General features: G+C 59.1%; 105 protein-coding genes and 2 tRNA genes (2 of these 107 cut by a window edge). 72 read left to right on the top strand and 35 right to left on the bottom strand.

All coding sequences use genetic code 11. The annotated features are described in order from the left end of the window. The 9 genes from C4S63_RS01875 to C4S63_RS01835 form a co-directional block, all read left to right on the top strand. Positions 1-354 carry the 3' portion of a hypothetical protein gene (locus C4S63_RS01875; protein WP_103916524.1) on the top strand. 399 nt of this gene lie to the left of the window's left edge, so only the last 354 of its 753 coding nucleotides appear in the window; the start codon falls outside the window, past its left edge; its stop codon occupies positions 352-354. 67 nt (positions 355-421) lie between these two features. Beyond that, a complete protein-coding gene (locus C4S63_RS01870) occupies positions 422-3,442 on the top strand; it encodes a tape measure protein (RefSeq protein WP_103916523.1) in 3,021 nt (1,006 codons plus the stop codon). Then, complete coding sequence (locus C4S63_RS01865; RefSeq protein WP_103916522.1) at positions 3,439-3,822, top strand: hypothetical protein; 384 nt, start codon at positions 3,439-3,441, stop codon at positions 3,820-3,822. Before C4S63_RS01870 ends, C4S63_RS01865 begins: the two co-directional genes overlap by 4 nt. 12 nt (positions 3,823-3,834) lie before the next feature. Then, the gene (locus tag C4S63_RS01860; protein WP_103916521.1) at positions 3,835-5,787 is read left to right on the top strand and encodes a hypothetical protein; all 1,953 of its coding nucleotides are present in this window, start codon (positions 3,835-3,837) and stop codon (positions 5,785-5,787) included. A 10-nt stretch (positions 5,788-5,797) separates the two neighbouring features. Then, positions 5,798-7,339 carry a hypothetical protein gene (locus C4S63_RS01855; RefSeq protein ID WP_146063341.1) on the top strand — a complete coding sequence of 514 codons (1,542 nt, stop codon included), beginning with the start codon at positions 5,798-5,800 and terminating at the stop codon, positions 7,337-7,339. After that, entirely contained in the window at positions 7,339-8,421 is a 1,083-nt protein-coding gene (locus tag C4S63_RS01850) for a hypothetical protein (protein ID WP_103916519.1), read from the top strand. The genes C4S63_RS01855 and C4S63_RS01850 overlap by 1 nt, the downstream gene beginning before the upstream one ends. A 2-nt stretch (positions 8,422-8,423) precedes the next feature. Then, positions 8,424-9,173 carry a hypothetical protein gene (locus C4S63_RS01845; RefSeq protein WP_103916518.1) on the top strand — a complete coding sequence of 250 codons (750 nt, stop codon included), beginning with the start codon at positions 8,424-8,426 and terminating at the stop codon, positions 9,171-9,173. A gap of 2 nt (positions 9,174-9,175) precedes the next feature. After that, entirely contained in the window at positions 9,176-11,068 is a 1,893-nt protein-coding gene (locus C4S63_RS01840) for a hypothetical protein (protein ID WP_103916517.1), read from the top strand. Continuing rightward, positions 11,065-11,298 (top strand): hypothetical protein, encoded by a 234-nt coding sequence (locus tag C4S63_RS01835; protein ID WP_103916516.1) that lies wholly within the window; start codon positions 11,065-11,067, stop codon positions 11,296-11,298. Before C4S63_RS01840 ends, C4S63_RS01835 begins: the two co-directional genes overlap by 4 nt. A 37-nt stretch (positions 11,299-11,335) precedes the next feature. Here the strand turns inward: C4S63_RS01835 and C4S63_RS01830 are convergent, their stop codons facing one another. From C4S63_RS01830 to umuD, 3 genes are all read right to left on the bottom strand, one after another. Continuing rightward, positions 11,336-11,584 (bottom strand): hypothetical protein, encoded by a 249-nt coding sequence (locus C4S63_RS01830; RefSeq protein ID WP_103916722.1) that lies wholly within the window; start codon positions 11,582-11,584, stop codon positions 11,336-11,338. Between the two features lie 622 nt (positions 11,585-12,206). Next, the gene (locus C4S63_RS01825) at positions 12,207-12,758 is read right to left on the bottom strand and encodes an SOS response-associated peptidase (protein WP_160052667.1); all 552 of its coding nucleotides are present in this window, start codon (positions 12,756-12,758) and stop codon (positions 12,207-12,209) included. Next, positions 12,703-13,206, bottom strand: coding sequence for a translesion error-prone DNA polymerase V autoproteolytic subunit (umuD, locus tag C4S63_RS01820; RefSeq protein ID WP_103916514.1), 504 nt, complete (start codon positions 13,204-13,206; stop codon positions 12,703-12,705). Before umuD ends, C4S63_RS01825 begins: the two co-directional genes overlap by 56 nt. A 151-nt stretch (positions 13,207-13,357) precedes the next feature. Here umuD and C4S63_RS17340 point away from each other — a divergent pair. Beyond that, positions 13,358-13,463: transfer RNA gene (locus tag C4S63_RS17340), tRNA-Lys, on the top strand. 217 nt (positions 13,464-13,680) lie between these two features. On the opposite strand, the gene C4S63_RS01815 is transcribed toward C4S63_RS17340, so the two are convergent. Next, positions 13,681-14,073, bottom strand: a complete 393-nt coding sequence (locus C4S63_RS01815) for a DUF2493 domain-containing protein (protein ID WP_062817028.1) — start codon at positions 14,071-14,073, stop codon at positions 13,681-13,683. A 171-nt stretch (positions 14,074-14,244) separates the two neighbouring features. On the opposite strand from C4S63_RS01815, the gene C4S63_RS01810 reads away from it, so the two are divergent. The 7 genes from C4S63_RS01810 to nadA all read left to right on the top strand — a co-directional run bounded on the left by C4S63_RS01810 (position 14,245) and on the right by nadA (position 22,018). Beyond that, positions 14,245-15,198: a DUF523 and DUF1722 domain-containing protein gene (locus C4S63_RS01810; RefSeq protein WP_062816937.1), complete on the top strand. Its 954-nt coding sequence runs from the start codon at positions 14,245-14,247 to the stop codon at positions 15,196-15,198. After that, on the top strand, positions 15,195-16,076 hold the full coding sequence (locus C4S63_RS01805; protein WP_103916513.1) for a MerR family transcriptional regulator: 882 nt from the start codon (positions 15,195-15,197) through the stop codon (positions 16,074-16,076). Before C4S63_RS01810 ends, C4S63_RS01805 begins: the two co-directional genes overlap by 4 nt. Continuing rightward, positions 16,073-17,539 (top strand): deoxyribodipyrimidine photo-lyase, encoded by a 1,467-nt coding sequence (locus tag C4S63_RS01800; protein ID WP_103916512.1) that lies wholly within the window; start codon positions 16,073-16,075, stop codon positions 17,537-17,539. The genes C4S63_RS01805 and C4S63_RS01800 overlap by 4 nt, the downstream gene beginning before the upstream one ends. Beyond that, complete coding sequence (locus C4S63_RS01795) at positions 17,536-18,789, top strand: NAD(P)/FAD-dependent oxidoreductase (protein WP_103916511.1); 1,254 nt, start codon at positions 17,536-17,538, stop codon at positions 18,787-18,789. Before C4S63_RS01800 ends, C4S63_RS01795 begins: the two co-directional genes overlap by 4 nt. Next, on the top strand, positions 18,786-19,553 hold the full coding sequence (locus C4S63_RS01790; protein WP_062816941.1) for a DUF1365 domain-containing protein: 768 nt from the start codon (positions 18,786-18,788) through the stop codon (positions 19,551-19,553). The genes C4S63_RS01795 and C4S63_RS01790 overlap by 4 nt, the downstream gene beginning before the upstream one ends. A gap of 4 nt (positions 19,554-19,557) precedes the next feature. Beyond that, positions 19,558-20,820, top strand: coding sequence for a cyclopropane-fatty-acyl-phospholipid synthase family protein (locus tag C4S63_RS01785; RefSeq protein WP_103916510.1), 1,263 nt, complete (start codon positions 19,558-19,560; stop codon positions 20,818-20,820). 148 nt (positions 20,821-20,968) lie between these two features. Next, entirely contained in the window at positions 20,969-22,018 is a 1,050-nt protein-coding gene (gene nadA, locus C4S63_RS01780; protein ID WP_062816943.1) for a quinolinate synthase NadA, read from the top strand. 171 nt (positions 22,019-22,189) lie between these two features. Here nadA and C4S63_RS01775 read toward each other — a convergent pair whose 3' ends face one another. Next, positions 22,190-23,620, bottom strand: a complete 1,431-nt coding sequence (locus C4S63_RS01775) for a M48 family metalloprotease (protein ID WP_063525859.1) — start codon at positions 23,618-23,620, stop codon at positions 22,190-22,192. Positions 23,621-23,727: 107 nt separating this feature from the next. Between C4S63_RS01775 and C4S63_RS01770 the strand changes: the two genes are divergently transcribed. Beyond that, positions 23,728-23,976 carry a sulfurtransferase TusA family protein gene (locus C4S63_RS01770; RefSeq protein ID WP_062816945.1) on the top strand — a complete coding sequence of 83 codons (249 nt, stop codon included), beginning with the start codon at positions 23,728-23,730 and terminating at the stop codon, positions 23,974-23,976. Further along, complete coding sequence (locus C4S63_RS01765) at positions 23,976-25,067, top strand: AI-2E family transporter (RefSeq protein ID WP_062816946.1); 1,092 nt, start codon at positions 23,976-23,978, stop codon at positions 25,065-25,067. Before C4S63_RS01770 ends, C4S63_RS01765 begins: the two co-directional genes overlap by 1 nt. Before the next feature lie 45 nt (positions 25,068-25,112). Here the strand turns inward: C4S63_RS01765 and bcp are convergent, their stop codons facing one another. Together bcp and C4S63_RS01755 are read right to left on the bottom strand one after the other, a co-directional pair. After that, positions 25,113-25,589: a thioredoxin-dependent thiol peroxidase gene (gene bcp, locus C4S63_RS01760; protein WP_062816947.1), complete on the bottom strand. Its 477-nt coding sequence runs from the start codon at positions 25,587-25,589 to the stop codon at positions 25,113-25,115. 54 nt (positions 25,590-25,643) lie between these two features. Continuing rightward, positions 25,644-26,171: a glycine cleavage system protein R gene (locus C4S63_RS01755; RefSeq protein WP_103916509.1), complete on the bottom strand. Its 528-nt coding sequence runs from the start codon at positions 26,169-26,171 to the stop codon at positions 25,644-25,646. A 387-nt stretch (positions 26,172-26,558) separates the two neighbouring features. Here C4S63_RS01755 and dapA point away from each other — a divergent pair, with 387 nt between their 5' ends. The 6 genes from dapA (at position 26,559) to C4S63_RS01725 (ending at position 30,518) form a co-directional block, all read left to right on the top strand. Then, complete coding sequence (dapA, locus tag C4S63_RS01750) at positions 26,559-27,443, top strand: 4-hydroxy-tetrahydrodipicolinate synthase (protein ID WP_062816949.1); 885 nt, start codon at positions 26,559-26,561, stop codon at positions 27,441-27,443. Continuing rightward, complete coding sequence (bamC, locus tag C4S63_RS01745) at positions 27,440-28,054, top strand: outer membrane protein assembly factor BamC (protein ID WP_062816950.1); 615 nt, start codon at positions 27,440-27,442, stop codon at positions 28,052-28,054. The genes dapA and bamC overlap by 4 nt, the downstream gene beginning before the upstream one ends. A 5-nt stretch (positions 28,055-28,059) precedes the next feature. Next, positions 28,060-28,833 (top strand): MBL fold metallo-hydrolase, encoded by a 774-nt coding sequence (locus C4S63_RS01740; RefSeq protein ID WP_062816951.1) that lies wholly within the window; start codon positions 28,060-28,062, stop codon positions 28,831-28,833. Between the two features lie 25 nt (positions 28,834-28,858). After that, on the top strand, positions 28,859-29,575 hold the full coding sequence (gene purC / locus C4S63_RS01735) for a phosphoribosylaminoimidazolesuccinocarboxamide synthase (protein ID WP_063509243.1): 717 nt from the start codon (positions 28,859-28,861) through the stop codon (positions 29,573-29,575). A 50-nt stretch (positions 29,576-29,625) separates the two neighbouring features. Next, complete coding sequence (locus tag C4S63_RS01730; protein ID WP_062816953.1) at positions 29,626-29,859, top strand: DUF6726 family protein; 234 nt, start codon at positions 29,626-29,628, stop codon at positions 29,857-29,859. Positions 29,860-30,011: 152 nt separating this feature from the next. Further along, positions 30,012-30,518 carry a hypothetical protein gene (locus C4S63_RS01725; protein WP_062816954.1) on the top strand — a complete coding sequence of 169 codons (507 nt, stop codon included), beginning with the start codon at positions 30,012-30,014 and terminating at the stop codon, positions 30,516-30,518. A 403-nt stretch (positions 30,519-30,921) separates the two neighbouring features. On the opposite strand, the gene C4S63_RS01720 is transcribed toward C4S63_RS01725, so the two are convergent. Further along, entirely contained in the window at positions 30,922-31,467 is a 546-nt protein-coding gene (locus tag C4S63_RS01720) for a hypothetical protein (protein WP_103916508.1), read from the bottom strand. A gap of 359 nt (positions 31,468-31,826) precedes the next feature. Between C4S63_RS01720 and C4S63_RS01715 the strand changes: the two genes are divergently transcribed. From C4S63_RS01715 to C4S63_RS01700, 4 genes are all read left to right on the top strand, one after another. Continuing rightward, positions 31,827-32,522 (top strand): GntR family transcriptional regulator, encoded by a 696-nt coding sequence (locus C4S63_RS01715; RefSeq protein ID WP_062816956.1) that lies wholly within the window; start codon positions 31,827-31,829, stop codon positions 32,520-32,522. 96 nt (positions 32,523-32,618) lie between these two features. Next, a tRNA-Val gene (locus C4S63_RS01710) sits at positions 32,619-32,695 on the top strand. 114 nt (positions 32,696-32,809) lie between these two features. Then, the gene (locus tag C4S63_RS01705; protein ID WP_062816957.1) at positions 32,810-33,289 is read left to right on the top strand and encodes a hypothetical protein; all 480 of its coding nucleotides are present in this window, start codon (positions 32,810-32,812) and stop codon (positions 33,287-33,289) included. Next, a complete protein-coding gene (locus C4S63_RS01700; RefSeq protein WP_103916507.1) occupies positions 33,286-34,131 on the top strand; it encodes a DUF72 domain-containing protein in 846 nt (281 codons plus the stop codon). Before C4S63_RS01705 ends, C4S63_RS01700 begins: the two co-directional genes overlap by 4 nt. Positions 34,132-34,214: 83 nt before the next feature. Here the strand turns inward: C4S63_RS01700 and mltF are convergent, their stop codons facing one another. Continuing rightward, a complete protein-coding gene (gene mltF, locus C4S63_RS01695) occupies positions 34,215-35,618 on the bottom strand; it encodes a membrane-bound lytic murein transglycosylase MltF (protein ID WP_103916506.1) in 1,404 nt (467 codons plus the stop codon). A 364-nt stretch (positions 35,619-35,982) separates the two neighbouring features. Here mltF and purL point away from each other — a divergent pair, with 364 nt between their 5' ends. The 4 genes from purL to C4S63_RS01675 all read left to right on the top strand — a co-directional run bounded on the left by purL (position 35,983) and on the right by C4S63_RS01675 (position 41,987). After that, positions 35,983-39,858: a phosphoribosylformylglycinamidine synthase gene (purL, locus tag C4S63_RS01690; protein WP_103916505.1), complete on the top strand. Its 3,876-nt coding sequence runs from the start codon at positions 35,983-35,985 to the stop codon at positions 39,856-39,858. A 203-nt stretch (positions 39,859-40,061) separates the two neighbouring features. Further along, the gene (locus tag C4S63_RS01685; RefSeq protein ID WP_062816960.1) at positions 40,062-40,727 is read left to right on the top strand and encodes a PaaI family thioesterase; all 666 of its coding nucleotides are present in this window, start codon (positions 40,062-40,064) and stop codon (positions 40,725-40,727) included. A gap of 2 nt (positions 40,728-40,729) precedes the next feature. After that, entirely contained in the window at positions 40,730-41,428 is a 699-nt protein-coding gene (locus C4S63_RS01680; protein ID WP_103916504.1) for a PaaI family thioesterase, read from the top strand. 226 nt (positions 41,429-41,654) lie between these two features. After that, positions 41,655-41,987 (top strand): NGG1p interacting factor NIF3, encoded by a 333-nt coding sequence (locus C4S63_RS01675; RefSeq protein WP_103916503.1) that lies wholly within the window; start codon positions 41,655-41,657, stop codon positions 41,985-41,987. Positions 41,988-42,128: 141 nt separating this feature from the next. On the opposite strand, the gene C4S63_RS01670 is transcribed toward C4S63_RS01675, so the two are convergent. Further along, on the bottom strand, positions 42,129-42,692 hold the full coding sequence (locus C4S63_RS01670) for an NUDIX hydrolase (RefSeq protein ID WP_062816963.1): 564 nt from the start codon (positions 42,690-42,692) through the stop codon (positions 42,129-42,131). A 171-nt stretch (positions 42,693-42,863) separates the two neighbouring features. On the opposite strand from C4S63_RS01670, the gene C4S63_RS01665 reads away from it, so the two are divergent. Genes C4S63_RS01665 through rssA form a run of 4 tightly spaced genes read left to right on the top strand, consistent with a single transcriptional unit; the run spans position 42,864 to position 45,120 of the window. After that, entirely contained in the window at positions 42,864-43,439 is a 576-nt protein-coding gene (locus C4S63_RS01665; protein ID WP_063509903.1) for a CoA pyrophosphatase, read from the top strand. 18 nt (positions 43,440-43,457) lie between these two features. After that, complete coding sequence (locus C4S63_RS01660; protein WP_063509901.1) at positions 43,458-43,994, top strand: gamma carbonic anhydrase family protein; 537 nt, start codon at positions 43,458-43,460, stop codon at positions 43,992-43,994. Beyond that, positions 43,991-44,197, top strand: a complete 207-nt coding sequence (locus tag C4S63_RS01655; RefSeq protein ID WP_062816965.1) for a DUF1289 domain-containing protein — start codon at positions 43,991-43,993, stop codon at positions 44,195-44,197. Before C4S63_RS01660 ends, C4S63_RS01655 begins: the two co-directional genes overlap by 4 nt. Beyond that, positions 44,194-45,120, top strand: coding sequence for a patatin-like phospholipase RssA (gene rssA / locus C4S63_RS01650; RefSeq protein ID WP_103916501.1), 927 nt, complete (start codon positions 44,194-44,196; stop codon positions 45,118-45,120). The genes C4S63_RS01655 and rssA overlap by 4 nt, the downstream gene beginning before the upstream one ends. Before the next feature lie 166 nt (positions 45,121-45,286). Here rssA and C4S63_RS01645 read toward each other — a convergent pair whose 3' ends face one another. Both C4S63_RS01645 and C4S63_RS01640 read right to left on the bottom strand, forming a co-directional pair. After that, complete coding sequence (locus C4S63_RS01645; protein ID WP_103916500.1) at positions 45,287-46,543, bottom strand: HlyC/CorC family transporter; 1,257 nt, start codon at positions 46,541-46,543, stop codon at positions 45,287-45,289. 406 nt (positions 46,544-46,949) lie between these two features. Further along, positions 46,950-47,750: an inner membrane protein YpjD gene (locus tag C4S63_RS01640; protein WP_062816968.1), complete on the bottom strand. Its 801-nt coding sequence runs from the start codon at positions 47,748-47,750 to the stop codon at positions 46,950-46,952. 206 nt (positions 47,751-47,956) lie between these two features. On the opposite strand from C4S63_RS01640, the gene ffh reads away from it, so the two are divergent. The 5 genes from ffh to rplS all read left to right on the top strand — a co-directional run bounded on the left by ffh (position 47,957) and on the right by rplS (position 51,715). Next, positions 47,957-49,372: a signal recognition particle protein gene (gene ffh, locus C4S63_RS01635; RefSeq protein WP_062816969.1), complete on the top strand. Its 1,416-nt coding sequence runs from the start codon at positions 47,957-47,959 to the stop codon at positions 49,370-49,372. A gap of 405 nt (positions 49,373-49,777) precedes the next feature. Further along, entirely contained in the window at positions 49,778-50,026 is a 249-nt protein-coding gene (rpsP, locus tag C4S63_RS01630) for a 30S ribosomal protein S16 (RefSeq protein ID WP_062816970.1), read from the top strand. Further along, positions 50,026-50,565, top strand: a complete 540-nt coding sequence (gene rimM, locus C4S63_RS01625; protein ID WP_062816971.1) for a ribosome maturation factor RimM — start codon at positions 50,026-50,028, stop codon at positions 50,563-50,565. Before rpsP ends, rimM begins: the two co-directional genes overlap by 1 nt. Further along, positions 50,566-51,348: a tRNA (guanosine(37)-N1)-methyltransferase TrmD gene (trmD, locus tag C4S63_RS01620; protein WP_062816972.1), complete on the top strand. Its 783-nt coding sequence runs from the start codon at positions 50,566-50,568 to the stop codon at positions 51,346-51,348. A gap of 10 nt (positions 51,349-51,358) precedes the next feature. Beyond that, complete coding sequence (rplS, locus tag C4S63_RS01615) at positions 51,359-51,715, top strand: 50S ribosomal protein L19 (RefSeq protein ID WP_062816973.1); 357 nt, start codon at positions 51,359-51,361, stop codon at positions 51,713-51,715. Positions 51,716-51,884: 169 nt separating this feature from the next. On the opposite strand, the gene C4S63_RS01610 is transcribed toward rplS, so the two are convergent. Together C4S63_RS01610 and C4S63_RS01605 are read right to left on the bottom strand one after the other, a co-directional pair. After that, positions 51,885-53,042 (bottom strand): diguanylate cyclase, encoded by a 1,158-nt coding sequence (locus C4S63_RS01610; protein ID WP_103916499.1) that lies wholly within the window; start codon positions 53,040-53,042, stop codon positions 51,885-51,887. A gap of 54 nt (positions 53,043-53,096) precedes the next feature. Beyond that, positions 53,097-53,351, bottom strand: a complete 255-nt coding sequence (locus tag C4S63_RS01605; protein WP_062816975.1) for a GlsB/YeaQ/YmgE family stress response membrane protein — start codon at positions 53,349-53,351, stop codon at positions 53,097-53,099. A 184-nt stretch (positions 53,352-53,535) separates the two neighbouring features. On the opposite strand from C4S63_RS01605, the gene xerD reads away from it, so the two are divergent. From xerD to C4S63_RS01565, 8 genes are all read left to right on the top strand, one after another. After that, a complete protein-coding gene (gene xerD / locus C4S63_RS01600; RefSeq protein WP_062816976.1) occupies positions 53,536-54,444 on the top strand; it encodes a site-specific tyrosine recombinase XerD in 909 nt (302 codons plus the stop codon). Between the two features lie 46 nt (positions 54,445-54,490). Beyond that, complete coding sequence (locus tag C4S63_RS01595) at positions 54,491-55,237, top strand: DsbC family protein (protein ID WP_062816977.1); 747 nt, start codon at positions 54,491-54,493, stop codon at positions 55,235-55,237. A gap of 121 nt (positions 55,238-55,358) precedes the next feature. Then, positions 55,359-56,549 carry an alanine transaminase gene (alaC, locus tag C4S63_RS01590; RefSeq protein ID WP_062816978.1) on the top strand — a complete coding sequence of 397 codons (1,191 nt, stop codon included), beginning with the start codon at positions 55,359-55,361 and terminating at the stop codon, positions 56,547-56,549. A gap of 88 nt (positions 56,550-56,637) precedes the next feature. Beyond that, on the top strand, positions 56,638-57,939 hold the full coding sequence (locus C4S63_RS01585) for a homoserine dehydrogenase (protein WP_062816979.1): 1,302 nt from the start codon (positions 56,638-56,640) through the stop codon (positions 57,937-57,939). A 58-nt stretch (positions 57,940-57,997) separates the two neighbouring features. Further along, on the top strand, positions 57,998-59,080 hold the full coding sequence (gene thrC, locus C4S63_RS01580) for a threonine synthase (protein ID WP_062816980.1): 1,083 nt from the start codon (positions 57,998-58,000) through the stop codon (positions 59,078-59,080). 449 nt (positions 59,081-59,529) lie between these two features. Then, positions 59,530-60,666 carry a hypothetical protein gene (locus C4S63_RS01575; RefSeq protein ID WP_103916498.1) on the top strand — a complete coding sequence of 379 codons (1,137 nt, stop codon included), beginning with the start codon at positions 59,530-59,532 and terminating at the stop codon, positions 60,664-60,666. A gap of 165 nt (positions 60,667-60,831) precedes the next feature. Continuing rightward, on the top strand, positions 60,832-62,409 hold the full coding sequence (locus tag C4S63_RS01570; protein WP_062816982.1) for a BCCT family transporter: 1,578 nt from the start codon (positions 60,832-60,834) through the stop codon (positions 62,407-62,409). A 44-nt stretch (positions 62,410-62,453) separates the two neighbouring features. Continuing rightward, complete coding sequence (locus C4S63_RS01565; RefSeq protein ID WP_369826405.1) at positions 62,454-62,687, top strand: DUF3565 domain-containing protein; 234 nt, start codon at positions 62,454-62,456, stop codon at positions 62,685-62,687. Here the strand turns inward: C4S63_RS01565 and C4S63_RS01560 are convergent. Then, positions 62,670-63,920: a serine hydrolase gene (locus tag C4S63_RS01560; RefSeq protein WP_103916497.1), complete on the bottom strand. Its 1,251-nt coding sequence runs from the start codon at positions 63,918-63,920 to the stop codon at positions 62,670-62,672. The genes C4S63_RS01565 and C4S63_RS01560 overlap by 18 nt on opposite strands. A 291-nt stretch (positions 63,921-64,211) precedes the next feature. Here C4S63_RS01560 and C4S63_RS01555 point away from each other — a divergent pair, with 291 nt between their 5' ends. Then, the gene (locus C4S63_RS01555) at positions 64,212-64,532 is read left to right on the top strand and encodes a DUF962 domain-containing protein (RefSeq protein WP_062816984.1); all 321 of its coding nucleotides are present in this window, start codon (positions 64,212-64,214) and stop codon (positions 64,530-64,532) included. A 74-nt stretch (positions 64,533-64,606) separates the two neighbouring features. Further along, positions 64,607-65,047, top strand: a complete 441-nt coding sequence (locus C4S63_RS01550) for a group III truncated hemoglobin (protein ID WP_103916496.1) — start codon at positions 64,607-64,609, stop codon at positions 65,045-65,047. Positions 65,048-65,307: 260 nt separating this feature from the next. On the opposite strand, the gene C4S63_RS01545 is transcribed toward C4S63_RS01550, so the two are convergent. Further along, the gene (locus C4S63_RS01545; protein ID WP_103916495.1) at positions 65,308-66,516 is read right to left on the bottom strand and encodes a CaiB/BaiF CoA-transferase family protein; all 1,209 of its coding nucleotides are present in this window, start codon (positions 66,514-66,516) and stop codon (positions 65,308-65,310) included. A 192-nt stretch (positions 66,517-66,708) separates the two neighbouring features. On the opposite strand from C4S63_RS01545, the gene trmH reads away from it, so the two are divergent. After that, positions 66,709-67,404 carry a tRNA (guanosine(18)-2'-O)-methyltransferase TrmH gene (gene trmH, locus C4S63_RS01540; RefSeq protein WP_103916494.1) on the top strand — a complete coding sequence of 232 codons (696 nt, stop codon included), beginning with the start codon at positions 66,709-66,711 and terminating at the stop codon, positions 67,402-67,404. Between the two features lie 139 nt (positions 67,405-67,543). Here trmH and C4S63_RS01535 read toward each other — a convergent pair whose 3' ends face one another. Beyond that, entirely contained in the window at positions 67,544-69,451 is a 1,908-nt protein-coding gene (locus C4S63_RS01535) for a hypothetical protein (protein ID WP_063510057.1), read from the bottom strand. Between the two features lie 49 nt (positions 69,452-69,500). Between C4S63_RS01535 and C4S63_RS01530 the strand changes: the two genes are divergently transcribed. Both C4S63_RS01530 and C4S63_RS01525 read left to right on the top strand, forming a co-directional pair. Continuing rightward, positions 69,501-70,178: a 50S ribosomal protein L11 methyltransferase gene (locus C4S63_RS01530; protein WP_063510058.1), complete on the top strand. Its 678-nt coding sequence runs from the start codon at positions 69,501-69,503 to the stop codon at positions 70,176-70,178. 170 nt (positions 70,179-70,348) lie between these two features. After that, entirely contained in the window at positions 70,349-71,695 is a 1,347-nt protein-coding gene (locus C4S63_RS01525) for a DegQ family serine endoprotease (protein ID WP_063525646.1), read from the top strand. A 201-nt stretch (positions 71,696-71,896) separates the two neighbouring features. Here C4S63_RS01525 and C4S63_RS01520 read toward each other — a convergent pair whose 3' ends face one another. Together C4S63_RS01520 and C4S63_RS01515 are read right to left on the bottom strand one after the other, a co-directional pair. Continuing rightward, entirely contained in the window at positions 71,897-72,679 is a 783-nt protein-coding gene (locus tag C4S63_RS01520) for a crotonase/enoyl-CoA hydratase family protein (protein WP_234999907.1), read from the bottom strand. 91 nt (positions 72,680-72,770) lie between these two features. After that, positions 72,771-73,412 carry an NAD(P)-dependent oxidoreductase gene (locus C4S63_RS01515; protein ID WP_103916492.1) on the bottom strand — a complete coding sequence of 214 codons (642 nt, stop codon included), beginning with the start codon at positions 73,410-73,412 and terminating at the stop codon, positions 72,771-72,773. A gap of 110 nt (positions 73,413-73,522) precedes the next feature. Between C4S63_RS01515 and C4S63_RS01510 the strand changes: the two genes are divergently transcribed. Both C4S63_RS01510 and C4S63_RS01505 read left to right on the top strand, forming a co-directional pair. Continuing rightward, positions 73,523-74,410 (top strand): LysR family transcriptional regulator, encoded by an 888-nt coding sequence (locus tag C4S63_RS01510; protein WP_103916491.1) that lies wholly within the window; start codon positions 73,523-73,525, stop codon positions 74,408-74,410. A gap of 1 nt (position 74,411) precedes the next feature. Beyond that, positions 74,412-74,726, top strand: a complete 315-nt coding sequence (locus C4S63_RS01505; protein WP_062816994.1) for a thioredoxin family protein — start codon at positions 74,412-74,414, stop codon at positions 74,724-74,726. A gap of 74 nt (positions 74,727-74,800) precedes the next feature. On the opposite strand, the gene C4S63_RS01500 is transcribed toward C4S63_RS01505, so the two are convergent. Further along, complete coding sequence (locus C4S63_RS01500) at positions 74,801-75,820, bottom strand: zinc-binding dehydrogenase (RefSeq protein WP_062816995.1); 1,020 nt, start codon at positions 75,818-75,820, stop codon at positions 74,801-74,803. A gap of 152 nt (positions 75,821-75,972) precedes the next feature. Between C4S63_RS01500 and C4S63_RS01495 the strand changes: the two genes are divergently transcribed. Further along, the gene (locus tag C4S63_RS01495; RefSeq protein ID WP_062816996.1) at positions 75,973-76,359 is read left to right on the top strand and encodes a DoxX family protein; all 387 of its coding nucleotides are present in this window, start codon (positions 75,973-75,975) and stop codon (positions 76,357-76,359) included. 82 nt (positions 76,360-76,441) lie between these two features. On the opposite strand, the gene C4S63_RS01490 is transcribed toward C4S63_RS01495, so the two are convergent. From C4S63_RS01490 to C4S63_RS01465, 6 genes are all read right to left on the bottom strand, one after another. Continuing rightward, entirely contained in the window at positions 76,442-76,774 is a 333-nt protein-coding gene (locus C4S63_RS01490; protein WP_062816997.1) for a hypothetical protein, read from the bottom strand. A gap of 349 nt (positions 76,775-77,123) precedes the next feature. Continuing rightward, a complete protein-coding gene (locus tag C4S63_RS01485; RefSeq protein WP_062816998.1) occupies positions 77,124-78,329 on the bottom strand; it encodes an acyl-CoA dehydrogenase family protein in 1,206 nt (401 codons plus the stop codon). A gap of 14 nt (positions 78,330-78,343) precedes the next feature. Continuing rightward, complete coding sequence (locus C4S63_RS01480) at positions 78,344-79,651, bottom strand: acyl-CoA dehydrogenase family protein (protein ID WP_062816999.1); 1,308 nt, start codon at positions 79,649-79,651, stop codon at positions 78,344-78,346. A 544-nt stretch (positions 79,652-80,195) separates the two neighbouring features. Then, entirely contained in the window at positions 80,196-82,523 is a 2,328-nt protein-coding gene (locus C4S63_RS01475) for a fatty acid cis/trans isomerase (RefSeq protein WP_103916490.1), read from the bottom strand. 113 nt (positions 82,524-82,636) lie between these two features. Next, a complete protein-coding gene (locus C4S63_RS01470; protein WP_231874221.1) occupies positions 82,637-83,089 on the bottom strand; it encodes a DUF3429 domain-containing protein in 453 nt (150 codons plus the stop codon). 89 nt (positions 83,090-83,178) lie between these two features. Continuing rightward, on the bottom strand, positions 83,179-83,697 hold the full coding sequence (locus C4S63_RS01465) for a DUF1643 domain-containing protein (RefSeq protein WP_062817002.1): 519 nt from the start codon (positions 83,695-83,697) through the stop codon (positions 83,179-83,181). Between the two features lie 52 nt (positions 83,698-83,749). Here C4S63_RS01465 and C4S63_RS01460 point away from each other — a divergent pair, with 52 nt between their 5' ends. Further along, positions 83,750-84,466 carry a nitroreductase gene (locus C4S63_RS01460; RefSeq protein WP_103916489.1) on the top strand — a complete coding sequence of 239 codons (717 nt, stop codon included), beginning with the start codon at positions 83,750-83,752 and terminating at the stop codon, positions 84,464-84,466. A gap of 3 nt (positions 84,467-84,469) precedes the next feature. On the opposite strand, the gene C4S63_RS01455 is transcribed toward C4S63_RS01460, so the two are convergent. The 3 genes from C4S63_RS01455 to C4S63_RS01445 form a co-directional block, all read right to left on the bottom strand. Continuing rightward, positions 84,470-84,850 (bottom strand): hypothetical protein, encoded by a 381-nt coding sequence (locus C4S63_RS01455; protein WP_062817004.1) that lies wholly within the window; start codon positions 84,848-84,850, stop codon positions 84,470-84,472. Positions 84,851-84,866: 16 nt separating this feature from the next. Continuing rightward, positions 84,867-85,619 (bottom strand): subclass B1 metallo-beta-lactamase, encoded by a 753-nt coding sequence (bla, locus tag C4S63_RS01450; RefSeq protein ID WP_063508212.1) that lies wholly within the window; start codon positions 85,617-85,619, stop codon positions 84,867-84,869. 191 nt (positions 85,620-85,810) lie between these two features. Further along, positions 85,811-86,326 carry an Hsp20/alpha crystallin family protein gene (locus tag C4S63_RS01445; RefSeq protein ID WP_062817006.1) on the bottom strand — a complete coding sequence of 172 codons (516 nt, stop codon included), beginning with the start codon at positions 86,324-86,326 and terminating at the stop codon, positions 85,811-85,813. A gap of 174 nt (positions 86,327-86,500) precedes the next feature. Here C4S63_RS01445 and C4S63_RS01440 point away from each other — a divergent pair, with 174 nt between their 5' ends. Further along, complete coding sequence (locus C4S63_RS01440) at positions 86,501-86,716, top strand: dodecin (RefSeq protein WP_062817007.1); 216 nt, start codon at positions 86,501-86,503, stop codon at positions 86,714-86,716. A 93-nt stretch (positions 86,717-86,809) separates the two neighbouring features. Here C4S63_RS01440 and C4S63_RS01435 read toward each other — a convergent pair whose 3' ends face one another. From C4S63_RS01435 to C4S63_RS01425, 3 genes are all read right to left on the bottom strand, one after another. Beyond that, complete coding sequence (locus C4S63_RS01435) at positions 86,810-88,465, bottom strand: DEAD/DEAH box helicase (protein ID WP_103916487.1); 1,656 nt, start codon at positions 88,463-88,465, stop codon at positions 86,810-86,812. Positions 88,466-88,686: 221 nt separating this feature from the next. Beyond that, positions 88,687-90,345, bottom strand: coding sequence for a hypothetical protein (locus C4S63_RS01430; protein ID WP_103916486.1), 1,659 nt, complete (start codon positions 90,343-90,345; stop codon positions 88,687-88,689). Positions 90,346-90,743: 398 nt separating this feature from the next. Continuing rightward, positions 90,744-92,339 (bottom strand): GMC family oxidoreductase, encoded by a 1,596-nt coding sequence (locus tag C4S63_RS01425; RefSeq protein WP_062817010.1) that lies wholly within the window; start codon positions 92,337-92,339, stop codon positions 90,744-90,746. Between the two features lie 164 nt (positions 92,340-92,503). On the opposite strand from C4S63_RS01425, the gene C4S63_RS01420 reads away from it, so the two are divergent. The 10 genes from C4S63_RS01420 to pelG all read left to right on the top strand — a co-directional run bounded on the left by C4S63_RS01420 (position 92,504) and on the right by pelG (position 106,176). Further along, positions 92,504-93,082 carry a DUF3047 domain-containing protein gene (locus tag C4S63_RS01420; RefSeq protein WP_234999906.1) on the top strand — a complete coding sequence of 193 codons (579 nt, stop codon included), beginning with the start codon at positions 92,504-92,506 and terminating at the stop codon, positions 93,080-93,082. Between the two features lie 311 nt (positions 93,083-93,393). Continuing rightward, complete coding sequence (locus C4S63_RS01415) at positions 93,394-93,954, top strand: HNH endonuclease (RefSeq protein WP_062817011.1); 561 nt, start codon at positions 93,394-93,396, stop codon at positions 93,952-93,954. A gap of 237 nt (positions 93,955-94,191) precedes the next feature. Next, positions 94,192-96,846 (top strand): bifunctional glycoside hydrolase 114/ polysaccharide deacetylase family protein, encoded by a 2,655-nt coding sequence (locus C4S63_RS01410; RefSeq protein ID WP_103916720.1) that lies wholly within the window; start codon positions 94,192-94,194, stop codon positions 96,844-96,846. Continuing rightward, complete coding sequence (locus C4S63_RS01405) at positions 96,809-97,681, top strand: hypothetical protein (protein WP_062817012.1); 873 nt, start codon at positions 96,809-96,811, stop codon at positions 97,679-97,681. The genes C4S63_RS01410 and C4S63_RS01405 overlap by 38 nt, the downstream gene beginning before the upstream one ends. After that, positions 97,681-100,449: a tetratricopeptide repeat protein gene (locus C4S63_RS01400; protein ID WP_103916485.1), complete on the top strand. Its 2,769-nt coding sequence runs from the start codon at positions 97,681-97,683 to the stop codon at positions 100,447-100,449. The genes C4S63_RS01405 and C4S63_RS01400 overlap by 1 nt, the downstream gene beginning before the upstream one ends. Positions 100,450-100,458: 9 nt before the next feature. Then, on the top strand, positions 100,459-100,971 hold the full coding sequence (locus C4S63_RS01395; RefSeq protein ID WP_062817014.1) for a hypothetical protein: 513 nt from the start codon (positions 100,459-100,461) through the stop codon (positions 100,969-100,971). Next, positions 100,971-102,305 carry a PelD GGDEF domain-containing protein gene (locus C4S63_RS01390; protein WP_103916484.1) on the top strand — a complete coding sequence of 445 codons (1,335 nt, stop codon included), beginning with the start codon at positions 100,971-100,973 and terminating at the stop codon, positions 102,303-102,305. Before C4S63_RS01395 ends, C4S63_RS01390 begins: the two co-directional genes overlap by 1 nt. Further along, positions 102,298-103,308, top strand: coding sequence for a hypothetical protein (locus C4S63_RS01385; RefSeq protein ID WP_103916483.1), 1,011 nt, complete (start codon positions 102,298-102,300; stop codon positions 103,306-103,308). The genes C4S63_RS01390 and C4S63_RS01385 overlap by 8 nt, the downstream gene beginning before the upstream one ends. Next, the gene (gene pelF, locus C4S63_RS01380) at positions 103,286-104,806 is read left to right on the top strand and encodes a GT4 family glycosyltransferase PelF (protein ID WP_103916482.1); all 1,521 of its coding nucleotides are present in this window, start codon (positions 103,286-103,288) and stop codon (positions 104,804-104,806) included. The genes C4S63_RS01385 and pelF overlap by 23 nt, the downstream gene beginning before the upstream one ends. Continuing rightward, on the top strand, positions 104,806-106,176 hold the full coding sequence (gene pelG, locus C4S63_RS01375) for an exopolysaccharide Pel transporter PelG (RefSeq protein WP_103916481.1): 1,371 nt from the start codon (positions 104,806-104,808) through the stop codon (positions 106,174-106,176). Before pelF ends, pelG begins: the two co-directional genes overlap by 1 nt. A 481-nt stretch (positions 106,177-106,657) precedes the next feature. Here the strand turns inward: pelG and C4S63_RS01370 are convergent, their stop codons facing one another. After that, positions 106,658-107,695, bottom strand: a complete 1,038-nt coding sequence (locus tag C4S63_RS01370) for a DUF3080 family protein (protein WP_160052664.1) — start codon at positions 107,693-107,695, stop codon at positions 106,658-106,660. A gap of 131 nt (positions 107,696-107,826) precedes the next feature. On the opposite strand from C4S63_RS01370, the gene C4S63_RS01365 reads away from it, so the two are divergent. Beyond that, positions 107,827-113,418, top strand: a complete 5,592-nt coding sequence (locus tag C4S63_RS01365; protein WP_234999905.1) for an alpha-2-macroglobulin — start codon at positions 107,827-107,829, stop codon at positions 113,416-113,418. Positions 113,419-113,490: 72 nt separating this feature from the next. Here C4S63_RS01365 and C4S63_RS01360 read toward each other — a convergent pair whose 3' ends face one another. After that, positions 113,491-114,339, bottom strand: coding sequence for a metal-dependent hydrolase (locus C4S63_RS01360; RefSeq protein ID WP_103916478.1), 849 nt, complete (start codon positions 114,337-114,339; stop codon positions 113,491-113,493). Between the two features lie 130 nt (positions 114,340-114,469). Between C4S63_RS01360 and C4S63_RS01355 the strand changes: the two genes are divergently transcribed. Then, positions 114,470-114,871 carry a hypothetical protein gene (locus C4S63_RS01355; RefSeq protein ID WP_146063340.1) on the top strand — a complete coding sequence of 134 codons (402 nt, stop codon included), beginning with the start codon at positions 114,470-114,472 and terminating at the stop codon, positions 114,869-114,871. Here the strand turns inward: C4S63_RS01355 and C4S63_RS01350 are convergent. Further along, positions 114,849-115,343, bottom strand: the 3' portion of a protein-coding gene (locus C4S63_RS01350; RefSeq protein WP_103916476.1) for an MFS transporter. It continues 1,050 nt past the right edge of the window; only the last 495 of its 1,545 coding nucleotides appear in the window; its start codon lies off the right edge, out of view; its stop codon occupies positions 114,849-114,851. The two genes, C4S63_RS01355 and C4S63_RS01350, sit on opposite strands and share 23 nt — an antisense overlap.

Below are 115,343 nucleotides of genomic sequence, written 5' to 3'. Positions count from 1 at the left end.
GGGCCCACCGACCTGGTTGAAGGCGATGATTACGAAGTCGATGCTGACGCCGGCATGATCAAAGCCTTGGATGCGGCTGCCGCCATCGCGGTAGAAGTAGATTATGACTACAACGCCGAATCCGGCACCAAGGTGCTGGGCGCCACGGAAATCCAGAAGCCGCGGCACATCATCCTGGAAGGCAAGAACCTGGCGACCGGCAAGAAAGCTCGGGTGATCGTGCATGAAGCGATCCTGAATGCCAGTGAAGCCATGGACCTGATGAGCGATGAGTTCGTGAATGGTCAGCTGAGTGGCAACCTGCGCACCCCGGCCGGCAAAGCCAGCCCCTTTGAAGTGATCATGCCTGACTGAGCTCAGCAGTAACCCTTCCCTCTGACGCCCCGCATCCTCCGGGGCTTTTTGTTTCTGGAGACCTCCCGTGGCGCTGAAAGATGCCGTAATCAGCTTGGTACTGCGCGCAAAGAACGCGATCAGCAAAGACGCCGATCCGGCGGCTGATTCGCTACGTGAGGTAACCGAGAGGGCGGAGGAGCTTGAAAAAGAGCTGCAGGATCTGGGTAAGCAGCAGGACGCTGTGCGGGGGCTGAAAGCCTCTGAGGAGGCTGCTGAAGCGGCCACCAAGGAACTGGAAAAGCACGTTACTGCTTATGAGCGCCTGCGCAAGGAAGGGCGGAAGGCAGGCCAGACCCAAGCGGAGTATGCACTTGAGGTAAGGCAGGCGCGTACAGCGCAGAGCATTGCCACCACGGAATATAACCGCAGCCAGCGGGAGCTGGCCAAGTACACCCGCACCCTGGACAAAGCCGGCATTGATACCAATGAGCTGGGCCAGGCGGAAGACCGGATCCAGAAAGAGCTGAAACAAACTCAGCAGGAACTGAGCCAAGCCACGGAAGAAGCCAAGCAGCATGCTGCGGCGCTGGACCGTGCGAGCGGGGAAGGTAACCGCTTTGGCTCAGCCATGAGCGGACTGAAGGGCAAGTTGCTGGGCCTGGTGGCTGGGGTAGGTGTATTCCAGACCTTGCGAGCGGGCCTCACAAAGCTGATCACTGCTGGCAGTGATCTGGAGGAATTGGAGCGTCAGTTCGGTGCGCTTTATGGTTCCGTGGAACAGGGGCGTGAAGTCCTTGCGGAAGTGGACCGCATTGCGGAGCGAAATAGCCAGAGCCTGGGTGCTACTGCAGAGGCTGCGAGGCGCTTAAAGGTTGCTGGCATTGATCCGTTGAATGGATCACTGCAAAGCCTGATCGATGCCAATGCCAAATACGGCAGCGGTGCTCAGACACTGGACACGGTGATTACCCAGCTTGGCCAGGCATGGCAGAGCGGGCGGCTTCAGCTGGAAGAGCTGAACAGCATTACCGACTCAGGCATCCCGATCATGGAGGCCCTGGGCAACATCACTGGCCGGGCTGGCGGTGAAATTCGCCAGATGGCTAGTGATGGCGAGCTGGGTACCGAAGTGCTTACCCAGTTGATCGATGAACTGGGTCGGATGTCAGAAGGGGCTGGCGCTGATCGTATCAGCGGGTTTGCCGGCCTGATGACCTCGTTGCGGAAGGAGCTCACTGACTTCTTCGCCCTGGCCGCTAAATCAGGGGCCTTGGATTCCCTGAAAACACGCATGAAAGATCTGCTGACTACCCTGCGGGAGGCAGCTGCTGACGGGTCTATCAATACCTTTGCCAAGAATGTCTCTACCGCTCTGGAATCGGTAATCACGGTAACTGAGAAGGTGGTAGCGGTTACCCGTATCGGGGTGAACATCGTTACCGGTTTGTGGCAGGTGGCGGCCACATCTATCACCCATTCCGCCGCCGCGGTTGCGGGCGGGCTATCCACCTTGCTGGGTGCGTTAGGCAGTGATGAGCTGGCTGCGGACCTGCGGGCCTTTGCTGACAAGGCACAGCGCACAGGCCAGGACTTCGCCGACGGGGTAAAGAAGGACCTACAGGACATAAAGAATGCCGGGTCTGACCTGTTCGGTGGGCTCGCTGACGAGGCCGAAAAATCAGCAGATGCGCAAAAGTCAGCAAGCAAAGGTACTGCAGAAGCTGCTGAAAAGGATTACGACGCGATTGTGGCGGCAGCGGTTAAGGCCTCTGACAAGCAAGTCTCGGCGTCTGATCGTGCGGCGCGAGCAGCGCGCAGTAAGCTGGGTGAGGCCCTGAAAGAACTCGACCTCGACCTGGGCAAGATCACCGGCGGCATCACCGAACTGGAAAAGGAGGCCATAACCAAGTTCCAGTCCATCAATAAGCAGATTGCAAAAGCTGGGCTGGAAAGTGAGCAGTCTGCCAAGGTAATGATGGAGGCCTTTCGGGCAGCTCTGTCATCGATTGATTCAGAAGCCGGTGGTGCTGCGCTGATCAGGGAACTGGATCAGGCCATGCAAGACAACATTCTGACTCAGGGTGAATACGCAAAAGCTATGCGCGAAGTGGCGGCTGCTACTAATGAAACCCTGAAGCGCACCCAGGCCGCGATCGATGCGCACCAAAAAACCACAGAGTCCGCCACCCGAGGCGAGCAGCAGAAGGCTAAAGCGGCTAAGAACACCAGTCAGGCATATCAACAGCAAGGCCAGGCCGCGCAGCAGGCGGGAGAAAAGGCCCAACAGGGAGCCGATAAAGCTGGCAGTGCCGGGGCCGCTTTGCTGCGGATGTTCTATGGCATTCGAGATACGTTTTACCAGACCGGTGAAGGTGCCGGGCAGCTTTTTGATCGCCTTTATAAAGAGCAAACCCAGTTTGCTGTGCTGAGTATTGGTTCCTGGCTGAAGGCTGTTTACCAGGCTAAGGCAGCGGTACAGGAGCAGGTGACAGCAGCGCAGGAAAATTACGACCGGGCCATGGCTGCGCAAAGCGGCAACCTGAACAGCTTCCTCAATGCGGCTAGCCGAGCCAAGCAGGGCGCCAAACTGTTGGGCGAGGAGAAGCTCGAAACCCTCAAAAGTGCCATCGCCAGTGCCAAGCAGCAATTGGATGGCCTGGCTGACAGCGCGGAGAGCACCACGGAAAGCCTGCGCACGGAACTTATTCAGATGACCGGCACCGCTCAGGATATTGAGCGTCGTAAGTTTGAGGAGCGGCAAAAGCAGCTTCAGCGGCAAATGGAAGCGGCGCAGGAACAGGGCGCCAGCCGGGCGGCACGGGAATATGCCGAGGCGATGCAGATCAATGAGCAGATCTACCAGCAGAGAATGCAGGAACTACGGCAGGAAGAAAGCCAGCAGCGAGCGGCGGCCCGGCAAGAGCGCTTCCAGAATGCGCAACAACAAGCTGGAAACCCATCCTCTGGCGCTCCGTCTGGCGGGCCAACCCAAAAAGTGGAATTCACACTACCCAACGGCAGCAACGCCAACCTTAGCGGGGACCCTGAAGACGTGAATAAGCTGCTGGATTTTCTGAATGAAACCGGCATGAGGGCAACGCAGTGACGCTGGATGAAATCGACCTGACCGACAACCTGCTCTGGGATGATGAGTTCAGTTTCAACCAGATGGCCGAGGAAAAAGAGCGCGGGCTTACGGGCGGGCTGATCATTCAGTCTGGTGTGAAGCTTTATGGCCGCCCGGTGACCCTGAGTGGCTGGCTGCCCAGGGGCACTCTGGATGCATTGATAACTAAGGAAGGGGCCGGTAACGCGGCAATGGCGCTCACCCTTGACGATGGTCGGGAGTTTTACGTGGCATTCGACCGTACGCGGGGAGTCGCTGTTGATGCTACCCCAATTAAAGGGAGCACCCATATCAGTCTTGAGCCTGGCGCCTGGTATGTCGCCACGTTGAGATTACACACCGTTGAGCCCCCGCAATAAAGGAGCGAATTCGTGCCGATTACCAGTGATGATATCAAGCTGATGCAGCCAGAGCGGCTGAGCGACAACGAGGACGGTGGCGGGCAGATGACCGGCCTTGAGGTGATCGACGGCGATATCAACAACCTGTTTGAGGATATCTCCCGTGTTAACCGCACTTACGGCAATGTGAGCCTGAGAAAGGCATTTCTCAAGGTGGATACTGCCACGGCGGATTTGTACCTGGATGCACATTCAATCCTGAGCGCGCAGCCCCTGGATCCGAACGTCTCGGGGCTGCTTTTCACGACCCAAGACTTTTACGATGAGCGAGGGCAGGCTCGGCAGCGTATTGAGTCGTTCGTTATTCCTGGGCCTGTTACCGCTCTTGCACTCCGTGGCACCCAGCTCCAAGGGCAGCGCACGATCATCTGCTATGCCCCGAGTGTGAACAACGTGACTGCCCCAGAGATCGGAGAGACATTGTTGCTTCAGGAAGGGCAGGATCTTGCTTCCCAGCAGTTCATCAAAATTCTCAACGTGGAGCGTACCGAAGAGACGTTCACCTACCAGGTGAGCAGCGGTGATATTCGGACTTTCAAGGCCGACCAGTACATTCTGGAGCTTTCTGCGGAGCTGAAGCGAGACTTCCCTGCGGGAGACCCGAATCCGAAACCTGCTGGCCCTTCACTTATTTACAGTACGCAACCTGCCACTTCTGCAAAGTATTTTGGTTCGACTAACCTTGCTGAGCCTGCTGCAGGCGGGGCGTCATCCATCGTGGTATCTGAGACTTTCGCACCGATCATTCCAACGGCTAGCAATGAGACGCCATTTATTGATCAGCGGCCCGGCGGTTTTGTCAGTCAGGTTGTCCCTTCTGGGCCTGGCAATATCTCAATGCAGGTAACTGTGGAGGGTGGGACCAGTTCCACCATGCCCACGGCGATGGTGCCTGGTTCGCTTAATATCACAGTAAGTGGAGAGACTTATACCGATAAAGGTGGTGTCTTCCTCAATAGCGGCGGGATTCAAGGTGCGCTAGAAGGAACTCAGATTGACTACCGGACGGGCCTGATTAACTGGTTGTTTAGCTCTTCCTCTTCAGTGGTGAACCTGACCTACCGGCCCGGTACTTTGCGTCAACAAATCCCCAATACCGGGCGAATTGATATCGAGGAATCAAACCGCAACTTCAATTATGTGTTGAGCCTGGATCCGCCGCCGGCGCCCATGTCGTTCAACCTGAGCTATCAGTACCTGGGTAAGTGGTATGAACTGCAGGATGATGGCACTGGCAACCTGCGCGGGGATGGGTCGGGCCAAGTGAACTATGACACCGGCAGTATCGTGGCCACTCTTCAGGCGCAACCCGACGCTGGTTCTGTCATTTTTTACCGTTGGACTGAAAGCAGCCTGTATGTGCATGATCCTGAAGCTTACGACGGAGTCACTCCGTTGGTGATGCAGCTGGCCAATGGGCAGGTAGTGCCCGGGTCAGTCACTCTTTCTTGGGATGTAGGTGGCACTCCCATGACGGCCACCGATGTGGCGGGTGATGGCACTATCACGGGCGATGCTACCGGGCGTATTAACTACTGGATCGGGCAAATAGAGATAACCACTGAGGTTGTCCCGGATGATCTGGTGACGGCGGATTACACGCATATCAGCGATCAATCTCTCACTGCTACCACAACGGTTCCGGATAACAACAACAAGGCCGATATCGTCATGCAAACAGAGTCCGATATTGAACCGGGGTCGGTGGACTTTACGATCATTAAATCGGTGAAGCGGACTGTGAAAGATGGGGCCGGCCAGACCCTGAGCTCTAATTTCGTGGATCAGTCCCACTGGATCACAGACAACGGTAATGGCTCATTGGTGAGCCGCCGCGATTTAGTGTTCGTTGGCACTGTGAATTATTCCACCGGTGAAATTGTGATTGCCGGTAACACTTTCCTCAGACAGGTAAACGCATAAGGGGCGGAGCATGGCAACTGTTCGGATGGTGACTGGGGCGTCGTTAGGTAATACCTCGTCTTCCTATAACACCACGGTGGAGACTGAGGTAATTCGCAGCCATGATGTTGATGTCAACTATCAGCTGGCCTCTGGTGCCCAGCAGGTCAGCCAGGACCAGTTTACGGGTGAGGAAAACGATTGGCGGTTCTACCTCTCTGAGAGCTCGCCGATTGTGCCGGGTAGTGTGGTGCTCGATATCGGTGGTGAGCTTTGGTTTGATGATGCCGAGGGGAGGCTGTTGCGCAACTTCAACACGACTACCGGAACTGGTATCGCTCTTGGCACGATCAATTACACGACCTCGCTGTGTGTCATCACCACTTACGATGGTCGACCGCCAAACGCCACAGTAACGCCGATCAGCATCCTTATCGGTGATGACTGGAGTGTCTTCAAGGGGTCTACCTTCCGGACCATAGCGTCACCGCTTCGCCCCAATGGCTTTACCGTGCGGGCCGATGACTTCGAGACCGGAGAGCAATATAACGGCGAAGCTGATAACCAGGGTGTGATTACTGGCGATGGCATCACTGGTGAGGTCACCCTGCAGGACGGTATTGCTGAAATTACTTTCCCAGAGCCGGTGACCGCCGAGAGCCTGTTCTATAACGCGATCAGTTTTAAGCAAATCCCCCTCGATCCTGAAATTCTGGGACTTGACCCAGTGCGGCTGCCGGCGGACGGGCGTGTCCCAATCATGCGCGATGCCGATATTCTGGTCCTGACACACACCCAGGCGGATCTGATTGACTCGCCGGCGGCTGACCTGGTCGTCAATGCTGGCCGTGACAAGCTACACGACGCCTGGATTGAGGACGACGAGGGGGTTCGCCTGGATCCGGCCATGTATGCGCTGGATAAGGATGCGGGCACTGTGACTCTGGCCAACCCATTCACCGCTCAGGATGGTGAAAGCAACCCGCTGACGGGTGACCTGCACTTTGTCCACCGAATCGACGACATGGCTCTGTGCACTGAGGCGCGCATCGACGGCACCCTGCAGCTTGCCCAGCCGCTGTATCACGACTTCCCAGCCAGTGACACCTGGGTCGCCTCTGCTGTGTACCTGGGCGACCTTCAGGCTCGCGTGCGCGGCTGGGCCAGCTACACCGTCGACCCGGGCGATTACGATGGAGAAGGGCAGGAAACGACCGCGCAGTACAACCTGATCGCCTACCCGGTAGCGATCGACAACCGGGGCAGCGTCCCGGAGCGCTGGAAGATCAAGTTCACCAGCACGACAGCTTTTGAGCTGTACGGCGAGCAGCGCGGCCTGGTGGCCACTGGATCCACGGCTGCCGACTTCTCGCCCACAAACCCCCAGACCGGGACGCCTTACTTCACGATCCTAGCAGACGGCTGGGGTTCCGGCTGGTCCGTGGGTAATACCGTGCGTTTCGACACTGACGCCGCTGCCGCGCCGCTCTGGATGATCCGGACCGTACTCCCGGGTCAGGCCACCGTCGACGACGACCAGCTCAAAATCGAATTGCGAGGGGATCACAACTGATGGCTACTGTTTACCGCAGCACCGATGCAGGGGCGCCCTCCTACCCGGCGTCGTCCACGAATGGCGCGGCGGCAAGCGCTTTTATGGATATCCTCAAGGCCTGCCTTGTCGACGGTTATGGTAGTAAGCCGGCGGCAGGCTGGTCTGTGGACTACGAGGACACGACAGTCCAGAAGCGCCGGATCGGGCTATCTAATGGCAACGGCGTATTTGAGGTTGTGACATGGGCATCTGTAAGCGTCGGTCTGTTTATTTGGGACTCGATCACAACGCCCGGTGTGGGCTCCATTTATGACGACAGTTGGCCCGGCGTCGTCAGTGAGGGCGTCAATGGCTGGCAGCACGAGCGGATTCCGGCGCCAGGCAATAGCTCTGATGCTGTTGCGTGTCTATATGTGAACACCTTTCAATCCAGCCAGGCATCAAACATTGCTTGGACCGTTGTGGCTGACGATAAGGCGTTCTGGTTCTTGTCCCATTATCCTGAGGGCCACTCAAGCGTTGATGCTAGTGATAGCCTTAACAATGCGAAAGGCAGTTACTACCCGCAGCTTTTTGTAGGGGCCGTAAAAAGTCCAGACCTGTTGCGCGATGATCCTGGAAACTTCTTTCTTGGATTCGGGGGGGGGAGTGTGCCCACCGCTGTAAACGCTACCGGCGGATCTCAGCAGTCGCTTTCTAATTTCTGGGGGCTGAGAACACCTATGGGTACCTTGCCTTCTGCCGCTAACAATTCCGATTTTGAACCCTACGGTCTAGATTTTGATCGTTACAAGCGAAATCCGCTGAGTTCCGTTCGCGCCTTGCTGCCTGCCTTATGCTCCTACAAGGGCTCTGATGTGCCTAAACCATCGAGTCTCAGCTCGCTGTATGCCGATTATCATTTTTGTTCCTTGCCTGGGATTTGCCAGCTAGGGGAGTCTGGTTCGCAAGGTTACTTCTGGATCAACTATAACGAATGGAGGGGCGCAAGCTGGAGTTTGGAGCCGGCAACAATCGGTGGCTATACATGGATTCCCTGGAGCTTTAGCCAGAATGATCTTTATGAATGCGGTGTCACAGATCACCCGGATTGGTGGTGACAATGGCCATTGAAAACCCTTTTTTTGTCGTCGCATACGAATCTTCACTCGGCTGGGTGGATCTGGATCTCAATATCAATGACACAGATCCTGATCCCGTTCTTGCTATGCAGCCCGTGGCCGAAGGGCAGCCGATTGCGGGCGTCAGGATATTTAGATCCGCCCAGGAGACTTTGCGCCTACCGCGTGAGATTCTTGGCAGCATTGTTTCGCTGGTCGGCACCAAGACTGATCAAAGCAAAGCTTATATTGCTCTCGCCATTGATCTAAACAATGACGTAGAGATCACGATCACAGCTGTCGACGAGACCGGTGGGGATGGTGGTGGTGGCGAAGGTCAGGCACATATCGCGGGCACCGTCCAGATCGATGGCACTCCGGTGGCCCGTGACGTCGTCGTTATTAAAGATGACCCGTCCGACCGCAAGGTAGTCGCGGTCGGGCAAAGCGCCGCCAATGGCGCGTTTGATATCACCTACACCGGATGGGACGGCCCGGTAATCGCGCTGGCGCTCGATCACTACGGCAATGACTTTCAGGCAAGCACTGCCCTGAATGCCGGCGCGATCGTTCACCCGTCAATCCCTAACGGTTACGTCTACGAGGTGACCGTTGCCGGCACGACTGGTGCCGAGGAACCTGCGTGGAGCACTGGCACCAGCGTGCAGAGCGGCGGCGTAACGTTCAGTCCTCGCCCCTACTACCGGCCGGTGGCCAGTGGTCCCCTGCAGGGTGAAGAAGTGGAGCCGTAACGGTGCCTTATGTCGTCGAGCAGTGGGACAGCGTCGATCTAAACCTTGATACCGCGCCCTACGCGATCCCTTATGATCCGCTAGCCTTGGTGCTGGATTTGGCCGACGACACGGTCCCGGCGTTTCCCTGGGAGAGGCCATCTCTCACGGTGGAATACTGCGCACCCCTGCAGCGCGCCGGATCCTTGGCCCTGTTGTGCAACCTGACGATCACGCCTGCAACGGCTGCAGACGATAGGCGGGGCCTGGGCTGGATTCGGGCGATCCAGAAGGATCTGCAGGTCGGCGGGCGGTTCCAGTCCAGTGAGCACCAGGACAGCGTCCACGTCAGCACCTGGGCGACTGGAGTCTGCAATCAGGCCGAGCGTGTGGCCCGGTGGGCACAGACAGTGCCGCGCGATCGCAATCACGCGGTCAGCTGGGGTCGGGCCTTCGCCATCGACCGCCCCGGTTATATCAGCTCCTGGATCATGAAGACGCCGGCGCGCGATGCTACCAAGGGTATGCCCTGGTACTCGGTGAACCTGACCGGAACGGTATATGACGACTCGGCCGCGATCGCGGCCCTGCGACAGACTGACACGGCAACGACGGTCACCCTGGCCACTCATTCCGGCCCGATCGACGTACTGGATCCGCTCGCGCTCGAGTTCCGGTTCGGTTTCGTGGCGGCGGCGCGCCCGATCGTGCCGCACGACGTCAGCAAGCGGATCACCGCCCGCCAGGCATCCGAGCGCGACAGCCGGCACCGGTTCCCTTGGGGCGCCGGCCAAAGCATCTGGCACGACTACAACCTCCCCTACCCGGTGGAGCCGAATCCGGTGGATCCGCCGCCTGATCCGGCTGATCCCCCGGAAATCAAAACGGTTTATCTGATTATGAATACGCTGCAGATCACTGATGTGGCCACTGGCACCCCTTTGCAGGTGCAGGGAGTATCAGTCGGCCTGGATATTGATTCCCTGAGCTGGAAGTTCTCCGGCACTTTGTATGGCCAGGGGTCACTGGCGTTGGTGGCGCCGGGGGCCGGCGGCATGAAAGACATCAGCGTGACAATCAATGGCCATGCCTGGGTGTTCTCTATCGAGCGCTACACCAGCGATGAGAAATTCCCGACTGAGAAGTTCACGATTTCCGGTGTGAGCCGGACCCAGTACATGGCAGCACCCTTTGCGCCTACCCGTAGTTACAGCAACTCGATTGCAACCACGGCCGCACAGGCTGCCAATGCTGAGCTCGATAACACCGGCTTCACTCTGACCTGGCCCACTGGGGGCAATCTGGATCTGCCAGACTGGCCAATTCCTGCTGGGGCGCTCAGTTACCGGGACAAGAGCCCGGCTCAGGTGATTGCTCAGATCGTGACGGCCGCAGGCGGGATTATGGTGCCAGGGATGGCTGCGGACTCGTGGACGATCCAGCCGCGCTACAAAGTGCTGCCCTGGGATTGGGGCACGGCCACGCCTGATGCGGCGATCTATATCGGCATGGTGCGCAGCCGGTCTGCCCAGTATGAGCCGGCGCCGGCGTTCAATGCCTGCTATGTGAGTGGCATCAGCCAGGGCGAAGCCGTCGATGTGCAGCGCGATGGTAGCGGGGGCACCGACCCCATGCCGGATATTTACGACGATCTGATCACTGATTCGCAGTCTGCCATCAGCCGCGGTAAAGCTGAGCTGGCTGGGTCGGGCAACAAGGTGGTGGAAACCCTGAGCGTCATCATCCCTGAAAACGGTGCCGCACCTGGCATTCTGGTGCCAGGCATGTTGGTGAAGGTTATCCATGATGACAGCCAGCTGGATTATATGGGGTTGGTTCTGGCCAACCAGATTTCAGCCCAGCGGGCCGGTGGAGCGGCTGTCTATCAATCAGTGACACTGGAGCGAAATGCATGAGTACACGCAATCCATGGCTGAAATTCCGGCGGTTGCTGCAGGGTGAGGGCCGCTACGTGGTGACTGTGCAGAGCAACAATGGGGACGGTACCAGCACCGTGCAAACCCGGGATGGCACCAATATCACGGTAAAGGGGGAGGGCGTGGCGGCTACCAAGAAAGCGATGATTGAGGATGGGCGGCTTTCTTATGAAGTGCCTGCGCTGACAACGTCGGTGGTTGAGGTGTAGATAGAGCCGGTGCGGCTCTATCTAACTGCCTGGGTATTTACTTTTTGGGTTTGGGCTTATCTAGGGTTCTGAGTTTTATTAGAGGTATCGAGAGTTTAAGTTTTTCCTTAATCAGCCGGTATACCTCCAAGTGGGTAGAGTTCTTTATCTCCCCTGCCAGGCATAATTTTTGTAGAAGCTCACGCACTTCTTCTTCGTGGCCTGGGTAGAGGCCGGCAACGTAGTCTGCCTCATGAGGTTCGCTGCAATTGAATAATCTGTCGTCCTTTGCTTTGTCACGTCCCATGTGGACCTCTTGTGCTATTAATTGAATAGAGAAGGTAGGGGCGGCCTCGTTCAATTTCAAGGCCGCCCGCTGTATTCCATAGAAAAGGCCGGCATTGCTGCCGGCCTGTAGCTACTTCCTGCGGGTCATGCGCAACAGCACGAGCAATAGCTCAAGCGATCGCACCACGATCCACCAGAAAGGTTCTGGGGGATGTACAAGCATCTCTCAGCCCTCTTTGTTGGCTGCAGGATGGCGAGCGAAAGGGCCTGATGTTGTTGACGCATTATTGCGCAATAGTGCAACATCAAATAGTAACCTTACTAAGCCCTTAGTTTGATCGCCAAGCTACAGCTGGTTTAGTTACAAACGGGCTGGCGCTGCAACGCTGGCCCGTTTCCCTTCCAGGGGCATGCCTGCCCCCTTCTGTAAATAAGCATGTAGTCAAACGTTCGATGAAGTCAAAGCGGAGGGGTGTTTTTTTTTGTGCTGTACCTATAGGTACGTACCGGTAGGAAAAACCCGCCGCTGGATCGCTGACACAATAGTCGCTGGCCCAAAAAATGGAGAGAACAGTGGCCGGCGGCGGGCAGGGTCAGATTCTCAGATTTCAGGTTGGGCGGCTGTAAGCTATTGCTGAATATCATGCCCGCTGAATCTGAACGCTGCCGTCAGGCAGCGGCGTCACCAGCTGCAAGGCTTCTTCCACGGATCCGGTAAGCCATTGCTCCAGGTGCTGGTGCGGCACGAACTGGGGCATGCGGTGGTGGTATTCGGCGCATTCCTTGTTGGGGTCGATCGTCAGCGTGATCAGCTTCGGGCCTTCTTCTCCGGGAAACAGAATCCCACCCATCAGCAGCGGATTCCCGTCAGCTGCTGCGAAGTGATACTTCTGCTTTCTGGGCCCGCCTTCATCACGCCATTCGTACCAGCCAGAGCAGGGCACCATGCAGCGTGATTCGGCAAAGGCGTTCCGGAAAGTCTTCTTCTCAGCGACAGTTTCACTCTGGGCGTTGATCAGTAGTTTCTTTGCCCAGGCGGGCTGGATACCCCAAGTGGGATTGACCTGCTGCCGGTCGTTCCCGATGGTGGCCACGGTCTGGGTCGGCCGTAAATCGTGATTGGTGTGCAGGTCCAGCTCAATATTGAGGGTATCCCGCACAAATTCCTTTATCGGCGCCTCGTCGATGTCCATCCTCCCGCACATCGCGTTTGCCTCCCCGGTGGTTCCTGACGGTCCATGTCACCACACCATAGACGTGTGCCGGCACTTCGTCATCCAGCCAGATCGGTTGGTATTCCTCATTCTCAGGTAGCAGCCCTTGGCGCGGTTTCAGCTGAAGCCGGCGAACAATGTGCTCACCTGCCAGCTCCGCAATCACCAGGCTCCCGTGGCGGGCCTTCAAGCTTCTGTCCACCACCAGCACATCCCCATCAAATATCCCGGCCCCTGTCATGGCGTTGCCGGTGGCCTGCATCAGAAAGGTGGCCGCTGGGCGGCGAACGCACAGGTCGTTCAGGTCCAGCGGGTCTTCCATGTACCCCCTGGCAGGGGAGGGGAAACCGGCGGATACGCGTTCTGTGAAGCAGGGCAGCAAGGTGGTTCTGGTGGGCCGGAAAGGGCCGATAAGGAGGGTGGTCATGATGCACCTTTATACTGTATGGATGGACAGTATAAGGCGGAGATGCTTGCCCCTGGAACAGGTTGAAATTTTTTCCCCAATAAAGCGGTTTCGAGTTAAATAAACTCAAGGGAAACAGTTACTTAAAAAACCGACTGCATCGCGCAAAGTGGGGAAATTTTATAGGGGCAAATCCATAAAATACAAAAGGTTGCATCGCTTTAACTGCTTGGCTTTTAACCAATTGGTCGCTGGTTCGAATCCAGCACGACCCACCATATTTAAAGGGCTCGCCTACGGCGGGCCCTTTTTCGTTTCTGCAGTCACAGACAGTCTGCGCCCCAGCTTTCGCTCATCCCCTTGAAACTGCGGTCCCCGGCTGCTGTTTCTCTCCAACCCGCTCTCCAACCTGCTTTGCCCAGTGGCCTCCACCGGGAACACCGGGACCGGCGTTGTCACGGCGTCCTGTGTGCTGAAAGACAAGAGCGGGGGCTGTCAGCGGGCGACCAGGCCCTGGGCCGTGGGCAGGCCATCTTCGCCATCCAGCGCCGGTTGCCAGACTGGCAAGCCCGCATCCTCGGCCAGCTGAATCATGTTGGCGGTGCCTCGTCCGCCGGGAAAGGCCACCACGGCCTGGGGCCGTCCGTGATGGAGCATGCGCCGGTTACGCATGGGGCCCGCCGCCCGGCCGTGGGCCACCCAGTTGGCCGGGTAACTGACCTGGTCCACACCGCTGTCATGGGCCCACTGGCTGGCCAGCCGGTCTGCGCCACTGGCATTGCCGTGAATCAGCAGACTGAAGGTGTTGTCACGCAGCAGCCGTGCCAGGCTGCGGGTGAGTAATGCCTGGTCGGAAAAATCCCGACCGCCACACACAAGGATACGCATGATACTGTCCATTTGGTCAGTTTTTCGGGCAGTATAGATAGCCTGGCCCGTGATTGCACCCACCGGTTGTGATGCCGCGAGGCAGGATCATCACAGGCTTCACGGCGTGTTGACTGTACTCCGGCCTAAACTTGTACAAATATGATTCTTTGTACAGGTATGAGGTGGCACATGATCCGCTCTGCAAAAATCCCGGTTGGTATCAGCGCCTGTTTGCTGGGTCTGGAAGTGCGCCACGACAAGGGGCACAAACATTCCCGCTACTGCACCGGCGTTTTGTCCCGTTATTTCGAGTTTCGTTCCCTCTGCCCGGAAATGGGGTCAGGGCTCAGCGCGCCTCGCAAGGCCATGCACCTCACCGAGCAAGACGGGATGCTGCGGTTAATCACGACCGACGGCCTGCGTGACCATACCGAGCTGATGCAGGATTTCATCGACCGGGCCATGCCCTCTCTGGCACCGCTGCGGGGCTATATCCTGATGGCCAAATCCCCCAGTTGCGGTATGGAGCGTATCCGCGTCTATAACGATGACGGCCATGTCCAGCACCGTGAGGCCAGCGGACTGTTTGCTGCGGCCCTGCAACGCCACTATCCCCTCATGCCCCTGGAAGAAGAGGGCAGACTCAATGACGACACCCTGCGGGAAAACTTCATCGAACGGGTGTTTCTCTACGATGACTGGTGCCAACTGCGTGAACAGGGGCTGACAGCCCAGCGGCTGATTGATTTCCACAGCCGACATAAATTCCAGTTGCTGGCGCACTGCCAGAAAACCTATCGCCAGCTGGGTCCGTTGCTCAGTGACCTGAAAGCTCGGCCACTGGAAGAGATTGCTGAGGAATATATCCACGGCCTGATGGCGGCCATGAAAAAGCGGGTATCCCGGGGGGCTCACGTGAATACGCTGCAGCACCTGGCAGGGTTCCTGCGCGAGGGGCTCAGTGACACCGACCGCGCCCTGATCAATGAACAGATCGAGGCCTATCTGCGCGAGGAAGTGCCTTTGATCGTGCCCATGACCCTGCTGCGTGGCGGCATGCGCAAGGTGCCGCAACCCTATCTGGAAAAGCAGGGCTACCTGTCTCCCTACCCGGATGACCTGGGACTGAGGAACCGGGTATGAGCGATGTGCTGACCATTCAGCAAGCCAGTGAACAATGCGGCGTGAACCCGGTCACCCTGCGTGCCTGGGAACGTCGCTATGGGTTGTTGAAACCGGAACGCACCGCCAAAGGGCATCGCCGTTACCGGAGCGCTGAGGTGGAGCAGATCCGGCGCATTGTGCACTGGGTGGAAAAGGGGGTGCCCATCAGCCAGGTGGCCTCCCTGCTGTCGGGGGAGCAGGAGCCGCAACAGGCCGTGGACAATGGTCAGCCCTGGGCGCAGGCCCGACAGGATGCCCTGCAGGCCCTGGAAACCATGAACGTGCGCCGACTCGAGCAACTGATCAACCGTTTGCTGGCGGACTACAGCCTCGGCCAGGTCATCCGTGAGCTCACCGACCCCTTGCGCGAGCAACTGACGGGCAGTGCCTCCCTCTCTGCCCACCTGGCGCTGCTGGACGCGGTGCTGACGCAGAAATGGGCTGCCCGCGCACTGTCTCTGTCCCCCAGACGCCGGGAGTTCGGCTGGCTGCTGATGCCAGTGGGCGATGTCTTGCCGGCCCTGGAGCTGGCCATGGTGCTACAACGGCCCCTCTGGTGCCTGCAGCGGGACGTGGAGATGGATGCCCTGGCCGCGTTGCTGGCTGACCGGCAGCCCTGCGGGGTGCTCTGGGTGATGGATCACTGGCCCAGCGCCAGTCAGCGCCAGCGTCTCTGGTCTCAGCCGTCATTGCCCTGGCCTGCCGCCTGTTGGGGCAGAGTGGTGGAGGCGCCGCCGGCAGCGGTTACCCGACTGACCGGGGACCGTCAGGCGGTGGCGGAGCAATTGCTGGCCCTGGAGACGATGAATCCCGAGGCCAGTATGGCAACGGTAGACGATAACGGGGGCAACCCATGAATCTGGTTTGGTATCGCAACGACCTGCGTGTTCATGCCCACCGCGCCTTGCAGCAGGCGCTGTCGCAGGGTGGGCCGGTAATAGCGGTGTATTGTCTGTGCGAGCAACAGTGGGATGCCCACGAGGTGGCGCCATTGCGGCGCTGGTATGTGCTGCAGAGTTTGTTGGAGTTGGGCGATGCTCTGGCGGCGCGGGGGGTGGATCTGCATGTGCTGGATGCCGGTGACTTCGCTGCCGTGCCAGCAATGCTGGCGGATTTTGCCAGCGAGAATGACGTCGAGCACATTTTCTGTAGCCGCGAGTATCCGCTGAACGAATTGAACCGCGACCGGGCCGTGGCCCGGGCGCTGGAGCCGCAGGGTGTGGGTATCACCGGCTATGACGACAGTGTGCTGGTGCCTCCGCGCACTCTGAATACCGGCAAGGGAACGCCGTATACGGTGTTCAGTGCCTACAAGAAACGCTGGGATGTGTGGCTCGACAGCCACTTCCAGCCGGTGCCGCCGTTGCCGGAGAAGAGCCACGGCAAGGGGCATTTTGTCGGCAGGACCACAGTGGACGCTGCCCTGAAGACCCTGACGGTGGCCGACTCCCTGACCCGTCATTGGCAGCCGGGTGAGTCGGCGGCGCTGAAACAACTGGACCACTTTGTTGAGCACCATCTGGCGGGTTACCGAAAACTCCGGGATTTCCCCGCCGAACCTGCCACCAGTGGTTTGTCCGCGGCCCTCTCTGCCGGCACCTTGTCTCCGGCCAGCTGTTACCGGGCGGCGACCCGGGCCATGGCCGATGCGGGTGCCCGGGATGGCGCCGCCTGCTGGATTGGCGAGCTGGCCTGGCGGGATTTCTATCGCCAGATCATGGCCCGTTTCCCCCGGGTCAGCCGTGGTGGCGCGTTTCGGCCGGAAACCGAGCTGCTCCAGTGGTCCCGGGATCGAGAGCGGTTTCAGGCCTGGTGTGAAGGCCGCACCGGTTACCCGCTGGTGGATGCGGCCATGCGCCAACTGGTGGCCACTGGCTGGATGCATAACCGTCTGCGCATGGTCACGGCCATGTTTCTCAGCAAGCACCTGTGGCTGGATTGGCGGTGGGGGGAGAGTTTCTTTATGCAGCACCTGATCGACGGCGATTTTGCCGCCAACAATGGTGGCTGGCAGTGGAGTGCTTCCTCCGGTACCGATGCGGTGCCGTACTTTCGGGTGTTCAATCCGGTCCGCCAGAGTCAGCGTTTCGATGCCCAGGGTCAGTTTATTGCCCACTGGGTGCCCGCATTGCGCGAACTGGACAACAAGACCGTCCAAGAACCCTGGAAACAGCCATTGCTGGCACCGGATTACCCCCCGCCGGTGGTGCCCCATGCCGGGGTGCGCGAGCGGGTCACCGAGGCCTTCAAGGCCGCCAAGGCCCAGTACGATAACGATCACAGTCATCACAGCCCCGTCAGCAAAAAGGAACAGGCATGAGTCAGCGTATTGCCATTGTCGGCGCAGGTATCAGTGGCCTGACCGCCGCCTGGTATCTCTCCCGGCATCACCAGGTGGACGTCTTTGAGGCCAACGACTATCTCGGTGGCCACACCTGCACCGTACCGGTACGTCGTGATCACGGCGATTACGCCATTGATGTGGGCTTTATCGTTTTCAACGACCGCACCTACCCCAATTATCTGCGCTTGCTGGACGAGTTGGGTCTGCAGGGGCAGCCTACCGCCATGGGCTTTGCCGTGAGCGACCAGCGCAACGGCCTGGAATATTGTGGAGATGGGCTGGGCGGCATCTTTGCCCAAAAGCGCAATCTGCTGAGTCCGTCACATTGGCGTTTTATCGGTGACATCCTGCGTTTCAATCGCAATGCGCCCGGCTTGCTGAACACTGAGGCGGGGGAAATGCCCCTGGGAGAGTACCTGCGCCGGCACGGTTACGGGGAGCGTTTCTGCCGGGATTATATCCTCGCCATGGGAGGTGCCATCTGGTCCTGCTCTCTGGAGCAGATGGAAGTGTTCCCGGCCAAGTTTTTCATCCGCTTTTTCCAGAATCATGGTCTGCTGTCACTGACCAACCGGCCCCAGTGGTATGTGGTGCCCGGAGGCTCAAACCAGTATGTGGCTCCCCTGGTGGCCAAGTGTTCAGCCCGTTTTCATACCCGCGCCGCGGTCAGTGAAGTGCGCCGCCACGACCAGGGTGTCACTCTCACGGTGAACGGCGAACAGCAGACCTTCGATCAGGTCATTCTCGCCTGCCACAGCGATCAGTCCCTGGCCCTGCTGGCCGACCCGGACAGCCGCGAGAAGGATTGTCTGTCACGGCTTGGCTACCAGGATAACGAGGTGGTGCTGCACACGGACATCCGTTTGCTGCCACGGCGGCAGCGGGTCTGGTCGAGCTGGAATGCCCTGTTGTTCGATAATGACCAGGATCGCGTCCAGGTGACCTATGACATGAACATTCTGCAGGGCATCCAGGCGCCGGAAACCTTTTGCGTGACCCTTAACGCCACGGACAGGATTGACCCGGACAAGATCATCGCTCGCTATCACTTTGCCCATCCTCTCTTTACGCCGGAAACGATGGCGGCCAGAGAGACGCTGTTGGCCGGCAATGGTGAAAGGCGCACCTGGTTTGCCGGTGCCTGGTGCCGCAATGGCTTTCATGAAGACGGCGTGGTGTCGGCCCTGGATGTGGTACGGGCGCTGTCCCCGGAGTCAGTGCCGTGATCAGTCAGGCGGTGGCAAGGGGCAAGGTGTGGCATCAGCGCCTGGTGCCGTTCCGTCACGGTTTCCATTACCCGCTATGGCTGGTCTGGTGTGACCTGGCGGAAGTGGACGCCATGCTGGCGAGGCATCCCGGCTGGGGGCGTCGTTGGCGCCCGGTAGTGTTCCGGGACAGTGATTTTGTGGACTCCCGCCCGGATAACCTGGAAAACAAGGTCCGTGAAAAGGCGGCCGCGCTGGGCCTGCAATGGACCGGGGGCAGGGTGGTGATGCTGGGCCAGTGGCGCACCCTGGGGACATTGTTCAATCCGCTGGTGCTGTACCTGCATTTTGCTGAAGGCAGCGATCAGCCGGACAGCATGCTGGCAGAAGTCCAGAACACCCCCTGGCGTGAGCGTCATTTTTACCCGCTGGAGCTGCAAAAAAACGCTCAAGGAAGCTGGCAGGTCAGCCACCCCAAGGCGTTCCATGTATCGCCTTTTCTGCCCATGGCACTGGACTATCATTGGGATCTTCACGTGGCTTTACCCGGCCTGCGCCTAGTCTTGGAAGATAGAAAGGATGACCAGATCGTTTTCGTGGCAGGGTTGCAGCTGAATTTGCAGGAAGCCAATCGTCGCACCATGACAACGGTGGTTTTCCGTTTTGGCGCTCAGGGGTTAGCCACGTTGCGTGCCATTTACTGGCAGGCATTCCGGCTATGGCGCAAAGGGGCGAGATTTCATTCTCACCCCGGCAAAAACAGTAACAATCGGTACGGAGATTGACCGCATGCTGTCTGGCGAAAAAGCCACAACCAATCGACTCGAGCACAGTGTGACTATTCGCTGGCCGCAAACTGTGGCCCGCAAGCTGGTGCTGGCGCGTCTCAATGCGTTGCCCCACGGCGCTCTTCGTATCCATGAGCCTGACGGTAATCAGGTGGTCCTTGGTGACAACGCCCGCCACGCTGATGCCGCGATAATTCGCCTGCATGATTGGCGAACCTACTCCATGATGATGAGCGGCGGCGCGCTGGGGGCGGCGGAAGCTTACCTGGAAAAAGGCTGGGGCAGTCCGGATCTGGTGGCCGTGATTCGCTACTTCGCCGCCAACGTGGATGCCATGAAAGCGCTGGAAGGCGGCATGGCGTTGCTGTCCAAGCCCGCCCTGAAAATGTTGCACCGCTACAACCGTAATTCCCTGCAGGGATCCCGGCGCAATATTTCTGCCCACTACGATTTGGGTAATGACTTTTTCAGCCTGTTCCTGGATCGCAGCATGATGTATTCCAGTGCAGTGTTTCCTCATCCGGACGCCACCCTGGAAGAGGCCTCCGAGCACAAGCTGGAAAAAATCTGTCAGTACCTGTCACTGTCTCCGGGCATGACCCTGCTGGAAATCGGCACCGGCTGGGGTGGCCTTGCCATTCATGCGGCCAAGCATCACGGCGTGCAGGTCACCACCACGACGATTTCCCGGGAGCAGGCACGCCATGCCCGTGAATGCGTGGAGGCCGAAGGCCTGCAAGACAGGGTGACGGTGCTGGAAGAAGATTACCGGGAGCTCACCGGTCACTATGATCGGGTGGTCTCCGTGGAAATGATTGAAGCGGTGGGCGCGGAATTCCTGCCGGGGTATTTCCGGGTGCTGGGTGAGCGGTTGAAGCCGGATGGCAAGATGGTATTGCAGGCGATCACCGTTCCGGACCAACGCTATGAGCATGCCCTGAAGCAGGTGGATTTCATCAAACGCTATATTTTCCCCGGCGGCTTTCTGCCCAGTGTTTCGGTGATGTGCCAGCACCTGGCCGAGCATACCCGCATGGTTGCCACGGAACTCCATGACATCGGCCACGATTATGCCCTGACGTTGCACCATTGGCGCGAACGGTTTCAGGCATCCCTGCCCAAAGTTCGAGAGCTGGGCTTCGACGAGCGGTTTATTCGCATGTGGGATTACTACCTGTGCTACTGCGAGGGCGCTTTCCTGGAGCGAGCCATCAGCACCGTGCACCTGGTGGCAGCCGGCCCCGACTATCGCCCGGCATCTTGAAAAGCCGCCCGTCCGGGCGCATTTTATTGGTTAAGGGCATTAACGCGGCACCTCCCCGGGAGCCGCGTTGTGGTATTATGCCCGCCCTGATTTCCTGGTTGTTAGCTAAGTTATTGATATCAGGGGGAAACCCCGGGCGGTGAAGCCAATGACAGCAGAGGCACAAGCACTGGTACAGGCCCACCTGGCCAAGGTGGAGCACGAAGACTCGCTCAACGAGGAGCAGCGTGCATCCTATCGTCAGCGCATTAAGGAATTGTTACGCCAGCGCGACGCGGTACTGGTGGCTCACTATTACACCGATCCTGAAATTCAGTCCCTGGCGGAAGAGACCGGCGGCTGCGTGTCCGATTCCCTGGAAATGGCGCGCTTCGGCAAGGAACACCCGGCCTCTACCCTGATTGTGGCCGGGGTCAAGTTCATGGGCGAGACCGCCAAGATCCTCAGCCCGGAAAAACGGGTTTTCATGCCCACCCTGGAGGCAACCTGCTCCCTGGATATCGGTTGCCCGGAGGACGAATTTGCCGCTTTCTGCGACCAGCATCCGGATCGCACCGTGGTGGTCTATGCCAACACCTCGGCGGCAGTGAAAGCCCGCGCCGATTGGGTGGTCACGTCCTCCATTGCGGTGGAGCTGATCGAACACCTGGATCGCAACGGCGAAAAAATTCTCTGGGCCCCGGACAAGCACCTGGGCAGCTATGTGCGGGACAAGGCTGGTGCGGATGTGCTGTGTTGGGACGGTGCCTGCATTGTCCACGAGGAATTCAAGGCCAAGGGGCTCCAGGACCTCAAGGCGGCCTACCCGGACGCGGCCATTCTGGTTCACCCTGAATCCCCGGCCCCGGTGGTGGAGATGGCGGATGTGGTGGGCTCGACCTCGCAGCTGATCAAGGCGGCCTGCGAGATGGATAACGATACCTTCATCGTTGCCACCGACAAGGGCATCTTCTACAAGATGCAGCAGCTGGCACCGGGGAAAACCTTCCTGGAAGCGCCGACGGCAGGCTCCGGCGCCACCTGCCGCAGCTGTGCCCATTGCCCGTGGATGGCCATGAATGGCCTGCAGAACATGCTGGCGGTGCTGGAAGACGATAATGGCATGGGCCAGGAAATTTTCGTTGATCCGGCGCTGGCGGAAAAAGCCATGGTGCCGCTCAATCGCATGCTGGACTTTGGCAAGTCCTTGAAAGGGTAGAACGCAGAAGCCTGACGAGAAGATTGTCAGTCACGAGAAGCGAGTTGCGAGGAACGAAAGGCAAAACCGGTGTCGCCTTTCGCAACTCGTACCTCGCCACTCGCTAACGTTCCACCGAAGCCGCCACCCCGTGACCTGCCTCGCCACTTTTCAGACACGTTGCCAGTCCTTCTAGAATTTCTCTTCCGATAACGCCTTCATGGTTTGCAGCCGGCCATTGAGTTTGCTGTATAGAGCAAAATCATTTTCGGCATCACGCAGGGCATATTCCATCTGCTGCATGGCCTGCTGGTCCCTGCCACGCAGAAACTGGCTCTCCGCCCGGGCATGCAGGGCACGAACCTTGTCGCCGCTGTTCCCATAGGCGTCGGCGGCCAGCTCCCAGAGATAGGGGTTGTTGGGACGCTCGCTGAGCAAGGGTTTGAGGACCGGCAAGGCCCGGGCGGGTTGTTCGCTTCTCAATAGTGCCTTGCTCATCAGGATGGACGCGGGGTAATTGTCCGGTGCCAGATCCAGAACGCGTTCGGCCTGGTTGATGGCGCGCGTGTAATCCCCTTCGTCCAAGGCTACCTCCACCAATCCCAGCCGGAACCACAGCTGGTCCGGATGTTCCTCGGCCAGTGATTGCATGATGGTTCTGGCCTGCTCATAGCGGTCGGCGCGCAGATAACTCAGGGCCAGTCCGTAGCGGGCGGCCTGCAAGCCCAGCGCATTGCGTTCGTTGCTGTATCGCAGAAAGTGGTCGATGGCGTGGTTGTCGCTCTGGATAAACGCGGCCTGGAGCCGGGCCTGCACCAGCAGAAAGTGCAGGGACGTATTCATGCGCGGTGTAGGCAGGGAGCGCGCCCGGGCGCGGCTATCCGCAATGCGGCTCTCGGTAACCGGGTGAGTGAGCAGAAACTCCGGGGGATCACCGGCAAAGCGCTGATTGTTGTGCATGCGCTCGAAGAACCTGGGCATGGCATTGGGATCCATCCCGGCGGCGGCCAGGGTCTGCATACCTACCCGGTCTGCTTCGCGCTCGTTCTGCCGGGAATAAGCCAGCTGTGCCTGGATGGCACCGGCCTGGGTGGCAGCAATACCGGCCATGCCGGCTTCGCCATCGCCGGCGATGGCCACTGCCAGGCTGGCCAGCATGGCGGCAAGCACAGCGGTGTTCATTTTCCGGGAATCCAGGTAGCGGCGGGCAAAATGCCGCTGGCTGACGTGGGCGATTTCGTGCGCGACCACGCCACCCACTTCGTCCTCGTCACGGGCGTTGAGGAACAGCCCGGCGTTCAGGCCGATCACCCCACCGGGCACCGCAAAGGCATTAATCTGGCGGCTGTTGATAACCACGATGTCCAGGTTGGGCTCTTTCAGGTCGCTGTAGGAGGCGAGCCGGTAGACCAGGCTTTCCACATACTCCTGTACCAGTGGGTCGGACATGATGGAAGTCTGGCCGCGCAGGCTGCGTAGCCAGCCCCGGCCCAACCGGTATTCCTGGTCGGCAGACATCAGTGCGGCGGTAGGATCACCGAGCACCGGCAAGTCGTCATTGGCACTGATGGCTGCCGGGATGCAACAACTCCATAATAAAAGAGTGCGTAGCAAAAACTTCAAGTCGGGACTCCCGTGATTATTTGTGCCGACCGACACAGATCGACCCTTATTCCATAGCCGGGTTGTGACTATAATGCCGGTAGACCAGAGACGAATGAAGCGCCTGTATGAGCGACCAGCCAATCGATCTGCAGATTGATGCCTCCAGCCTGCAATGCCCCATGCCGTTGCTGAAGACCCGGCAGGCATTGCGACATCTCAAGCCGGGTCAGTTGCTTGAGGTCATTGCCACCGACGTCGCTTCTGCCGATGACATTCCTGCTTATCTGAGACAATCCTGCCACGAGCTGGTTCGCATGGGCGAAAATAAAGGCCACTATGCCTTTGTCATTCGCCGCGGCGAACAGGAGAGCTGATGTTACGTATTCTCAAGAACTGGTCCGAAAGATACTTCTCCGACGAGGAGGCAGTGTATCTGCTGGTGGTGCTGCTCGCCGCCGGGCTGGTGATTCTTTTTTTCGGCGGCATGCTGGCACCGGTGCTGGCAGCGATCGTGATTGCCTACCTGATGCAGGGGCTGGTGGCCGGGCTGGAGCGCCGGGGCATGCGGCGTCTGCTGGCGGTAAACCTGGTGTTCACCCTGTTCCTCGGTTTGTTGGTTGTCACCCTGGTGGTGTTGCTGCCCATGGTCTGGCGCCAGACCTTGCTGTTGGTACAGGATCAGTTGCCCCATCTGCTCAAGAATGGGGAAACCTGGCTGCGACAGTTGCCGGAGCATTATCCGGAAGTGATTTCCATGGAACAGGTCAATTCCATTGTGGCTGTAATACAGCGGCAGGTGGCGGAAGCCGGGCAGGGGGTGCTGACGCTGTCGCTGTCGTCGATTCCCAATCTGGTGGAGATCATGGTTTTCCTGGTACTGCTGCCACTGCTGGTATTTTTCTTCCTCAAGGACAGGGAAGCCATTATTGCCTGGATGATGCGCTTTTTACCCCGTCGCCGACGGATTCTCGATCACGTCTGGCATGAGATGGATGACCAGATCGCCAATTACGTGCGTGGCAAGGCCATCGAGATCCTCCTGGTCGGCAGCGTCACCTTCATCGCGTTCCTGTTGCTGGGCATGCATTACACCGTGCTGCTGGCGGTGCTGGTGGGGCTGTCGGTGGTGGTGCCCTATATCGGTGCCACCGTGGTGACACTGCCCGTGGCGGCGGCGGCCTATGTGCAGTTTGGCTGGAGCGGAGATTTTGCTCTGGTGATGGTGATTTACGGTGTGATCCAGTTTGTGGATGGCAATATTCTGGTGCCGTTGCTGTTTTCGGAAGCGGTGAATCTGCACCCGGTAGCGATTATTACCGCGATCCTGCTGTTCGGGGGCATGTGGGGATTATGGGGGGTATTCTTCGCTATTCCCCTGGCCACCTTGATCAAGGCGGTGATCAATGCCTGGCCCAGCCAGGGGGACTACCCGGACTCTGGGCCGACGGTGCAGGCCGATACATAGCGGCGTTACGCGAGGGGCGCGGCGGCGCCCCTTGCCGTGAAGCGGCTAGATTCCCAGTGCGTCCAGTTCTGCCAGCAGATCCTCGTGGTGGCTCTTGGTTTTGAACTTGTCCATCACTTTCACCAGCTTGCCGTCCTTGCCGACAATAAAGGTGGTGCGGATCAGCCCCATGAATTCCTTGCCCATGAATTTTTTCATGCCCCAGCAACCGTACTTCTCGGCAACGGCATGATCTTCGTCGGAGAGCAGGGGGAAGTTCAGATCATGTTTGTCGATGAACTTGGGCAGCCGTGCCACCGGATCCGGACTGATGCCAAACACCACCACGCCACGTTTTTCCAGCTCGGCTTTGGTGTCGCGGATACCGCAGGCCTGGGTGGTGCAGCCCGGGGTGAGTGCCTTGGGGTAAAAGAAAATGACCACCGGGTTCTTGCCTTTGAAGGATTTCAACTCAACCGGGTTGCCGTCCTGATCGGGCAGTTTGAAGTTGGGTGCCAGATTACCAATCTTGGGATGTGCCATATCGGGTCCGTTTCTCTTTCTGAGGTTGATGGTATAGCCGTCTGAGCGAGCCGTTCAGCGTTTCGGCGTCATGGTGGCGTCCAGGTTGCGCGCCTCACAGAAGTCCAGGAAGGCGTCGCGCAATTCGGCCACCGATTGTTCCGCGTTCATGCTCAGCACCAGGTGAAGGCTGAACATGCGGGTGCCGGTGTGAGGCGCCGCGTAGGTGCCGGTATGCAGATCATCGATATTGATGCTGCGGCGGGAAAAGAAATTGGCAATTTCGTGGACGATGCCCGGGTTATCCATGGCGACCACCTCTACCTCGTAGGGCAGGGCGCGGGCCTGCAGGTCGCGGGGGCGGGTACGCTTGAGGGTGAGCAGCAGGTCCAGTTCGCCAGCCAGCTTGTCCCGGTCTGTTTCCAGCTGGTCCAGGGTCGCGTCGCTGCCGGACACCAGCATCAGCACGGCAAACTCACCGCCCAGCACCGTCATGCGAGAGTCGAGGATATTGCCGTTGTGCTCCAGCACCGCCCGGGACAGCGACTCCACAATACCCGGGCGGTCTGAACCCAGGGCCGAGATAACGATGAGTTGTTCCATGATGCGCTCCGCAGGCATTGTCTTGTTGGTATTTTGAGAGTGATGTGGTGAGAGTTTAGAGGTTTTCTGCGGGGTGTGCAGGGGGCTGAAGGCTTATCCTAGGCGCTGGGGCCCCGAAGCAAAACCATGGCGGGGAGTGAGTGACGAGGTTCGGAAGGCAACACCGGGTTTGTCTTTTCGAAACTTGCACCGCTTGACTCGCTTCGGCCTGTTTGCGGTGGAGCGACCGTTTGATCTCGCTGGCTCGGTTTCGACAAAGGGCTTGCCGGGCGTCAGGCATCTGGCGTCCGGCGTTTTCGAGGTTTACCATAGCGCCCTTCGACGACAGGGTCCGGTGCACCGGAATAATCGCGATTGCGCCCGATTGGCGCAAAACAGGAGACAGGCATGATCCGTGGCAGCATTGTAGCGCTGGTAACCCCCATGCGCGCAGACGGAGCAGTGGACTGGGAGCGCTTGCGCGCCCTGGTGGACTGGCATGTGGAGCAGGGCACCCACGCCATCGTGGCGGTGGGCACCACGGGCGAATCCGCCACTCTGGGCTTTGAAGAGCACGATAGTGTGATCCGTGAAGTGGTGGCCGTGGCCAAGGGCCGCATACCGGTGATTGCCGGTACCGGCGCCAACAACACCGACGAAGCCATCCGCCTGACCCGTGATGCCAAGCGCGACGGTGCCGATGCCTGTCTGCTGGTGACCCCGTATTACAACAAGCCGCCCCAGGAAGGCCTCTACCAGCATTATCTGGCGGTAGCCCGGGCGGTGGATATCCCGCAGATTCTCTACAATGTGCCTGGCCGGACCGCCTGTGATCTGTTGCCGGAAACCGTTGAGCGACTCAGCAAGGTGCCCAATATCATCGGCATCAAGGAAGCCACGGGGAACCTGGAGCGCGCCCGGGAAATCCGCGAGCGCTGCGGCGATGATTTCATGCTCTATTCCGGGGACGATGCAACGGCCATGGATTTCATCCTGGCCGGCGGGCACGGTGACATCTCGGTAACCGCCAACGTGGCGCCGGCCAAGATGGCTGCCATGTGCGAAGCGGCCCTGGCTGGCGATGCGGATCAGGCCCGGGCACTGAATGCGGAACTTGAACCCCTGCACCGTGATCTGTTTATTGAAGCCAATCCGATTCCGGTGAAATGGGCACTGTATGAAATGGGCCTGATTGACCTTGGTATCCGCTTGCCGTTGGTACCGCTGTCAGAAGCGGCCCAGCCGCGATTGCGCGAGACCATGCGTCAATGCGGCCTGCTGGAGGTTAAATGAAGAAAGCGGCGTTAACGCTCGCACTGTTGGTATCCGCCACATCCGGTTGTAGCTGGTTGCCGGATAGCAGCCTGAATTATCGTGATGCGCAGGTGCTGGAGCCCATGGAGGTTCCGGAAGATGGCGTATTCATCGGCGAGCAACCGCTTTATTCGGTGCCACGCCAGGAAGAACGACTGGTGGGCCGTGGTGAGGACGAGAAACGCTTTGCGGTTCCCAGACCGCCCCAGCTGGTGGTGCTGGGAAGCGCCGATGACGACGAGGCACAGCAGCCGGCGCCCAAGGATGCCTCATCCAAGGCGATTCTGGCCCGTGACGGGAACGGTTACCCGATCATCATGATGTCCACCCGCTTTGCCTGGGCCTGGGAATATGTGGGCGAGGCCCTGGGCAAGACGGACCTGAAGATCAGCGACCGGGATCGTGAAGTGGGCATTTATTATCTGAGAGTGCCCGAGCGCTACACCCTGGGAGCCAAGAGTGCCCAGCTGAAGCTGAGCCACACCACCAATGGCATCCAGGTGGCAGTGTTGAATGAGGAGGGGACTGCGCTGGTGGAAAAGACGCCCGGCCAGGCCATTCTCGAACGCATTTTTGACGAACTGAATTAAGCATCATGAAGTTGGCATCCCTGGGCAGTGGCAGCAAGGGCAACGCCACCCTGGTGGAAGCAGACGACACCCTGGTGTTGATCGACTGCGGGTTTACCGTCAAGGAAACCGAGCAGCGACTGGCCCGGCTGGGTCTGGCCGCAGATCAGCTCAGCGCGATTCTGGTAACCCACGAGCACGGTGATCATATTCGCAGTGCCGGGGCGCTGGCCCGCAAGACCGGTTGCCCGGTCTACAGCTCCTTCGGTACCGCCAGTGCGGTACAGGGCAAGCGCACCAGTCTGAGCGGCGCCAACTGGCAGGAAGTGCGACCGGGGCGCCCCTTTACCATTGGCGCCATGCAGGTTCTGCCGGTATTGGTACCCCATGATGCGCGTGAACCTTGCCAGTACCGCTTTAGCTGGCAGGGCCGAACGTTGGGTGTGCTCACGGATCTGGGGGCAATCACTCCCCATGTGGTGGAGGCCTACCAGGATTGCGATGCGCTGGTACTGGAATGCAACCATGATGCGCAGATGCTGGTTAACGGCCCTTATCCGCCGTCGTTGAAACGTCGTGTGGGTGGTATGTTGGGGCATCTGAGCAATGATCAGGCGGCGGCCTTGCTCCGTCAGGCCAATGTGGATCGCCTGCAGCATCTGGTGCTGTCGCATCTGAGCGAGCAGAACAACACGTCCCGGCATGCATTGGATGCCATTGAACAAGTGGTAACCCAGGGACGCGAACGAATTGGCGTTGCCAGCCAGACGGAAGGGTTTGGCTGGCTGCAAGTACATTAATACTGACCCGAATAAAGGCCTTTCCATGGAAAAACGCGACGAGTTGTATGCCGGCAAAGCCAAGTCTGTATACACCACCGATGACGCGGACAAACTGATCATGCTGTTCCGCGACGATACCTCGGCCTTTGACGGCAAGAAGAAAGAGGCACTGGCGCGTAAGGGAGCGGTGAACAACCAGTTCAATGCCGCCATCATGGAAAAGCTCAAGGCGGCCGGGATTCCCTGTCATTTCGAGAAGATGCTGTCACCGGTGGAGTCACTGGTGAAGAAGCTGGACATGATTCCGGTGGAATGCGTGGTGCGCAATATTGCCGCTGGCTCTATCTGCCGTCGTCTGGGGGTGGAAGAAGGCCTGGAACTGAATCCGCCCACCTTCGAATTCTTTCTCAAGAACGATGACCTGGGCGACCCCATGGTCAACGATTACCACATCCGCAGCTTTGGCTGGGCCACCGACGAGCAGGTGGCGCAAATGAAGACTCTCACCTTCCAGGTCAACGAAGTACTGAAGCAGCTGTTTCTGGATGGCGGCATGCTGTTGGTGGATTACAAACTGGAATTTGGCGTGTTTAATGGTGAGGTGCTGCTGGGCGATGAGTTCAGCCCGGACGGCTGCCGCTTGTGGGACAAGGACAGCCGGGAAAAGCTGGATAAAGACCGTTTCCGCCAGGGCCTGGGTGGCGTGGTGGAAGCCTATGAAGAAGTGGGACGCCGATTGGGGATGCAGTTTCAGTACTGATTCACGGCGTGCCGGTACAACTACACACTGAAGAATAATAAGGAGCAACTATGAAATCCGTAATGCGTCTGGCGGTGGTGGGCCTGCTGGCTGCCACTCTCAGTGGCTGTTTCCTGACCAAACTGGCCACCACTCCCATGCGACTGGTCGGCGCCGCCGGCTCTGTGGTGGGTGCGGTGCTGTCCATTATTCCGGTGGCCGGGAATGCCGCTGATGAAGCCCTGGAAAAGGTGGATGGCGCCATCGATACCACGGCGGACAATATCGACAAGATTCCTCTGTAACAGGCGTCCTTTGGCCCTGCGGAGGCGGGGCCAGGGATTTCCGGGCTTGTAATCCCCGGGGCGGTTGTGAAAAATACAGACTCCCCGGCCCGCTTGCGGCCTGACCAGGCGTGAAAGCCCTGGCGACATAACAACAATAACCGGAGTTCGCCATGCACCGCTGGCTACTTTCCTTCCTTATGCTTATGCCTTTGCCGGCTGTGGCAGATGATCTGCTGATAGGCCTGGGTTACCTGAATGGTCTCGCCGGGGTGAACCTGGAGTGGGCCACCGAGCACAACAGCTTCTACGCCATGCCTGCCATGTATCTGGACTCCGGTGGCTTCGACACCGATGAGCCTCGCTGGGTGGCTGGCTGGCGCCGTAAAATGGAGCGGGGCCTGATGTCCGAGAGTGGCTTCTTCACCGGCCTGATGGCAGGGGACCTGGGCGGTGAGCGTCATTATGAACGCCTGGGTGTTGGTGTGGAGCTGGGCCATCAATGGGTGAAGCCCTATTCCCGCTGGACCGTGAGTGCCGGGGTGGGCGCTATCGAAGCCCTGGACTGCGACGAATACAAAGCGGCGATTCGTTGTGATACGCAAGAAGAGCGCGACAATAACGACCTGGATGTAGAGCCGGTGGTCGTGCTCGGTATCAGCTTCAGTTTGCGCCGCTGATTCCCCAATCCTTCCGTGTTCCTGCGCAAGTGTCTGTGGCGGTTGAAGAAAGCGCCACGGGCACTTGCTTTCTTGTGTTTGCCCTGATCTGAAGCAAAAGTTTTGCACAGCGTTTAACCGTTTTTCACACCTTGTGTGAATGTTCTTGGCTAACTCGTTGATTTGCAGTGGATGATTGTTAAGTTGCTGTTTTTAAAGGTTTTAATAAAACGGCCATTTTTTCATCATTCTGGGGGGAGGGCAGGCAACATGGGTGCTGGCGGCAGTTCCTGACAGTCTATGCACAAAGTTATCCACAGATGTTGTGAGTAACTTTTCAGGGCCGATGTTGGGCAACGGAAGGCCGCGAGACAGTGTACACACCGCCGCCTTGCTGATGGAGGCGGCAAGCCGGTCGTCGCGCTCAGCGCTTCAGCATCGGCAGGGGCCGCCAGGGTTGGCTCAGGAGTTGCTGGCCGCTGAGTTTGAGCAGCAGACGATGGAAGCCGGCGTTGGGGAAAGCGTGTTTGATGAGCCGGACCCGGGCCATGGGGACGCCGAAACGCATGACGCCCAGACTCACATCGATCCAGTCTGCGCGACGGAACACTTCGACCAGGTTATTGCGGTCCTTGTCGTAGCGGCTGATCTTGTGGTGATTGAGGATCATGGCCCGGACCTGGGTACGGCAATGGCCCAGCTGGTGTTCCTCCAGGTAGTGTTCTGCCAGGCGAGCAGAGGGCTGCAGGTAATCGAAGGTGCCGGCCAGCCAGATACCGGCATCATGAAAAAAAGCGGCAATTTCCAGGGCTTCCCATTCCTGCGGGTCCAGTGTTTTTTGCGCCGCCACAAGATTGATCAAACGGTAAACGTGGTTCCGATAGGGGGTCTGTTGCTTGCCAAAGCGTTCCGAGTATTGATCGAACAGTGCATCTAGGCGCGGCAATTGCGTAATCAGGTCTTGGGGCATCCTGTCTACCTGGTGGTCTTCAAGGGGCGCATCTTAACGTCACGATAAGACACCATGTCACTTCATACTGGCCAGTTGTGTGAATGAAATCCAGTGGGCACGGGTAAAAACTGGGACCCCGGACACACCTTCAGGGCATCGTGATATTGGCTTTACGGTGTAGACAGTGCCGGTGGTGAGCAAAATTGTAAGCAATCGATTTCCGGTGCTTGGTACTCAGTCTTCCTTGTACTATAGTCGGACAAGAATTTTGGGATTGTTCAACAAGCCTGGGGCCGCAGTACCACTGTCTGATCCCGCCGTCGGCAGGCTTCAATACGGCTGCCTGCGGGCTGAGACAATCCCCACAAGGAGTGCCCGTGAGCTTCAAAGCCAAAGAAAGCCTCTCTGAGCAGATAGCCCAGCATCTTGCCAAGCAGATTATTCATGGTGACATGCTGGCTGGCGATCGTATCCAGGAGCTGCGTGTCGCCGGTGAGCTGGATGTGAGTCGCGGTTCTGTCCGCGAGGCGCTGCTGATCCTGCAGCGCCGCCAGCTGATCGATATCCTGCCGCGCCGGGGCGCCGTAGTGAAGGAGATGTCTGAAGCCCATGTGCGCAGCCTCTACGAGGTGATGCAGGTATTGCTGGGGTTGGTGATTCGCAAGGCCATCAAGGTGGTACGCGAAGAAGACCTGGATGCGTTTATTGAGCTGGTTCACGGTTTGCAGGTGGCCGCGGAGGATCGGGATCTGGATGCGTTCTTTGTGCTCAGTTTCCAGTTTCTCGAGCATGCCTACCCGTTCGCCCGCAATGTGTTTGTGGAAGACATCCTGATCAATATGCAGCCGGCCATGCAGCGGGCCTATTTCATGGCCTTGCATCTGGAGGCCGATGAAGTGAAGGAATGCCTGTCGTTCTTCAAGGCCCTGGTGGAAACCATCTTCCGCCGTGATGTACGCTCGGCCCTGGAAATCATTCGGGAGTTTGCCGAGCACCAGTCTGAACTGGTGGAGGAATCCATTACCCGGGCCCGCCAGATCGAAACCGCCTGGGGCTCGCGCCGGCGTAAATAAATTCCCCCTTGCCCTGTGCCGCCAAGCTGCATAGAATTGCCACCCTCTTCAGGGAGCTGGCCGGGTCAGTGACCCCATCAACCTGAAGATCGCCATAGAACCGTAGCTCAGTTGGTTAGAGCGCCGCCTTGACATGGCGGAGGTCGGCGGTTCGAATCCGCCCGGTTCTACCAAGATTCAGAAAAAGGGTTTGTCGCAGTGATGCGGCAAACCCTTTTTTCGTTTGGCCCCTTTTTCGCGCTGCCCTGTAGAATACCTGACACTCTGGAGCCGACGAGAAAGTTGGGATGCCTGACATTGATTATCTCGGGGCTGCCCGCCCGGCACTGATTCTTTACCTGCCGCATCGGCCGAACGGTCTTGCCCGGTTGCAGCAACACCCTGACGCTACTGAACTGGTGGCGGCCAATTCCAACCACTGGCGCAAGATCGTGAACCTGCTCGCCAAGTTGGCCAGCCCGGTGGCGGAGGACTGGCGGCATTTTCGGGATGAATGTCTGTTCCAGAACTCCGCACTTTGTTTTGTGCCGACAATGTCCGACAAGGAATGCTGGCACTGGATTGGAGGCAGGGACAATCTACAGCGTTTTGCCGGCTTGCAGCACAATGCCCGTCCGCTGGCCGGTGCTCCCGGGGTTTCCGTGGACACGGAGCGCCGCTTGCTACTAACCCCTTACCCGGACTATCGCCAGCTCAGCAACGCGTTGCTGGAAAAGGTGCGTCTTTGTCTTGAGGAGCAGGGCTTCTATGGCGGGGTTTGCCCATGACGCTGCCGTATTTTCTTGGCTGCCCGCAGTGGCAGCACCCCGGCTGGAATGGTCATCTGCCTGCCGGCGAGAGTCCTCTGGAACGCTATAGTCGGGTCTTCAATAGTGTCGAGGGCAATACCTCCTTCTACGCCACCCCGTCACGCAAGCAATGTGAACAATGGCGGGCCCAGGTGCCGGAGGATTTCCGGTTCCTGTTCAAGTTTCCCCGGCAGATCACTCATGACCGTCTGCTAAAGGGGGTTGATGGGCCGGCGCGGGCATTTCTGGATGTGCTGGCTCCGCTGGCGGATGTGCTCGGGCCGTTCTTGCTACAGCTTCCCGCAGCTTTCGGGCCGGAGCGATTGGAGGATTTGTGGCGCTTTGTGGAGGCGCTGCCGGCACCGTTCGCTTGCACGGTAGAAGTGCGTCACCGGGATTTCTTCGCCAAGGGCGAGGCGGAGAGGGCGCTCAATCGCGGCCTGCGCGAGCGCAATCTGGCCCGGGTCTGTTTTGATAGCCGGGCGTTGTTTGCCGCCAGCGCGGAGGATGCTGCCACACGAGAGGCTCAGCGCAAGAAGCCCCGCCTGCCAGTGCATGTGCTGCCCGGTGACGCGTCGCCGGTGATTCGTTACGTCGGGCATCCGGAGCTGCAGGCCAACCGGGCGTTTCTTGCGCCCTGGGTGGAACGGGTAGCGAACTGGATAGCGGCGGGGGAGGGCCCTTACGTTTTCATACACATGCCGGACAACGGAGATGCGCTGGCTCTGGCGGCATTGTGGCACGGCATGCTGATGGAACGTTTGCCGGGGCTGGCACCGTTGGCGTTGGGGAGGCAGGTGAAGCAGCCAGGATTGTTCTGAGACGACGTTGCGAGTTGCGAGAAACGAGTTTCGAACAGCAAAACCGTGACAGGGTTTCGTTACTCGTTACTCGTCACTGTCTCTTAATTCAGCGCGATCAGCGTGTCGTCACGACGGCGGCTGTTTTCCGCCCACACCAGCAAATCATAGTAGCGGCGGATGTGGCGGACATAGATCACTGCCTGGCCACCGCGGGCATTGCCGTAGCGCAGCTGGTCGGCGTAGGCCGGGTTGGCCAGCATGGGGAGGCGTTGCTTCACATCCTGCCAGTTGTCCGGGTTGCCGCCTTGTTTTTCCGTCAGCACGCGCGCGTCTTCCAGGTGACCGAAGCCCACGTTGTAAGCGGCCAGGGCCATCCAGGTGCGGCTCGGTTCCGGGATGCGCGCAGGGATGCGTTCGTGGGTGTGACGCAGGTAGTCGGCGCCGGCCAGAATGCTCTGGGCCGGGTCGGTACGATCACTGATACCCATCTGGCGCGCGGTGTCGTTGGTCAACATCATCAGACCCTTCACCCCGGTGGGGGAGATGGCACCGGGATCCCACAGGGATTCCTGGTAGGCCAGGGCCGCCAGCAGGCGCCAGTCGAAACCGCTGTTGTCTTCCGCCTGACGGAACAGTTCCTCGTAGCGGGGCAGACGGTCTTCCAGATGGCGCATGAAGCTGCGGGCTGCATACAGGTTGAACTGTTCCACATGGCCGTAGAAACGGTCTTCCAGCTTGGCGGTGGTGCCGTTGGCCTTGGCCTGGGTCAGGTAGCGCTGGGCGGCCAGATACAGGCTCTGGTCATCCTTGGGGCTGAAAGCCCAGGCCAGTGGCATATCAGTGGCGGCGGTATAGTCGGCAATCAGCTCCGGCCACAGGGCGCGCTGCAGGGAGTAGCTGTTGGAGTGAATCAGGGTGTAATCCACCTGACCGTCCTCCACCAGGGCCATCAGTTGTTCCGGGTTGGCGTCTTCCACTTCCTGGAATGCCAGGCCCGGATTTTCCAGCTGCGCCTTGACCAGCAGCTCTGCGTGGCTGGAGCCGGCAGCGACGGCCACACGTTTACCGGCCAGGTCTTCCAGATCCCGGATGCGCGGAGTGTCCAGACGGCGCACCACCAGAGCGTCCACTTTCTGGTAATCCGTGGTGAAGCGCAGGCTTTCGCTGCGTTCTGCGGTGGCTACCAGGCCGGCCGCTGCCATGTCAGCAGTGCCTTTGCGAATGGCATAACGAATATAGGAAGGGTCGTCGGATTCCAGCATCCGCAGCTCCACCCCCAGGCTGTCAGCAAAGCCTTTGGCCAGCTCGTATTCCATGCCGGTATAGCCGTGCTGGTCCTGATAGTAGGTGGTGTTGGACGAACGGGTCATCACCACCAGCTCACCGCGGGTCATGACCCGTTCCATGGCGGTAGGGGTGGGACGCATGGCCAGCATCATGCCGATAATGCCGAACAGGGCCAGCGAAGCCAGGAGATGCTTAGTATGTCGAAAGAAAACCGTCATCCTTGGTGTACCTCTGTCAGGTTGTCCAGACAGGTCGATACTGCTTACCGCCGACCGGTTGGGGATTGTTTGATCCCCTGCCTGTGATCTATATCACGTCAAAGTGGCGCAACTCTATCAGTGGCAAATGGCTGTTATGTAACGCTTTGTCGAACAATTGAGCGTTTTATGCACAAATGCGACAAGTCCGGAAGAGAGCATTAAATTGCGTATAAGGCAGGTGTCGTAGGCGATTTTTCCTCGCGGTAAGACAAGGCTGCACTGGATGGAAATTGGCGGTGTGCGGAGGCTGCGAGCGGCGGTCAAATCCCGTATCATTGCGGCCCTACTCTCCACCCCCACTGGTAATCATATAAGGCGCACTATGCTGATCCTCTCCGGAAGCCCGGCCCTGTCCGCATTTCGTAAGGAAAAACTGCTGGAGTCCCTGACGGGCATTTCTGCGATCTCTGCCCGTTACGTGCATTTCGTGGCGCTCAAGTCGCCCCTCAGTAATGAGCAGCAACAGGTGCTGGAAGGGCTGTTGCAGTACGGCCCCAGCCTGGAAGAGGATGATGTGGAGGGGCAGCGTTTTGTAGTGGTGCCGCGCCCGGGCACCATTTCGCCCTGGTCATCCAAGGCCACGGATATCTGTCACAACGCCGGCCTGACTCAGGTAGAGCGGGTGGAGCGGGGCATCGAATACCGGCTGGCTGGCGAGGGTGACCGGTCTGTCCTGGCGCCGGCCCTGCATGACCGCATGGTGGAAGTGGTGCTGGCGGAACTGGAAGACGCTGAAGCCCTGTTCTCCCATCACACCCCCCGCGAACTGACCACGGTGGATGTGATCGGCGGCGGGCGCGACGCCCTGGAAACCGCCAACCGCGAGCTGGGCCTGGCGCTGGCCGAGGATGAAATCGACTACCTGGTGGAGCGTTTCACGGCGCTGGGCCGTAATCCCTCCGATGCAGAACTGATGATGTTCGCCCAGGCCAACTCCGAGCATTGCCGCCACAAGATTTTCAATGCGGACTGGACCATCGATGGTGAGGAACAGGATCTGAGCCTGTTCGGCATGATCCGCAATACCTACAACCATGCCCCGGAAGGGGTGCTGAGTGCCTACAAGGACAATGCCTCGGTGGTTGCCGGTCCGGTGGCCGATCGCTTCTTCCCGGCACCGGGCAGTGCCGAGTACCAGTTCGTCAACGAGCCGGTACACCTGCTGATGAAGGTGGAAACCCACAACCATCCCACCGCCATTGCGCCCCATCCGGGCGCGGCCACCGGCTCCGGCGGTGAGATCCGTGATGAGGGTGCCACCGGCCGTGGCTCCAAACCCAAGGCGGGCCTGAACGGTTTCTCCGTTTCCAACCTGAATATTCCCGGTTTCGAGCAGCCCTGGGAAACGCCTTATGGCAAGCCCGGCCGTATTGCCTCGGCACTGGACATCATGATTGAAGGCCCCATCGGTGCGGCGGCCTTCAACAACGAATTCGGTCGCCCCAACCTGTGTGGCTACTTCCGCACCCTGGAAATCCAGGCCCCGGGCGTGAACGGTGATGAAGTGCGCGGCTACCACAAGCCGATCATGATCGCCGGTGGCCTGGGCAACATCCGCGACGGCCATGTGGAAAAGAACCCGATTCCCGCCGGCGCCAAGATCATCGTGCTGGGAGGCCCGGCTATGCTGATCGGCCTGGGTGGTGGTGCGGCCAGTTCCATGGCTTCTGGTGAGTCCGACGAAACCCTGGATTTTGCTTCCGTGCAGCGGGACAACCCGGAAATCGAGCGTCGGGTACAGGAAGTGATCGACCGCTGCTGGGCAGAGGGCGATAACAATCCCATCGTCTCCATCCACGATGTGGGCGCTGGCGGTCTGTCCAACGCCCTGCCGGAGCTGGTCCACGACCACGATATGGGCGCCAGACTGGAGCTGCGTGAAATCCCCAGCTCTGAGCCCGGCATGAGCCCGGTGGAGATCTGGTGTAACGAAGCCCAGGAGCGCTATGTGCTGGCAGTAATGCCGGAGGACATCGAGCGTTTTGATGCTATCTGCCAGCGCGAGCGCACCCCTTACGCAGTCCTCGGTGAAGCCACCAGCGAAGAGCATCTGACGGTCAGTGATGAACACTTCGGCAAGGCGCCGGTGGATCTGCCCATGGACCTGCTGTTCGGCAAGCCGCCGAAAATGCAGCGTAGCTTTGACCGGGAAGACTTCCTGCGCCAGACCTTCACCACCAAGGGCATCGATCTGAAAGAGGCCAGCGAGCGCGTGCTGCGCCTGCCCACGGTGGCGTCGAAAAGTTTCCTGATTACCATCGGTGATCGCTCCATCACCGGTCTGGTCCATCGTGATCAGATGGTGGGCCCCTGGCAGGTGCCGGTGGCCGATTGCGCGGTGACCGCCACGGGTTTCAATCAACGCACCGGTGAAGCCATGGCCATGGGCGAGCGAACCCCGGTGGCCCTGGTGGACGCAGCGGCCTCCGGTCGCATGGCCGTGGCGGAATCCATCACCAACATCGCCAGCGCCCATATCGGTGATCTGGGCCAGATTCGCCTGTCAGCCAACTGGATGGCCGCTGCCGGTCACCCGGGCGAGGACCAGGCCTTGTTCGATACCGTGAAAACCGTGGGCATGGAATTGTGTCCGCAGCTGGGTATTGCCATTCCGGTAGGCAAGGACTCCCTGTCCATGCGCACCGTGTGGAACGACAAGGGTATCGACAAGAGTGTCACCGCGCCGCTTTCCTTGGTGATCTCCGCGTTTTCCGGGGTTACCGACATTGATCTGACCGTGACCCCGGAACTGAAAACCGGTGTGGACAGCGAACTGCTGCTGGTGGACCTGGGCCGCGGCCAGAACCGCCTGGCAGGCTCCGCCCTGGCTCAGGTATTCGGCAAGGTGGGCGATGTGCCGCCGGACCTGGACGATGCCAAGGATCTGATCGCCTTCTTCGAGGTGACCCAGCAACTGCTGGCCGAGCGCAAGCTGCTGGCCTATCACGACCGTTCCGACGGCGGTCTGTTTACCACCCTGGTGGAAATGGCCTTTGCCGGTCGCACCGGCCTGGATATCAGTCTGGATCATATTGCCGGTGATAACCCGGAAGCGGTGGCCGCCTTGTTTGCCGAGGAGCTGGGTGCGGTACTGCAGATCAGCCCGGCCCATCGTCAGGAAATCCTGGCACGCTATGCAGAAGCCGGCCTGAGCCAGTGTGTGCATGTACTGGGTCATCCTGACGGTGATGATGTGATTCGCCTGCGTCTGGGCGGCGGTATCCTGCTGGAAACCCCGCGCCGGGAGCTGCATCGCACCTGGGCGGAAACCAGCTACCAGATCCAGTCCCTGCGCGATAACCCGGATTGCGCCCGTCAGGAATTCGAGGCCATCCCGGACAACAACAATCCGGGCCTGAATGTACGCCTGACCTTTGACATGACCGAGAACCCGGCGGCGCCTTTCATCAACACTGGCGCAAAACCGAAGATGGCGATCCTGCGCGAGCAGGGCGTCAACGGTCAGACCGAAATGGCGGCCGCTTTCGACCGGGTCGGCTTCTCTGCCATCGACGTGCACATGAGCGACCTGCTGGCAGGGCGAGTGCAGCTGGATGACTTCAAGGGACTGGTGGCCTGTGGCGGTTTCTCCTACGGGGATGTGCTGGGTGCTGGCGGTGGCTGGGCCAAGACCGTGCTCTATAACCCGGAGCTGCGCGAAGCCTTCAATCGGTTCTTCTTCCGCGAAGACACCTTTGCGCTGGGTGTGTGTAACGGCTGTCAGATGCTGTCCCACCTGAAGGACCTGATTCCCGGTGCCGAACACTGGCCGCGCTTTGTGCGCAACCTGTCCGAGCAGTTCGAGGCACGGACTTCCCTGGTGGAAATCCAGGATTCCCCGTCCATCCTGCTCAAGGACATGGCCGGTACCCGTATCCCCATTGCCGTGGCCCATGGCGAAGGCCGGGTGGAGTTGGGTGATGATGCGCTCAATCGCAATATCGAGCAGCGTCTGGTGGCCCTGCGTTATGTGAATGGTCAGGGCAACCCGGCGGAACAGTACCCGGCAAACCCCAACGGCTCACCCCAGGGCGTTACCGGTTTCACCACCAGCGACGGCCGCGTCACCATCATGATGCCGCACCCGGAGCGGGTGTTCCGTGTCCTGCAGAACAGCTGGATCCCGGACGACTGGCGGGGTCACGAGAACGGCCCCTGGCTGCGGATGTTTGCCAATGCGCGGAAGTGGGTCGGTTAAAAGGCAGTGAACAGTTAATAGTGAACAGTTAACAGCTGGGATCTAAAGCTGAAGAGAAAGGCGGGAATGGCTTGGCTGTTTCCGCCTTTTTTATGTCCTTTTATGAGCTTGAGATGAAGAGTTGCTACCCTCAGAATCAAACGCTTGTTTTGATTTCGCTTTTAACTGTTCACTGTTAACTATTCACTACTCTCAGGTGTCCTGTGTCTGAAAAAACCTTCGGGCCTTTCGAATTGCAAAAGGCCTACAACAACGAGCCTGTGCCGGCGGATTTTATTGAGCGCCGGCGTATCAGTGCGGCCATGCAGACCCTGGCGGAGCGGCTGATCCGGGCGGAGGGGGATATCGACACGCTCAGTGGCTGGGCGGATCAGCTGGAAGCGCTGGTGGCAACAGTGGGGGAACCGGCGCGACGCGACACCCGGGCCGCCAACCGCAAGCTGTTCACCGGCTCGGCCACCACCGAGGATATCTTCCACATGATGGATTACGATCCGGTGGGTGGGCCTTCCAACCCCATTGCCCCACAGGTGGAATGGTTGCAGGAAGACCAGAACGGTATCGAAGGCGCCCTGCGCCTGGGCCTGCAATACCAGGGTCCGCCGGGGCGGGTGCATGGTGGTGTGATTGCCTGGCTGCTGGACGCGGCCCTGTCCCGCGCCTTGCATGCGGCCTTCCGGTTGGGCGTCACCGGTACCCTGAATATTCGTTATCTGGCAGCCACTCCCATCGAAGACAGCATCCATTGCCGGGCCCGGATCACTGGCCAGGAAGGGCGAAAGATCTTTGTGGAAGGGGGCATCTGGCACGGTGACACCCAGACGGTCAGCGCGGAAGGCATCTGGCTCACACCGAAGAGTCTGGGGTGACCATGAGCCAGCAACGCTATCACTTCCGCGACATTCTCGTGGCGGAAACCCCGGCGCCTTCGACTCGGGCTCTACTACACCGGGAGCTGGGCCAGGAGCTGGTCGGGCTGACCGAGCAGGTGCTGCGCCTGGATGCCCCGGACGACAAGCTGCACGAGTACATCGAACACATCCGTCAGCTGCGTACGGACCTGGCCCAGTATGGCCAGCGGGACTATAACGGCATTCTCCAGCGGCTGTTGGCGGGAGAAGGCTCCGCGGATGATGTGACCGATCTGGTGGATTTCGAGATCCTCACCGGCAAGGCCTCCCCCATGTCACCACCGCTGGAGTTGTGGCTGGACGGGGACCGGGTCCGGGGCCGGGCCACGTTCGGGCTGGCTTTCCAGGGCCCACCGGGGCGGGTACACGGTGGTGTCCTGTCCCTGGCGCTGGATATGCTGATGGCGAAAAGCCAGGATTTCGTGAAACAGATCGGTATGACCGGTACGCTCAATATTCGTTATCTTGCCGGCACCCCCATCAATACGCCGGTGGACTTCGAGGCCAGGCTGGTCACCCTGGAACGGCGCAAGCTACGCTGTGAAGGCAGTGTCTGGGTCAATGGCCAGCAGACCGTCGCCGCCGAAGGCATCTGGATTTCTGCCCACGGCGATTACGCTCTCAAGCCGGAGTTTGCCGAGTTACACGGTGAAAGTTAAAAGTTGAAAGTTACCAAGCGCGGGCGAGGCCGCTGGCAATAAGCACATCCCTTACCCGGGATTCTGGCTCAACCCGGGCAACGCGGAGAAAGTCGCTTTCCGTTTGGCTTGCCTCTGGTCGCGCGTTGCAACTTTTAACTTTCACCCTGCAACTGAACCCTGTGCCCTCTGTGGCAACAATCCGTTTTTCCGAGCTGCGAGCGACAATGACAAGGAGGCCAGCCCCATGGACGAGCTGTATTACAAACTGTGCTTTTACGTGCCCACCAGTCATGTGGAGCAGGTGAAGAACGCCATTTTCGAAGCCGGCGCCGGGCACATGGGCGATTATGATGCCTGCTGCTTCCAGACCCTGGGGCAGGGCCAGTTCCGCCCCCTGGAAGGCAGCAATCCCTATATCGGTGAGACCGGGGGCGACGTGGAAGTGGTGGAAGAGTACCGGGTGGAGACAAGCTGCCCGGCGTCGCGGGTGCAAACCGTAATCAGCGCCCTGCGCCTGGCCCACCCCTACGAAGAGCCCGCCATTGACCTGTGGCGGCTGGAGCCGTTACCCGGTTGACCTGGCGAGGGAGCCTCGAAGGTACCCGTAGGAGCTATGCTTGCATGGCGAACCGAGCGTAGCGAGGAAACCGCCCCGTGGGTGATCAGGAATGTTCAGACACGACATTCAGCCTTGTTTCTCGCGGCTCCTACAGAAGCATTATGCATCTTTAGTCAGGTGTTTCTTGCCGATGGGCGGCACTTCCTGAATGCGTACCGGGTACTCGTCACGCTTGAGATCATCGATATAGAACTTGAGGGTGCGTCCCACCACCGGGAAGGCCAGCTCACCCCAGGGAATGTCATCCAGGGCGAACAGACCGGCATCGCTGCTTTCCTCGCCCACGTCGTACTTGCCGTCCTCCAGTTTGCCCAGGAAGAACACATAGACCTGGTTGATATGGGGCAGGTTGAAGACGGTATACAAATCGCCGATGGCCACCGTGGCGCAGGCTTCCTCCCAGGTTTCCCGGGCGGCGCCTTCCTGCAAGGTTTCCCCGTTTTCCATATAGCCGGCGGGCAGGGTCCAGTAGCCCTTGCGCGGTTCGATGGAGCGCTTGCAGAGCAGCACCTTGCCGTCCCAGATAGGCACTGCGCCGACCACGATCTTGGGGTTCTGGTAATGGATGGTCTGGCAATCGGGGCACCAGTAACGGGGCCGGTTGTCCCCCTCCGGAATGCTGAAACCGATCTGGTCGCTACCGCAGTGACTGCAGAATTTCATGAAACCTCTCGCTCCGGACGCGGCAAAAACCTGATGATACAGGAGAATCTCCGGCGGCCCCATCGGCACGGTGACGATGTTACTGTGATCGCGGACTTGCCGCCGGCGGCCCGCCTGTTCAAACTACCGTTTGAATTGGATGCACCGTTGCATGCATTACAGGAGAAGGTTGTGCTCGATCAGCTCAGGCAGCGATTGCCGGACTACAAACGCACGGAGCTGCCGCTGGCACTGCCGGAGGCAGCGGTGCTGATGCCGCTGATTGATGACCCGGAACCGCGCCTGATCCTGACCGTGCGTTCCAGTACCATGCCAACCCATGCCGGCGAGGTGGCGTTTCCGGGGGGCAAGCGGGACCCGGGTGACAAGAGCCTGCTGATGACCGCCCTGCGGGAAAGTCAGGAAGAAGTGGGTCTGGACCCTGGCTATGTGGAGGTGCTGGCGCAGCTGTCACCGCTGGCGTCCCGCTATGGGATGAAGGTCACGCCCTTTGTGGGTATCGTCCGGCCGGAGGCACCGCTGGTGGCGGAGCCCGGTGAAATCGAGACCATCTTTCAGGTGCCGCTGCGGTTCTTTCTGGATGAAGTGCCGGAGCTGTCCAGCCCCATCGATTTTTTTGGCCGTCGTTTCCGCATTCCCAGTTATTACTACGAAGACAAGCGCATCTGGGGGCTCACCGCCTTCATGATTCTGGACCTGATCAACCACGTTTATGATGCGAACATTGCGTTTGAAGTGACGGACTGACAACGAAGGAAAGCACTGATGATTTATAAAATTGGCAGCCGGCAACTGGAACAACGGGGCGCCGGCCACTGGATCGCGGACAACGCTACCGTAATCGGTTCGGTAATCATGGAAGCCAACACCAGCATCTGGTTCAACGCGGTATTGCGCGCTGATAATGATGTGATCGAGATTGGCGAAAACACCAATATCCAGGACGGTGCGGTACTGCATGTGGACCCCGGCGTGCCCATGAAAATTGGCCGTGATGTGACGGTGGGGCATAAGGTGATGCTGCACGGCTGCACCATTGGCGACAACAGCCTGATTGGTATCAATGCGGTGGTTCTGAACAAGGCGGTGGTGGGCAAGAATTGCATCATAGGTGCCAACTCCCTGGTGCCGGAAGGGATGAAGATTCCCGACAATTCCCTGGTGATGGGTTCCCCGGCCAAGGTGGTCAAGGAAATCACCGACGGCCACAAGGCCATGCTGACCATGAGCAGCATGCATTATGTGGCCCATGCCAAGGAATTCAGCGAGCACCTGGAAGTGGACGAACGGTTTTCGTCATGAGCCAGTTGATATCCCCCTGCGTTTCTATCTGCGCGCTGGATGAAAATGATATCTGCGTGGGCTGTTTCCGCAGTGGTGGAGAGATTTCCATCTGGGGGCTGCTTTCCGATGAAGAAAAGCGGGAAGTGTTTCGTCGTATCGAGCAACGCATGAACGGCGAGCCGGCGCCCTGTGTGGTTCGCAAGGAGAAGAGTTCATCATGACGAATATTCATGATCAGGCGCCTCACAAGCCGGTGGTCGGTTTGGCGCTGGGCAGTGGTTCTGCCCGGGGCTGGGCCCACATCGGTGTGATCCAGGGATTGGAGGAAATCGGCGTACAGCCCCAGGTGGTGGCAGGGACCTCCATTGGTGCGCTGGTGGGGGGTGCCTACGTTACCAACACGCTGAATGAATTCGCTGACTGGGTGCAGTCGCTCACCGTCAAGGATGTGTTCGGGCTGCTGGATATCAGTCTGTCTGGGGGCATGGTGAAGGGGGAGAAATTGTTTAATTTCTTTCGTGAGCATCATGACAACCCGGATATTGAAACCCTGGAGAAAAAGCTGGTGACTGTGGCCACGGACATGAAGAGTGGCCGGGAAATCTGGATCACCAAAGGCACCATGCTGGATGCCGCCCGGGCATCCTGTGCACTGCCGGGGTTGTTCTCTCCGGTAAAAATGCAGGGTCGCTGGATGCTGGATGGGGGCCTGGTCAACCCGGTACCGGTGTCTGCCGCCCGTGCCATGGGGGCGGATGTGGTCATCGCCGTGAACCTCAATGCCCAGCTGGTTGGCGCCCACCTGTCCCGGGATACCCGCACCCAGGCCGAAGGGGAAGACGGCAGTGACGAAGAGCGCAGCATCTGGCACAAGATGATGGGTTACTTCATCTCCGAAGACGATGAAGACCCGGGTTTCTTTGATGTGGTGGCGTCCAGTATCAATATCATGCAGGACCGCATCACCCGTTCTCGAATGGCTGGTGATCCGCCGGAAGTCACCTTGGTGCCCTTGCTGGAGGATTTTGCGCTGATGGATTTTCATCGCGCCAAGGAAGCCATCGAAGAGGGGCGTTCGCTGGTTAAACGCTATGAAGCCGACATCCTCGCCTGGGTGGGCTCACCGGTAGCGGATAGGGTTTGAAGGGCAGTTGACAGTTGATAGTGGACAGTTGACAGCTACGCGTTCCGAGTTAGCTTTGAACTGAAACGCAAGAGGCCGCGTACAAAGCATGGGCGCGGCCTCTTGCGTTTCAGTTCAAAGTACCCTTTATCGCGACGCTGTCAACTGTCCACTATCAACTGTCAACTTACCCTGCTTTCCTGGCCTTCACCGCCTTCACCATATTGTCCTTCACCTGCAGGATCTCGATCTGGTATTGATCGATCTTTATCGAAATGTTGGCATCGGGGATGTCCTGCAGGTATTCCAGAATCAGGCCATTGAGGGTCTTGGGTCCATCGGTGGGCAGTTCCCAGTCCAGGCTGCGGTTGATTTCGCGCAGAGTGGCGGAGCCATCGATGACATAGCTGTCGTCGTCCTGGGGGTGGATGTCCGGACTGCTGGCGGCCAGGTCGGTGGTGAATTCGCCGACGATCTCTTCGAGAATGTCTTCCAGGGTCACCAGGCCGAGCACATCGCCGTATTCATCCACCACGATGCCGATACGGCGTTTGGCATTCTGGAAGTTGATCAGCTGCTGGTGCAGGGAGGTACCCTCGGGGACAAAGTAGGGCTCCACTGTGTGCTGCATCAGCTCTGCCTTGTTGATGTCATCCTTGAGCAACAAGCGGCTGAGCTTGCGCAGGTGGAGCAGGCCAATCATGTTGTTCGGGTCACCGTTGAAAACCGGCAGGCGGGTGTGCTGGCTGGCGCGCAGGGTGGTGAGGATCTCGTGCATGTCATCCTCGAGATCAATACCCACCATCTCGTTGCGGGGCACCATGATGTCTTCCACGGTCACCGTTTCCAGGTCGAGGATATTGAGCAGCATCTTCTGGTGATTTTCCGGGATCAGGCCGCCGGCTTCATTGACCACGGTACGCAGCTCCTCCGGACTCAGGTGATCGTCGTCCTGGTCATGGGGACGGATGCCGCCCAGCCGCAGCAGCATCATGCTGACGCCGTTGACCATCCACACCAGGGGGGCAAGCAGCACCTGCAAGGGTTTCAGCAGCACACTGGCGGGGAAGGCCACGCGCTCGGGCTTCATGGCTGCATAGGTCTTCGGGGTAATTTCGGCAAACACCAGCATGATGATCGTGATCACCACCGGCGCCACCGCAGCCCCGCTGTCGCCCAGCCAGCGGATCGCCAGAATGGCGGCCACAGTAGCAGCGAAATTATTGACGAAATTGTTACCGATCAGGATGACGGACAAGAGCCGATCGGTACGCTTGAGCAGCCCCTCCACCCGGGAAGCGGCCTTGTTACCCTGGCGGGCCAGATGACGCAGTCGGTAGCGGTTGATCGCCACCATGCCGGTTTCACTGCTGGAGAAGAAGGCAGAGCCAAGAATCAGGGCAATCAGGGCGCCTATCAGCCACCCGTCAGAGTAGGTATCCAAAGGAAATATCGTTTATCCGCCAATCGGCCCGCTATTGTTCGGGCTGGGGGCTGGAGGTGTCAAGCAGCGCGCTGCGTTCCTACGAAGCCGCTGCAGGAACGCAGCGCAGCGGAGTAACGCACGTAGTGCAGTGCGGCCCGAAGGGTGAGCAAAGCGAATAATCCATGCTTGTCCCCCATGGGGGATCTGCGACATGCGAACCGCGTTTGCGCGGAAATCGCCCGCAGGGCGATCAGGAATATCAGAGCTCGACAGGTTTCCCGGCAATGCGTTGCCACAATCAACGCCGAATCGCGCCGCGAGCGACGCTCCTACGGACAGCTTTTATAAAAACGCGAGCAAGGCACTATCCGATCAGCACGGCCCAGCCCGCGTTGCAGCTTGTGGCTTGAGGCTTGTTGCTGCCTCACCGCTTGAGAATAAATTCCAGCACCAGCTGGCTGCCGAAGAAGGCTACCAGCAGCACCGCGAAACCACCCAGCGTAAAGCGAATAGCAGTGCGCCCCCGCCAGCCGCGCAAATAGCGGCCGGTGAGCAGGATCGCGAATACCACCCAGGACACCAGCGTCAGGATGCTCTTGTGTGCCAGGTTCTGCGCGAACAGGTTGTCCACGTAAAGGAAGCCACTGAAGATCGCCACGGTAAGCAGGATCTGCCCCAGCCAGATGGCTTCGAACAGCATGGATTCCATCACCTGGATGGGCGGAAAAACCCGCATCACGCCGCGGATATGGCCGCTCTTCAACTGCCGGTCCTGCACCCACAGCAGTACCGCCTGGCAGGCGGCAATGGCCAACACGGCGTAGGCAAGAATGGAAAACAGCACATGCACCCCCAGGCCGTGGGCCAGGGGGTGGGCGATATAACCTGTGTTGACCCAGAGCATGGCGGGGATAGTCAGTGCCGCAAAGGGATAGACCAGCGCAGAAATCCACTCGAAGGGTCGATAGAGGCTGGAAAGCAGCACCACGATAGCGCCGGTGAAAGCCACCGTGGACGCCACCGGAAACACGCCCAGTTGCAGCCCCTGGGGAGTCAGGATGATTTGCCACAGGCAGAGTCCATGGGCCAGCACGGCCAGACTCCCGGGGAGCAGCACGGAGACCCGGGAAGGGCGCTGTTGCCCGCGGTACTGCCGGTAAAGGATCAGGCAAGCAACCAGATACAGGGCAAAGGCGGCAAAACCACTGATCACGGAAAGGTTCATAGGTCGTTGTTATCCGTCGTCATTACCCGAATAAAGTGGCGGGCCGCTGAAGTCTGGCATAGGCATAACTTGACTATCAACAATCATTCTCATTTTCTGCCGGTGTCTGCCCCATGACGTTGGCGGTCAAGGAAGGCTATAATCGCGCCCCTGTCCCTGCGGTGGCGAAGGCCAGCCGCAGACACGGTGTATTTGGAGGTAACCCCATGTTCGAGAATCTCACCGACCGGTTGGGATCGTCGCTTAAAAACCTGGCAGGTCAGGGCTCACTGACCGAAGACAATATCCGCGACACCCTGCGCGAAGTGCGCAAGGCACTGCTGGAGGCCGATGTGGCTTTGCCAGTAGTGAAAGAGTTTGTCGAACAGGTGAAAGAAAAGGCCCTGGGCCAGGAAGTCCTGAAGAGCCTGAATCCCGGCCAGGCATTCGTGAAGATCGTCAATGACGAGCTGGTCCACACCATGGGCGACGCCAATGACGCCCTTAACCTGGCCACCAAGCCGCCGGCCATTATCCTGATGGCCGGCCTGCAGGGTGCCGGTAAGACCACTTCCGTGGCCAAACTCGCCCGCTTCCTGCAGGAACGGGAGAAGAAGAAGGTCATGGTGGTGTCCGCCGACGTGTATCGCCCGGCGGCGATCGAGCAGTTGAAAACCCTGGCGGGGGAGGTGGAGACCAACTTCTTCCCCTCCACCGGCGATCAGGACCCGGTGGATATCGCCAACGGCGCTCTGGAAGAAGCCCGTCGTCGCTACATGGATGTGTTGATCGTCGATACCGCCGGTCGACTCCATGTCGATGAAGACATGATGAGTGAGATCAAGCGCCTGCACGGGGCCATCAGCCCGGTGGAAACCCTGTTCGTGGTCGATGCCATGACCGGTCAGGACGCTGCTAATACGGCTCAGGCCTTCAATGAAGCCCTGCCGCTCACCGGTGTGATTCTGACCAAGGCGGATGGTGATTCCCGCGGTGGTGCCGCTCTCTCGGTTCGCCACCTTACCGGCAAGCCGATCAAGTTTATCGGTATGGGCGAGAAGACCGATGCCCTGGAGCCGTTCCACCCGGACCGTATCGCCAGCCGGATTCTCGGCATGGGCGACGTGCTGTCCCTGGTGGAAGAAGCCGAGCGCAAGCTGGACAAGTCCAAGGCCGAGAAAATTGCCAAGAAGTTCAAGAAAGGCAAGGCCATGGACTTCGAGGACCTCAAGGACCAGTTCCAGCAGATGCGCAACATGGGTGGCATGGCGGGCCTGCTCGACAAGCTGCCTGGTATGGGCGGCATGATGCAGGCGGCCCAGGACCCGGCGGCCATGAAGCAGATGAAACACATGGAAGCGCTGATCGACTCCATGACCCCGAAAGAGCGCCGTAACCCGGATCTGATCAAGGGGTCGCGCAAGAAGCGCATTGCCGCCGGCGCCGGCCTGGATATCCCGGCCCTGAATCGTCTGATGAAACAGCAGAAGATGATGGCCAAGATGATGAAGAAGATGCGCACCAAGGGTGGCATGAAGAACATGATGCGGGGCATGGAAGGCATGATGGGGGGCAATGGCGGCCCCGGTGGCCCTGGCGGAATGGGGGGCATGGGCGGCCCGGGCGGTATGCCGCCTATGTAGAAAGCTGCAAGCCGCAAGCTGCCACGCGGGCAGAGTGGGTGGTTAAGCCGCCTCTCTGCCCGCGTTGCGTTTGGGGGTAGGGCTCCCGATATTATTGTAGGAGCACCTCTCGAGGTGCGAACTGTCCTTGAGGGTGTGTATCCCAGGGGAGAAACCTGTCGAGTTCGGCAAGCCCTGATTGCCCTGCGGGCAATGTCCTCGCTGCGCGAGGTTCGCACCTCAAGAGGTACTCCTACAGGGGCGCTGTAGAAAGCGTGTTGCGTGGTGCTTGTTGCCTGCCGCTTCTCTCTGTATAATTCGCGCCCTTCGCGGCCTTCCCTGTCTGTCAGGGCTGGCTTTCAAGCGGATACGATGGCTTATCACGAGATAGGCCGGGAAACCGGATTGATAAAAGGTAAATGAACCATGGTAATTATTCGTCTTGCCCGTGGCGGTTCCAAGAAGCGCCCGTTCTACAGCATTGTTGTTGCCGATAGCCGTAACGCCCGTGACGGCCGTTTCATCGAGCAGCTGGGTTTCTACAACCCCATCGCCCGCGGCGGTGAAATCCCTCTCAAGCTGAACCTGGAAAGCCTGGACGCCTGGGTTGCCAAAGGCGCGCAGCTGTCTGACCGTGTCAAATCCCTGGCTAAGCAGGCCCGTAAGGAAGCCTGATGGCAGGGGGAGGGCAAGTGTCCTCTAAGCTGGAGGTGGTCGGTCGCATCCTCGGGGTGCACGGCATCCAGGGCTGGGTAAAGGTGTATTCCTATACCGATCCCATGGACAACCTCCAGCAGTATCAACCCTGGCACCTGAAACAGGGTGGCCACTGGAAGCCGGTGAAACTGACCGGCTTTCGCCCCCAGGGCAAGGGGCTTATCGCGCAGATCGAGGGAATCACCGATCGTGAAGCGGCGGCAAGCCTGGTGGGGCAAGACATCGGGGTTCCCGGTGATCTGCTTCCCACCTCCGGGGAGGGGGAGTACTACTGGCGCGACCTGATCGGCCTGCGTGTTCATCACGTGGACGGCATGGACCTGGGCAAGGTGGTACGCATGCTGGAAACCGGTGCCAACGATGTGCTGGCGGTACGCGGCGACAGCAACAGCCTGGATCGGCGCGAGCGCCTGATTCCCTGGCTGCCGGACGATGTGATCACCGAAGTGAATCTGGCCGAAGGCCGGATGACGGTGGACTGGGATCCGGAGTTTTAAATGCCTTTTTCGGTGACGCTGGTAACCCTGTTCCCGGAAATGGCAAAAGCGATTACTGACTTCGGTGTGACCCGGCGCGCGGTGGAAAACGGCCAATTGCAGCTGGACACCGTGAACCCTCGGGATTTCACCGAAGATCGTCACCGTACCGTGGACGATCGCCCCTTTGGCGGCGGCCCAGGCATGGTGATGAAGGTGGAGCCGCTGGCGAAAGCCCTGCAGGCGGCCCGCGCAGCCAATCCGGCGGCCACCGTGATCTATCTGTCCCCCCAGGGGCAGCCGCTGACCCAGGCGAAAGCTGCGGAGTTGGCGGAAAAGCCCGGTCTGGTATTACTGGCGGGGCGTTATGAGGGCGTAGACGAGCGTTTGCTCGAGGCGGAAGTGGATGAACAGATCTCCATCGGCGACTACGTGCTCAGCGGCGGCGAATTGCCGGCGCTGGTGTTGACCGATGCGGTCAGCCGACTGTTACCCGGAGTGCTGGGACACCAGGATTCCGCCGAGCAGGATTCGTTTTCCGGTGAATTCGAACACCTGCTCGATTGCCCCCACTACACCCGCCCGGAGGTGTACAACGGGCAGGCAGTACCCCCGGTACTGCTGAGCGGCAATCACGAGCTGATTCGCCGCTGGCGTCTGAAACAGGCGCTGGGACGGACCTGGCAACAGCGTCCCGACCTGCTGGAAGCCCGCCGGGCGCGGGGTTTGAGCGTTGAAGAGCAGCAGCTGCTGGACGAATACATCGCCGAGCAGTCGCCGCATACAGCAAAAACGACAGACTAGGAGCACTGCCATGAGTGGCAAGAACCTGATTATCCAGGGCATCGAAGAAGCCCAGCTGAAATCCGATCTGCCGGAATTCGGCGCCGGTGACACCGTCACCGTGCAAGTGAAAGTAAAGGAAGGTAGCCGTGAGCGTCTTCAGGCGTTCCAGGGCGTTGTGATTGCACGTCGCAATCGTGGCCTGAACTCTGCCTTCACCGTTCGCAAAATCTCCCACGGTGTGGGCGTTGAGCGTGTATTCCAGCTGCACAGCCCGCTGATTGATTCCATCGAAGTGAATCGTCGTGGTGATGTAAGCCGCGCCAAGCTGTACTACCTGCGCGACCGCTCTGGCAAGTCTGCCCGGATCAAGGAAAAAATCCGCTAAGATCCTGCGCGTATCTTCTGTCGCGAGCGAATGTCGGTTTAGCCTTTGCTGTAGGGCATGCGAAATCGACCTCTGGCCAAACAGAATGCTCCACACAAAAAAGCCGCTCCCGAAAGGGCGCGGCTTTTTTGTGTCTGTCACAGAGGACAAAGGGTGCGCACGCTTCGGGTCACTGCGGCCGTGAATAGGTCACCACGCGGTCTCGCCCTTGGTGTTTTGCGGTGTACATGGCCCGGTCTGCTTCCTCAATCAGCGTATGGGCATCTATCGCAGATGCCTCCCCGGTACTGCTGACACCAAAACTGGCGGTGAGCTTGATGGCTGGAGAACCGGCAATCGGCATTGTGTTGCGACGTAGCGCCTCGGCACACCGCTCGGCAACATTTTGCGCCTGGGACAGGGTGGCCCCGGGCAGCAGCATCAGAAACTCCTCGCCCCCGTAACGCCCCAGCAGGTCATTGTCGCGAAGATTGTCCTGCAGCGTCTCGGCAACATGAATCAGAGCCTGGTCACCAATGGCATGGCCGTAACGGTCATTGATCTGTTTGAAATGGTCCACATCCATGAGCACCACAGCCAGGCTTTTGCGATTGCGCACTGGCAGGGAAAGTTGCTGGTTGAGGGTCTGTAACAAGTGCCCGCGATTGACCACACCGGTGAGTGGATCGCGTATGGAGCGGTCAAAGGTGGAGGCTTCCCGATGGCGCCAGGTAGACGTAAGTGCGGCAACCGTAAAGGAATCTTTAATGATGATCAGGCCAGCCGCCATGATTGTCATCATGTCATACCAGACCTGTGCCGGGCGGTAGTCCACGGGGGAAAGCAAGGGCCGATACAGCGTGCTATCCAGGCTGACGGCAATGGCGTAGGCGAGTATGGCGGCCATGGAGCAGGCGAAAACCAGGGTGATCTGGGGCGCGGGAAACAGCAGCAGGCCGATAAGGACGCAGCCGGTGAGGACAATGCCGGTAACCAGATTGAATGGGCCTACCAGTAACAACGAGACGATGCCGCTGAGCCCGAAAAGCAGGATGGTGAAATTGGCAAACCGGGTTTCCCCGCTCTCGGACATGGGCGTGCGGCTGCCGAACAGGGCGATGGCCAGCCACATCAGACTGGCAATAAGGCCCCACGCCAAGCCAGCCCAAAGCAGGGGGTTGTAGACGCCCTCAATAAAGACGGAGAGGGTCAGTCCCGCGGCACATCCCAGGAAGATAATCCAGTAGATGGGTTGCCCGATCCAGCAGATGAAAATGCCTTTTTCCCGGGGGCTGCCATTAATTTGCTGACCGATGAGCCGATAGAGTTCTTCTAATGGTTTTATCATGGCTGTCGCGGTTGGGTTGCGGTTTCGCGGAGAGCGAAACCGCAAGGGGGAGATTTACGCTTTTCTGAGCATCCGGTAGAGCGCCAGCAACACCAATGCACCGACGATGGCGGTCACAAAACTGCCCAGGCTGAAATCGCCCATGGAGCCGCCGATACCGGTGATGGAGCCAAGCCAGCCGCCCACGAAGGCACCGGCCACACCAATCAGAATAGTGACGATAAAGCCACCCGGGTCCTTGCCCGGCATGATCCACTTGGCAATGATCCCGGCGATCAAACCAAACACAATCCACGATAGAATGCCCATATTTCCTCTCCTTGGTAGCTGATTGTCAGTTGTAAGGACAGACCCATTGTTGCCGCAAAAGGCGGCCGCTGTCGTTAATGTGGCGCGCTCCGGGCGTAATTTTTGGTAAAAGACAGTTTGAAGCGGCCATGCAGAATGTCGTTAACCCATTGTTTTTTCTTGCTGTTTAGGGCTTTATTCAGGAATGAATCAGTTAACCGATGACCATGGGCGCCTGATCGACAGCTGGCTGGATCAGCAGTGGCTGGAAAAAGGGCTCAGTGAGCACAGCCTGGAGAGCTATCGGCGGGATATCCGCCAGTTGGCCATCTGGCTGCAGGGCCAGCATGCCAATTTGCTGCAATGCCAGCGTTACCAGTTGTTGGAATTTCTCGCGGACCGCCATCAGCAGGGAGTGGGAGCCCGTTCGGTGGCCCGGCAATTGTCAGCGGTGAAGAGTTTTTACCGATGGTTGAAGCGGGAAGGGCGCATCGAAGAGGACCCGGCGCTGTTGATCGAGCGCCCCAAAACCGGCCGGCCGCTACCCAAAACCCTTACCGAAGCCGATGTGGAGGCGCTTCTGGCGGCCCCGGATGTGTCCACCCCACTGGGATTGCGGGATCGGGCCATGCTTGAGCTTATCTACGCGACCGGGTTGCGGGTCACCGAGCTGGTTACCCTGACCCAGAGCCAGATCAATCCCCGCCAGGGATTGGTTCGTGTGATCGGCAAGGGAGACAAGGAGCGTCTGGTTCCCCTTGGCGAAGAGGCGCTTCACTGGCTGGCCCGGTACCTGCGTGAGGCGCGACCTTTGCTGTTGGGGGACAATCAGGAGCTACTGTTCCCCAGCAGACGAGGCACCTGTATGACCCGCCAGACGTTCTGGCATCGTATCAAGCAAATGGCTATGGTCGCCGGGGTGGAAAAAAAACTCTCACCCCATACACTGCGTCATGCGTTTGCCACCCATCTGCTGAATCACGGGGCAGACTTGCGAGTGGTGCAGTTGTTGCTTGGCCACAGTGACTTGTCCACCACCCAGATTTATACCCATGTGGCGCAGCAGCGCTTACAGGATCTGTACCAGAAACATCACCCCCGTTCGGGAACCTGACCCGCTCGCCGGGCTCCAAGACATCAGCTGAAGGAGTAACGACAAAATGAACAAGTGGTTTTTAGTGGTACTGACGGGGCTGATGACGGCTTGCGGTGCGGATACGGGTTCCGCAGAGGCTGGCAAAAATGCCGTGAATGGCGACCAGGCCAAGGCGGCTTTCGAGGAAGCCTTTGAGGGCATGACAGTGACCGAAGTCCGTGCTGCGCCGATGGCGGGCATGGTGGAACTGGATGTGAACGGTCGTGAGAGTGTTTACATGACCGAAGATGGTCGTCACATCCTGATTGGCAAGCTGCTGGAGATCAAGGACGGCGAGGTGGTCAACCCGGCAGAAGAGCGCTTCGAGAAGGTGCGCAAAGCGGGCATCAAGGAGCTGGACCCGGCAGACATGATTACCTACGCGGCGGATGACGAGACGGCCGAGGTGTATGTGTTTACCGATATCAGCTGTGGGTTCTGCCGCAAACTCCACCGCCATATTGACGAGTACAACGCTGCGGGCGTGACCGTTCACTACCTGGCCTTTCCCCGTGGCGGTGCGACCACCGAAGCCGCAGCGGCCATGCGCCATATCTGGTGCGCGGAGGATCGGGCCCAGGCACTCACCGATGCCAAGCTGAACAACGAAGTGATCCAGGCTGAGCTGAGCGACTGCGCCAAACCGGTGGATGAGCAGTATCAGCTGGGTAATACCTTCGGCGTCCGTGGCACCCCGGCCATCTATTCCACCGAAGGCGAGCAACTGGGGGGCTATGTGACCCCGGAACAGCTTCTCCAGCGACTCAACTAACGGGCTGGACCCCGCGTAATCCGGCGCTTTCGGCCCGGGAATACAGCGTGAATACATTGACGGCGCAGAGATGCGCCGTTAATGTGTCCGCCTTCATTTTTCCCTCACCCAAGGTGCTGTCGTGGAAACAGATTTCCAGCGCATTCGTCGTCTGCCGCCCTATGTCTTCAATATCGTTGGTGATTTGAAGAAAGCAGCGCGAGCGCGGGGTGAGGATATTATTGATTTCGGCATGGGCAATCCGGACCAGCCCACCCCGAAGCACATCATCGACAAGCTCACCGAAACGGTGCAACGCGGGGATACTCACCGCTATTCCCAGTCCCGCGGCATTCCGCGCCTGCGCAAGGCCATTGCCGACTGGTATCAGCGCCGCTATGCGGTGGACCTGGATCCGGAATCTGAAGCCATCGTTACCATCGGCTCCAAGGAAGGGCTGGCGCATCTGGCGCTGGCTACCATGGGGCCGGGGGATACGGTACTGGTGCCCAACCCCAGTTATCCGATCCATCCCTACGGTTTCGTGATCTCCAACGCGGATATCCGCCACGTGCCCATGGTGAAAGGGGTGGATTTCTTTGTGGAGCTGGAGCGGGCGATCAAGGAATCCTGGCCCAAGCCGAAGATGCTGGTGCTCAATTTCCCCGGCAACCCCACCGGCCAGTGTGTGGATCTGGCGTTTTTCGAGAAGGTGGTGGCCATCGCCCGTGAGCACCAGATCTGGGTGGTTCATGATCTGGCCTATGCGGATATCGTCTTTGATGGCTACAAGGCCCCGTCCATTCTGGAAGTGGAAGGGGCGAAAGAGGTGGCCGTGGAGTTCTTCTCCCTGTCCAAGAGCTATAACATGCCCGGCTGGCGAGTGGGGTTCTGTTGTGGCAACAAGGAACTGATCCACGCCCTGGCACGGATCAAGTCCTATCTGGATTACGGCACCTTCACGCCGATTCAGGTGGCCGCCATCGCCGCTCTGGAAGGGGACCAGAGCTGTGTGGCCGACATCTGCGAGATGTACCGCAAGCGCCGGGACGTGCTGGTGGATGGGCTGGCGGAGATCGGCTGGCAGGTAGAAAGGCCCCGTGCCACCATGTTCGTCTGGGCAGAAATCCCCGAGGCGTATCGTGACATGGGATCGCTGGAATTCTCCAAAAAACTGCTTGTCGATGCCGGCGTTGCTGTCTCTCCGGGCATTGGCTTCGGCGACTATGGCGACGATCATGTCCGTTTTGGGCTGATCGAGAACGAACAACGTACCCGGCAGGCCATCCGCGGCATCAAGAAGATGTTTCGCCAGGACGGTTTGCTGGGCTGAGAAATGCTCTTGCGGCACTTGGCCGCGGGCGTCGGGAAAAGCCGTTGCTGGGCTTTTGTCACCCTGATAAATGAAACGAGGATAGGCTGTGGATTCGGTGAAGGTGGGTATTGCTGGTCTGGGCACTGTGGGCTCAGGCACCGTCAACGTTCTCAAACGCAATGCGGGGGATATTGCCCGCCGTGTGGGACGTCCGATCGAAATTACCCACATCGGTGCGCGCCGGGACAACCCCGCCTGCGACACCCAGGGTATTCGCCTGTCCCGGGATATCTTCGCCGTGGCCACCGATCCGGATATCGATATTCTGGTGGAGCTGATCGGCGGCATCGATACCGCCCGTGAGTTGGTGCTCACCGCCATCAAGAACGGCAAGCATATTGTGACCGCCAACAAGGCACTGATCGCCGAACATGGCAATGAAATTTTCCAGGCGGCCCAGGATAACGGCGTGGATGTGGCCTTCGAGGCTTCCGTCGCCGGGGGGATTCCCATCCTCAAGTCCCTGGGCGAAGGGCTGGCCGCCAACCATATCAACTGGCTGGCGGGTATCATCAACGGCACCGGCAACTTCATTCTCACCGAGATGGAAGAGGGCGGTCGTGACTTCAATGATGTGCTGGCTGAAGCCCAGCAGCTGGGTTATGCGGAAGCGGACCCGACCTTCGATGTGGAAGGCATTGATGCGGCCCACAAGCTGACCATCCTGGCATCCATTGCGTTCGGGATTCCGCTGCAGTTCTCCCAGGTCTACACCGAAGGGATCAGCCGCATTACCACCGAGGACGTGGCCAGCGCGGCGCACTTCGGTTATCGCATCAAGCATCTCGGCATCGCCAAGGACACCGGCAAGGGGATTGAACTGCGTGTGCATCCGACCCTGGTGCCCAAGGAAACCATGCTGTCCGCGGTCAATGGCGTCATGAATGCGGTGATGATCCACGGCGATGCCGTGGGTCCGACCATGTTCTACGGCGCCGGTGCCGGCGCTGAGCCCACCGCGTCTGCGGTGGTGGCGGACATCATCGAACTGGGCCGCGCCCTGACCGTGGATCATGACGAACGAGTACCGTATCTGGGCTTCCATACGGACCACATGTCCGATGAGCCGATCCTCACCATCGACGATGTGACCTGCTGTTTCTACCTGCGCCTGCACGTGCAGGACAAGAAAGGGGTGCTGGCCGATGTGACCCGTATCCTCAGTGACAACAATGTCAGCATTGATGCCATGGTGCAGCGGGAAGTGGATCAGGGGCTGGTACCCATCGTGATGATGACCCACGAAGTGCGCGAGGGAGACATGAATCTGGCGTTGGCCAAGATCGGTGCCCTGGACACCGTGGATAGCGATATAATGCGCATCAGAGTGGAAACTCTGGACGCCTGAAATACCGGGTCCGACGTTTGACGTCAGACTTCAGACGCTTTTTAAGAGAGATTTGAACATGCCTTTTCGTGACCGTTACACCGGCCTGATCAACCGCTACCGTGACCACCTGCCGGTGAATGATGACACGCCCATTATCAGCCTGGGGGAGGGCAATACGCCCCTGATCCGTCTGAAGAATATTCCCCGAATGCTGGGCAAGGACGTGGATATCTACGTCAAGTATGAGGGCCTCAACCCCACCGGTTCCTTCAAGGATCGGGGCATGACCATGGCGGTGACCAAGGCCGTGGAAGAGGGCAGCACAGCCATTATCTGTGCGTCCACCGGCAATACGTCTGCAGCAGCGGCGGCCTACGCGGCCCGTGCTGGCATTACCGCTTTCGTGCTGATTCCGGAAGGCAAGATTGCCATGGGCAAGCTGGCCCAGGCGATGATGTATGGCGCGGTGATCATGCAGATTCGCGGTAATTTCGACCAGGGCATGGAACTGGTCAAACAGGTTGCCGAGAAGGCGCCGGTGACCATCGTGAATTCCGTTAATCCCTATCGTCTCCAGGGCCAGAAGTCTGCGGCTTTCGAGATTGTCGAAGAGCTGGGTCGCGCTCCGGATTTCCACTGCCTGCCGGTGGGCAATGCGGGCAACATTTCCGCTCACTGGATGGGTTACAGCGAATACAAGAAAGCCGGCGTGGTGAACAGTGCCCCGAAGATGGTCGGCTACCAGGCCGAAGGGGCAGCCCCGTTCATGCGCGGCGGACCGGTGAAAGAACCGGAAACCGTTGCCACGGCGATTCGTATCGGTAACCCGCAGTCCTGGGACAAGGCCTGGGCCCTGCAGGAAGAATCCGGCGGCTGGTTCGACGAGCTGAGCGACCAGGAAATCCTGGCGGCGCAGAAGCTGCTGGCCGAAAAGGAAGGCATTTTCTGTGAGCCGGCGTCTGCGGCATCTCTGGGTGGCGCCATGCGCGATATCAAGGCCGGAAAAATTCCCGAAGGCTCCACCATTGTCTGCACCCTGACAGGTAATGGTCTCAAAGATCCTGATACGGCCATCGCCCAGTGCCAGGACAGCCGCATGGTCACCATCGATGCGGATCTGGACGCAGTGAAAGGTGCCATCCTCTCCAATATGTCCTGATCTGCAACAACGCTCGACCCAAAAACGGAGCGCATGGCGCTCCGTTTTTTTTAATTTTTGCTGTGATTTTTTTCATGCCCCGGCTACTTACCGGTATTTAAGTGCGGCTTTTGTGAACAGGGCAGCAACCAATAAACCGGGAATTTTGCATTTGTTTTGGCGATTGCGAGAAACAATCTGGCAAGAATATGTTAGGGTGCGCTTTCTTGTCGGGAAGCAAGGGAACCACGACTCCGTGTCGAGATTATTGAAACCACCTACCTGTATATTGTCTTTTCCGGGCTGATTTTTTGCCTGTTCTATAGCCCTTTGCGGCTATTCCTCTCCTTGTATTGTCATCGTTTTAGTTCGAAGTTTTTGTGTCTGCACACAATCGGGTATCACCCGGTGATTTGACTTTGCTTGGTCAATATTTAGTCTGTAAAGAAAATCAGAGAAGGGAGCGTTAGATGAATAAGCGTGCTTTTGCAAAGCGCACTGGCTACCTGAGCTGTCTGCTTGCTGCGTCCATTCCACTCAATGCCCATGCGGGGGCCGAGCTCAGCGCTGGTGTCTGGTGGGTTTATCAATATGTCACTGACTCCGATTTTTCCGGTCCATCGTCCGCCTTTGATGAAGATCTGGATAACACCACCGGGGGTAACTTCGCGGATCCCGCCCTGATTCTCTATGCCAATGACGATGGCTCCCATGGGCCCTGGCGCTTCAGTGCAGAAGGCCGCATTGGCACCGGTGGTTTCACCGATCCGGCCAACAACAACTCCGGTGATACCTTTACCATGCACAAGGCATGGATTGGTTACGAGTTTGACGACGAAACCTTGCTCACAGTGGGGAAAAGCCAGGTACCTTTCGGCTGGAAAACCGTCAACTTCTGGCCCGGTGAAGGGGTGTTGGGGGGTTACGGCGATCAGATGGATGTGGGCTTCAAGCTCAGCTCTTCACTGAATGCCTTCAGCTACGATGTGGCCTACTACCACCAGGATGACTGGGGTGAAACCAGTACCGATACCGTGGATGACAACGGTCACTGGGGTAGTGCCACGTCCTACCGCAAAATCAAGACCGGTGTGGTCAATGGTGACTGGAATTTCATGGATGGCCACACGGTAGGACTCTCCTACCAGAAAGGGCGTTTGCAGGACCTGACTGCGGCTGAGGCCAAAGCACGGGATGATGAGGGTGATCATGAAGCGCTGAATCTGCACTACACCTTCACCATGAATGACTTCACAGCCCGTTATCAGTTCATCGATACCATGCGCGATTTCGGCGGCATGGATGCCTTTCTTGCGGGTGGTGCTGCCCCAGCCGATGAAGAAGTGGAAACCCAGGTTCACATGGCTCAGCTGATCTACAACCAGAATCGCTGGAGCTATTACCTGGACGCGGGTGTGGCAAGCACCGATACCCGCGGCAACAACGCCGACGATGTGGAGTTCTACGCACCCGGTGTCAGCTACAAGTACGGCCCGGGTTGGCTGTATCTGGAGTATCTGTGGTCTGATGGGGATGTAGATCGTAATGGCGACATTTACGAAGCGGATTTCCGCGCCGTCTACGCCTCGTTTGATTTTTATTTCTGATTGCCGGTAGCGGCCCTGCGGGGTCGCCTACTCGGGTTCAGATGATGAAGTGCCTTTTGAGGAGTGCATGTTTCGGGGGCGCAACCCTGACATCGTCCGGACCGACTGGCTGTGAGTTGCGGCATTCACTGCGCACCCTGAAGCAAGACGGAATACGGAGCTAACATGAGTATTGATTACGAGACCGACTATGATGTCGGCCAGGATAATGTGCAGGTCCTGGGGATGGATCTGCACAATCCTGTTTTCTTTATCAGTGCCGTACTGGTGATTGCCTTTGTTGTCGGCACCCTGGCATTCCCGGAGAGTGCCAACGGCATGCTTAATGGCGCCAAGGGCTGGGCCATCGAGCATTTCGACTGGTTGTTCATGGTCAGTGGCAATCTTTTTGTACTGTTCTGTGTGGCCCTGGCGGTGATGCCAACCGGGAAGATTCGTCTTGGTGGTCAGAAAGCCAAGCCGGAGTTTTCCACATTGTCCTGGTTTGCCATGTTATTCGCTGCCGGTATGGGCATCGGCCTGATGTTCTGGAGCGTTGCGGAGCCGGTGGCCTATCTCAACGGCCAGTGGTACGGGACGCCCCTGGGAGTGGAAGCCGGCTCTGAAGAAGCCCGTCACATGGCTATGGGGGCAACCATGTATCACTGGGGTCTGCATCCCTGGGCGATCTATGCCGTGGTAGCCCTGTCGCTGGCATTCTTTTCCTACAACAAAGGGATGCCGCTGACCATTCGCTCCGCCTTCTATCCCATTCTGGGTGAGCGCTGCTGGGGCTGGCCGGGCCACATCATTGATACGCTAGCGGTAGTGGCAACCATCTTCGGTCTGGCTACGTCTCTGGGGCTGGGTGCTCAGCAGGCATCCGGTGGTTTGCACTTCCTGTTTGATACCCCCAATGCCATCAACATGCAGTTGGCGATCATTTTCGGTGTGACTTCTGTGGCTGTGGTCTCGGTGATGCGTGGCCTGGATGGTGGCGTGAAGATTCTCAGCAACATCAATATGACGTTGGCGCTGTTCCTGTTGTTCTTCGTGATTATCGCCGGCCCGACGTTACTGATCATCACCGGCTTTGGCACCACGGCAGTGGATTACCTGTCCAATATTGTGCCGCTGAGTAACTGGATCGGTCGTGAAGATGATGCCTGGTTCCACGGTTGGACCGTGTTCTACTGGGCCTGGTGGATTTCCTGGTCACCCTTCGTCGGTATGTTTATCGCCCGTATTTCCAAAGGCCGTACCGTACGGGAGTTCATTACCGCCGTGCTGTTGGTGCCGACCATCATCACCATTATCTGGATGTCCGCGTTCGGCGGTGCAGGCCTGGACCAGGCCATCAATGGTGTCGGCGAGTTGGCCGGTGGCGTCAATGATGCCTCCCTGGCGCTCTTCCAGATGCTGGAAAATCTTCCCTGGACCGGCATCATGTCGTTCCTGGGGATCGTACTGGTACTGGTGTTTTTCGTAACGTCCTCCGACTCCGGTTCCCTGGTGATTGATTCCATTACCGCAGGTGGCAAGGTGGATGCGCCGGTACCCCAGCGTGTGTTCTGGGCGGTGATGGAGGGCGTCATCGCCGGTGCGTTGTTGTATGGTGGTGGCAAGGAAGCCCTCAAGGCCTTGCAGTCCGGCGCGGTTGCTACGGGCTTGCCGTTTACACTGGTGCTCTTGCTGATGTGCGTCAGCCTCTACATGGGGCTTTCCGTAGAGAGTAAGCGGCTACGAGCCATCAAGACTTCTTGATCGCGCAGGAAAGCAAAAAATGCCCGCATGTGCGGGCATTTTTTATGGATGGAAAAATGACGTTTCAGGTCAGAATCTGCAGCTTTGCACAGGATGAACAGGGAGACTGGGTGATGTTGTTGTCATGTGGCCATCGCCAGCATGTGCGCCATCAACCACCCTTTATCAATCGCCCCTGGGTTACCCGTGAAGCCGGGCGTGCCCGGCATCTGGGGAGGGAGCTCACTTGCAACCAATGTCAGCGTGGTATGCCGTTCCCTTCAAACCGTGGCGGGTGAGCCATCCTGACGTAACCGGGTATGGCGGTTGATGGTGTGCTGCAGGCCAAAGAGGGCGGGAAGGTGCGGACCGACCACGCCCTTGCCAGTGGTCAACAGCGCACCACTCAGTGCCCGCTGGGGATCCGCCCAGCAATAGATGCTGATAAAGCCAAGGTGACCGAAGGCGTGGGGAGCGCCCGGGCCGAACATACCCATGCCCCGATTTCCCAGCATGAAGCCGCTGGAGAAATTCAGGGGGAGAAACAGGCTGCGATCGAAGCGCGGGCGGTGATAGGCCGGCTGCAGAGCGCGAGCCACGGTTTCCGGTTTGAAGATTTGCTGGCCTTCGTAATACCCGTCATTGAGAAGCATCTGAAAGAATCGACTGGCTTCTTCGGCGGTGGCATAGAGGTTACCCGCCGGCACGATGATGTCCTGAAAGCGGTCATCATTGGTGACTTCCACTACCTCATCGATGCTGCCTCCCACCGCATAGGTCAGAAACAAATCCACCAGTTTCATGGGTACGCCAGTGGATACATCCCGGGCGCGTTCCGGGCCGGTCTGGCCAAAGGTAAAGTATTTCATGCCCATGGGCTGGCGAATTACCCGATCCAGGGTGGCATTAAGGTCCTCGCCGGTAACCGCCTCGACAATGGCGCCGAGGATAAAGCCGGCGGTAATGGCATGGTAGGCCTGATTGTTGAGACCAGAAGGTTTGGCCGCACACAGCAGATCGATGATTTCCTGGGGGCGGTAAAGAATGTCCGGTTCCACCTGGGCAGGGGGGCGGGGGATACCGGCCTGATGGGTCAGTAAGTGGCGGATGGTTGTGCGCCCCTTGCCGTTCTGCCCATATTTGGGCAGGTAGCGAGTGACGGGGTCGTCCAGGTCCAGCTGCCCGGTTTCCACCAGATGATGGACCATCATGGCGGCCACCACCTTGGAAGCGGAAAACAGGCAGACCGGGGTGTCCGGGGTCATGATTCGCTGGCTCTCCGGGTCGGCATAGCCGATGCTGCGGTCCAGCATGATTTCCCCATGGCGTCGCAGGCACAGGCTGATGGCCGGGCTCATACCACCCCGGTAGAGTTTGCGAGTGGCCCGCCAGATGGCTTCTACCTGCTCGGATCCCATGCCGGTTTTCTCCGGCAGGGCTTCCTGCCCCTGGCGGATCAGGCCATCCAGGCTGCGGGGAATAGGGGTGCCGTGGGCGCTGAGCATTCGGTTGATGCGGGGACGTAAAGCCATAAGGATCTCGGATAACAGGTCGTGTCGGGCCCGAAATGACGGGATATATGTCGACGTGATGTTTATTGTGAAAGGACGACATTGTCCACGTGGCAGACGGTCCTGCAATGGCCACCCGTGCCATCCTCATGGCGCCAGATCACAATGTTTTGGCCGTGCGGGCTGAAGTCACTGCGGTACAATGGCGGTGAGCCGCAGAGGCTAGCCGCAGGTTACAAGATTTTGTCCCATGATCCTTGCAGGATTAAGGGCGTGATACCCAGAATAACAGAAGCATTTTCAGGAGGTTACGTGAATACCATCAAGCAGTCCGATTTTCAGAGTTTCGCTGAATTTTACCCCTATTACCTGCAGGAGCATGGCAACCCCACCTGCCGCCGGTTGCATGTGGTCGGCACCACGCTATTGCTGGTGTTGCTGGCGGCCATCGTTGTCGGTGCCCTGAGTGCCTGGTGGCTGTTTGCCCTGCCAGTGGTGGGTTATGGCTTTGCCTGGGTGGGGCATTACTTTTTCGAGAAAAATCGCCCGGCTACCTTCAAGCACCCCTGGTACAGCCTGATGGGTGACTTTGTCATGTACAAGGACATCCTCACCCGTCGTATCGACTGGTAAGGCATCCCGTCACGCTCCCGGCCTGATGCTTCAGCGCGGCTGGTGCCGGGAATCCATGAGCCAAAAATATTGCAATGACCGTTGTTCAGCACTTTCAACCCGGCATTTCCCCGCAGCAAGACAGCGCGCTACCCGATCTGGATTGTCGGGAGAATATCGATGCCATGGTCCATGGCTTTTATCGCCGGTTGCTGGATGATCCGGTGATGGCGCCCATGTTCCTGGATGTGGCTGCCATTGATCTGCAGCAGCACCTGCCCACCATCTGCCAGTACTGGTACAAGATGCTGCTGGGTGAGACTGACTACCGGCGCCACATGATGGCCAAACACCGGGCCCTGGATGACAAACAGCCGCTGACGGGTGAGCATCATGAACGCTGGCTGCAGCATTTCATGAACAATCTCGACGGCCGTTTCGCCGGCCCCTATACCGACCGGGCGCGGCATATCTCCTTTCGGGTGATGGATAATCTGTATGCGCAGTTGAGCAAAAGGCGTGAGTTGAAAGTTTAACGTTCAAAGTTGAAACGCGGTTGATGTTCGTTGCCAAACGGAGAGCAGGGTGGCCGCGTTTCTCTGCAGGAAGAGATCTTCTACTAAGCTACTTTGGGAGCGCCGCTTGAGGCGCGAACAGCCACGGGGGGTAATTCGCGCCTCAAGTGGCGCTCCTACATCCGTGTTTCCTGAAAGCGTCTGAACGCGGCCTTCGCCCTTGTTGTCAGGAAGGCCGTCATCGCGTTTCAACTTTGAACTTTACACTTTCAACTGCTCTTCTACCCGATCACCCCGTCCGCCTTCAACGCCGCAAACTCCTCGTCGCTCAGCCCCAACTCCTCACGTAAAACCGCCTCGTTATGACTGCCGACTTCGCCACCCGGCCAGCGGGTTTCCCCGGGGGTGTCGGTCAGGCGCGGAGTGATGGCCGGGACCTTGAGAGGTTTGCCGTTGATTTCCACCTGCTGGAACAGGCCCCTGGCCTGGAAGTGGGGATCGTTGAACATATCGGAAACCGAGTAGATGGGACCTGCCGGGACCCGGGCTTCTTCCAACAGAGTCAGGACTTGATCGCTGGGCAGGCTGCGACACCAGCTATCAAGAGCACTATCAATCTCAGCCTCGTGTTCCACCCGTCCGGCGTTGCTGGCCATGGCCGGATTGTCTGCCATGTCCGGTCGGCCGGCGGTGGTCATTAGCCGTTTAAAGATGGAATCGCCATTGCCACCAATCACCACAAACTTCCCATCCGCGCAGCGGTAGGTATTAGTGGGCACGATACCGGTGACGGTGGAGCCTGCCGGTTCGCGGATGACCCCGGCACCATCAAATTCCGGGATCACCCCCTCCAGCAGGTTGAAGACGGATTCATAAAGGGCCACATCCACCACCTGGCCCTTATCGCTTTCTTGCCGTTCAAACAGGGCCAGCAGAATGCCCAGGGCTGCGTGCAGGCCGGCAATGGTGTCGCCCAGGGAGAGGTTGGGGCGCACCGGGCGCTCGCCGGGAAAACCATTGACATATCGCAGGCCGCCAATGCCCTCACACACCGATGCATAGCCGGGTTTGCTGGCGTAGGGTCCGGTCTGGCCGTAGCCGGAAATGCGCGTGTAGATAAGGCCCGGGTTGTCATCGGCAAAGCTGTCCGGGCCCAGGCCCCAGTTTTCCATGGTGCCGGGGCGGAAGTTCTCGATCACCACATCCGCGCTGCTCATCAGCTTGCGCACCAGTCCCTTGCCCTGCTCGGATTTCAGATCCAGGGTCACGGATTTCTTGTTGCGCCCCAAGCTGCGCCACCAGTACGAGGTACCGTCCTCGTCCAGCTTGCGCCAGCCACGAATGGGGTCACCGCCAGGGGGTTCCACCTTCACCACATCGGCACCGAAATAGGCCAGCAGGGTGCCGGTAAAAGGGCCAGCCAGCAGCTGGCCCAGCTCGATAACACGGACACCGTCCAGGGGCAGGCGGCGGGATGGAGTCTCGGGCATGGAACCTCCGAAGATTGCGGTTTTCTGGAGCATAAGCCTAGCGGATTGAAAGCCCCGTGGTAGTGTCCAAAATGCTCGCAACGAATGATTTAAGGTCAGTCTCGGCAAGCGTTAAGGCATGGGGCTCGGGCGCCGGATTTTGCCTGCTCGCCCGCAGCCTATACAATCCGCGGCCAGCCATGAGGAAAGCCCATGACCCCGGAACGCTATCGTCGTATTTGCGACACCCTGGACCGTCGCCAGCCTGATCTCACCGTGATCATGGATGGCGTCCACAAACCCCATAATATTGCTGCCATTGTGCGCACCTGCGATGCGGTGGGGATTCTTGATGTGCACGCGATCTTGCCCAATAACCGGGCGCGGATGGCTGCTGGCACTGCCATGGGCTCCCAGCGCTGGGTAAAGGTGCACAAGCGGGACGAAAGCAGCAGTGTGATTCGTGAATTGCAGGGTCAGGGGGTGCAGGTGTTGGCGGCGCATCTATCCGATACCGCCGTACCCTATCGCGAGGTGGATTTCACCCGGCCCACGGCGTTGTTGCTGGGCACGGAAAAGTTTGGCGTCAGCGATGAGGCGGCAGCGGCGGTGGATCAGCATGTGATCATTCCGATGATGGGCATGGTGGAATCCTTCAACGTGAGTGTGGCAGCAGCGATTATTCTGGCGGAAGCCTGCGAGCAGCGCCGGGCGAAAGGGTTCTATGATCAGCCTCGCATCGATCCCGTCCGCTACCACGAGCTGCTGTTCCGCTGGGGGCATGAAAGAATTGCCCGCCTTTGTGATGCCGAGGGCATTGCCTACCCGGAGCTGGATGACGAGGGGCAGGTGAAAGATAGTGCCGCACTTTCCGCGCTGCTCAAGAAGAAGGATCAGGACTGTCATTGATAACGACGCGATCAACGTCGTGAATGGATCGGAAACCCCAAGGCCGCGCGCAATATCCTGGCGCGGCCTTTGGGTTCGGGCAAGGAGGAGAGATTCCGTGCGTTATCCATTTTCAATGAAACCCGCGCGCGGTTGTTCGCTATTGTTTGTCCTTGGCGGTGTCCTCTCCTGAAACGGCCACCGCGTCGCTTGTCACCGGTTTGGCCACCGGGGCATGACTGACCTGCCAGTGGAAATCGGCGGCACCGCCTTCGCCTACCCAGGCCGGGAACCACAGGGTGTTGTCCATGGTGGCGTATCGTAGCCGGCGAATATCGATGTTGCTCTCCTTGGCCAGTTCAACCATGCGCTGCAGAACCTTGCCATGGTGCACCTGATCCACGTGCTTGATGGTATCCAGCATGGCCTGACGCATGAGCCGGTTTAAATCATCACGGGCAATACCGGAAAAATTCATCCGGTTAAGGTCGGCCAGGAAGGCATCAGCCAGATCATCCACTGAAGCAAAACGATCCTCCTTCTTCAGCTCTCGCAAACGCTGATTGACTACCTCATCGTATTTTTTAAAGGCGCCGTCATCCTCTGCGTCCGCCAACGCCAGAATCGCCTCGCCCAGACTGTCCATGTCCAGATAATCCAGTTTGGGGATAGCACCCATCAGATCAATGACCGTGGCTGGCATGCCTTCGCTTTCAAAACCCAGTCGTGGGGTTGCCCCCGGATGACGTTCATAATCGGTGATGCTTGCCTTGTCGTCCTCATAGAACATGTTCATGGTCATGCCGTTGAGGAAAGCATCGAATAACCCATCAGGCACCACCGGCATGTGGTTGCTGAAAAACATTTCCCAACCCTGATTGGAGTCCATATGCAGCCAGTCGCCGGGTAGGCGGGTAGCGCCAAGAGTCCGCTCGAAATCACTCATCTCGCCATCCACGGTGCCGTACTGGCCTTTGCCATACACGGAATCATAGGTAATGCGGGCGCCATCCAGATTGTGAAAATCGATGGCGAAGTGAATGCGGGGTTCGCGCAGGAACATCATGAAAAACTTCAATACCTTGACGCTGCCGATGGCAAAACGGGAGGGAATCGTCACCGACTGCTCGTAAAAATCCACCTGGAATTTCTGGCTGAAAAACGTCGGCAAGTAGGCATACCAGATGCGGGCCTTGACCAGGATGGATGCCCGCACCGGTCCGTCCTTGACGGCAATGGGAGTGGCCTTGATGTTCTTGCGGGTATCCAGATCCACCCGCAGGTTCTGGTTGAAAATGCCGGTACTGATGTTGACGTAAATGTTGTCGATGACATTTTCGTCCTTGTGTGGACCCAGCCGGGGGGACATACCCTTGATCTGGGTGAAATCCTTGGGCTCGTAGTCCATCTGCATCAGTGTGGTCTCGATACGGCCCTTGTCCAGGTCCACCTGCACATAGTCCGCCCGTGAGCGCTCGCTGTTGTTACGCACCAGGTAAATATAGCGGGGCTGGTTGCGGGGGGAATCCAGGCGGATTTCCTCCAGCATCCTGCCTTCTTTCAGTGAATGTTGCCGGGGATCAAAACGGTCCCAGCCGCCATCGCGAAACATGAAGGCCAGCTCATCGAAATCATCGAAGATGCCGGGTTTGCCCTCCGGCTTGTGATCATTGTGACCCTCGATCCAGATCAGGCCGGTCTTGTCGAATTCGTCAATCTGGAAAGGAATCGGAACCAGTTTGCCCGCCCGCACTGCCATCAGTGACAATTCCCCGGTGGGGATGCCGTTATGTCTGGCCAGCTGGAAGCCCTTCATTTCCATGGGGTAGAGGTAGGTGAACTGGGTGGTATCCAGGGCTTTCAGGGTGCGATCAAGCTGATCGGTGGAAATGTTGCGCAGGCCGGAGGCCCAGCGGCCCATGGCACTGGGGTCCGCCTTGTAGAAATCCAGGAAATGCTCGAAGTAGGGATCGGGGACCCCCTCGGTCCAGATTTCCCGTGCCTGTAATGGGCTCACCAGAGTGAGGAGAAGGGCGGTGAGACCGATCCATGCCTGTCTGCCGGTCATTTTGTTATTCTCTTGGACAATTTGGATTGGCGAAACAAGGCCCTAGGGTATGACAAGCAATCAGGAAAGAGTAGGCCTTGACGCCTTGCATGAACGGCTCCACCGCGTATTACCGGCGGTATCCCTGTCCTGCCAGGCTTTGCCGAAGACACCGCAAATCCGTTTGTGGCTGCTGGATGAGCTGTTTCCCGAACAGGCGCTGGACCCGCAAATCGTCAACGCGATCATGGAAGAGCCGCCGTACTGGTCGTTTTGCTGGGCATCCGGTCAGGTGCTGGCGGAATTTCTGCTCGCGAACCCGCAGTGGGTACAAGGGCGCTGTGTCGTGGATGTGGGGCCGGGCTCCGGGGTGGTGGCGATTGCCGCGGCGATGGCCGGCGCCAGTCGTGTGATTGCCTGCGATCTGGACCAGGATGCTCTTACGGCCACCGCCCTGAATGCGGCGGAAAACCGGGTGAATCTGGAACTCAGCCAGGATCTGGACAGTGCCCTGGCGGTGGCGGATCTGGTGACTGCGGCGGATATCCTTTACGACCGGGAAAATCTGCCCCTGCTGGCCCGCTTCCAGCAGGCCAGTCAGGTGCTGCTGGCCGACTCCCGGGTGCCGGACCTGAATCCGCCCGGTTACCGGCTGCTGGGCCAGTGGCAGTCCTGTACCTGGCCGGATCTGGGAGAATCCAGCGAGTATAACGGGGTACGAGTGTTTGCCTCGGAACCGTCGCCATGAAGCAATGTCAGAAAAGCTGTACGGCGTAGCTATCCGCCCCGGCGGCCCCTGCATCTGCCGTAGGGAGGAGGGAAGGCCTCCCCCGTTGTAAGTCGCTTTTGGTGTGTTTTCTCAATACAGGAGGAACGACGTTGTTGAATTCCAAGAATCCGCTATACCCCGCTGTCTGGATGCTGACACTCTGTGTCATCGCCTTTTCCCCGGCCCGGGCGGCGTTGCCATCGGCTACGGGTGACGGCCAGGCGCTGCCATCGTTGGCGCCGATGCTGGAAAAAACTTCCCCGGCGGTGGTCAATATCGCCATCGAAACGCGGATCCGCACTGCCCGAAATCCCTTGATGGAAGATCCTTTTTTCCGTCGCTTTTTCAATATCCCCGAGCACCAGCAACGGGAGCGCCGTGCCGCCAGTGCTGGCTCCGGCGTTATCGTGGATGCCAGGGAGGGCTACGTACTGACCAATGCCCATGTGGTCAAGAACGCGGACTCCATCGAGGTGACCCTCACCGATGGTCGTGAGTTGTCCGCCGAGCTGGTGGGTACCGATGAGGAAGTGGACCTGGCAGTGCTCAAGCTGGAATCTGCCGAGGATCTCACTCAGATTGCCATTGCCGATTCCACGGGGCTGCGGGTCGGTGATTTTGTGGTGGCCATCGGCAACCCGTTCGGGTTGGGGCAGACCGTCACCAGTGGCATCGTCTCCGCGCTGGGCCGGACCGGCCTGGGCATTGAAGGCTATGAAAGCTTTATCCAGACCGATGCCTCCATCAACCCGGGTAACTCCGGTGGGGCCCTGGTCAACCTGAATGGCGAACTGGTGGGGATCAATACTGCCATTATTGCCCCCGCCGGCGGCAATGTGGGCATCGGCTTTGCCATCCCCACGGAAATGGCCGAGAACGTGATGCATCAGTTGATTGAGCATGGCGAAGTGCGCCGCGGCGTGCTGGGGGTGACCATCCAGGATCTCACCAGCGAGTTGGCGGAAGCCTTCGGGGTCAAGCGCAAGAGTGGTGTGGTCATCACTCAGGTAATGGAAGAGAGCGCGGCGGAAAAAGCGGGTATCAAAAGCGGTGATGTGGTGATTGCCGTGGATGACCGTCCGGTGAAGCGCGCCGCGGATCTGCGTAACAAGGTCGGCATGGCGCCGGTAGGCGAGAAGGTGAAGCTGACGGTGCTGCGTGATGGCAAAAAGCGCGAGATGACTGCGGTGATCAGCGAGTCCTCCGAGCAGGCATCCAGCGGTGAGACCGTTTCCAAGTATCTGGAGGGCGCCAGCCTGCGGGACCTGCGTAAAGGCGAGTTGCAACATGCTGAAAGCGGCGTGCTGGTGGACGAGGTGAAGCAGGGTTCGCCGGCCTGGCGCGCGGGTCTGCGCCGGGGTGACGTGATCATCAATGCCAACCGTCAGGATGTGCAGAATACGGCGGAACTGCGTAATGCCATCGACGACAAGGATGGCACTCTGCTGTTGCGGGTCAATCGTAACGGTGGTGTGTTCTTCGTGGTGATTCGCTGATTCGGTTGAGTTGAACGTTCAAAGTTGAAAGTAAAAAAGCGCGGGCGAGTCTGGTGTTTAAAACTGCCAGGCTGTGCCCGCGTTTCATTTCTGCAAAAGCGCTGATGGCGCTGTAGGAGCTATGCTTGCATGGCGAACCTTGGCCAGAGAAACCGGATCGGCTGCTAGTATTTCACTGTCAGGGTGGTCATTCCACAAAACTCACTCTTCAAATTTCCCATGTCGACCGGCGCCTTGCCGGAAACGTTCGGCGCCACCGATGGCTTCTTCGAACACTACCGGATATCCGCCAGCGCCTTCCTGACGCAAGGCTTCCTCCTGGGGCAGATCCCATTGTCGATAGGCAGAAAGCCGGTCAGCCTGCAGGCAGTGTTGCGGGAAGGCGGCGATTTGTCGGGCCAGGGCAATGGCTTCATCCAGCGCCGTGCCGTCGGCGACCACCCGGTTGGCGAGTCCAATCTGCAACGCCTCATCGGCGGCCACCGGCCTGCCGGTGAGGATCATGTCCATGGCTCGGCTATGGCCGATCAGGCGTGGCAAACGCACGGTACCGCCATCGATCAGAGGGACTCCCCAGCGTCGGCAGAAGACGCCGAAAGTGGCTGATGTCTCCACCACCCGCAAGTCACACAGCAGCGCCAACTCCAGGCCGCCGGCCACGGCAAAGCCGCTGACAGCGGCAATTACCGGTTTGCTCAGCAGCATGCGGGTGGGTCCCATGGGCCCGGGGCCGCTGCCGGTTTCATCGATCTCATTGCGTCGTTGCGGATCCGACAGGGCGGACAGATCGGCGCCGGCACAGAAGTTGCCACCGGCGCCGGTGAGAATAGCCACCTTGAGGTCAGCGTTGCGTTCAAAGGTCTCGAAGGCGGTACGTAACGCATCCGCAGTGGGGCGATCCACCGCGTTACGCTTTTCGGGGCGGTTGAGGGTGATGATGAAAAGGTCGTCGAGGGCCTCGGTGATTACCGGTTGTTCAGTCACAGGGCTATCCGTTTGCTGCCGTTTTCCGCATCTAACCATAAAAGAAAGCCGGAAGGGGAGCGGTGGTCGTTACCGCTCCGCTTTTCAGTTTTCAGTAGGCCAGGGTGAAACGCTGACGTTCATGCTGCGGATGGTCCACTTCATCCAGTAGTGCCACCGCATAATCCTGTACAGAAATCCGGCTGTTGCCCTGGTCATCCACCAGCAGATCATCATGGCCCAGACGGAACTGACCGGTGCGCTCACCGGGAAAGATTTCCGCTGCCGGCGACAGCATGGTCCAGTTCAATGCTGACTCTGCCTGCAGCAGGGCCAGGGCATCCTGGGCGCCCAGAGCGGTGGCTTTGTACTCCTCCGGGAAGGCCGGGGTGTCGATCAACCGTGTGTCCGCCGCTACCCGCAGGGATCCGGCCCCGCCCACGATCACCAGGCGAGGCACGTCAGCGGCTTTCGCTGCCGCGATAATGGATTTCACCCCCTGCACATAGTAGCCACGGATATCGTCCTGGGCGTGGCCGCTGAAGGAGCTGATAACCACCTCTGCGCCGGTGAGCGCTTCAGTCAGTTGCGCGGTGTTCTGTACGTCTACCTGTTTGACGCTCAGGTTGGTGGCCGTGGCATTCAGCTTTTTCGGGTGACTGACCAGGGCGGTCACCTGATGGCCGCGATCCAGGGCTTCTTCGCGCAGCGCTGAACCGATAAAACCGCTGGCACCGATCAATGCAATCTTCATGGGGTATCTCCTGATTCGATGTGTTTCGAGCAGTATCGGCATTTGCACTGATTGGGAAAATAGCCTAATAAGTAAATCAGTGTTGTTGATTTCTAAACAGTGAGACCGGCGTGGAAGCGGAATACGATCTTAATGCCTTGCCCCTGTTTTTGGCGCTGGCCCGGGCGGGCAGCTTTACAGGCGCGGCGGAACGGTTGGGGTGCAACAAGAGCAAGATCAGCCTGTCCATCAAGCGGCTGGAGCAGCGTCTGGGTGTGGCGCTGGTGACCCGCACCACTCGCCAGGTGCACCTGACTGAAGCCGGTGAGCGGCTGCTGGCCGGGCTGACCCCCCTGTTTGCCGAGCTGGAAGGCCTGCTGGATCAGGTGGAAACCGACCAGCAGACCCTGCAGGGGGAGCTGCGCATTACCGCCCCGGAGGATTTCGCGGCCCAGGTGGCGGCCCCGGCGGTGGTGGCCTTCAGTGAGCGTCACCCGCAACTGGAAATTGAATTGCGCACCGGCGACAGCGTGGCGGACATGGTCAAGGAGGGCATCGACCTGGCCATTCGCCTGGGCTGGTTGAAAGACTCTTCCTTGCGCGCCACTCGCCTGGGCGAGTTCGAGCAGTTTCTGGTGGCGTCGCCGGCCTTCATGGCAAACCATGGGCCGGTCAGTCATCCCCGGGATCTGGCTGCCTTGCCCTGGGTGACGTTTACTCCTTTGCCGTCACCGTTGACCTGGACTTTTTCCCGGGCAGACGAGCGTTGCACAGTACGCATGCAGGGGGCTCTGAAAGCCAACACCACGGCAGTGACCAAGCAGTTGCTGCTACAACAGGCAGGCCTGTCGGTGCTGGCGGACTCCATTGCCGCAGAAGCACTGGCGCGGGGCGAGCTGGAAAGAGTTCTGCCTGACTGGGATCTTCCCGGAGGTGGCATTTACGCGGTCTACCCGCCGGGGCGGCATACCCCGGCCAAGGTGCGGGCCTTTGTGGAATTTCTGCGCGAGCAATTATGAAATGAGTTATGTGAAGACCTACGAAGAGGAAACTCTCAGCCGCGACGCCGTGGAGCAACGCCCGGGCACCTGGGTGCTGGAATTCGGTGCCAACTGGTGCGGCCACTGCATCGCGGCCCAGAAGGACATTGAAACCGTCCTGGCCTCCCGGGCAGAGGTGAACCACGAAAAGATTGCCGATGGCCCGGGCCGTCCCCTGGGGCGTAGTTATCGAGTCAAACTGTGGCCCACGCTGATTCTGGTTCGTGACGGTCAGGAAATAGACCGTGTGGTGCGTCCCACCAGTGCTGAACAGATCCGCCAGCTTTTCCCGTAAGAGTGTCGCTGGCGGCGCGCTTTCCGGCCTGGATCAAAAGCATCTGACCGTGGAGGGCACCGCGCACCAGAGCGTTATTGCCCGGTTTCCAGCACCACCTTTCCCACCGACTGCCCCGAGCGCAGCAGCGCCAATGCCCCATGGGCATCGTCAAAGGCAAAGCGGTGCCCTACGTGGGGCGGTGGCAGGGCAATCGTTTGCAATTCTTCCAGCAGCGCCTGCATCCTGTCTTTCTGTTCCCATAACCAGATCAGGTTGAACGCCAGTACCGAGCGATTACTGCTGATCATCTCCATCACGTCGTAGCGGGGGCGGCGCAGATAGCGCCAGGCGGCTTTCAGGTAGTTGGGGCGGTTGTGGCTGGGAGTGAACTCGGCGGCACCGAAAACTACCAGCCGACCCATGGGATTGAGCGCGTCGAAGCTGGCGCTCTGGACCTTGCCGCCGATGGCATCCAGCACCAGGTCGAAGCCTCGTTCATCCCGTTGCAGTTGCCGGGCAAAGTCTGCCTCCCGTACCAGCACATCCTCGAACCCTTGTTGCCGCAGCCAGCTCGCTTTCTCTTCGCTACCTACCGTGCCGGTGGGGCGGGCGCCCAGCGCCTGTGCCAGTTTCATGGCCTGCAGGCCCACACCACCGGCAGCGCTGTGGATCAGCACTTGCTGGACCGCTTGCAGGGCACCGAGGTGAGTGAGGGCGTACCAGGCGGTCAGGGTCTGTGCCGGCCAGGCGGCGCCCTGGGCATAGTCCCACTGGGGGGGCAGCGGGATCAGGTAATCCGCTTCGCTGTCGATGACGGAGGTATAGCCACCGAAGCGGGTGACGCCCATGACCCGGTCGCCCACGGCAACCCCTTGTGTCTGCTGGCCGACTTCCTGCACCTCGCCAGCAAACTCCAGGCCGGGGATAAAAGCGCCCTGCGGGGTGGCGGAATAGAGCCCGGTGAGGGCAAAGATATCGGCAAAGTTCAGGCCCACGGCATGGACCTTGATGCGGACATGGTTGTCCGCCAGGGCGGGCAGGTTACCGGTATACAGCGTCAGCCGCGCCATATTGCCGGCGCGGGGTGTCTGCCAGTAACGAAAAGTGCTCATCCCGTTCTCCGCCGCAAAAGCGAAAGTATGGGACGGGGCGTGGCAGAGCTCAATGGGCCATGAAGAGAATGGTATTGAGGGTGATGGCACTTTTCTTTTCCCGGACGAACCGGTTGAATGACGGGCAACGAAATTCTTCACTGGGAGTAAAGATGGTCAACAATCCGGATATCGGCAAGTTGGTGCTGCGTTTGATGCTGGGGTTACTGATGTTGTTGCACGGTATCAGCAAGCTGCAGCATGGGGTGGGCTGGATTTCAGCGGAGCTGGCGTCTCACAGTCTGCCGGGCTTTCTGGCCTATGGGGTTTTTATCGGTGAAATTATTGCCCCGTTGATGGTGATCCTGGGCGTGCATACCCGTATTGGCGCAGTGCTGATCGCCGGCAATATGCTGGTGGCTTTGGTGCTGGTGCACATGGGCGAGCTGTTTGCATTGAGCAAGACCGGAGGCTGGGCGCTGGAATTACAGGGCTTTTTCCTGTTTACCGCAGTTGCCATTTTCTTTTTGGGGGCTGGTAAATACGCCGTGAGGAACTGAGTGCAGGCGGAGTTTTTCGCACGCACTGTCTCAAGGCCGCCGACTCAACAGGGCGGCCTTTTTCGTTCAGGCGAGTCTACGCTCAGGTACAGTAGCGACCGTACTGGCTCAGGGCCTTGCTGCTGTGCGGATCCACCAGATCCACCCAGACCTGCATGGACGCCTGATCCCGGGTGTTCTGTAATTTGGTGAAGTCGCCGGCAACGATATTGCCTTTCAGGGTGTCGCCTGCCTGGGGTGTGGTGCCGTCCAGTTGTTTGACCAGCACCATGCCGCCACGGGTATTGAGCAACATGTATTCGCAACTCTGACTGAGAATGACGGTGGCCTGTTGCTGGTTGGCGTGTGCTGTCTGACCGAGCAACATACAGCCCGCAAGACCGGCACCGAGCAGATGCAGTTTCAGTGCTGACATGGGGATCCCTTCCTTTTTATTGTTACACCTACACCTTACTGCGGCGTACTGGCCCGACCTGTTGTGCAATGTCAGTAAAGCTGTAACCGGGGTGTAGTGTTTTTTTACATTCCATCGACCAGGGAGCCTCGGCATAACTCCTTGTAGAGGCTCCCTGGATGGTGGCACAGACGATGTCACCGCAACATCATCGTTATGTCTCTTTATGCAGTAGGGATTTCGGCCGATAAAAGCCGTGGTGAGTAATAGGAAAGACATGGAAGTGCGGACGGAGAGGGCGGGGACCCGCAACAAAAAAGCCGCACCCGGAGGTGCGGCTTTCAGGTCGGCATGACTGCCGGGAGCGGGATTATTTCAGTTCCTTGGAGCTCAATCCCAGTACCCGGCGGGCAATGACCAGTTGCTGGATTTGCTGGGTGCCTTCGAAGATATCCAGAATCTTCGAGTCGCGGGCCCACTTTTCCAGCAGTTCGTCTTCGGTGTAGCCGATGCTACCGGCCAGTTCCACGCAGCGCAGGGTGATCTGATTGCCCACGCGCCCGGCCTTGGCCTTGCAGATGGAGGCTTCCAGGGTGTTGGCCTTCTTGTTATCGGCCATCCAGGCGGCTTTCACGGCCAGCCAGTAGGCCGCTTCCCAGTCCGCTTCCATGCGATAGATTTCCGCTTCCACCGCGGAGCAGTTGTCCACCGGCTTGCCGTAATCATAGGTCATGCTGTCCTTCAGCAGTTCCTTGATGCGCTCCAGGGAAGCTTTGGCGCAGCCGATGGCCATGGCGGCAACCAGCGGGCGGGTGTTGTCGAAGGTCTCCATGACCCCGGCAAAGCCCTTCTTGGTATCGATCTCCGGGCTGCCCAGCAGGTTCTCTGCCGGTACGCGGCAGTCATTGAAGTTAATGGCCGCCGTGTCGGAAGCACGGATGCCCAGCTTCTTCTCCAGACGGGCCAGTTCCATGCCCGGGGTGCCCCAGTCCACCACAAAGGACTTGATGGCAGCACGGCCCAGTTTCGGATCCAGCGACGCCCAGACCACCACACAGTCGGCCCGGGAGCCGGAGGTCACATAGATCTTCTCGCCGTTCAGCACATAGTGATCGCCGTCCTTTTTGGCGGTGGTGCGAATGGCCGCGGAATCGGAGCCGCAGCTGGGTTCGGTGATGGCCATGGCCGCCCACTTGCCCTTGAAGCGTTCCAGTTGCTCGTCGTTGGCCACCGCGGCGATGGCCGCATTGCCCAGGCCCTGGCGGGGCATGGCCAGCAGGAAGCCGGTATCGCCGTAGCACATTTCCATGGCACCCAGGCAAACGCCCATATTGGCGCCGTTTTTCACGCTGCCGTCGTCCTTCACCTTGCCGCTACCGGTGGTGGCGGCGCCGGCGGAGTTGGCCGGATCACCCTCGTTGAAGCCATCCAGCACCGACGCCAGCATATCCAGCTCTTTCGGATATTCGTGCTCGCCTCGGTCGTACTTGCGCGAGATCGGGCGGAGGGTGCTCTGGGCCACCTGATAGGCGTTGTTGATCAGGGGTTTGAACTTCTTGGGAATTTCGATATTCATGGTTGTCTCCCTCCTTACAGGTGCAGGCCGCCGAAGGCGACGCCTATGGCACGCAGATCCCGGTACCAGCGCTCCACCGGATATTCATGGGTGAAGCCGTGACCGCCCAGCAATTGCACGCCGTCGGTGCCGATCTTCATGGCCTTGTCCTTGACCAGGGTGCGGGCCAGATGGGCCTCACGCTGGAAGGATTTGCCCTGTTCGGCACGGCTGGCAGCGCGGTAGGTGAGCATGCGCATGGAATCCAGCTCGATGGCGATGTCGGCAATCATGAACGCCACCGCCTGACGGTAACTGATGGGTTCGCCAAAGGCGGTGCGCTCGTTGCAATAGGGCACCACATAGTCGAGCACGGACTGACAGGTTCCAACGGCCAGTGCACACCAGGCCAGGGTGCCCAGGTCCACAAAGGCACGGTAATCGAAATCACCGTTACCCAGGCGGTTTTCCACCGGCACGCGCACATTGTCCAGCTTCAGCGGACGCTGGCCGCTGGCGCGGATGCCCATGGAAGGATCATCGCCGGCCACCAGACCGTCGCTGCCACCTTCCACGATGAACACGGCGGGGCCGTCATCGGCCTGGGCGGCCACCAGGAAGATTTCTGCTTCGGCGGCCAGCGGCACCAGGGACTTTTCACCGTTGAGGACATAGCTGTCACCGTCCTTGCGGGCGGTGGTCTTGAGTGCCATGGGGTCGAACAGCGGATAAGGCTCGCACACGGCAATGGTGGCCTTGGGCGGGCTTTCTTCCGCGAAGGTGCTCAGGTATTTGTCCTGCTGTTGCGCGGTGCCCCACTGGGTCAGGGCATTGGCCACCCCCATGGGAGCAAGGATCGCCACGGCCTGACCCATGTCGCCGTGGGCCAGATCTTCGGCCACCAGCATGCTGGTGACGGTGGAGCGCTCGGTGGCTGCGCCGCCCAGGGATTCCGGTACCGCAAAATAGTTGAGCCCCAGTTCCAGTGCCTGGGCAATCACCTCATCGCTGGTCTTCTGGGCGGCATCCGCTTCTTCGGCCTTGTCACGCAAGACATCGCGGGCAAAGGACTGCACGCTGTCGCGAATCATCTGCTGCTCGTCGGTGATACCCAGATCGAACAGGTCGCGGGTATGCCCCGGGGCATTCAGCCGTTCCGGCTTGCTGCCCGGGTTGCTGGACTTGAAGGTACGGGCCGTGGTGGTGAGCACCTGGAAGCCGCTTTTGGTGAGCGTGTAGGCAAGCCGTTCCACGGTCTTGCGCATGCCGATCTTGTCCAGCACTTCCGAGCTGGCCAGGCGGTTAAGCGCGGTCAGCGCATAACCAACTGCATCTTTTGCCATGAGAGTTCGCCTCGTTGTTGTGTCTATTTGCACTCGATTATGGACCGGAGGGGCTCAGTCACATTGACCAGTGTGACCGATGGGTCGGGCCAAGTAGCAACACGTTGGCGCCAAAGGCCTGGTAACTACGGGCGGTGAAGGGTATGGGAGGGAAGCTGGTAACGGCTATCATTTCTACGAAGCCGCTGTAGGAGCGGAGCGCAGCGGAGTAACGCACGTAGTTCCGTGCGGCCCGAAGGGTGAGCGAAGCGAATAACCTATGCTTGCAAGCGAACCGCGCTCGCGCGGAAATCGCCCGGAGGGGAATCAGGAATCGCAGAGCTCGACAGGTCTATCCAAACCATCCCGATCCGGTGCCACCATAACCCTATTCGCCATGCGAGCATGGCTCCAACGGGGGGAAGGTGGCTGCACTGGTGGCCGAATCGCGCCGCGAGCGACGCTCCTACAGCCCGGGTCGTACCGTTGAGCGCGGGCAGGGCGGCATCCAATTAGCACGGCCCAACCCGCGTTGCAGCTTCTGGCTTGAGGCTTGCAGCTGTCTCTACAGATTTTCGTAGCGATTCATGTCCAGGACCCCGGCCTCGGTAGGCTCGTGTTCTTCCAGGTAGCGGGTCAGGTCGTGGAAGTAGGTCCAGAACTGTGGATGGGTTCGTCGGATGCCGAAACGGGCGGTCAGTGCCGTGAAATCCTTTTCTTTCTTGATCGCCTGCATGGCGGACACGAAATCCTCTACCTCCTTCGCTTTCACGTTGAACATGAAGTTGGGATAGCTGGCCAGAACACCGGGGTAGATCGTCAGGCTATCCAGCGGGGACTGGTAGCGCAGCGACTCCCCCAGCATGAAGGCCACATTGGTGTGGGCCCGATTGCGAATCAGGGTATAGATCTCCCGCTCACCGTTGTCATTTTCCACGCGCAGCATGGTGACTTCGGGCATGAAGTTCACCGCTTTCAGGTCCTGGGCCAGGGTGGAAGCAATACCCACCAGCGCGGTTTCCGGCGCTTTTAACCAGTCAGCAATATCATTGCGATGACAGTCTTCCCCATCGCACCGATTGATCGGGTCAGGACGGGCGTTGATGGCGGCAAAACGTTTCAACAGGGCATCGTTGAATTCATTCACCGGGGTACGGGTCTGGTACTGGATGCCGGTGGGATGCTTGGTATCCACTGATGCGTAGCTCACATACAGACGCAGCTTGCCAGTGTTTTGGTACCAGTTTTCCACCACCGGTGTGCGCAGCTCACGAGGGAAATAACGCAGGGTATTCTGTTCAGCGCCATTACGGATCAGGTCGAAGTAGAGGCGGGTCTGGGCCTGATGGGAGACGGAACCAAAGACATTAAAGTTGACGACCAGGTTGTAATAGCTGCGTTCGAACAATGGGTAGTCCATCACCCAGGTGGTCAGGGGCAGATCCCCGATCAGTCCCTTGCGCACCGAGGCATTGTCATGGTGACGGAAGATGGTCAGCAGGGCGTTGCGGTTTTCACCGTCGCCATCCCAGAGACTCTCCCAGGTGGGTCCCTGCGGGTCCTTTTCGCCATAGGCCTGGTGCCGGGCGTTCAGGTATTCATTGCGATTTTCGCTGTACTTGAGCCACTGGGGACCCAGTGACAGCAAATTGTCTTCCTGGCCCGGCAGACCCAGAAGACCACTGACCTTGGCGCGGTAATTGGCGTCGGTGATGTAGAGGTCGTGATCGGGATCCTGAAACACGGCCCAGAACTGGTCGCGTATCACATCGGTGGCCACCTGACCCCGGCATACCGGACCGCGGATAAAGGTGCGCACAAAGTATTCGGCCTCATCCAGCATGAATTGATAACGCGCTCGCGCGGGAATATCTGCAAATGTCAGGAAGGGATTGGCCTGTTGTTCATAGCTGTAGCCGGGCAGCTTTTCCACTTCCCAGTCGCCGGCAAAGAACTGTTCGCGGGTGCGAGCCAGTTTTTTATCGTTAAGGGCAAAGGTGATGTGTGTCTTGTGGACCAGGCTACCGCGCACCGGTGCCAGGCGGTACCAGAAGTGCTCGGGGGGCAAGTCATTCGGGCGCACGCTGTCAACGGGCTTCACCGGCTCGCCCGGAGGGGTGCTGGAGCGGTACAGCTTGAAGAAATGATCCGGTTTGCTGTCACTGTCATTGCCGAAATACAGGTGGGCCAGGAACAGATGTTCGTAGAGCCAGCGAGCCACAAGTTGATGGCGCTTGTCTTGCTGGTTGAGCATTTTCTCCCAGGCAAGGATCTGGCGCTGCTCATCCTCTGACAGAGAAAACGTTTGGTAAGACAGCGGAGCGCCTTGCTTCAGCCATTCTCTGACGGTAGCAAACTCCTGGTCAGTGAGGCCGGTGACGGCCAGGGGCATACCGCCCATGGGATGCTTGTCGGCGTAATCGTCGAATTCTGCCGGAGTCGGGCAGCTGTTGATTCGCTTCAGCCCCAGTACGATGTCATCCGGTAATTTTTCGTTGTCAGCAAAACGCTGCTCTCTGCCCAGCTCGAGCATGTTGTAGAGCAGCGATGACTCCATACCGTGGGTGCTGTCGATTACCGAAAAGAAACCCTTGTCGCGCCATTGCGCGGTGGTGAATGCGTCTTCAAAGAGGCGGGTAGGCGGCACGGATTCGGTGCGCACACCATTGTAGACCTTGTTCTTGCTGGCGCCCCGGTCCAGCCCCTCCGGGGCTTCCAGTTTCAACTGGCAGGGAGCGTCGTAACAGCCGTGGCAAGCCAGACACTTGGTTTCAAAAATAGGCTGAATATCGGTCTGATACTTGAGTGGCCGCTCGGCAGCAGTCACAGGCGTCAGCAAAAAAAGCGCAGCAAACAGACTCAGACAGACCCGATATCGGGGAAACAAGGACATATCACCGTCTCCTTGTGAATTTGAATCAGTCTATCTGTGTCGGTGCGAAGTGGCTACGCTTGTGCGGCAAACGGTGCCGGGAAAAGCGGGAGAAACTGCATTGAGGGGGAGGATCAGAACATGGGGATCATGGTGGCGGCCCAGCCTATCAAAACGGCAATCACGGCGGCGGCGGTGAGTTGGTGTCGCAAGTGGCGATACCAGTCGGGCAAGGCTTCGGTGAACACCATCTGCTCGGTGCCCCAGACAAAAACCAGGCCGGCAGCCAGCATGGGCAGGGAAAACTCCAGCGGCAGCAGCAAGGCAAACCAGCCCAGTACCGCCGGCATGATGCCGAATAGCAAGGTGGGGAACTGATTGCCGCGGTCAAATTGCTGCAGGGCTCTCCCCCAGTGAACGGCACCCAGAAAGGCAATGATGATGGCGGCATAGGCCGCGATGCCTTGCAGTGCCCACTCTCGGCAGGTCTCTATCCAGGCCAGTAAGGCAAGGCCGTAGAAGGGAATCAAGCCACCGTAAGCGAGCCAGCGTGCACGGCGAATATTGTTGACGGTATGAGGGCCCAAGGCGGTCATCCATGATGTTAGGGAATGTGATTATTATCTTGCGCCCGGAGTGAAGGTGAAGACAAGGGAACCGCTGAGTATGGGCGGCGCTACTCAGAGGCTCTCAGGGGGCTTGGCTCGCGGACCTTCCAGGGTGTGGGAGTGAGATGTTTGGGCAGGTAAAGCGGGTGGGCCGGTTCTCCGGAGCCGTTGAGGCGAATGCAGTGCATGGCGGGTAATCGATCAGACACGATGCGAGCACGGTTCATGAATCGGCCATGGTTGCCCCAGGCTGCGACGACCAGGTCCGCCTGACGGGCCAGCTTGCGCAGCCATCGGTCATTTTTCGGGCCCACCGGGTTGTCGGTGGCAAACAGGTCCTCCGGGTAGGTGGCCCGGTAGGCAAACAGGTTGGCCACGCACAGGCCGGAGTAGCCCCAGTCCCGGGCGAAGCCCATGCAACGGCGAATGGTCGGGTCATCCTGACGATGGTCGGCAGTGGACGGATTCAGACCGATCAGCAATAAAAAATCATCCCCGGGGCCCCAGTGTCGCCACAGGGCATAGCGATATTGGCGGCAACGGGAAAAATTGGCGCTGCGTTGCAGGGTAGGGACGGACTTGGTCATGGCTGCGTATTGTAGGCATCTGCCATGATATGACCAGCAACAGGAGACGTTAATGGAATTCAGTGATGTGATACGGGCTCGCCACAGTGTGCGTGCCTTTACCGATCAGCCGGTGAGCGATGACCAGCTGCAAGCGCTGCTTGCCGCTGCCACCACGGCCCCAAGCTGGTCCAATACCCAGCCTTATCAGATCGCCATTGCCCGGGGAAAGGTACTGGAGAGTCTGCGAGAGGAATTGCCTCCGCGCTTTGACAAACTGGCGGCGCTACAGAAAGCCCCCATGACAAAAAAAGTCCTGGCCTGGTTGCGCAAGGACGGCATTCCCGACGGCGATTTTCGCCCGGTTGTGAATTATCCCGATGATCTGCAACCCCGCCGAGTGGCCACCGGACGCAGGCTTTATGAGTTGCTGGATATCGGACGGCAGGACAAACAAGCTCGCCATGAACAGATGCGTGACAACTTTCGTTTCTTCAATGCACCGGTCGCGTTGTTTGTCTTTATCCATGAAGGTCTGGGTGTCTACAGTGCGCTGGATGCCGGTATCTTTCTGCAGAATCTGATGTTGGCGGCCACCGATGCGGGTCTGGGCTCCTGTGCCCAGGGGGCGCTGGGGCTGTGGCGGTCGCCGCTGGAACAGCATTTCCGGTTGCCGGACAACTACAAGTTGCTGTGCGGGTTGTCGCTGGGTTACGAGGCAGATACCCGCATCAACCAGTTCCGGCCGGACCGCCAGCCTCTTGATGCGTTATTGATCCCGGAAAAATAATCCTCAGCGTGCCGTGAAGATACGCAGAATGGGGAAGCGGTGATAGCCAAAGAAAACCATCTTGCGTTGCGATTCCCCGGCGGCAAAGGAGCCTTCCAGGCCGGTAGGGTGGCGCCGCTCTCCGTTGGCAAATTCTGCTACCAGATAGTTGTTCTGCAGCAGTCGCTTGCCTCCATCCCGGTTCTCCAGGGTGACCAGGGCCCAGCGTTCTCCGCTGTCACTGCTGAGCGTGTTGGCTTCCCGGATGCGAAAGCTGCTGGCGTTGGGCTGCAGCGGGCTGTCGCGATCAAAGCGGGCCTCACCGTCAATTTGCACCGGGGTGTCGAAACGCAAAACCGTATCGTTGTCAGCCAGGGCAGCCGAACTGGCAGCGGTGACAAACATCCCCGTTAGCAGGGCGTTACGGATTCTCCAGAGCCCGCGCGGCCAGGTTACGAGTATGGGTAAGCAAGCTGGCATCGCCGATGTCTCCATGGCCGGGGACGACGATACTGGCATCACCGTAGTGAGCCAACACATTGTCCATGGCAACAGGCCAGTGGCTGGCGTCCGAGCCTTCCACGTGGCCGATAGCAGTGGCCGAGCCTCCCTTTACAGCGCACCCGCCGATCAATACCTCATCGCGGGCATACCAGACAAGGATGTTGTCAGGGCTGTGCGCCGGGCCCGGGTAATAGAGTTCCAGATTAGCGAACGTGATCCGTGATTGCTCCGTGAAAGCCTTGAGGAGCCGGGGCAGGGGAATGTCCGGATCGTAAAAGGTATCGGGATCGTTGCGGGCGAGGGCCAGAGTGGCTGGATGCGCCCAGGCGGGAATCCCCCGTTCCGCCAGCGTTCTGGCGCCGCCCATGCGGTCGTCATGGGAGTGAGTGAGGATGGCCCGATCCGGCACCTTGCCGAACTGCTGTTCGATCCAGTCCAGCAACAACGCCGTGGGGGCGTCTCCCCAGGCGGTGTCGATCAGGGTGAGGGCGTTCTCTTCGACGATAATCAGTCCGTTGGAGGGGTAGCGCTGACCCTGAATGACTTCCCAGGAACGGTGCACCCAGGTGTGTTGGGTCAGCGGGTAGACCTGCAGATCATCGCTGAGTCGGATTTCATCTGCGTGCAAAGGCAGGGAGAACAATACCAGCAGGGCAACAACGATGCGCATCACGAACCTCCGGATCAGGAAGTCCATGGTACGACGGTTTACGATCGGCCGTGTGACAGGGTTGGCACCGGGAAAGAGTTTTTCATTTCCGTAGGGTGCACTGAGCCTAAGCGAACTGCACCAATCCAACGCCCGATGGTGCAGTTCGCTTAGGCTCAGTGCACCCTACGGGAAGTCATGGTTGCCCTGTCTTAATGAATCTCGATGGTCTTGCTGGCTTGTCCATGGTGTTCGTGGCGGGGAATGGTTAGCGACAGCACGCCATTGTGGAACACCGCTTCCATGGCCTCACCATCCGCATCGGTGGGTAGATTGAGCAGGCGCTGGAACTGGCCGAAACGGCGTTCGCTGTAGTGATAGCCATCCCGCTCCGAGCTCAGTGCCTCCTGCTTTTCACCAGCAATGGTCAGGGCGTCCTGATGAAGCGTGATGCGCAGATCCTTTTTTTCCACACCCGGGAGTTCTGCGGTAATCAGGTAATGATCATCGCGCTCAAGAATGTCCAGGTTGGGACGAAACGGGATGCTGGGTTCGGCGTGGGGCGCTGGCGTCGTCCAGGCCATATCACCCAGCATCTGTTCAAACCAGTTGTCGAACTCTCGTTCCCAACGCAACAGCGGATGGCGAGGTTGACGTTGCGGCAACGGCCGTTCCCGGCTGCTTTCCTGGCGCAACCAGTTCCAGGGCGTCATTTTGTGCATATCCATCGCATGACCTCCTTCTCGAAAGGAAAGTGCTTTCCCTGTCTGTTTTGAGGGAAGTGCGCCCCGGTTTCAATGGTTTTTTGATTAATCTTTAAACAATGTCATGGAGGTGACCCTTGTAATCCCGGTTCTTGAGTGTCACAGATGAAGTGACCGAGGACAGAAAAGGAGAGCGAAATGTCCGATCATCACGTTTACAAGAAAGTGGAACTGGTTGGCTCATCGAAAACCGGCATTGAGGATGCCATCGACAACGCTCTGGCCACTGCCAGGGAAAGCCTGAAAATGATGGACTGGTTCGAAGTGACCGAAACCCGCGGCCATATCGTGGATGGCAAGGTGGGGCATTATCAGGTGAGTTTGAAGGTGGGCTTCCGGATTTCCGGGTCTTGATAACGCGTTGCGAGGAGCGAGTTTCGAGAAACGAAGAACAGCAATCCGTTGGAGACTGTTTTCGCTTCTTTCAACTCGGTCCTCGCGACGGTTTTAAACCGCTTCCAGATCCAGAGAACGCTGGCAGACCCGCGCGGTGCGGATCACGTGGAGCTGGCGGGGAGACAGGTCTTCCGGCAATTCCACGGTGCTGTGGTCCTGGTGGATCTTGATCGGGCCGATCAGGCGGCTGGGCAGTTTGGCTTCGTTGGCGATGGCACCAACAATGTTGCCCGGCTTGACGCCGTGGTCATGGCCGACCTGAATCCGGTAGCGGCGCATGGTCTTGTCGCTTTTGCCCCTGTTGCCACGGGGGGCACGATCCTCGCGGCGGCCGCCGGCAGCGTGGGCCGGTTCGCGACGGGAGCGGGTTTCCTTGATCATTTTCGGTTCTTTCAGAATCAGCGGTTCACGTTTGAACATCATCACCGCCAACGCAGTGGCCATGTCTTTGTCACTGACATCCATGCTGTCGCGTAGCTGATTGACCAGAGCGCGGGTTTCGTCCAGGCCGCTGCCTTCCAGTACGGTGGTGAGCTGCTCCTGGAAACGGGCAATGCGCTTGGCGTTCAGGTCGTCCACGGACGGCAGGGTCATCTTTTCGATGCTCTGGCGGGTGGTGCGCTCGATCTGACGCAGCACGTGCTGCTCACGACGGGAAACGAACAGGATCGCGTCACCCTCGCGACCGGCGCGGCCGGTACGGCCGATACGGTGTACGTAGGCTTCCGGGTCACCGGGCATGTCGTAGTTCACCACATGGGTGATGCGCGGAACGTCCAGGCCCCGGGCCACCACATCGGTGGCAATCAGCAGGTCAAAACGCTTGTCTTTCAGCCGTTGAACGGTTTTTTCTCGCTGTTGCTGCGGAATGTCGCCGTTAAGGGCTTCGGCGCGCAAATTGCGACGGTTCAATTGATCCGCCAGTTCCAGGGTTGCCTGTTTGGTTCGCACAAAGACGATCACGGCATCGTGCTCTTCGGCTTCCAGAATGCGGCACAGGGCATCCAGTTTGTTCAGCCCGGCGACCGGCCAGAAACGCTGGCGAATGCTGGTGCCGGTGGTGGCGCCGCCATTGTCGATGCGTACCAGCTTGGGGTTCTTCAGATGCTGATCGGCCACCTTGCGAATCACCGGTGGCATGGTGGCGGAGAACAATGCCAGCTGGCAGTCGTCCGGGGTCCGTTCAAGTACCCATTTCACATCGTCGATAAAGCCCATGCGGAGCATTTCATCTGCTTCGTCGAGTACCAGTGCCTGCAGGTTGGTCAGGTTCAGGGAGCCACGTTCGATGTGGTCCATGACACGTCCGGGGGTACCGACAATCACCTGGGCGCCGTCACGCAGGCCCTTGAGCTGCGTACGGTATTCACCGCCGCCATAAATCGGCAGTACCTTGAGTCCTTTGATGCCCTGGGCAAACTCTTCGCAGGCTTTGGCCACCTGGATAGCGAGTTCGCGAGTGGGGGCAAGAATGAGCATTTGTGGTTGACGCAGGGATGCATCCAGCCGTGCCAGCAGTGGCAGGGCGAAAGCGGCGGTTTTACCTGTGCCAGTTTGTGCCTGGCCCAGCAGGTCGTGACCATCGAGCAACAGCGGGATGGCTTGCGCCTGAATCGGCGACGGCTCCTGGAAGCCCTGGCGGGCAATCGCAGCGAGCAATACCTCGGGCAGGCCTAAATCGGCGAACCCGGAACGGGAATCTGACATGTGTTACCTATGGATTGGGAGGAGGGGCCGAGCGAGCGTCGGCGAGGACGCGGCAGTATACGCGTGTACAGGGGTTATTGCACGTTTTTTCGCCAATGAGGCTGGTGGCCCTGGCGCCCCGTCTCCCTGTAGGAGCCACGCTTGCATGGCGAACATGCTCGATGTTGCTGAGGCTTTTCGCCATGGCGAGCATGGCTCCCACGAAATTTTCAGAGACTTTCCTAGTTCAGCGGATAGGCGGTCCAGCCGTCGGTCCAGTTCTGTACGCTGCCGGGGCGTACTGCCCCCAGATAATTGGCGGCTTCGTCCCAGAATTCTCCCTGGGGAATGGGGCTGGCGCCGTTGCGGGCCGGAGACCGGGAGGTGGGGGCGAAGTCCGGGTGGGAGGCGCTGGTGGCGTCACGGGTCAACAGCGGGTCGGTGCCAAACTGGGCGGCCACGGCGCTGCTCTGGAAGTAACGGCGCTCGTCAAAATCACCATCATCGTCGTTGTCACCGGTTTCCGGGTCAAAGAAGGTCAGCCCGCGACTGCCCACCCGGTTAACCATCATGCTCTGGAAACTCAATTCTCCCTGCTCAATGCGGGCTACGGTTTCCGTGCCTTTCAGGTCGATGGTTTCACCGGAAAAGCCATCGATGATGATGTTGTGGAAATGCCCGCCGGAGCCAGCCTTGAGTGTCATGGCACGGTGGTATTTTTCGTGGCTACGGGGACTGATCAGTGTCACGTTGTACATGGTCGGGGCAGAAACAGGAGACGCATCCGGGTTGCCGGACTGGTTGTCCCCCTCAAAGGCATTATCGCCGGTATCCGCATGTTGCTGAATGGCGAGAAACTGCACCCGGCCACGCCATCCCATATCCCAGTCCAGGGAATCGTCGCCGGCACCGGTGATGACGATGTTCTGCAAGTCCACGGTGCCGCCAAACACTTCGATGCCGTCGTCCAGGGCGCGATTTACCTGGACATGGCGAACAATGGTGCCATCACCGCAGCCGCCCAGGGTGAGTCCATTGAGCTCGTTGTTGGCATATACCTCGAAGCCGGCGAATTCGATGCGGGTATATTCCATGATGCCGCAGGACGAGCCGGCATCGCTTCCGCCGAAGGCGCCCCGGGTATCCCCGTGGGGTACCCCTTCGATCTGTGCGTCGGCCCTGTTCACCGGCGCGCTTCCCAGCATGACCACACCCCCCCAGTCGCCGGTTGAACGGCTCCCCTCAGGCTGATGGCTGGTAAAGACGATGGGAGCCGTCTCCTGGCCCCGGGAAAACAGGGTCGCGCCGCGGGTAATCACCAGGGCAGAACCGGGTCGGCCCTCGATACGGGTACCGGGTTCGATGGTCAGGCTGGCACCGGCTTCCACATAGACGATGCCATCCAGAATCCAGGTGGTGCCGGCATGCCATGTCTGGTTACCCAGTAAAGCGCCTTTTACCACCTGTTTGCCGGCAATCATCTGGTGCAAAGGTTGATAGGCAAAGTAGCCGATCACGCCAAGCATGATCGCAGCCAGTCCCAGCCAGGCGTACATCCAGTGAAATCCTGCGTTGCGGCTGCTGGCAAGGGAGGAATGGCCGAGGGTTTCGGCGATGTCCGGGTTGGTGATGGGCAGCGAGGAGCCGGGAGCTGACGGGCGCTTGTGTAGCAGCATGCCGTCGCGGTTGGCATCCTGCAGTTTCAGACCCAGGTTACGGATTTTTTTGTTCTCGCTATTGACCGCCCGCTGAATCACTTCAGCACGATACGCCGGGTCGTTGAGAAGCGTATTGAAATGAACAAACCGCAGGCTGCTGTCGTTTTCCTGATCAAAATTTTGCTTCAGCTGCCACAGCAATTCCACAAGCTGTGCACGCGGAGACGATACTTCATCCACCATAAATCCCCCCAATCGGATCAGGCGATATTCGAAAAGAGCCAGTGTGTAAAAGAAAGATGACAGGAAGGTGAAAAGTCGAAAGCTACAAAGCCAGGCTATTTGGATAGGCAAAGGTTGGGAAATTCCCGAGACCCTGGCATTGCTACGAAGCCTCTGCAGGAGCGGAGCTTGAGCCGCGAACCGCGCTTGCGCGGAAATCGCCCGCTGGGCGATCAGGAATCTCAGGGCTCGACAGGTCTGTGCATTTCTCCCCAATCTGGAGCAACCTGCGAACCTATTCGCCATGCGAGCATGGCTCCAACGGCGAGGGGCTGGGCAACCTACCACAAAAAAACGCGGGCAGGGCGCTATGTGATTAGCACGGCCCGGCCCGCGTTGTAGCTTGAGGCTTGCAGCGGTTACTCCCCGAGAATGGCGTCAGCCCCTTTCTCGGCAATCATCACCGTCGGCGCATTGGTGTTACCGCCGATCAGGGTGGGCATGATGGAAGCATCGATGACGCGCAGGCCTTCCAGGCCGTGCACGCGCAACTGACTGTCGACCACCGCCATGTCGTCGTTGCCCATCTTGCAGGTACCCACCGGGTGATAGATGTTGTCGCATTTCTGGCGCAGGAAGTTACGGATGTCCTCGTCGCTTTCCACATCGTTGCCGGGGAAGATTTCATCACCACGCCAGTCGTTGAGCGCATCCTGGGCCATGATCTTGCGCATGGCCTTGACGCCACGGACCATGCCTTCCATGTCATCCGGGTGTTCCAGGAAGCGCGGATCGATCAGGGCCGGGGAGCGCGGATTGGCATCGCGAAGGGTGATGTTGCCCCGGCTCTTGGGACGCAAAATGCAGACGTGGCCGGAATAGCCATAGCCCATGCTGAATAGCAGGTTGAGGCCGTGGTTATCCAGTTTGGCGGCGGTCAGGTGCAGCTGCAGATCCGGGATCGTTTCTTCCGGACGGGATTTGATGAAGCCGCCGGCCTCTGCCACGTTGGAGGTAAGCTGTCCGGTGCGACGGTAGAAGAAATCGATAAAGCCTTTCAGGCCGGTAGTGAGCAGGGCGCCCGGCGCCAGGCTCAGGGTGTCCTTGCGCAAGCTCTTGTGGACCACCAGGGCGTCCGGATGATCCTGCAGGTTTTCGCCCACGCCAGGAAGTTCGTGCACCAGCGGGATGTTGTGCTCGGCCAGTTCCGCCGCCGGGCCCACGCCGGAGAGCTTGAGAATCTGTGGGGAGTTGATGGCACCGCCGGAGAGAATCACTTCATTGTCGGCCTTGAGAGTGCGGATCTGGCCGTTGTGTTCCACTTCCACGCCGATGGCACGCTTGCCGTCGAACAGAACCCGGTTTACCAGGGCGCCGGTCATGATGGTCAGGTTGGGCCGGTCCATGACCGGGTGCAGATAGGCGCGGGAGACGCCACAACGCTCCCCGTCCTTCTGATTCACCTTGTACATGCCCATGCCTTCCTGGACATCGTTGTTGAAGTCATCCGTGGCGGGGTGGCCCGCCTGGACGCCGGCTTCGATAAAGGCCCGGCTGACAGGATGGGTGAAACGCAGGTCGGCAATGTTGAGCTTGCCGTGGGTGCCGTGGAATTCGCTCTCCCCGGGCTCATAGTGTTCGCAGCGTTTGAACACCGGCAGGACATCGTCAAAGCTCCAGCCTTCATTCCCCAGTGATGCCCAGTGGTCATAATCCCACTTGTGGCCGCGGGTGTAGCACATGGCATTCACCGCTGAAGAGCCACCCAGGGTCTTGCCCCGCGGGATGTAGATCTGGCGGTTGTTCAAGGCTTTCTGGGGTACCGTGTAGTAACGCCAGTTACGCGCGTTGGAACGCATCATCAGAATGATGCCGGCAGGAATGCGAATAAAGAGACTGTTGTCTGCCGGGCCCGCTTCCAGCAGGCAAACACGGTTATTGGGGTTTTCGGAGAGACGGTTGGCGAGTACGCAGCCGGCGGAACCGGCGCCGACGATAATGTAATCAAACTGCATGATGTCTGCCTTGAGCTTGGGTTGAGACAGGAAAATCCGGTGAAAGCTCCTCTCAGCAGGAGGAGAAAATAGTCGTAAACAGATTGTCTATTTTAGGAAACGCAGCCATGAAAACGAGACCTGTTTGTGACCCGTTGGTCCAATGTATACCAGCGCTGTGTCTTTTGTCTTTGGCTTTGCTGCCCTCCGCGGCCAGTTCTGCAGGACTGGAGGGGTGGCGGGAAGTGGTCTTTGACGGCAAGACCCAATACCGCCTTGAGCAAGGATGCTGGCAGAGTCGGGCCCGGGGTACGGCGTCAGGGCTGGTGCACGAGCATACCGTGGACCTGACCCGCACGCCCCATCTGCACTGGCAATGGCGTGCGGAGCGCATGGCCGATTGGCCGGCGGTGGACGAGAAGAGCCGGGTTGGCGACGATTTTCAGGCACGAGTCTACGTGGTGAAAAAGGGCTGGCTGCCCTGGCAGACCCGGGCCATCAACTATGTGTGGTCCCGGCAGCAGGCGCCAGGGACATCCTGGCCCAACCCTTTTGCTTCCCAGGCAATGATGGTGGTGGTGCAAGGACCGGGTGGTGCCGGCAGCTGGCAATCCTTTTCCCGGAACGTGCGTGAGGATTTTCGTCGCTTTCATGATCTGGAGGTGGATACGGTCGATGCGGTGGCCATCATGACCGACGGGGATAACACCAACACGCAGGTAAGCAGTTGCTACCGGTTGCCGGAATTTCGCAGCACACCCTGAGCCCCACGGTTGCGATACGCACATCCCTCTGTTTATTATTTGTGCAATCCGGTGTCTGTGATCAGTCGGCCACGGTCGTTTGATCAGAGATAACCGGGTAAAGGCACCACGGCTGTGTGGATCCTGTCGATAGAGGCAATTCGGACTTTCCCGGGCAGACCCAGTCTGCCTGCCTCTCTGCCTCCTTTTCCCGCTGTCGCAGAATCGTCACTGGTTTACGAGATACTGACCCGAGCGTTGGCATGCTAGTGCCAAACCTGGACGGGGCCGTTGTACCCACTGGGGGTACAGCACTGATCGTGAGGTAGCCCATGAGTGAGCGCATTCTGCGTCTGGACAAGACCGGGACCCCCGTTGAATGGCTGGATTGGCAGATGGCTGCCACCCTCTACGCCCGGGGGTTGGTGACCTGGACGCTGGGGGATGTGATCTATCGTCTGCGCGGCGGGACCTGTCGCCTGTCCGGGGAACGTTCCGGTCTGTCACTGCATTCCATCATTGCCTGCGACGGCGTGGCCTATCCCCACAAGCGCCCGGCCCCTCCGCTGACTAACCGGGCCCTGTTCCGGCGCGATCAGCATCTTTGTCTCTATTGCGGTAAGCCTTTCCCGGAGCACGCGCTTACCCGTGATCATATTGTTCCCACTTCGAAAGGGGGGCGGGATCGCTGGTCCAATGTGGTCTCCGCCTGCCGACGCTGTAACCAGCGCAAGGGCAGCCGCTCTCTGGAAGACATCGATATGGATTTGCTGGCATTGCCCTATGTGCCCAACATGGCCGAATACCTGGCATTGATTAACAGCCACCGTATCCGTGGTGACCAGATGGCGTTTTTACGCAGCCAGTTTGGCAAGAATAGTCGGTTGTTGTAACACGTAAATTTTACATAAATGCCCTTTTTGTCGTATTTGGGTTACATGATGTTTCCCCCATTATTCACGCTGCCTTGAATAGGTATATAAGAACCTATTGTTTTGAGTGAATTGGGGAATTCATTGATTCGTACTTTTGTGACGATTCTGTTTGTTCTTCTTTGGGGACCGGCCGGGGCACAGTCTCGCCTGGATCAGGCGGCTGCCTTTTATTATGGGCCGGATATCCCCTGGCACATGCTTTCTGTCTACGACTTCCCTGTGGTTGAGCCCGATCAGGCCAGCGGTGTGCCCGACCGGTATCGCAGTGAGCGGTTCTATGCCTATGTCAGCCTGGGTGAAGTGCTGGCATCCCGCCCGTTTTTCAAAAGCCTGAAACCGGAATGGTTGCTGGGCAAAAACCCCGACTGGGGCTCCCATATTTTCGATTTGTCCTCGCCGGATTTGCGGGACTTCCTTGTCGAACAGGTGGTCGCGCCATTGTGGAAGCAGGGTTACCAGGGCTTTTTCTTCGACACTCTGGACAGTTATCAGCTGGTTGCCAAAACACCGGAGCAACGTCAGCAGCAGCGTGAGGGGCTCGCCGCGCTGATCAACCAGATCGCGCAGCGTTATCCCGAGGCCCGTTTTATTTTCAATCGTGGTTTCGAGTTGATGCCACTGGTTGAGGCGCCAGTGGATGCCATTGCGGCGGAATCCCTCTACCAGCGTTGGGAAGCCGGCAAGCAACGCTATGCAGCGGTTCCCGAGGAAGACCGTCAGTGGTTGCTGGGACAGTTTGCGGCCATGCGAGAACAATATCAGGTGGCGACCATTGCCATTGATTACACGCCGCCCGGCCAGCGTCAGCAGGCGCGGGAAATCGCGGACAAAATTGCCGGACATGATGTGATTCCCTGGGTCACCAATCCGGAGCTGGACATGTTTGGTCTGGGGCAACGCGAGGTCCTTCCCCGAAAAGTATTGCTGGTCCATGGCGGCTCCGATGAGCAGCTATGGGAGCTCTCCGATGCGGTTCGCTATGGCCTGATGCCCCTGCAGTTTCAGGGTCTTGTGCCGGAGATTCGCGCCATCAATACGTCGATGCCGGCCGGTAACCTGCAGGGGCGCTATGCGGGTATCGTGGTGTGGCTGGAACAGGAAGACCTTTCCGACGACGACTTCGAGGCCTGGCTGGTGGAACAGAAAGAGGCCGGGGTTCCCATTGCCATGCTGGGCTATCCCGCGGTGGATCCGGTAGGCCCGAATGCCCAGGCCTTCGGGTTTGAAACTCGACCCACTCCCTTGTCGCCGCCAGCTATTACCCGTCAACACCAGGCCATGGGATTTGAGTTGGCGTTGCCCAAGCTGATTGAGTTGTCTTCACCCTTGCACAATGTTTCCGCCCAGCCCTGGCTGGAACTGCGTTCCGGGGAGCATACCTATACGCCGGCGGCAACAACCCCCTGGGGGGGCTATGTGTTCCAGCCTTTCATGATCCGCTCGGTATTGCCCGGCGAGGAAGGCGAAGGGCTGGATCGCTGGGTGGTGAATCCACTCACCTTTATTCGTGAGGCCCTGCAGCTGCCGGCCATGCCGATTCCGGATGTGACCACGGAAAATGGTCGACGGCTGTTGTTTGCGCATATGGATGGTGATGGTTTTCCCAGCCTTGCGGAGGTGAAGGGCTATCAGGGGCAAACGGATGCACGGGTATTGCTGGAGGAAGTGCTCAAGCGTTTTGAGCTGCCCACCACCATCTCGGTGATTGAGGGGGAAGTGGCTCCCCACGGGCTTTACCCGAAAATGTCCGCCGAGCTGGAGCAGATTGCCCGGGACATGTTCGCCTTGCCCCATGTGGAAGCGGCGACCCACACCTACTCCCATCCCTTTTTCTGGTATGACGCTCAGCGAATGCCCGGCCAGTTGTACGGTCCGGAAGGACAGCTGCGTTTGCCCATTCCGGGCTACCGGATGGATCCGGTTCGTGAGGTTGTCGGCTCTGCAGAATACATCAATGAGAACCTGCTCAGCGGGGACAAGCGAACGGAAATGGTGTTGTGGAGCGGGGACACCATTCCCACTCCCGAGGCGTTGGCCGCAGCCCGGCAGGGTAACCTGCTCAATATGAACGGCAGTAACACCATTATCACCGAAAGTGCACCCACCTGGACCCTGGTAAAGGGCATTGGCGTGCCCAAGGGTGACGAATACCAGGTGTATGCGCCCAACCAGAACGAGAATATCTACACCAGAGAGTGGACCGGTCCTTTCTACGGTTTCGAGCGGGTGATTGAAACGTTCAAGCTGACGGAAACGCCCCACCGTTTCAAGCCGGTCAATATCTATTACCACACCTATATCGCCAGCAAGACGGCGGCACTGGAATCCCTGTTGACTGTCTACCGTTGGGCACAGTCCCAGCCGTTGCATCCGGTGTTTGCGTCGGACTACGCCCGCAAGGTTCTGGATTTCAATACCATGGTGATCGCGAGGGAAGGTAATGGCTGGCGCATCAAAGGGGAGGGACAGCTGCGTACCCTGCGTCTGCCTGATGCGTTGGCTTTGCCGTCGCTGCCCGGCAGCAAGGGCATTGCCGGTTACCGTGAAGATGGCCCGGGTCGCTATGTGCATTTGTCCGCGAATGAGGCCCACTGGCAGCCCGGCCCGGATCCGGTGCCTTACCTGCAACAGGCCAATGCCCGTCTGACCATGTTTGCCCGGGAGGAGAAGGGTTTTCGTTTTTCTCTTGCCGGTCATACCGACCTGGAATTTGCCATCGGCAATGCTGTCGGTTGCACCCTCAACCATAATGGTGGGTCTTTGACACCGGTACGTCGGGAAGGAACCCTCTATCACTACAGGAGTGCGAAGCATGGGCTCGAAGAGCTACGGCTACACTGTTCGCACTGAGCGATTACGGGTTTTCGGTCCAACAGAGCTGCTTGCCTGCCTGTTGTTGATTGCGGTGGTGTGCTGGCTGACCTTTCCGCGGGATCTGGCCATCACACTGCGTAACGCGCGCCTGGATGCGGTGACATTGAGTTACATGCAGGCCTGGCTGAAAGCCAAACCTGATGACCATGAACTGCGACTGTTGATGGCCCGGGAGTTGATCGTGCTTGGCCGGTTTGCTGAGGCCGATGCACAGCTGGACTGGGTTGAAGCCGCCGATGCGGGCTATCTGCCAGAGATACGCTGGCTGAGACTGAAATGGGATTTCAAGCGGTTGATGGCCATGGAGCCTGAACTGCGTCCGGCCTCACGGTTGCAAGCTGAGACCCTGGCCAGTGTCCGTGCCCAGGACTGGTCCATGCTGAACGGCGAGCAGCGCCGGGAGTTGGCGGAAATGGCCCTGGTACTGGGGGCTGCGGAGCAGGCGGTCCGTTACTACCGCCTGCTCGCCGGCGAGGCGGAGCGGCCGGGGGACTGGTATGAAAAAGCCGGGCGCGTTCTGCTGGGGGAGGGCAACTATCTGGCCTCCGGGCTGGCCTATGGCGAAGCCATGCGAGCGTCCAGTGACCCTGCCGTAAGCAAATATTATTTCCTGGAAGCGCTGGCGGCCCTCGAAGCGGGCAGCCTCCATGAGGTGGCCTTGCGGTTTGCGTCGCGCTACGAACATCTCTACTACCGGGACAAAGAGGTGCTGTATCGACTCATGCGCCTGGCCCAGGCGGGAGGCAACCTGGCCCAGGCCCAACGCTATGCCGTACGTCTGTTGCGTTTGCCGGATTCGGGGGAGCAGTAATGAAGCGGCTGCTTGTCCTGGTGTTATTGCCCCTGTCGTTATGTCCTGGCGTTGCCCTGGCAGAGGCACCGGAACCCTACGTGGAAAGTTATTACCTGCACAGCTATGAGGTTTTCGTGGCAGCCGGCAATCTGGGGCGGGCGCGTCAGGTGGTGGAGAACGCCCTCTACTGGCGGCCCGAGGATATCCGCTGGTGGCAGCGCCTGGCACAGATTGCCGACTGGCAGGGAGACAGTCCGACCGCCCTGAGAGCCTGGTGGAAAGTGGCAGAAACCACGGATGATCCACAGGCCTGGCAGCAGGTGCGCCAGCGCGCTCCGCTGGCCTACGATCACCAGCTGACCCTGCGCGTTTACAAGCAGTTGCTGGAAACCTCTCCCCGCGACAGGGATATGCTGGCTACCGTGGCTCGTCAGTATGAGCTGCTCGGCCAGGTGAGTGAGGGGGTCGATTTTCTCGCGGACTGGCATCGCCGCTATCCGGGCCAGGCCGTATTGTGGGAAATGCAGCGACTGGCGTGGAATCAGGGTGAGGAAAAACGCGCAGCCCGTTACGCAAGACAGTACATGGATCGCTACGGTCCGGATCGGGAGATGGCGCTCAATGTTTCCCGCTATCGTTGGCTGGATGGCCAGCGGGAACAGGCCTACAGGGATCTGCGTACCGATGCGCAGGGCCTTCCCTATGATCCGGATCTCACCCGTCGTCTGGCGATCATGGCCAGCGAGCTGGGGCAATGGCAGGCGGCCATGGATGACTACCAGACTTTGCTGGATCAGGGCGACGAAACCCTGCCCGATCTTTATCAGTACATCACACTGGCCCGTTATTACGACCGGGAGCGGGTCGTGGCGTTAATGGAGCGGGCCTGGCAGCGCAATGGTGATCAGGCCTTTGCCATGGGCGCGCTTTACCAAATGCAGGATGCGGGGCGTTGGCAGGACATTGATGATTTCCTGGCCCGGCTGAGTGACGCCCAGTTGCAAAAACTGCAACAGGATCCGAGTTTTCTTCGCTTTTACGCCAACCTGCTATTGCGCAGGGGGGAGACGGAACAGGCTGAGCAGTGGTTGCAGCAGGCGCTGGAGCTTGCCCCCGGCAATCGGGAAACCCGTATTGCCTGGTTGTGGCTGCTGGTGGCAAGTGGTGATGATACTCAGTTGGCCCAGACTCTGGCAGCCTGGGAGGCGGGTATCCGCCTTGACCGGCGTTACTGGGAGGTGCTTGCCGCTGCCCACATGGCCCTGGGACATACCGAGCAGGCGGTCCGCTATGAAAGTCGTCTGCTGGAAACCGCTCCCGGTGACTGGGAACGGCAGTGGCAGTATGCCCAGGCGCTGATCGCAGCAGGCCGGGACGGTGAGGCCTGGCCGATACTGCGCAACTTGCACCACCGTGTGCCCTTCCCGGTCAGTGACGATAAGCAGAATCTGTATCGCGATATGCGTTTGGCCCTCAGTCAACGGTTCGACGGTGGAGACAGTTCCTGGCAACTGGCGCAACAGATCCGTCAGCAGCAGGGGGATGAGGAAGCCCGTGCGGAATGGCTGGCCCAATGGGCGCTCGGCCATAGCGAGCCGGAGCAGGCCCGTGCCTGGTACTTGCGCAAGCAACAGGCAGCCGGAGCCCTCCATGCCGGGTCGGCACTGGCCTATGCCATGCTGAACAGCGACCGGGATGCGGTTGCGCAAATCCGTCAGCGTTATGCCGGCCAGTTGACCCTCTCTGAGCAACTGGAGGCTCGGGTACAGCTGGACGAGGAACGGCGCGCTACTGCCACACTGATGGCCATTCAGGCCGGTTCTCCGGAGTTGGCCGGTGCCAACAATCAGCAGGAGTCGCTGCTGTTACCCAGCGCCCGTTCCAGTGAGCTGGTAGTGGGGCAACGCCGTCTGGGGGCCCTGGAGATGACCGACTGGGCATTCACCCAGTACCAGCCATTCAGCGACTACAGCACCCTGTCGGCCCGCTATCGTCAGCGGCAGTTTGGCAGTAATGACCGCACCCAGCTTGACGTGAATGAAGCGGAAGAGTGGCTGAGCCTGGAATGGCAATATCAGCGCGAACGCTACCGTCAGCGTCTCTCTTTGGGTCAGCGTCAGTTGCTGGATAACAGCGAAACCACGGCGGAGCTTGAAGTGGGGGGCAACTGGCACTCCGACTGGTCAGCCAGTTGGCGATACCAGTGGCGAATGCCAGCGGATGAGACCTCCCTGTTGTTGCTGGGTGGGTCGCGAACGGGAAACCAGCTTCAACTCAACTGGTCACCCCAGGCTACCTGGCAGAGCAGTGTGGATTGGGCGGATTATGAGTACCGGGATCTCAATGACCAGACCCTGGGAGATGGCAGTATCCTCAATCTGCAAACTACCTGGCGGCCCTGGCTGTCCCGTTTCTCGCCGGGCTTGCGTCTGCGACATACCCGCGCCGACTTTACCGAAACCGGGGACAGCATGGGGGAGGTTCGGGCGCTGCTGCCACCGGGGGCGGACACCGGTCCTTTACCGCAGGATTACAACGAATCCGGCGCCTCCCTGTTACTGGGAATGCCGGATGTGCATATACGGCCACACCGCCTGCAGGGATGGGGTGAAATCGGTTATGTGAATAACAGCATTTCCGGCGATGGCTTTATCGGCCGGTTAGGGCTCGCCGGTCCGCTGCTGGGGCGCGATGCCTGGCAGTTGTCTCTGGAGCGCCAACTGAATACCGGTGGCAACGACGAAGACAGCTACCGGGCCGAACTGCAATACAGGATTTACTATTAGGAGCATGAGATGAAACAGGTTGTTGCTTTGTTGCTGGCACTGATGCTGGCCAGTTGCACCCATGTACGCAGTAGTCAGGACGTCTCGCTGGACGCGGAAGGGACCTGGCTGGTGCTGCCGCTGGTCAACCGCACCGGCACCCCCCAGGCCGGATTGCGGGCAGCGGCCATCGTCGAGTCGGTACTCTATCGCCATGGCGTCACCACCGTGGACAGCTACCCGGAAACCGGTAATGACGGCTTGTTGTTCGAAGCCTCGTCCTCTGCCAACCGTGAGAAAATGGATCGCTGGGTACAGTCGCAATCGGCCCAGTATGTGGTCAGCGGTGTGGTCCATGAATGGCGCTACAAGACCGGTGTGGATGGCGAACCGGCAGTGGGTGTGATGCTGGAAATCCGTGAATTGCCCACCGGGAATATCGTTTACAGCGGGACAGGAGCCCGTGCTGGCTGGGCAAGATCGTCGCTCAGCCAAACGGGGCAGAAAGTGATCGATAAGCTGCTGGCACCGGTCATTCGCTAATGCGCAAGTGGCTGGGTAACACTGTCATCCCCGCACTGGTGGCGCCATCGGCAAGACCCTTATGGGTGGTGCTGGAGGCGATAATACTGACCGTGGCGGCTGTGGGGATCGGGCTGTGGTTGCGTTCCGATGACCCGCTGGCGCTGGGTGCCAACTTCCGCTGGGGTCTCTTTGTGCCCATTGTGGTCGCGCTGCGATACGGCAGTCTGGCAGGCGTATTCGGGATGTTGTGTCTGCTGGCGAGCTGGTTCGTGCTTCGCAAGGTGGGCTTTTATGCGGACTGGAGTTTTCCTGAGGGCACCATGCTGGGCGGTTTCATTCTCAGCCTGGTTTGTGGTGAATTTGCCGACCTCTGGCGGGTGCGTCTGCAACGGGCGGAAAGTGCTGCCAGCTATGCGTTGGAGCGTCTGCAGAACCTGACTCAGCGTCACGTGCTGTTGCGACTGTCCCATGACCGCCTTGAAGAAAATCTGCTGGTCAAACCTTACACCGTGCGGGATGCGCTTTTTCGGTTACGGGATCTGACCCTGGATGAAAGTGACGGAAAGGTTCTGCCGGCGGCGGATGATCTGATCAACCTGCTGGCAGAGTACTGCCAGCTGCAGCGTGCAGGCCTGTACCCGATCATCGATGGCAAGGTCAGCGACCAGCCTGCTGCGCTGCTGGGTGAGAACAAACCCCTGGACCCGAACGACGCCTTGCTGAACCACGCCCTGGACATCGGCATGCTCGCCCATGTGCAACAGCATACCCAGGATGACCCCTACGTGGGCCGTTACCTGGTGGCTGCGCCGGTGACCAACAGTGCCGGGGAGATGATTGGCGCACTGGTGGTGGAACGGTTGCCATTTCTTTCCATGAATTATGAAAACCTTCAGCTGCTCTCAGTACTGTTGAATTTCTATGCGGATGTGGCTCACAACGGGGAAGAGGTCGACAGTCTTCTGGACACCTGGCCGAACCTGCCCAACCGTTTCGCCAGCGAGCTCACAGCCCTGGCCCGACTCCGTGGGGAGGCCCGGGTAGATACCGCTCTGACGCTGTTTGTCGCGGATGACAGCGAACAGGCTGCACAGATTCTGGAAATGCTGGCCCGTGGGTTGCGCAGTCTGGACCTGGCCTGGTGGGTGCATGACAACGTATTGATGATCATGATGCCGATGACCGGGGAGTCCAGTCTGGAAGGTTTTGTGTTGCGCACCGAACAGTGGTTGCAGGACGACTTTGCGTTCTTCAGTCTGCGCCAGGCGGGGGTCAAGTACTTCCATCGGCTACTGGACGAGCGTGATCCGGCCGATCAGCTGAACGAACTGCTGGGGGTGGCGGGTGTCTAGCTGGAAGCTGCTTATCTATGCCATCAGTGCCGAACTGGGCTCTTTGCTGCTGCTGCTTAGCCAGAACAGCTCGCTATCCTATTTCCTGCTTTATCTGGTGTCTCACGGTTTGGCCTCGGCCCTGCTTTCCGCAGTGGCATGGACCTTTCTTCCCACCCGTTTTCGGGAACCGAAAGTATTCTCGCTGGCGTTGATTTTTTCCTTCGCTTTTTTCATTCCGGCGATCGGCCTGTTGACCATCGTCGGCGGGATTGCCCTCGGCGTCATGTTGCCGGCGTTGTTCAAGCCGCTTCCTTTTTCACAGGTAGCCAAGCCTTACTTCACTCCGGTGAACAATCAGCAAAGCGCCGGTTTCCGGCAGGTTGACCTGAAAACCCTGCTTACCAGTGAGACTGCGCCCAACGCCTTGCGGATTCAGGGCATGCTGGTACTCAAGGACATGCCTGGACGGGTCACGGGCCGATTGCTGCGTGATTCACTGGGTGATTCCTATGAGGATTTGCGCCTGCTTGCCTACGGTATTCTGGATCAGAAGGAAAAAGAGATTACCCGTGATATCGACCGGGTGTTGCAATTGCTGGAGCGGGCCAAAGAGTCGCGTCGATACCGACTTGCCCGGCGTCTGGCTGAACTTTACTGGGAACTGAGCTATCAGGACCTGGTTCGCGGTGACATCCTCACCCTGACCCTGGAGCGGGCCAGTTTTTATGCCGATATGGGACTGATGGAATCCCCTGAGGATGCCGGCCTCTGGTTGCTGCGAGGTCGCATCAAGATGAATCAGGAGAATCTTCGAGAAGCCCATGAATCCCTGATATTTGCCCGCAGATTGGGGTTGTCCCCGGCCCAGGTAAATCCCTGGTTGGCGGAAATCGCTCTGCAACGCCGGCAATTACCCATGGTGCGTTTGCTGATGGAACAAATTCCCGATGGCAGTCAGTTTACTGCCTTGAATAAATCCGTGGAGTACTGGAGGGGCTATGGCGCTGCCCAGAGCGGATAAGGCGGATATCTGCCTGCTGCTTGAGGGAACTTTTCCCTATGTCAGCGGCGGCGTGTCCAGCTGGGTAAACCAGATTATCCGTGGTTTCCCCGAATATACGTTTGCCTGTTGCTTCGTCGGTAGCCGACCGGAAGATTACGGCGACATGAAGTACACCCTGCCGGACAATGTGGTGCACCTGGAAGTGCACTACTTGCATGACTTCCAGCGCGGGGCTGAGAAAAAACCCAAAAAAGGTGACGCGGAGGCGTTCGAACGGTTACGTCGGCTCCACGAGTTGATGCGCACAGGGCGACATTCCCGGGAGCGTGAGGCTTTGCTGGGCGAGGCTCTGGATGGCCTTGGCGATGGCTGTTGTTATTCCGAGGATGCATTCCTGCACAGTCGGGCAAGCTGGGATTTCATCTCCGATGCCTATCGCAAGTACAGCCGCGACCCTTCCTTTGTGGATTATTTCTGGACCGTGCGCATCATGCATTCCCCCTTGTGGGTACTGAATGATATTGCCAGCAATCTGATCCCGGCGCGCATGTATCACACCATCTCCACCGGCTATGCCGGCTTTCTGGGTGCCATGCTGAAACGACGGACAGGCAAGCCATTGCTGCTTTCCGAGCATGGTATCTACACCAAGGAACGGAAGATTGATCTGTTTCAGAGTGAATGGATCAGTGATAACCGCGGACTGGTGGAAAAAAACAATGCGGAAATGGCGTACTTCCGCGAGAAGTGGGTGAATTTTTTCACCGAGCTGGGCCGCGAGTGCTACCAGTCCTCGGACCGTATCGTGGCACTGTATGAACGCAACCGGCAACGGCAAGTGGAAGACGGGGCGCCTGCCGAGCGTACCCTGAATATTCCCAACGGCATTGATTTGCCGCGCATGGAAAAGGTCCGTGCCGCCCGGGGTGAAGGCATCCCCCATACCGCTTGCCTGATTGGCCGTGTGGTGCCCATCAAGGATGTCAAAACCTTCCTCCGTGCCATGCGCACCCTGGTCAACGAGATACCGGACGCGAAAGGCTGGATTGCCGGCCCGGAAGACGAAGACAAGGACTATGCGGCGGAATGTCGCGCGCTGGTAAGCAGCCTGGGACTGGAAAAAAACGTGGAATTTCTCGGTTTCCAGAAGATTGACGAGCTACTGCCGAAAGTGGGAGTGATCGTACTCAGTTCTATCAGTGAGGCCCTGCCACTGGTATTGCTGGAGGGGTTCGCCGCCGGGGTGCCGGCAGTGTCCACGGACGTGGGCTCCTGTCGTCAATTAATCGAAGGCCTGGATGAAGAGGACCGGGCCTTCGGCAAAGCCGGTTCCGTGGTAGGTATTGCGGACCCGGAAGCATTGGGCAAGGCGGTGGCGCATCTGCTCAAGAATCCCGACACCTGGCATCAGGCCCAGCAGGCCGGTATTCGCCGTGTGGAGAACCTGTATACCCAGCAGCAAATGTTTGCTTCCTACCGTGCGCTTTATCAGGGCCTGCTGGGGGAGGATAGCTGATGGCAGGTATTGGTTTCGAACTGCGAAAACTGCTGCGCAAGGATACCTTGCTGGGGCTGATCCGTGCCTACACCTACGCCGGTGTCATCAGCTCGGGTCCCTGGGTGTTGTCAATTATCGGCATCCTGATCATCGGTATTTTCAGTCTGGGCGCAGTGGTACCGGATATCGCCGTGTCCCAGTTCCAGGTTACGGTGACGTATCTGATCGCCACCAGTCTTGTGCTCACCGGTACCGTACAGCTGGCGTTTACCCGCTTCTGTGCCGACCGTGCTTTCGAGCAGCGAGAGGATCTGATCCTCCCCAATTATGGCGGCGTTACCTTGCTGGTGACGGTGATTTCCGGCGTGCTTTCGTTGCTGGTAGCGCTGTTCCTGTTTCCGGAACAGAGCATTCTGTTCCGGGTGCTGCTGGCGGCCAGTTTTGTGGTGTTGTGCAATATCTGGATTGCCACCGTGTTCCTGTCCGGTATGAAGCAATACAAGGCGATCTTGACGCTGTACGCCCTGGGTTACGGGATTACCGTGGTGGGCGCCCTGTTGTTGCGCTTTCTGGATCTGGAGGGCCTGTTGCTGGGCTTTTTGCTGGGGCAGGTGACCTTGCTGGCCGGCATGCTGGTTTTGATTGTGCGTGGCTATCCGGCGCGCAGCATGGTGTCTTTTCAGATGTTCAGCCCCCTTTATCTGTATCCCAGTCTGATGCTGGTGGGCCTGTTCTATAATGCCGGGGTGTGGGCGGACAAGGCCATGTTCTGGTTTTACAGCGGTACCGGCAGTGATGTGATTGGTCCGTTGCGCGCCTCGCTGATCTATGACGTTCCGGTATTCCTGTCCTACCTGTCCCTGATTCCCGGCATGGCCGTGTTTCTGGTGCGCATGGAAACCGATTTTGTGGAGTACTACAGCAACTTCTACGACGCGGTTCGGGAAGGGGGCTCGTTGTCCTATATCGAGGACATGCGCAACCAGATGGTGTTCGTGATCCGCCAGGGGATCTTTCAGATTCTCAAGATTCAGGCCATTTCCGCCCTGCTGATCATGGTGGCCGGCGCACAGATTTTCGCCGCGCTGGGGATTACGGATCTCTACTTGCCTTTGCTCAAGGTACAGCTGGTGGCCACCGCGCTGCAGGTGGTATTCCTGGCTATCATCAACGTGTTCTGTTATCTGGACCAGCGCCGCATGCTGGTGTTGCTCACCGGTCTGTTCTTTGTGTTGAACGTGTTTTTCACTGCCATAAGTCTGTACCTGGGCCCGCAGTTTTTCGGTTTCGGTTTCCTGTTGTCGCTGGCGGTGTGTGTAATGCTGGGGTTGTGGCTGGTGAACCGGAAGATGGGGGAGCTGGAGTACAGCACATTTATGCTGCATTGATTGATATTAGCCGCTAACTTTTCTGGAATCCGCCGTAGGAGCGCCTCTCGAGGCGCGAACCGGCTTAGCAGAGAAGAGATGCGAGTCACGAGGAGCGAGTTGCGAAAAGCGCAATTCATGAGTTGGGTTTTGATTTTCGAAACTGGCTTCTCGCAACTCGAACCTGGGTGATTCGCGCCTCAAGCGATGTTAATCGCTACGCTCACCCTTCGGGCCGCACGGAACTACGTGCGTTACTCCGCTCCTACAGCGGCTTCGTAGCAACCTGTGAGTTCCCCCCCAAAAAAAAACGGCGCCATAAGGCGCCGTAATAGTTTGGCTCGGGAGAGCTATCACGGAGTAAAACTCCGGAGTCGATGGATGGGACCTCATCGACGCCTGGCATTATGTGGACAGTTGTTCGCCGAAACATTCGCTTTGTAGACTTTCTGTTTAGCCCGCCAGGTCAATTTTTGCACGAAAGTGCATATAAGCCCGCCAGTCATGGCTTCCCCGGCATCAGTCCGCAGGCGCCCAGGTGCTCCTGCCACAGGGTCACATGGCGCTCCAGGGCAGTCTCCATGCGGCTTTCCACGCCATTCTGGCCGAAGTAATGGCGGTGCCAGCGGGTGAAGGCGGCGGGGGGCGAATCCAGCAGACCGTTCATCTGTTCGAGGCTGTCAGCCAGTGACTGGCGCTGGCGGCGGCTTTCCGCCAGGGCCTGCTGCACCCTGGGGCCCCACACCTTGTCCAGCACATTGCGCAGCCGCCGGGCCCGGGTGCTGGCCTGGTTGCGGGGGCAAAGGCGTTGCGGATCAATGCCTTCCAGTAGTTGGTTGCCGCGCTCCAGCTCACGCAATGAAAGCGCCATGCGTCGCAGCAGGTACCCGCCGGATTGATTATGGGCCAGGGTTTCCAGCAGCAGCTCCAGATTCAGTGGCGTCACCGCGCCGCGTTGTTTGTGGTCAACCAGGGTGTGACTCAGTTGCTCCAGGCTCTGCAAGGCTGCGCTGGTGTCGCCGACACTGGCGGACGGCGACTGACTGAAAAAGCGTCGTATTTCCTCGCTGCTGGCAAGTACATTCCAGTACAGGGCTGGCAACGCGGCTTCCTTTTCGGCCACCACCTGCGACATGACCGTTACCAGCTCAGGGTCGTCCAGCTTTTCTCTCTCCAGGCAGGCGCGCGCCTGTTCAATGAACGCGAGCTCGTGACTGAGCCGTAAGGAATCCGCCTGCAGCTTGCCCAGCGAGCTGTTGCGCTGGCTGATCAATTCCATCAGGCCGCAGTGTCGAAGCTCCAGATAGTCGAGCAAATTCACCCGGTGTTCCGGGAGTGACAGCCGCAATTCACTGGCACCGGGGTAGGGCAGGAGGGGAAGCGGGGCACGTTCGGGAAGCGCCTGTCGACTCAGTCGGGCAATGCGGTCAAGGTAGTCCTCCCAGCGCGCCTCATCCGGGTCCTGAGGGACCAGCCACCCGATGACCAGTAGCGACGCCATGGCCAGGACTACCAGCCCCCAGGCTGTCTTTTTCTGCATCACGACAGGACTCCGCTTCATCCGGTGCCTCTCTTTTGCCAAACCGTTGACACTGTGGTCGATCTGTCCGCGTATTGCAGGACGGCTGTGCTATGTTTGGCCTGATCATCAATTTGCATTGGACGCGTATTATGTCAACGAGGGGATTGCCGTTTTTTCGGTTACTGATGCTGTGCCTGGCATTGTCACTGGGCGCCTGTGATACCGGAGAGAAGGGGGGCAGTGGCTCTCCCTCCGACCAGAATAAAGCCGATACGCAAACTGCGCAGCCGGCACAGGCACAGCTGGACGAACGCTGGCAGGCGCACCTGGCCTCTTCTCACTCCGGGGTAATCAGTGCCCGGGCGCCATTGGTGGTGCGTTTTAATCATCCGGTAGCGTCTGCCGGGAAGCTTGATCAATCGGTTTCCGGTGTCGCCCGGCTGGTGCCGGAAATACCGGCGGACATTCGCTTTACTGCCGAAGACCGGCTGGAAATCCACCCCTCGGAACCACTGCCCGCCGGTGAAAACCTGACCCTGATGCTCTATGCCCAGGGCCTGAACGGTGTGGATGAAACGCTACCCCCGGCGGAATTCCCCCTGCAGGTCATGCGCCAGCAACTGAGCCTGACCGTGCAATCCCTGCTGCCGGCGGATGATGGCGAGCAGATGGTGCTCACCGGCAGCCTGGAAACCCGGGATCTGGCAGATCAGGACAAGGTGGAAAAAAGCCTGCGTGCCAGCCAGGACAAGCAAAACCTGCCGGTACGCTGGGAGCACGACAAGGCCGGCCTGGGCCATGCTTTCACCGTATCCGGTATCCGTCGGGGTGACCAGGCCAGCCAGGTGACCCTGAGCTGGGATGGCAGCCCTCTTGGCGTGGAAAACCAGGGCGAGCGCCACTACAACGTCCCTGCGGTGGCTGCGTTTGCAGTCACCAATGTGCGGGCAGTGAACTACCCGAAACCCCATGTGGAAGTGAATTTTTCCGAGGCCCTGCAAGGCTCCCAGAACCTCAGCGGCCTGGTCACCCTGAATGGCAAGACGCCACGCCTGGAAGTGGACGGCAGTCGCTTGCGGGTCTATCCCCAGGATGACAAGGAAGAGAATGTGGCACTGGTGATCGACGCCGGTCTGCGCTCCGCCAGTCATGGCCGGCTGGCGGAAAAGCTGGAAAAAACCGTCACCCTGATGATGACCAAGCCCGGTGTGCGCTTTGTCGGCAAGGGCACCATCCTGCCGGATGGCAAGCAGCTCAGCGTCCCTTTTGAGGCCGTCGGTATTCGCTCAGTGAAGGTGCAGGCCTTCCGGGTGTTTGACGACAATATTGGCAATTATCTGCAGGGCAGTGAGCTGGATGAGGGTGACATGGATACCCGCACTGGCCGCTATCTGTGGCAGAAAACCCTTGAGCTTCCCGCGAACGGCGACGGCTGGCAGCGCTATCATCTGGACCTGACCGAGCTGATGGCCAAACACCCCAATGGTCTGGTCCATCTCACCCTGACCATTGATGGGGACGACATCACTTATACCTGCCCGGACAATGCCTTGACCCGTGAGACAACCCTGCCGGACAACTACGAAGGCCCGGGGCAGGAGGCGCAACAACCGGACCGGTTGGCGGATTATTACCGTGATGCGGGCTACCTGAGCTGGTACGAACAGGACAACCCCTGCTCAGACAGCTACTACCGCTATAACGATCTGGCCAGCACCACCCGTGCCTTTCTTGCCTCCAATCTGGGCTTGATCGCCAAGCGTGGCCAGGACGATACCCTGCACGTGGTGGCCACCACCCTGGACAACAATGAGCCCGCCGCCGAGGTGGTGGTGAAGGCCTACAATTACCAGCAGCAACAGGTGGGCATGGGCCTTACCGATAAAGAGGGCATGGCCAGCCTCAAGCTGGATGGCACGCCTTTCTATCTGCAGGCGGTAAAAGATCGCGACACCGGTTTCCTGAAAGTGGCCCGCAACCGGGCTTTGCCCACCAACCAGTTCAACACCAGCGGCCAGACCGTGCGCGATGGTCTGAAAGGGTTTTTCTACGGGGAACGGGATGTGTGGCGCCCGGGCGATGACATCCACCTGACCTTTATTCTCGAAGATAAAAACGATGTGCTGCCCGACGACCACCCGCTCACTCTGGACTGGTTCGATCCCCGTGGAAACAAGGTGAAAAGCTACAGCCTGGATCAGCCGGTGGGGGACTTTTATGCCTTTACCCTGAGCACCCGCGAAGACGCACCCACTGGCAACTGGCGCGCCGTGGCCCGGCTGGGGCAGCGCTATTTCGATACCCCGGTGCGGGTAGAAGCCATCAAGCCCAACCGGCTGAAGATTGACCTGGAACTGCCCGAGCAGCTTCCTGCCAATGAAGCGGCGCAGGTGGGCCTGTTTGCCCAGTGGCTCAATGGCGCCACCGCCGCCAACCTGAAAGCGGATGTGAAAGTGCGGGTGGCTGCGACCACGACCCGCTTTGATGGCCTCAATGCCTATCATTTCGATGACAGCACCCGCGCCCTCAGTAGCGAGCCCTTTACCGCCTTCGAAGCCAATGTAGACGGGCAGGGCAAGGCCCGCTTCCCGCTCACCATCCCGGTGGAACAGACCCCGGGCATGCTGCGCGCTACCCTGACCACCCGGGTGTTCGAAAACAGCGGTGATTACAGTACCCAGGTTCGCAGTGTGCCGGTCTACCCTTTCAAACATTGGGTCGGCATGCAGGTGCCGCAGGGCAATGGTTGGGGCGGTGCGTTGTCCCGTGATGGCAAGCACCCGATCGACCTGATCAGCGTGAACAGCCAGGGCAAGCCGGTGAACGGCCGGCCGCTGGATATCACTATCTACCAAATTGACTGGCGCTGGTGGTGGGACCGCTCCGGCGACGACCTGAGCAATTTCATCAGCGACCCCAATACCAAGGTGGTTACCCAGGCACAGCTGACCACGGATGCACAAGGCCGGGGCCAATGGACGCTGGATGGCAACAACTATGACTGGGGTCGCCACCTGATTCGCGTCTGTGACCGGCAAAGTGATCACTGCACCTCGCAGACCGTGTATCTGGGCTGGAGCAGCGACCAGGCCAGTGGCAGTCAGGATGCGGCTACCCGTTTGTCCCTCTCTGCGGACAAGGAAGGTTACCAGGTGGGAGAGACCGCCCGTGTAGAACTGCCTGCGGTCAGCGAAGGCCGCCTGTTGGTGAGCCTGGAAAACGGTTCCCGGGTGCTGGATCACTACTGGCTGCCGGCCAGTGGCCAGGCTCAGACTTTGGAGATTCCGGTGACTGCCGAGATGGCGCCCAACGTGTATGTGCATGTAGCTTTGCTGCAACCGCACCAGCGCGACAACGACCGGCCCATCCGTCTGTACGGTATCGTGCCGTTACTGGTGGAAGACCCGGCCACCCGATTGCAGCCACAGATAAACGCCCCGGAAACAGTGAAACCGGAAGAAAGCTTCACCGTGGAGGTCAGCGAAAAGCAGGGCAAGGCCATGACCTATACCCTGGCGCTGGTGGACGAGGGCCTGCTTGGCCTCACCAACTACCGCACCCCGGACCCCCACGGCGCCTTCTATCGTCGCGAGGCCCTGGGTGTGCTCACCTGGGATCTGTTCGACATGGTGGTCGGTGCCTACGGCGCCGAGCTGGACCGGCTGTTGGCCCTGGGCGGCTCCGATGGCGCCGATGACGGCCGTGAAAAACAGCGCCGGCGTTTCCCTCCGGTGGTGAAATTCCTCGGCCCCTTCACCCTGGATGCGGGTGATAGCGCCAGTCACGAGATCAGCCTGCCGCCCTATATGGGGCAGGTCAGGGCCATGGTGGTGGCCGGTGACAATGGCGCCTACGGCAAGGCGGATCAGGACATCACCGTGACCCAGCCACTGGCAGTGCTCAGTACCTTGCCGAGGGTCATGGGCCCGGGAGAAACCGTGGATTTGCCGGTAACGGTGTTCGTCACCGACGACGCGGTGAAGCAGGTCGCGCTGTCCGTGCAGGCAGATGATGACCTGTTCAGCGTGGAAACCGGTGAGGCGGCGATGACCTTTACCGGACCGTCGGACCAGATCGCCATGCTGCGCCTGCGCGCCAACGACCGGGTAGGCACCGGCTCGGTCACGGTGACGGCCACGGGGGGCAAGCATCGCGCCAGCGAAACCGTGCACCTGCCGGTACGGGCAGCCAATCCGCCCACCACCCGCGATACCTTCAAGGTGCTGGAGAAAGGGGAAACCTGGGCGCTGGATTATCAGCCCCATGGCATGACCGGTACCAACAGCGCGACATTGGCAGTGAGTGCCCTGCCGGCCATGGGGCTGGAGCGACGGTTGAATTATCTGCTGCGCTACCCCCACGGCTGCGTTGAGCAAACCACGTCGTCGGTGTTGCCGCAGTTGTACTTGAAACAGCTGGTGCAACTGGATGCGCAGCAGCAACAGGAGATCCAAACGAACATTACCGCCGGCATCGAACGGCTCAAGCGCTTCCAGCTGGCCAACGGCGGCTTTGGCTACTGGCCCGGTCAGGCCCAGGCCAATGACTGGGGGTCTACCTATGCCGGGCACTTCCTGCTGGAAGCCAGAAGGCTGGGGTATGCGGTGCCCGCCGGCATGATGGATGACTGGGTCGAATACCAAACCCGTCGTAGTCAGACCCTGGGGGATCGTCCCTGGGAATGGAGCGCCGAGGCCTATCGCCAGTACACCCTGGCTCTGGCCGGCAAGCCCCAGGTGGGTGCCATGAACCGCCTGCGTGAGCGCCTGCAGATGGCGAAGCAGGACTATCCCCGCAGTGCCAGTTACCACAGCGGTCGCTGGTTGCTGGCGGCGGCCTATCAGCAGATGGGGCTCAGTGATGTGGCCGCTGAACTCACCACATTGAATGTGGATGATCTGGACTATGACGGTGCCAGTTACACCTACGGCTCCTCCCTGCGTGATCAGGCCATTCGCCTGACGGTGGCTCAGGCTCTGAATCGGGAGCAGGAGGCCTGGTCGCTGGCCCAGGACATTGCCGATCAATTGTCCGGGCAGAGCTGGTACAGCACCCAGACCACCGCCTGGTCACTGATGGCCATGGCCCGTTATGCGGGCAGTCAGGGGGGCGATCATGGTTACCGCTTTGCCTGGCAGGAAGGCAAACAGGGCTGGCAGGATATTGCCGCCACCTCGCCGGTCACCCGCCAGCCGCTCAACGCCGGCGGCCGGGAAGGGGATGACAAACAGTCGCTCAGTGTACGCAATGACAGCGATCGCAAGCTGTTCGTTACCCTCAGCCAGACCGGTACTCCGCTACCGGGCAACGAGGCGCCGGTGAGCGAAGGCTTGAGTCTGGCCGTACGGTTCCTGGTTAATAACAGGCCGATCAATCCGGCCAGCCTGACGCAAGGGCAGGATTTCACGGCGCAGGTGACGGTGACCAACACCGGCTCCCGCTTGCTGGAGGATGTGGCGCTGACCCAGATCCTGCCGTCCGGCTGGCAGCTGACCAGCAGCCGTCTGGATGGCAGTGCGGGCAATAACGAGAAGGTGACGTACCAGGATCTGCGCGACGACCGGGTCATGCATTACTTCGACCTGAAGCCCGGCAGCAACAATGCCCTGACCCTGAGCGTGGACCTGAACGCCTCTTTCGCCGGCCGTTTCTACCTGCCGGCCTGGACCGTGGAAGCCATGTACGACGGCCGCCGTCAGGCCCGCAGCAAAGGCCAGTGGGTGGAAGTGAAACGGGAATAAACAGGGCGACATAGTGAATCAAAAAGCCCCGGACATTCCGGGGCTTTTTTGTGGATGCCGTAGGGGGTTGTGTCAGGCGGCTTCGTTTTTCTGGTAACCGTCCGCATCGCCGATCAGGCTATCCATTTCTGCCAGAAATTCCCGGTTGTCGTGGTCCCAGGGGTGGAAGCCCGGCTTGAACCAGTCCAGCCAGGGAATCACCACCCGGCGCAGGCCGCCCGGTTTCAGCCACTGGAACTTGAACGAGAGCCACCAGCCTTTCAGATTGAACAACTGGCCCACCTTCCAGGTGTTGATCAGGTAGAAGGGATAGAACAGCGAGAAGAAAATGGTGGTGGCCAGGACCAGGCCCACACTGCGCAGGGCCCACGCCTTGATGCCGGTACCGAATACGGTCTGGTACACATCAAAGGCGACCGCCTTGTGCTCGGTTTCTTCCAGGGCGTGCCAGTGCCACAGACGCTGGTAGGACTCATCCGAATCGTCAATCAGGTCCGGCTCACGCAGCAGGATATCGGCGAGAATGGCGGTCAGGTGTTCCAGTGCCACGGTGGCGGAGAGTTGCAGAGCATTGGGTGTGTATTTGGAAATCACATCCAGCAGTTTGGAAACAATGGCTTCCTGGGTATCCACCGGCAGCCCGGCTTCCACCATCTTCTTGTTGTAGTCCTCATGCTCGCGCCCGTGCATGGCCTCCTGACCAATAAAGGCTCGCACGGCTTCCTGCAGTTCCGGGTCGTCAATGCGGTCGCGATACTTGCGCACGCTATTGATGAAGAAGCGCTCGCCTTCCGGGAAAAACAGCGAAAGCGTGTTGAAGAACTGGGTGACCGTGGGGCCCCAACTGTGCCAATTGAGTACCTTCTCATCCGGAACATGAAATTTGAGATTCCGGCGAATTGGCATGATATGCATTTTCATTGTTATACCACCTTTTCTCCAATGATCCTGTCATCCACTTAACGCCTGTTGGCCGAAAATTACAATTCCACTGTGACAGTCGATCACGGAATTGAAACAATGGGTTTTAGTTAGCTGATAGAGGTCGGCAATGACGGGAAAGTGGCGTCTATTGTTAAGCGCTGTTGTGTGCCTGGTGGCGATTGGTAGTGCCTTCCACTTTCTGGTGATGGAGCGCCATTGGGTACCGGACAGTGGTATCCGCGTGGTGGAGCAGGGTAATGACGAGGGCGGCCGCGACTGGGTGATTCGTCTCTACCAGAGTGACCGCCGTCACCATTGGCAAGTCAGCGGCAAGGGCTATGCCGTGGCAATTGACCGCCTGGGCAAGGACAGCTTCTCTCTCGATATCGCCTACGGCAGCAGTGGTGACGGGCGCCACAGAATTCGCCAGCAGGTGCGCTTGCACGAAGGCCCCACCCTGGTGGCGGCCTTCGCTGCAGGCCCGAGCGGGGCCGGTGACACCCGGGTTATTGTTGATCGGGTGAAGTAGGCGTTGCGGCATCGTCCGGAGTGCGGTTGTGCAGCATCACGGCTACCAATACGGCGGTCATCGCCAGAATCCCTGCACCAATGGCGGAGTTGGTATGCAGTGCCAGGCTGAAGCCCTCCCGGGCGGCGGCCATCACCGGCGCGCCCAGTTCCGGGCCTAGCTGCGCGGCGGCACCGATGGCCCCGCCCAGGGTATCCCCGGCAGCCAGTAACAGTTCCTCAGGCAATCCCGCAGGGAGCTGCTCCAGCATATGTTGCCGGTACACGGCCGCGCCAATACTGCCGATCACGGCGATACCCAGCGCCATACCCAGTTCCGTGGCGGTTTCCGAGGTGGCCGACGCCGCACCGGCTTTGCGTGCCGGTGCGGCGCTGACCACCATGTCGGTGCCCAGGATCATCATCGGCATCACGCCCACGCCCATCACGGTCATTCCCACGATCAGCAAGGGAATCTGGGCGGGACTGTGCAC

The organism is Alcanivorax sp. DSM 26293 (genome assembly GCF_900107995.1).
Taxonomy (GTDB): domain Bacteria; phylum Pseudomonadota; class Gammaproteobacteria; order Pseudomonadales; family Alcanivoracaceae; genus Alcanivorax.
This window is presented reverse-complemented; position numbering and strand designations above follow the sequence as displayed.

Bases quoted from the DNA above. Each gene is read 5' to 3' on its own strand.
- C4S63_RS01465 (WP_062817002.1), bottom strand. From the start codon at position 83,697: ATGACCAAGTCCGTCCCTACCCTGCAACGCAGCGCCAATTTTTCCCGT.
- pelG (WP_103916481.1), top strand. From the start codon at position 104,806: ATGGCAGGTATTGGTTTCGAACTGCGAAAACTGCTGCGCAAGGATACC.
- C4S63_RS01395 (WP_062817014.1), top strand. From the start codon at position 100,459: ATGAAACAGGTTGTTGCTTTGTTGCTGGCACTGATGCTGGCCAGTTGC.
- trmD (WP_062816972.1), top strand. From the start codon at position 50,566: ATGCCTTTTTCGGTGACGCTGGTAACCCTGTTCCCGGAAATGGCAAAA.
- pelF (WP_103916482.1), top strand. From the start codon at position 103,286: ATGGCGCTGCCCAGAGCGGATAAGGCGGATATCTGCCTGCTGCTTGAG.
- ffh (WP_062816969.1), top strand. From the start codon at position 47,957: ATGTTCGAGAATCTCACCGACCGGTTGGGATCGTCGCTTAAAAACCTG.
- C4S63_RS01850 (WP_103916519.1), top strand. From the start codon at position 7,339: ATGGCTACTGTTTACCGCAGCACCGATGCAGGGGCGCCCTCCTACCCG.
- xerD (WP_062816976.1), top strand. From the start codon at position 53,536: ATGAATCAGTTAACCGATGACCATGGGCGCCTGATCGACAGCTGGCTG.
- C4S63_RS01660 (WP_063509901.1), top strand. From the start codon at position 43,458: ATGATTTATAAAATTGGCAGCCGGCAACTGGAACAACGGGGCGCCGGC.
- C4S63_RS01785 (WP_103916510.1), top strand. From the start codon at position 19,558: ATGCTGTCTGGCGAAAAAGCCACAACCAATCGACTCGAGCACAGTGTG.
- C4S63_RS01355 (WP_146063340.1), top strand. From the start codon at position 114,470: ATGACGGGAAAGTGGCGTCTATTGTTAAGCGCTGTTGTGTGCCTGGTG.
- C4S63_RS01675 (WP_103916503.1), top strand. From the start codon at position 41,655: ATGGACGAGCTGTATTACAAACTGTGCTTTTACGTGCCCACCAGTCAT.
- C4S63_RS01565 (WP_369826405.1), top strand. From the start codon at position 62,454: ATGGATGGAAAAATGACGTTTCAGGTCAGAATCTGCAGCTTTGCACAG.
- C4S63_RS01730 (WP_062816953.1), top strand. From the start codon at position 29,626: ATGAAATCCGTAATGCGTCTGGCGGTGGTGGGCCTGCTGGCTGCCACT.
- bla (WP_063508212.1), bottom strand. From the start codon at position 85,619: ATGCGCATCGTTGTTGCCCTGCTGGTATTGTTCTCCCTGCCTTTGCAC.
- trmH (WP_103916494.1), top strand. From the start codon at position 66,709: ATGACCCCGGAACGCTATCGTCGTATTTGCGACACCCTGGACCGTCGC.
- C4S63_RS01370 (WP_160052664.1), bottom strand. From the start codon at position 107,695: ATGCAGAAAAAGACAGCCTGGGGGCTGGTAGTCCTGGCCATGGCGTCG.
- umuD (WP_103916514.1), bottom strand. From the start codon at position 13,206: ATGACCACCCTCCTTATCGGCCCTTTCCGGCCCACCAGAACCACCTTG.
- C4S63_RS01810 (WP_062816937.1), top strand. From the start codon at position 14,245: ATGATCCGCTCTGCAAAAATCCCGGTTGGTATCAGCGCCTGTTTGCTG.
- C4S63_RS01570 (WP_062816982.1), top strand. From the start codon at position 60,832: ATGAGTATTGATTACGAGACCGACTATGATGTCGGCCAGGATAATGTG.
- C4S63_RS01365 (WP_234999905.1), top strand. From the start codon at position 107,827: ATGTCAACGAGGGGATTGCCGTTTTTTCGGTTACTGATGCTGTGCCTG.
- C4S63_RS01390 (WP_103916484.1), top strand. From the start codon at position 100,971: ATGCGCAAGTGGCTGGGTAACACTGTCATCCCCGCACTGGTGGCGCCA.
- C4S63_RS01495 (WP_062816996.1), top strand. From the start codon at position 75,973: ATGGTCAACAATCCGGATATCGGCAAGTTGGTGCTGCGTTTGATGCTG.
- C4S63_RS01360 (WP_103916478.1), bottom strand. From the start codon at position 114,339: ATGAAAATGCATATCATGCCAATTCGCCGGAATCTCAAATTTCATGTT.
- C4S63_RS01765 (WP_062816946.1), top strand. From the start codon at position 23,976: ATGTTACGTATTCTCAAGAACTGGTCCGAAAGATACTTCTCCGACGAG.
- C4S63_RS01545 (WP_103916495.1), bottom strand. From the start codon at position 66,516: ATGCCCGAGACTCCATCCCGCCGCCTGCCCCTGGACGGTGTCCGTGTT.
- C4S63_RS01550 (WP_103916496.1), top strand. From the start codon at position 64,607: ATGACCGTTGTTCAGCACTTTCAACCCGGCATTTCCCCGCAGCAAGAC.
- C4S63_RS01515 (WP_103916492.1), bottom strand. From the start codon at position 73,412: ATGAAGATTGCATTGATCGGTGCCAGCGGTTTTATCGGTTCAGCGCTG.
- C4S63_RS01720 (WP_103916508.1), bottom strand. From the start codon at position 31,467: ATGCCCCAAGACCTGATTACGCAATTGCCGCGCCTAGATGCACTGTTC.
- C4S63_RS01500 (WP_062816995.1), bottom strand. From the start codon at position 75,820: ATGAGCACTTTTCGTTACTGGCAGACACCCCGCGCCGGCAATATGGCG.
- C4S63_RS01400 (WP_103916485.1), top strand. From the start codon at position 97,681: ATGAAGCGGCTGCTTGTCCTGGTGTTATTGCCCCTGTCGTTATGTCCT.
- C4S63_RS01795 (WP_103916511.1), top strand. From the start codon at position 17,536: ATGAGTCAGCGTATTGCCATTGTCGGCGCAGGTATCAGTGGCCTGACC.
- C4S63_RS01700 (WP_103916507.1), top strand. From the start codon at position 33,286: ATGACGCTGCCGTATTTTCTTGGCTGCCCGCAGTGGCAGCACCCCGGC.
- C4S63_RS01845 (WP_103916518.1), top strand. From the start codon at position 8,424: ATGGCCATTGAAAACCCTTTTTTTGTCGTCGCATACGAATCTTCACTC.
- purC (WP_063509243.1), top strand. From the start codon at position 28,859: ATGGAAAAACGCGACGAGTTGTATGCCGGCAAAGCCAAGTCTGTATAC.
- bcp (WP_062816947.1), bottom strand. From the start codon at position 25,589: ATGGCACATCCCAAGATTGGTAATCTGGCACCCAACTTCAAACTGCCC.
- C4S63_RS01575 (WP_103916498.1), top strand. From the start codon at position 59,530: ATGAATAAGCGTGCTTTTGCAAAGCGCACTGGCTACCTGAGCTGTCTG.
- C4S63_RS01425 (WP_062817010.1), bottom strand. From the start codon at position 92,339: ATGCAGTTTGATTACATTATCGTCGGCGCCGGTTCCGCCGGCTGCGTA.
- C4S63_RS01595 (WP_062816977.1), top strand. From the start codon at position 54,491: ATGAACAAGTGGTTTTTAGTGGTACTGACGGGGCTGATGACGGCTTGC.
- C4S63_RS01855 (WP_146063341.1), top strand. From the start codon at position 5,798: ATGGCAACTGTTCGGATGGTGACTGGGGCGTCGTTAGGTAATACCTCG.
- C4S63_RS01740 (WP_062816951.1), top strand. From the start codon at position 28,060: ATGAAGTTGGCATCCCTGGGCAGTGGCAGCAAGGGCAACGCCACCCTG.
- C4S63_RS01830 (WP_103916722.1), bottom strand. From the start codon at position 11,584: ATGGGACGTGACAAAGCAAAGGACGACAGATTATTCAATTGCAGCGAA.
- C4S63_RS01410 (WP_103916720.1), top strand. From the start codon at position 94,192: ATGCTTTCTGTCTACGACTTCCCTGTGGTTGAGCCCGATCAGGCCAGC.
- C4S63_RS01815 (WP_062817028.1), bottom strand. From the start codon at position 14,073: ATGCGTATCCTTGTGTGTGGCGGTCGGGATTTTTCCGACCAGGCATTA.
- C4S63_RS01835 (WP_103916516.1), top strand. From the start codon at position 11,065: ATGAGTACACGCAATCCATGGCTGAAATTCCGGCGGTTGCTGCAGGGT.
- dapA (WP_062816949.1), top strand. From the start codon at position 26,559: ATGATCCGTGGCAGCATTGTAGCGCTGGTAACCCCCATGCGCGCAGAC.
- C4S63_RS01455 (WP_062817004.1), bottom strand. From the start codon at position 84,850: ATGTTTGTCACCGCTGCCAGTTCGGCTGCCCTGGCTGACAACGATACG.
- C4S63_RS01770 (WP_062816945.1), top strand. From the start codon at position 23,728: ATGAGCGACCAGCCAATCGATCTGCAGATTGATGCCTCCAGCCTGCAA.
- C4S63_RS01405 (WP_062817012.1), top strand. From the start codon at position 96,809: ATGGGCTCGAAGAGCTACGGCTACACTGTTCGCACTGAGCGATTACGG.
- C4S63_RS01460 (WP_103916489.1), top strand. From the start codon at position 83,750: ATGGAATTCAGTGATGTGATACGGGCTCGCCACAGTGTGCGTGCCTTT.
- C4S63_RS01605 (WP_062816975.1), bottom strand. From the start codon at position 53,351: ATGGGCATTCTATCGTGGATTGTGTTTGGTTTGATCGCCGGGATCATT.
- C4S63_RS01525 (WP_063525646.1), top strand. From the start codon at position 70,349: ATGCTGACACTCTGTGTCATCGCCTTTTCCCCGGCCCGGGCGGCGTTG.
- C4S63_RS01805 (WP_103916513.1), top strand. From the start codon at position 15,195: ATGAGCGATGTGCTGACCATTCAGCAAGCCAGTGAACAATGCGGCGTG.
- C4S63_RS01800 (WP_103916512.1), top strand. From the start codon at position 16,073: ATGAATCTGGTTTGGTATCGCAACGACCTGCGTGTTCATGCCCACCGC.
- C4S63_RS01640 (WP_062816968.1), bottom strand. From the start codon at position 47,750: ATGAACCTTTCCGTGATCAGTGGTTTTGCCGCCTTTGCCCTGTATCTG.
- C4S63_RS01430 (WP_103916486.1), bottom strand. From the start codon at position 90,345: ATGGTGGATGAAGTATCGTCTCCGCGTGCACAGCTTGTGGAATTGCTG.
- C4S63_RS01480 (WP_062816999.1), bottom strand. From the start codon at position 79,651: ATGGCAAAAGATGCAGTTGGTTATGCGCTGACCGCGCTTAACCGCCTG.
- C4S63_RS01535 (WP_063510057.1), bottom strand. From the start codon at position 69,451: ATGACCGGCAGACAGGCATGGATCGGTCTCACCGCCCTTCTCCTCACT.
- C4S63_RS01530 (WP_063510058.1), top strand. From the start codon at position 69,501: ATGACAAGCAATCAGGAAAGAGTAGGCCTTGACGCCTTGCATGAACGG.
- thrC (WP_062816980.1), top strand. From the start codon at position 57,998: ATGCCTTTTCGTGACCGTTACACCGGCCTGATCAACCGCTACCGTGAC.
- C4S63_RS01440 (WP_062817007.1), top strand. From the start codon at position 86,501: ATGTCCGATCATCACGTTTACAAGAAAGTGGAACTGGTTGGCTCATCG.
- C4S63_RS01505 (WP_062816994.1), top strand. From the start codon at position 74,412: ATGAGTTATGTGAAGACCTACGAAGAGGAAACTCTCAGCCGCGACGCC.
- C4S63_RS01825 (WP_160052667.1), bottom strand. From the start codon at position 12,758: ATGGACATCGACGAGGCGCCGATAAAGGAATTTGTGCGGGATACCCTC.
- C4S63_RS01435 (WP_103916487.1), bottom strand. From the start codon at position 88,465: ATGTCAGATTCCCGTTCCGGGTTCGCCGATTTAGGCCTGCCCGAGGTA.
- rpsP (WP_062816970.1), top strand. From the start codon at position 49,778: ATGGTAATTATTCGTCTTGCCCGTGGCGGTTCCAAGAAGCGCCCGTTC.
- bamC (WP_062816950.1), top strand. From the start codon at position 27,440: ATGAAGAAAGCGGCGTTAACGCTCGCACTGTTGGTATCCGCCACATCC.
- C4S63_RS01755 (WP_103916509.1), bottom strand. From the start codon at position 26,171: ATGGAACAACTCATCGTTATCTCGGCCCTGGGTTCAGACCGCCCGGGT.
- C4S63_RS01475 (WP_103916490.1), bottom strand. From the start codon at position 82,523: ATGTCCTTGTTTCCCCGATATCGGGTCTGTCTGAGTCTGTTTGCTGCG.
- C4S63_RS01725 (WP_062816954.1), top strand. From the start codon at position 30,012: ATGCACCGCTGGCTACTTTCCTTCCTTATGCTTATGCCTTTGCCGGCT.
- rssA (WP_103916501.1), top strand. From the start codon at position 44,194: ATGACGAATATTCATGATCAGGCGCCTCACAAGCCGGTGGTCGGTTTG.
- C4S63_RS01670 (WP_062816963.1), bottom strand. From the start codon at position 42,692: ATGAAATTCTGCAGTCACTGCGGTAGCGACCAGATCGGTTTCAGCATT.
- C4S63_RS01490 (WP_062816997.1), bottom strand. From the start codon at position 76,774: ATGTCAGCACTGAAACTGCATCTGCTCGGTGCCGGTCTTGCGGGCTGT.
- C4S63_RS01415 (WP_062817011.1), top strand. From the start codon at position 93,394: ATGAGTGAGCGCATTCTGCGTCTGGACAAGACCGGGACCCCCGTTGAA.
- rplS (WP_062816973.1), top strand. From the start codon at position 51,359: ATGAGTGGCAAGAACCTGATTATCCAGGGCATCGAAGAAGCCCAGCTG.
- C4S63_RS01680 (WP_103916504.1), top strand. From the start codon at position 40,730: ATGAGCCAGCAACGCTATCACTTCCGCGACATTCTCGTGGCGGAAACC.
- mltF (WP_103916506.1), bottom strand. From the start codon at position 35,618: ATGACGGTTTTCTTTCGACATACTAAGCATCTCCTGGCTTCGCTGGCC.
- rimM (WP_062816971.1), top strand. From the start codon at position 50,026: ATGGCAGGGGGAGGGCAAGTGTCCTCTAAGCTGGAGGTGGTCGGTCGC.
- C4S63_RS01560 (WP_103916497.1), bottom strand. From the start codon at position 63,920: ATGGCTTTACGTCCCCGCATCAACCGAATGCTCAGCGCCCACGGCACC.
- C4S63_RS01485 (WP_062816998.1), bottom strand. From the start codon at position 78,329: ATGAATATCGAAATTCCCAAGAAGTTCAAACCCCTGATCAACAACGCC.
- C4S63_RS01610 (WP_103916499.1), bottom strand. From the start codon at position 53,042: ATGATAAAACCATTAGAAGAACTCTATCGGCTCATCGGTCAGCAAATT.
- C4S63_RS01705 (WP_062816957.1), top strand. From the start codon at position 32,810: ATGCCTGACATTGATTATCTCGGGGCTGCCCGCCCGGCACTGATTCTT.
- nadA (WP_062816943.1), top strand. From the start codon at position 20,969: ATGACAGCAGAGGCACAAGCACTGGTACAGGCCCACCTGGCCAAGGTG.
- purL (WP_103916505.1), top strand. From the start codon at position 35,983: ATGCTGATCCTCTCCGGAAGCCCGGCCCTGTCCGCATTTCGTAAGGAA.
- C4S63_RS01655 (WP_062816965.1), top strand. From the start codon at position 43,991: ATGAGCCAGTTGATATCCCCCTGCGTTTCTATCTGCGCGCTGGATGAA.
- C4S63_RS01445 (WP_062817006.1), bottom strand. From the start codon at position 86,326: ATGGATATGCACAAAATGACGCCCTGGAACTGGTTGCGCCAGGAAAGC.